This is a genomic window from Nocardia sp. CDC519, from assembly GCF_059509835.1.
In genome coordinates, this window is record NZ_CM183377.1 from 4,420,633 (window position 1) to 4,535,975 (window position 115,343).

Consider the following 115,343-nt stretch of genomic DNA (forward strand, 5'->3'; position numbering starts at 1 on the left):
TCGGTTTCCGCGACAGCCGAACTCGTTGCGGTCATCCCGGATTCGTTCGGTGCCGAGTGTGCTCGGCCCGCGTCATCGGGCAGTTCGACCGACTCGACCGGGGCACCTTTCGGTTCAGCCGAAGCTTCATCCGCCGCAGCCGCGGACTCGACCGCCGATCCCACGGTTGCCGCGGGCTCGACCGCACCCGACGTGCCAACAGCCTCGACCGGAACAGCCGAAGACTCCGTCGACTCGTCCGAAGAGCTGGCCGGCACAGCCGACGTTTCAGCGATCCCCTCCGCGGGTCCGGCGGCCGCGAGCGCAGCTTGCTCCGGAACACCCTCCGAGGCTGCGGCTTTCACGCTGTCGTCAGCAGCATCCGGAGGTTCGGTGGGCGGTTCGGGCACGACGTCATCGGTCGCGCCGGGCCGGTCGCCGGCCGGAACGGTTTCCGGCGTGCGCGGGGTCGGTGGCGGGCCGAACAGGGCATCAGGGAGGGCGCGTTCCGGTCGGGCGGACACCTTCCGGAACAGTTCGTCCGGCACCTGCCGGAGGGGCTCTTCAGAGGACATCGGGTGCTACCTTCGCCGCTGCGTTCCACACATCGAGGCGCCAGCCGGGCTGGTCGATGCTCGGGCCGTGGCTGCTCAACTGCACCCAGCTGGTGTTGGCCAAACCACCGAGGGCGGGCCAGCTGCGAGGTGGCAGGTCGAGCAGCGCGGCCGTGAGGGCGGCGATCAGCCCGCCGTGCGCCACCAGGATGATAGTCCCGCCGGGCCAATCCTGCCGTTCGGCGAACAGTTCCTGTACCACCGGCAGCGCTCGCGCGCCGACCTCGAGCTTGCTCTCGCCGTTGGGCGGGGTGAAACCGGCGTCCAGCCGCCACGCCACCCTGGCCCCTGGGTATCCCGCGTCGACCTCGATATGGGTGAGGCCTTCCCAGTCACCGAGGTTGGTTTCGCGCAGTCGCGGGTCGCGAACCACTTCGATCCCGGTGTGGTCGGCCAGTGCGACCGCGGTCTCGTAGGCCCGTTTGAGGTCGGAGGAGATGATGGCGATCGCGTTGTGGGTCACCAGCTCTCGGGCGGCCTCTTTGGCCTGGCGGCGGCCGAGTTCGGTGAGATCGGTGTCGATCTGGCCCTGCATGCGGTCGATGGCATTCCATTCGGTCTGCCCGTGGCGCAACAGGATCAGCTTGCGCACATGGCTGTACTTCGAGGTCACTCGCCGTCCTCGGAAGTCGCCGCTTCGGTGGCGGCCGGGCCGGCGAGGCCGTCGACCGGTACTACCGGGCAGTCCTTCCACAAGCGTTCCAGCGCATAGAAGTTGCGCTCGTCGTTGTGCTGGATGTGCACCACCACGTCGACGTAGTCCAGCAACGCCCACCGGCCCTCGCGAGTGCCCTCGCGACGGACCGGCTTGTGCCCGGCGGCGCGCAGTTTCTCCTCGACATTGTCGACGATCGCGTTGACCTGACGTTCGTTCGGCGCGGACGCGATCACGAAGCAGTCGGTGATCACCAACTGCTCGGATACGTCGAGCACGACCACATCGGAAGCCAGCTTCTCATCGGCTGCCCGTGCGGCGACCTGCGCCATCTCCACCGCTTCGACAGAGGCCGTCATGCCCGCACCTCGCTGCGCTCGCTCACGCTCAGCTACCTTCCGCTCCTGCCGGCACATACAGGTGCCGCTTCGATATGTACTGCACGACACCGTCGGGCACGAGGTACCAGACCGGCCGGTTCTCGGCGGCACGGCGACGGCATTCGCTCGACGAGATCGCCAACGCCGGGATCTCGATCATGGTCACCGCATCGGCCGGAAGATCACGCAGGTGCTCCTCCAGATGATCGGTGTGCAGTTCGTAACCCGGACGGCTCACCCCGACGAACCTCGCCAGTTCGAACAGTTCCGCCCAATCCTGCCACGTGAGGATATTGGCCAGCGCGTCCGCTCCGGTGATGAAGTACAGCTCCGCGTCCGGATGCTGGGCACGCAGGTCGCGCAGGGTGTCGACGGTGTAGGTGACCCCGCCGCGGTCGATGTCGGCCCGGCTGACCGAAAAGCGCGGGTTGGACGCCGTCGCGATGACGGTCATCAGGTAGCGATCCTCGGCCGGGCTGACCTGCTTGCCTGCCTTCTGCCACGGCTGCCCGGTGGGCACGAAGACGACTTCGTCGAGGTCGAAGCGGTTGGCGACCTCGCTGGCGGCGACCAGGTGGCCGTGGTGGATGGGATCGAACGTTCCGCCCATCACCCCGAGCTTGCGTCGAGGCCGGCCTGTCGTGTGCATGAGTGCCGAGCTTAACGGGTGGGTGCCGCCGCACCGTGGGCGTGATGGCGACTATCGGTCGTCGCCATCCTCACCGTCGATCTCCGCGCGCATCCGCGCCCGCTGCTCGCGGGTGATCGCCAGCTCCGCAGCCAGTGCAGCGGCGGGCTCGGGTGCCGGATCTCGAGCGAGCGCGGCGCTCAGTTCCGCGATCAGGCCGTCGATGGTGGCCAGCCAAGCCGGTGACGCGGAGTCGGCGTCGGCGTCCCAGGTCTGCATCCAGGCGACGCGGCGCAGGCATTCGCCGCGCGCGCCGATCCGGCCCAGATCGCCCCACAGCTGTGCGGCCCGCAGAAAGGCGGCCAGCGCCTCGGCGCTGCGACCCGCGCGCGACAGGGCCTCGGCTGCCGCCTCGGCGAGTTCGGCACGAAGCCGGTCGTGGCCGGGTAGCTGCTCGATCAGTCGCGCCGCCGATGCGAACTGGCGTGCGGCCTCGGCCGGTTTGCCGAGCGCCGACAGCGAGGCCCCGTACTGCGCCCCGATCACCGCGAGTTCCGAGGCCGGGTACCCGAGGTCCGGATCGCCGACGACCTGCTCGAACAGCGCGGCGGCCGGGCCGTGCTGGCCTGCGCGATGGAAGGCGCGTGCCGCGACACAGCTGTGGTGGGCGGCGTCGGCCTCCGACAACCCCGACCAGCGGGCGGAGGCGTACAGGGCCGCGTCGGCCAGATCGGCCTCCCGGCCCGGCTGCCCGGCAAGGGCCGAGACGAGCAGCGAGTTCAGCCGTGCGAGGTCCTCGCGGGGCAGCACACCGGAGGCGAGCGCCAAGGCGCGTCGGAGCTGGGTCTCGGCCGCGGCCGGGTCGGTGTGCAGGCGCGCGGTGGCCGCTTCGATCAGCCGGGCGGTCTCGGCCGCTCGGTCGACGGCCGCATCGTCGGCCGGTTCGGCACTTGCCGATACCGTCGTCCGGGACAGGTCGGCCGTGCCCCCAACGGCCGTGCCGGTACCCGGCGGCACCGCGGCAGCCCCGCCCACGGCGACAGTCGAACCTGCGGCGGTACCCTCCGAGCCCACCGCGGCCGCCGAGCCGGCAACGGAAGCACCCGTGCCAGCGGCAGCCCCCGAGTCGACAACGGCAGCTATCGAGCCAGCGGCGGCATCCTCCGAGCCCACCGCGACCGCCGAGCCGGCAACGGAAGCACCCGTGCCAGCGGCAGCCCCCGACTCGACAACGACAGCCCCCGCACCCGCGGCAGCACCCTCCGAGCCCACCGCGACCGCCGGGCCAGCAACGGAAGCACCCGTGCCAGCGGCAGCCCCCGACTCGACAACGACAGCCCCCGCACCCACGGCAGCACCCTCCGAGCCCACCGCGACCGCCGGGCCAGCAACGGAAGCACCCGTGCCAGCGGCAGCCCCCGACTCGACAACGACAGCCCCCGCACCCACGGCGGCACCCTCCGAGCCCACCGCGACCGCCGGGCCAGCAACGGAAGCCCCTGTGCCAGCGGCGGCCTCTGAGTCGGCGGCAGCTCCGGAGTCGGCGGTAAGTTCCGAGCCCGCAACGGCAGGTCCCGGGCCGGAAGCTCCCGAGCCGGTCACGGTGGATACCGAGGCAGCGACGGTGGATACCGCGGGCGCCGCTCTCTGGCCGACAGCGGTGGACGGCACGTGCCCAGTGAGTGAGCGTGAACGTAGTCCCAACGGCAGCAGTTCGGCCAGCGGCTGCCTGGTCAGCCGCTCATCCACCCGCTTGCGGTACTCGCCGGTGCCGTTTCTGGCGTCGTAGCGGCGCACGATCTCGTCGATTTCGTTCTCCAGGCCGGCCAGCACCGACGATGCCGGCGCATCGCCCACCGGCAGATCCGCCATACCCAGCGCGACCAGCCGCCGCAACAGCACGCTCACACCGGTGATGAACGACAGCCGGCTGCCGATATCGGCCGCCTGTTCGGTGATCCAGCCGCTGTGTTCGGCCAGGATCTCCAGCCCACGGGCCTCATTTCCGGTCAGCGCACAGAACTCGATGTGCTCGCCCACCGACGCGCGCAGCTCGATATTGTGCCGGACCAGCGGATATCCGGTCAGGTGGGCGCTGCGGGCCGCGGCGGTGCGGCCGGTCCGCAGCATCGGCACCAGCGCCTTGGCCAGCGTCCGGTGCGGTTCCTCAGCGCAGCTGCGTTCCCCGTCGATCACCGGACGCCACTGTTCCAGCGCCGCCTCGTCGTCGCCCGCGGCCGCGCTGATCACACCCCAGCCGTTGCGTTCGCAGGCGTCGCAGTCGGCCATCTGATCGCGCTGCGCGGCCAGTGCGGAGTCGCGTAGCGCGATCGCAGTGTCGTGGTCACCGATCGCGCTGGCCAGGTCGGCGCGCAGGCTCAGCACGGGACGGGCGCTGTAAGCGCGCTGACGGTAGCGGTTGTCCATCTCGTCGAGCCAGCGATGAACCGTCGGCAGCGGCACGGCCGGATTGCCGATCAGATCCCACGTCATCCACTTCAGCTGCCAGTGCACCGAGTAGCTCAGATGCCCGAGCTCGGCCGAATGCGCGTCGTAGATGCTCAGCAGGCGGCCGTACGCCATCGGTGAGAGGTCGCGTTCGCCCGCGTACATGTAGGAGCGAGCCAGTTCGAGCAGCACGCTGCCCTCGAGCGCGCGGTCGGTGCCGGAGCGGGCGGCGGCGGCAAGTGTTTCCAGGCGCTGGGTGCGGGAACGGCCGTGTGGCAGGGATCGGCAGCGGCGCAGTTCGCCGTCGATATCGAGGTGTTCCATCTCAGTTCTCCCCCTGGTCGCCGCCGGCGGCACGTTCGGTCGCCCAGCTCAGGAACTCCCCGAACGCACGATTGAGCAGGGCGGTATCGGCGGGCCGCAGGGGCCGGTGGGTCATCAGCAGCGCCTGCCCGTACAGCGATTCCACGGCCGTCTTCAGGAAGGCCGGATCAGCGATGCGGGCCAGTCTGCGGATCACCGGGCTGTGGAAGTTGAGCACCAGTTGTGCCCGTGGCGTGGCGGATTCGAGCGCGCCGAGAATGTCGGACCACAGACCGTCGGACTCGGCGACGGTGTCGGCCCTGACGCGCTCGTTGCGGGCGCCGCGGCTGTCGAGGTAGAGCGCGGGCACCGACACCGGATGAAAGGCACGCAGCAGCACATCGCAGGACAACGGATCGAGCGTGCTGCGCGCGATCGCCAGCACCGGCGCCAAGGCCAGCTCCTCGGCCGCGTCCACCGGGTCGAGGGCGGCGGTCAGGGCGGCGCCGTCGAGTTCGGCCACCTCGACGCCTGGCATGATCTGCGGCAGCAGCGCGACCAGTTCGGCGTCATAGGTGTAGCCACCGTTGACGATGCCGATTCCCTGCGCCGACGCCGTCTGGGCGACCTGACGGAACTCCTCCACCGTCGCACTGACCCGGACCACTGGATGCTTGCGGACGAACTCGGTCAGCGGGATGCGGCCTTCGGTGGTCTCGAACAGCAGATGCGGCACCATGATCCGCAGCAACTCGGTCGAATGCCTGGCCATCGCCGCCTTCACCCCGAGCGCATGCACCGACAGGAAGGCGGCCAGCCGATCGGGCTGCTCGGCGGCGATCTCGGTCAGCCATTCCCGCACCCGGTCACCGAGCGCCTCACGGATGATGGCCAGCCGTTCGTCTTCGTACAGTCCCTCGCGCGAGGCAGTGGGCCGCAGCGTATCGGTGTCGATGACGCAGCGGACGAAGAACGCCCAATCGGGCAGCACACCGCGCACGGCATCGCCGAGCAACATGCCCTTCAGATACACGCGGTGAGCACTGGATTCGGCCGGATTGCCCGGTTGCGACAGCACGTACGCGACACCGCTGACGCCGGCCGGTTCCGCGTTGAGGTCGATCACGTCCAGCGGCGCGAAGCCGAGCACTCGTTCGCCGTAATCGAACAGCGCGGCACGACGCAACGCGGGCGAGTCGAACCGGCGCCGCCAGACCGGCGGCGGATCGGTCACCCGCACCACGCCGCCTTCGGACTCGACAGTGACCTCGTACGGCAGCAGCGAACCGTAATCGGTGACCAGTTCCAGCACGCGTTCGGCGGTGAACCAGGTCTGCGCACCCGGCCGCGGGGTCAGCTCGACCGTGGTACCGGGGTCGGGGAACTCCCCCGGCTCCAGCACGCGCAGCGAGTAGGTGCCGTCGGCCTCGGCGATCCATTCCACCGGTGGCGCGTCCGGGTCGACGGCCGACCTGGTCCGCACGCGAAGGGATTCGGCGACGGTGAAGCAGGCCAGCAGGCCGATGCCGAATTGGCCGAGGAATTCGCGCCGGGCCCCTTCGATGTCGTCCCGTTTGGAGGAGCGGCCGATGGTGGCGAGGAAGCGGTGCACGTCGGCCTCGGTGAGCCCGATGCCGGGGTCGGTGATGCGCAGCCCGTGACCGTCCAGGTGTAGCCGGATGGTGGTCGGGGCGGTGGGGTCGAGGGCCGTGCGGGCGGTGACGGCGTCGACGGCGTTCTGCAACAGCTCCCGGAGGTAGACCCGCGGACTCGAGTACAGGTGGTGCGACAGCAGATCCACGATGCCGCGCAGATCGACCTGGAACTGAAAATTGTTGTCCACCGGAGCTGTGTTGACCATTCGCGCATTGTCGCGGCAGCACCATAAGGTTCGCTTAACAAGCGCTGATCGTCACACCGGCAGCAGTCGCGACACCACCGCGGTCAACTGCGCCGCCGACCGGCACTCGTGCATCTCGATCACCTGCTGGTACTTGTCGGCGGCCGAATCCCCCGACCCCCATTGGGTTCTCGGTTCCGGGTTGAGCCAGTGCGCGTGCTTGGCCACCTGCACCAGCTCACGCAATGTTTCCAGATCGGGGTCGCGATAGTTGGTGCGCGCATCGCCGAGGATCAACAGCGAACTGCGGCTGGTGACGGCGTCGGGCCACTTCGCGGCGAATCCGGACAGCGCGCTGCCGTAATCGGAATGCCCGTCGAACCCGGCCACCTCGGCCTCGGTGAACACCCGCTTCATCGCCTCGTCCAATTGGGTTCGCGCGTCGAAGAACCGGGTCACCTCATCGGTCTGGTCGACGAACGCGAAGATCCGCACCCGTGAGAACTGCTCACGCAGGGCACTGACCAGTAGCAGGGTGAAGTTGCTGAATCCGGCGACCGAGCCCGACACATCACACAGCAGTACCAGTTCCGGCCTGCCCGGCCGCGGTTTGCGGCTGACCAGATCGATCGGCACCCCGCCGGTGGACATGGATTTGCGCAGCGTGCGCCGCAGATCGATCTCACCGCGCCGGGAATGCCTGCGCCGCACCGCGAGCCGGGAGGCCAGAATCCGGGCCAGCCGCTGGCTGCTGCGGCGCAACTCGGCCAGCTCCGATTCCGAGGCACGCAGGAAATCGACTTCCTCGGCCTGCCGGGAGACACCGTAACTTGCCACCCGTTCGCGCCCGATCCGCTCGGCGACGCGCCTGCGGGTTTCGGCATCGACGGTGGCACGGAAGGCATCGATCCGCTGACGGGCGGCGCGGCGCGCGACCTCCGACTCGAAGGCGCTCGCATTCGGACTGGCCAGTCCGGCCAGGATCTTGGCAAGCAAGGTCTGCGGCTGCACCTCTTTGAGTGCCTGATATGTCGAAAACGATGGTCCGCGCGCGGACTGATACTGCCCCAGCTCTTCGACCATCTGCCCCGCCAGCGACTCCAGCTGGGCGGCCGAGCCCTCGTCGGTCAACAGTTCGGCGAGCAGTTCACGCAGCGCGTCGATATCGACGTCGCCCGCAGGCGTGCGCGGAATCTCCACATCATCGACCGAATCGGTGCGGGCGCCGATGGCGACCGGGAACCACAGATCGAACAGGCCGTCATAGGTGGCGCGGTGGGTGGTGCGCCGCAACAATGCGCAAGCCAGACCTTCGCGCACCGCTTCCCGGTCCAGCAGGTCGAGCACGGTCAGCACCCGGCCCGCGTCCACCGTCTCCGACGGACCGACCGGAACGCCACGCGCCCGCAACGCCTCCACGAAATCGACGAGATGACCCGCGAACCCGTGTGGCGCACGGAAATCCGGCGCTTGCGCGGGGACCGAACGCGCGGACATCGGCTCAGGCCAGTTTCAGCTCGGCCAGCGCCCGCTCGTGGTCGCTGCGATGCTTGAGCACCACGCCGAGGGTGGCGCGCACGGTCGTGTCGTCCAGATCCTGCATGCCGAGGGCCAGCAGGGTGCGCCCCCAGTCGATGGATTCGGCCACCGACGGCAACTTCTTCAACGGCATCCCGCGCAGCACGTGCACGATCCGCACCAGCTGCGCCGCGACCGCCTCCGGCAGGTCCGGGACCCGGCTGGCCAGAATGCGACGTTCCAGCTCGGCATCGGGGAAATCCAGATGCAGATACAGGCAGCGGCGCTTGAGCGCCTCCGACAGTTCCCTGGTGGCATTCGAGGTGAGCACCACGAACGGCTTGTGCTGTGCGGTGATGGTGCCCAGTTCCGGCACCGTCACCGCGAAATCACTGAGCACCTCGAGCAGCAGGCCCTCGATCTCGACGTCGGCCTTGTCGGTCTCGTCGATGAGCAGCACCGTGGGTTCGGTGCGCCGGATCGCGGTCAGCAGCGGCCGCGCCAGCAGGAACTCCTCGGTGAAGACGTCGGCCTTGGTCTCTTCCCAGTCGTTCTCGCTGGAGGCCTGGATGCGCAGGATCTGCTTGGCGTGGTTCCACTCGTAGAGGGCGCGGGCCTCGTCGACGCCCTCGTAGCACTGCAACCGCACCAGCTCGGCGCCCGCGGTCTGCGCGACCGCACGCGAGAGCTCGGTCTTGCCGACACCGGCCGGGCCCTCGATCAGCAGCGGCTTACCCAGCCGATCGGCCAGGAACACCGAGGTGGCGGTGGCCTTATCGGCCAGATAACCGGTCTCGGCGAGCCGATCGATCACCTCGTCCACCGACGCGAAGATCGGCTCCTGAACCGCGACCTGATCCGAATTCGAGCGATCCACCACGCGTCCCTTCCCTGCGACTTACCAGCCCCACGCTACGGGACGGCGGAACCGCGCTCCGGCTCAGACCGGGCGCACCTGCCCCTCGCCCCACACGATCCACTTGGTGGAGGTGAGTTCCGGCAGCGCCATCGGGCCGCGGGCGTGCAGCTTCTGGGTGGAGATACCGATCTCGGCACCGAAGCCGAACTGCTCGCCGTCGGTGAAGGCGGTGGAGGCGTTCACCATCACCGCCGCGGCGTCGACCCGGCTGGTGAATTCGCGAGCGGCGGCCAGCTCCGAGGTGACGATGGCCTCGGTGTGGCCGGTGCCCCAGGTGTTGATGTGCTCGACCGCGGCGTCCAGGCCGTCGACCACCTTCATCGCGATGTCGAGGGTCAGGTACTCCTCGCCCCAGTCGGCCTCGGTGGCCGGGACCTGGCCGGGTAGATCGCCGTGAATGGTGACGCCGCTGTCTTCGAGCGCCTTGGTGAGCCGCGGTACGGCCGTCTCGGCGATGGCGGCGTCGATGAGCACCGTCTCGGCGGCATTGCAGACACTCGGCCTGCGGGTCTTGGCGTTGATCAGGATCTGTTCGGCCATCTCCAGATCGGCGCCCGCGTGCACGTAGACGTGGCAGTTGCCGGTGCCGGTCTCGATGGTGGGCACCTGCGCGTCGCGCACGACCGCGTTGATCAGGCCGGCGCCGCCACGCGGGATGACGACGTCGACCAGACCGCGGGCCTGGATCAGATGGGTGACGCTGGAACGGTCCTCGCTGGGCAGCAGCTGCACGGCGTCGGCCGGAATATCCTGCGCGACAAGCGCTTCCCGCAGCACCTCGACCAGCGCGGCGTTGGACCGCGCCGCCGACGACGAGCCGCGCAGCAACGCCGCGTTGCCGGACTTCAAGGCCAGGCCGAAGGCATCGACGGTGACATTAGGCCGGGCCTCGTACACCATCCCGACCACGCCGAGCGGCACCCGCACCTGGCGGATCTCGAGCCCGTTGGGCAAGGTCGAACCGCGCTCCACCACACCCACCGGATCCGGCAGGCCCGCCACCTGACGCAGCCCCGAGGCGATGCCGTCGATGCGGGCCTTCGTCAGCCGCAGCCGGTCGAGCAACGATTCCTCGGTGCCCGCGGCCTGCGCGGCGGCGATGTCCTCGGCATTGGCGGCCAGCACCCGGTCGGCGGCGGCGAGCAGCGCATCGGCGGCGGCGTGCAGCGCCTCGTTCTTCTGGGCGGTGGTCAACTGGGCGAGCGCACGCGCGGCGACCCGTGCCTTACGCGCGGCGTCGTGCACGGCCTCGCGGGTATCGAGCTCGGCTGTCGTTCCTACCGTCATGGGTTACAGACTACGCACCCGCTATGACACCGAATCATCGCGTTGCGCGCCGCGGACGCACTGGTCACGGCGGGCTGTCGGTGCTGTCGCGTAGCTTGCCGGAGACGGCTCGTCCTCGATACAGAGCGGAGCAACGGTGGCAGCCTCTCGTCACAGCAATGTCCCAGTGGTGCCGAGTACACCCCGGTCGCGGCCACGCCGCCCGGCCGAGTCACCGCGCGACGATTTCGACGACGACACCACGATCGACGAGGTCGAATACTCCGGTGCCGACCTCACCCGCGCCGAAACCCACGCCCTCGGCCTGGAGGGCTGCCGGTTCGACAACTGCCGGTTCGGCGGAGTCATGCGCGGTGTCACGATCTACGAGTCCGAACTGTCGGTCTGCGATCTGGCCAACCTGCTGGCCGACGAATGCTCGATGGCCGAATGCGCGATCAGCACCAGCAGGCTCACCGGCATGTCGTGGGCCGCGGGCAGCTGGCGCGACGTCCTGCTCGAAGGCACCCGCGCCGATCTCACCTCGTTCCGCTACTCCAAGCTGCGCACCGTCGTCTTCCGCGACTGCGATCTACGCCAAGCCGATTTCGAGGGCGTCGAATTCCGCAACGTCGTCTTCGAACACTGCAACCTCACCGGCGCCCGCTTCACCGGCACCGCACCCCGCCACAATCTGCGCTTCACCGACTGCACCCTCGCCGACATCGACGGGGTAGCCGGCCTGCGCGGCGCCACCGTCGACGGCGGCGACCTGCTCGGCCTCGCCGCCAGCCTGGCGCGCGACGCCGGGATCATCGTGCAGTGGTGAATCAACCGGTGATCGGATCGGCGCGTTCACTCGACTCCAGCAGCGCGTCTCCGTGCTCGGTGATCCACTCGGCCAGCGCCACCAACGGGCCCTCGACCAGGCTCGAACCCAGGGCCGTCAGGCCATAGTCCACTCGTGGCGGCGCCTCTCGAAACGTCCGCCGCCGCACCAGACCGGTTCCGGTCAGCCGATGCAGGGACTCGGTGAGGACCTCGTCGCTGATCCCGCCGATCGCCAACCGCAACTCCCGGCGTCGGCGCGGGCCCGCACGCAGCGCGGCCAGCACCAGTGGATCCCAGCCATGGGTGAACAGCTCGGTCGCCGCCCGGAGCCTGCAATCCACGATCCGGTCGAACTGCTGCGTCATCGCCCCAGTATGACCGGCCGATTCGCACCGATCGGTGCGCGCCGGAATGCCTACTCTCGCGCCGGTCGGCCATCGGATCGAACAGAGGAGAACACGATGCGGATCACCATCTTGGGAACGGGCCTACTGGCGGAATCCCTGGGCGCGGTGTGGGCAAGGGCGGGTCACGACCTGGTGATCGGTGGCCGTTCTATGGACAAGGCGCGGGCCTTGGCGGCGCGCATCGGTAACGGTACGCGTGCGGCCGTTCCGCGTGCGGCAGTCGAGGGGCGGGAGGCCCTGCTGCTCGCGGTGAGCTGGCACGGTGTCACCGACATCTTGCGCGAGGCAGGGGCCGAGAAGGGCTCACTGTGCGGCGCAACGCTGATCGACCCGACGAATGCCGTCGACCACGGCATCGGGATACTGCTCACCGGCGCTGGCGAATCTCAGGCGGAGCGGATCGCCGCGCTGGCCCCCGGCGCCCATGTGGTGAAGGCGTTCCACCTGTTTCCCGCGCAGCAGTGGACCGATGCGGTCGCCGGGCCGGTGACGGTGGCGATGTGCGGCGACGGCAGCCGGCCTGCCGCTACCGTGCCGGTATGACCGACGGACGTGAGCCCGTGATCGCGGTGCTCGGCAGCATCAATATGGATCTGGTCACCACGACCGAGCGACGGCCGGAGCCGGGCGAGACGGTGCTCGGCACCGGGTTCACGATGGTGCCGGGCGGAAAGGGCGCGAATCAGGCGGTCGCGGCGGGGCGGGCCGGTGGGCGGGTGGAGTTCATCGGCGCGGTCGGTGACGATGTGTTCGCCGACGGGCTGCGCGCGGTGCTGCGGGAATCCGGCGTCGGGACCGCGCGGTTGCGGACCGTCGACGGGCCGAGCGGTATCGCTGCCATCGTCGTGGACGCCAGCGGGGAGAACAGCATCATCGTGGTGGGTGGGGCCAATGCCACGGTGACCGAACTGGCCGGCGAGGATCTGGACGTCATCGCCGCCGCGGATATCCTGCTGTGCCAGTTGGAGATTCCGGTGCCGACCGTGGCCGCCGCGGCCGCGCACGCGCAGGCGAACGGAACCGTGGTGGTGCTCAACCCGTCGCCGGCCCGGCAGCTTCCACCGGAACTGTGGGCCGCCGTCGACGTCGCGGTGGTCAACTCCGGCGAATTCACCGACCTCGGATCGGCCCTCGAACCGGTCCCGCACCTGGTGGTGACGCTGGGCGCGGACGGAGCCCGCTACCGCGGCCCCGACGGCACCGAACTCGCCGTGCCCGGCTCGGTGGTCGACGTCGTCGACACCACCGCCGCCGGCGACACCTTCACCGGCGCCCTCGCCGTCGCATGGCAGCGCGGACCGGCCGAGGCCCTGCGCTTCGCCTGCACGGCGGGCGCCCTCGCCACCACCAGGCTGGGCGCCAGCGCCTCGATACCCGGCCGCGCCGAGATCGACGCCGCCCTCGGTGACGGCTGAGCCGAACGCCGTCTGGGCACGTCAAGCGGGCGACCGCTGAGAAGGTGGCGGGCCGGGCGGAACTCCGGCCGAACCATGGCGGTACGGCCGGAGTGTCGCTCATCCCTTCACGCACAGCACCTGACGCAGTGTCGCCACGACCTCGACGAGGTCTCGCTGGGCGGCGACGACCTCGTCGATGTCCTTGTACGCGGCCGGGATCTCGTCCACCACGCCTGCGTCCTTGCGCGACTCAACGCCCTCGGTCTGAGCGATCAGGTCGGCGACGCTGTAGCGCTTCTTCGCGGCGGTACGGCTCATCCGCCTACCCGCGCCATGGGAGGCGGACTGGAAGGAGTCGGGATTTCCCTTGCCGCGCACGACATATGAGCGAGTTCCCATCGAACCAGGAATCAGGGCCAGGTCGCCCTTACCCGCACGTACCGCGCCCTTTCGGGTCACCAGCATCGGCATGCCGTCGATGATCTCCTCGGCCACATAGTTGTGGTGGCATGAAATGGGTGCATCGAAATGAACGGGCCGACCGGCGAATTCGTCGCGGACCGCACGGCATACGAGCGCAAGCATGACGGCTCGGTTGCGGGCAGCGTATTCCTGCGCCCAGGTCAGATCCCGACGATAGGCTTCCATTTCCGGAGTGCCGGAAAGGAACACGGCCAGATCCCGATCCGGCAAGTCCACGTTATGCGGAAGTTTACGAGCGACAGCCATATGACGTTCTGCAAGTTCTTTGCCGATATTCCGGCTTCCGGAATGCAGCAGAATCCACACCGCGTCGTCCTGGTCCAGGCATATCTCGATGAAATGATTGCCAGATCCCAGCGTCCCCATCTGCTTATGGGCCTTGGACTCGCGGTCCCGAACACTCCTGTCGAGGTCGCCGAACGATCCCCAGAACCGATCCCAACCCGAACGCAACGTCGCAGTACTCGCGCCGAGCCTCGAAACCTCGGCGCCGATTCGGCGCACATCCACCGGGTCGTCGTGGGCGTGGAATCCCACCGGTACCGCGGCCTCGATGCGACTGCGCAGCGAATGCAGGTTGGCGGGCAGATCGGCGGCGGCAAGGCTGGTCTTGACGCTTTCCATGCCGCAGCCGATATCCACACCGACGGCGGCGGGTGCGACCGCGTCTTTCATAGCGATAACCGAACCGACTGTCGCGCCCTTCCCGAGGTGCACATCCGGCATGACGCGCACGCCGTGGACCCATTCCAGTTGCGCGATATTCCGCAGCTGGCGCAGCGCGGCCGGCTCGATATCGTGCTCGGAGGCCCACATCAACGTCCGCGCCCGGGTGCCGGGCAGCTCGACGGGAAACATTGTCTCGGTCCTTTCACTCCTTGCGAATTCGCTTCGCCTTACACAATCAACGGTAGGCACGGCGCCGCCGCGACGCACCTGAATTTCGGCGGAAGGGAGGGCAGCGAGATGTGATTCGAAGAGCCTTCGCGGCCATGCGACAGAATGTCGGCCGCGGTCAGTCCTCGTCGTCCAGCTCGACCTTGTCCCGGTCGGCCCACTCGATCAGGCGATCGAGTTCGAAGACGGCGTCGTCGATGCCTGCGTGCAGGTCACCGAGCTTCTGAAAGCGGGCGGGCACTGTGGCGATGGTGAAGTCACGCGGGTCGATATCGGGGATCTCGTCCCATGCCACCGGGGTGGATACGGCGGCCTCGGGGACGCCCCGCACCGAGTAGGCGGCGGCGATGGTGTGGTCGCGGGCGTTCTGGTTGTAGTCGACGAACAGCATCCGCGGGTCGCGGTCCTTGCGCCACCAGGTGGTGGTGACGTCCTCCGGCGCGCGCCGCTCGACCTCGCGAGCGAAGGCCAGCGCGGCGCGACGCACATCCTTGAAGCCCCACTCCGGCGCGATCCGCACATACACGTGCAGCCCCTGCCCGCCGGAGGTCTTCGGCCAGCCCACCGCACCGATCTCGTCGAGCACTTCCTGCACCACCCCGGCCACCCGCTGCACACGCGTCCACGGACAGTCGGGCATCGGATCCAGGTCGATGCGCCATTCGTCGGGGCGCTCGGTATCGAAGCGGCGCGAGTTCCACGGATGGAACTCCACCGTCGACATCTGGACCGCCCAGATCACATCCGCCAGCTGAGACACGCACAGTTCGTCGGCATGCCTGCCGTAGCGAGGGAAGAACACCCGCACCGTCGGCACCCAGTCCGGCGCGCCCGCGGGCAACCGCTTCTGGTGCACCTTGTCCCCGGCGAGCCCCTTCGGGAAGCGGTGCAGCATGCACGGCCGATCCCGCAGCGCGTTGACGATGCCGTCGCCGACGCTCAGGTAGTACTGCACCAGATCGAGCTTGGTGGCACCGGATTCAGGGAAGTAGACCCGATCCGGATTGGAGACACGAACCAGCCGGTCCCCGACCTCGAGCTCGATCGCCGACCCCTTGCCACTGGCCACGTCCCGACCATAACCCGCGCCGGGCAGATCCTCCGGCCGAACCACGCCGCCGACTCAGGTCGGAGTGGCCAGCGCGAACGGCAGGACCGCCGGAGCGCCGGCCCTGCGGAGTTGATGCGCGGCGGCGGTGAAGGTCCAGCCCGTATCGGTGAGAGCATCGACCAGCAGGATCGGCCCGTCCAGCGGGCCGAGATCGGGCAGTTCCCATAGGTCGTGCAGCGCGGCCACCCGGTGCGCGGAGTTCACCGCCGATACCGGCGGCCGGTCCGGGCGCACGCGCATCGTGCCGAGATCGCGGAGCTTGCCGATCTCGGCCAGCCGCGCGGCGACGCTCGCCGTCAGCACCGGATGCGTCGGAGATTCCAGGGCCAGCACCGCGGTAGGACGGGTCGCCCAATCCCAGTCGCGCAGCACCGCGATGCAGGCCTGGATCACCGCGTCGGGGACCGGCTGATCCGGGCCGTCGAGCAGGGACCGCAACCGCTGCCCCCAGCCGAGGGCACTGAGCCTGCCGAGCACCCGGCCGGTCTCCGCACCCTCGGAGATCTTGCCCGACAACGGAATACCGAGCTTCGCCATTCCCGTCGGCCACATCTTGCGTGGCGCCAGGTCGATTCCGGGACGGTCCAGGCGGGCACGCGTGGCGGCGACCGCCTCGGCATCGAGCGCGGTGTCCGGCCGGACGCCGGTGCAGTTGTCACAGCGGCCGCAGTCGGCGCTGCCGGGGCCGGCCCCGTGCAGGCCCGGATCGTCGAGCTGGCCGCGCAGGAACACCATGCGGCAACCGGTGGTCGTCTGATAGTCGATCATGGCCTGCTGTTCTGCGGATCTGGCCGCCTCCAGCCGCTCGTAGCGCTCGCTGTCGTAGACCCAGTCCTGGCCGGTGGACAACCAGCCGCCGCGCACCCGGCGCACCGCGCCGTCGACGTCGAGCACCTTCAGCACCATTTCCAGGCGCGACCGGTTCAGCTCCACCAGCGGCTCCAACGCCGCCGTCGACTGTGGACGCTCGGTGTCCAGCGCCGCCAGCACCGAGCGCACGATGTGCTCACGCGGGAAGGCGACGGAGGCGAAATAGCTCCAGATGCGTGCGTCCTCCGGGCCGGGCAGCAGCACCACTTCGGCGCGTTCGGTTCCACGCCCGGCGCGACCGACCTGCTGGTAGTAGGAGATCGGCGAGGAGGGCGCACCGACGTGCACCACGAAGCCGAGATCCGGTTTGTCGAACCCCATGCCGAGCGCCGACGTGGCGATCAGTGCCTTGACCTCGTTGTTCAGCAGCGCGGCCTCGAGCATCTCGCGTTCGGCGGGATCGGTCTGGCCCGTGTAGGCGGCGACCGTGTGGCCGTGCGAGTTCAGGACGTCGGCCAGGTCCTGTGCCGCGGCCACGGTCAGGGTGTAGATGATGCCGGAGCCGGGCAGCTCACCCAGATGGCGGCTGAGCCATGCCGTGCGCTCGACGGCATCGTCGAATCGCACCACCGACAGGTGCAGCGATTCGCGGTCGAGGGTGCCGCGCAGCACCAGCGTGTCGGTGCCGATCTGGGTGGCGACGTCGGTGACCACGCGGTCGTTCGCGGTGGCGGTGGTGGCCAGTACCGGTACATCCGAACCGAGGTCGGCGATCAGGGTGCGGATGCGCCGGTAGTCCGGCCTGAAGTCGTGACCCCAGTCGGACACGCAATGCGCCTCGTCGATCACCACCAGGCCCGCGTCGGCGGCCAGCTTGGGAAGGACCTGGTCGCGGAAATCCGGGTTGTTCAGCCGCTCCGGGCTCACCAGCAGCACATCGACCTCACCGGCCGCGACCTTGACGTGGATGTCGTCCCATTCGGTGACGTTGCCGGAGTTGATGGTCGCGGCGATCACGCCGGCGCGTTCGGCGGCCGCCACCTGGTTGCGCATCAGCGCCAGCAGCGGCGACACGATCACCGTCGGCCCGCGCCCTTGCGCCCGGAGCAGTTTCGCCGCGATGAAGTACACCGCGGATTTACCCCACCCGGTGCGCTGCACCACCAGGGCGCGACGCCGGTGCACCACCAGCGCCTCGATGGCGGTCCACTGGTCCTCGCGTAACCGCGCCGCGCCCCCGGCCAGCTCCCGCAACAGGCTCTCGGCCCGCTCCCGCAGCCCGCCAACGTCGATACCCGCCGTTGTCGTCCCCTCAGCTGTGTCCATGGGGGCCATGGTGCCCTACACCACCGACACATCATCGATCCCCGCACCGAATCCGACGGTGACGACTGATTTCGCCGTGTTGTGGGTAACTCGTCGGGTACGGGCTACCTGTCCGACCCGTCACCGCCGGCCGCCGACGCTACTGTCTACCCACCCGCGTCCGGCCGAGAATCGCGGTGCGGCGGCAGTGGGGGCGCCGGGCGCCATGACCTGGTAGGAGGACGTAATGCCGGACAGATTTCAGTCGCCCGCGGGGTGGTCGCCGCCCGGAGCGCAGTTCCAGAATCGTGGCGCGCTCGGCCGCACCCTGATCGGTACCGTCGTCGCGCTCGTGGTGACGCCGATCGGAATCGGGATCGCCGCGCATGGTTCGCTCGCCACCAGCCGGTGGTGGGATTCGGTGGACCGTTGGAGCGCACCCGGACAGTCGGTGCTCGGTGCGGTCCTGCTGCTGTTGGTGGCGGTGCTGGCCGCGTATTCGCCGGCCGCGACCATGATCGCGGGCCTGATCTGGGGGATCCTGCCCGGCATCATCCAGATCTTCTTTCCGGAGGACACCTTCCGCCTGATCGGCGACATTCCCGGTCTGGCCGCCGAGCTGCACGTCGCGCTACATGCCTGGCTGGTCAGCGGGATGGTGCTGATCGTCGGGACGCTGCTGTTCGGCGCGGGTGTCGTCGCGACGTTGAAGCGTCGCTGAGTGCACACCGCCCCACCGGGACCGGCCACCGGAGCAGTCGCGTACGCCCTTTACCCGATCTGGCGGGCCGCTCCTGCGTATCGGCCAGAGGTGATCGAGAACCAGCTCTCCCCGATCGGGCGGTACGTTCGGTGCGAGGAGGGCCTGGCCCGGGAAGGCCGGTGCGCTGAGTGAAGGAGGTCCGAGGATGAGCCGGACGACGGTTGCGGTCGGTCCGGGGGAACAGCCGCTGCTCGAGCAGGCGGTGCGGGAGGCGGGTGCGGAGCCGACCGGGCTCGACGAGGCGCGCGCGCTCATCTGGAATGGTCAGCCGGCGCAGTTCCCGGATCGGCTTCCGGAGGGCCTCGCGTGGGTGCAGTTGAATGCGGCCGGTGTCGAGGACTGGTTCGACGCCGGCGTGTTCGAACGCTTTCCCGGCCTCCGATTCACTTCTGCCGCAGGCGCTTACGCCGCGAGCGTGGCCGAGCACACGCTGATGCTGCTGTTGGCCGGGGTGCGGTATCTGCCCGAACATGTGCGGGCCGAGAGCTGGCGGCAGCGCGAGTTCTTTCCGCATGTCGGGTCGTTGCGCGGGGCGACGGTCGCGATCGTGGGCGCGGGTGGGATCGGCCGGGCGCTGATTCCGATGTTGACGCCGCTGGGGGCGCGGATCATCGCGGTCAATCGGTCGGGCCGGCCGGTGACCGGGCCCGGTATCCCGGAGGACATGGAAACGGTGCCCGCAGGCGAACTCGCCGGGGTCTGGTCGCGCACCGACCATGTGGTGATCGCGGCGCCGGCCACGGCCGAGACCAGGCATCTGGTGGGCGCGAAGGAGCTGGCGCAGCTGCGGCCTGCGTCGTGGGTGATCAATGTGGCTCGCGGCAGTCTCGTCGACACCGACGCCCTGGTCGAGGCCCTGCGCACCGGCACGATCGGCGGCGCGGGGCTGGACGTGACCGATCCGGAACCGCTGCCCGATGGGCATCCGCTCTGGTCGCTTCCCAATGCCATTGTCACACCGCATGATTCGAATCCGCCCCAGCTGCGCATGGCGGCATTCGCCGAGCACGTGCGGGCCAACGTCATCCGTTTCGCCGATGGGCAGCCGTTGCTGGCACCGATCGAACCGGACCGTGGGTATTGAGGTGGGGCGGAAGCGGCGAGCGTTAGACTCGGGCGGTCGACGGCCGGGCGCCCGCCGGTCCGGCGCAGGTGGGGACTCGAGGAGGTGCAGCGATGCCGAACTACCGGATCGATGACCTCGCACGTGCCGCCGGGACCACCAGTCGTAATGTCCGCGCCTATCAGGAGCGCGGGCTGCTGCCGCCACCGGTCGGTAAAGAGGGCCGCGCCAGCATCTACGACGACTCTCATCTGGAACGGTTGCGGCTGATCGACGCGCTGCTGCAGCGCGGTTTCACCACCGCGCACATCGCGGATTTCATCACCAGCTGGGAAACCGGCAAAGACCTGACCGAGGTGCTCGGCCTCCAGCACGCGGTGACGGCGACCTGGTCCAAGGAGGAGCCGTTCGAGGTTTCGCGGGAGCTGATCGAATCCATCCTCGGCGCCGACGCCGACGAGCTGGTCGGCCAACTGCGCGATCTCGGCCTGGTCCGTGTCGAGCACGACACCGTGGTCTTCACCGACAGCCAGCTGCTGAGCACCTTCGCCGAACTCGACGAGTACGGCTTCGACCTACGCGCCCTGATCAGCGTGCACGCCCAGCTCGCCGCGCACATCGACGACATCACCAAGATCATGATCACCGCCGCGAAGCAGCACATCGTCGACGAGCACGGCCCCGGCTGGTTGCCGGAAACCAGTGAAGAGATCGCCGAGACCACGGCCATGCTCAACAAGATGCGCGAACTCGGAGTGGCGTCGGTGCACAGCACGCTGGCCCGCTCGCTGGACACCAATCTGCGCCGCGAACTCGGTGAATACCTGGAAACCGCGGCCCAACGTGAACGCAATCGCGCCACCGCCACCGGCGAATCGACCCGCTAGCGACGGCAACGACACGCGATTCACGCCCGGGAGACGGTTCGGGCCGTAATCTGCTTGGCAAGCGTTTGCCGACGAATGGAGTCGTCATGACCTCCGATCGAGCGAAGCTGCCGCCGCAGGGCCTGGTGCGGGTGGTGGAGCGGGTGCGCAATGTCATGGCGAGCGCGCACCGGCGGATGGTGCCGGGCCATATCGCGCTGCTGGAGATGGTCGCGGCCGGCTGGTTGACCCAGGCCATTCACGCCGCGGCGGCACTCGGGGTCGCCGACGCGCTGGCCGACGGGCCCCGCGACAGCGCGGATCTGGCGCAGGCGGTCGGCGCCGACGAGGACGCATTGCGCCGGTTGATGCGGCTGCTGATCAGCCACGGCATCTTCACCCGCCGCCGCGACGGCCGCTACGCGCTGACACCGATGGCGCAGGCGCTGCGCGCCGACGCCGACGTCTCGTTGCGCGACGCCACCCTGTTCTTCGGTTCGAAGATCCACCGGGACAATTGGACACAGCTGGTGCAGGTGGTGCGCACCGGCGACGCGGTGGGCAATACCGTCGACGGCGTCCCGCTGTTCGACTATCTGCGCACCGACCGCGAGTTCGGCGTGATGTTCGATCGCGCGATGTCGAGCATCGATACTCTCGGCCGGGAGCCGCTGCTGTCGGCCTACGATTTCGGCCGTTATCGCACGCTCGTGGATGTGGGCGGCGGGCAGGGCGCCTTGCTGGCCGAGATCTTGCAGCGGGCACCGCGGTCGCGCGGCATCCTGTTCGACCTGCCGGAGGTGGTGGGCGAGGCTCGTGAACGGCTGACCGAGCTGGGTGTGGCCGATCGCTGCGCGGTGGTGGCAGGCTCGTTCTTCGACACCGTGCCCGAGGGCGGCGATGCCTATCTACTCAAACACGTCATCCACGATTGGCCGCACGATCACGTCACCCGAATTCTGCGCACCGTACGCAATGCCATGTCACCGCAGGCACGGCTGTTGCTGATCGAACTCGTCCTGCCCGACGACGATCGCCCGCATCCGGGCAAGTACATCGATCTGGAGATGCTGGTCAACACCGGCGGGCGCGAACGCACCGAGGCCGAATACCGTGCGCTGCTGGCCGAATGCGGCTTCACGCTCACCTCGGTGACACCGACCCTGTCCCCGGAGAATGTGCTCGAAGCCGTCCCGGCGGGCTGAGCGTGACCGGATGTCCAGGCCCCGCTGATCCCTGTGGACGCCGCACCTTTCGACCTTCCAGCGCTCCTACCCCGCCACCGCCTGCACGATGAGCGCCAGGTACAGCGTGAGGATGAACAGCACCGCCGGAATCACCGGATATTCCTCGTCCGCGGAGCGCATGAACCGCAGCCCGCCGAGGAGCGGAATCACCAGCAATACCAGCGGAATCCAACCGAGCACCGCGCGGGCACCCTGGTGCTCCCAGGGCCGCACCAATGCCAGATCGGCCGCGACGGCCACCACCGCGCAGCCCAGCGCCGCGAACACCGACCCCGCCGTGCCGAGCGCGTTCGAGTAGTACATCTCCCCCGGCCGCGGGATCCGCGAGGTCTTGCGCGCGAATTCGAATTGCAGGAACGCCCCGGCGAAGATCACCGCGGCGGCAGCCGCCTGCCAGCCGGATGCGACGTCGCCGGTGTCGATGGCCGACACCACGACATAAGCGGTGACCAGCAACTGCACCGGATAGGTGACCACCAGATTCAGCAGGATATTGCGGCGAATCGGTTCGGAGATCCGCTCCAGTCCCCACAGCCCGAGCCCGTAGCCGAGCACCGCGGCGATGGCCACGGCCGAACCGATCGACAGCAGCAGACTCGCGGCGATCGCGCCGACCGCGATGACGGCCATCGCGGCCCGCAGATCCCACGCGGTGACCGCGCCAGTCACCAACGGCCGGTCCGGGTTGTGCACCCGGTCGTAGTCGAGATCCTTCTGCTCGTCGACCATCCGCAGATACAGCAGGACGACGGCCACCACGACAATGCGCAGTGCCGTCGCCCAGCTCGGCCGCCAGCTCGCCTCCGGATCGGTGACCAGCGCGGCGGTGCCTTCGAGCGCCAGCACCCACAGGATGCCGTAGAGCAGATAGTGCGGCTTGTACATCACCGCGGTGAAGCGGGCGATGCGCACGAACGAGGCGACGGGCCCCGCGCCGCCCGGTGCCCGGTCGGCCCGGCCGGAGACCTGTTCGCCGGTGCGCACGCTGCCGCCCTCGCTCACCGCGCACCCCAGCGGTCCCACATGGTCACCTCGGCGGCGGGGGCTCGGCTGGCCCGGCGCGCCTCGCCGGGTAGCAGATGGCCGACCGGCAGCAGCGCCACCTGCGTCACCTCCGCGAACGGGATGCCGAGCAGGTCGGCGATCTCGCGTTCATAAGCGAGATGCGCGGTGGTGAGGCAGGAACCCAGGCCTCGATCGTGCAGGGCCAGTTGAAGATTCCACACCGCCGGATAGATGGATCCGTAGAAGCTGGCCAGCAGCCGCGAGGACGCCTCCGCCGGTGGGCGGCCCAGCGAGCACACCACCACCAGCGCGGGCACCTCGTGCAGATGCGCGGCCAGGTATTGCCCGGAGGCCAGGTCGCCCAGCTGATCCGGCCGCGGCGTGCGCGCGGAGAGATAGGCCGCGAAGCCCTTGCGGTAGTACTCGGCGATCTGCTGTTTGGTATCGGGGTCCTCGACGACGAGGAATCGCCACGGCTGCCGGTTGGTGCCGCTCGGCGCCTGCACCGCGATATCGAGGCATTCGAGTAGCTCGCGGCGTTCGACCGGACGGGTCAGGTCCAGCCTGCGCCGGAACGCCCTGGTGGTGGTGAGCAGTTCGGCGCCGCCCATCACCGGCCCGCCTCGTCGCCCGGTTCGGCGACGACGGTGTCGTCGATGAACTCGGCATCCACCCGGGCCGCGACGGCGCCGGCCTGATGGATCTCGCAGCGCACCACCGTGCGGTCACCGGTGCGCCCGATGATCTCGGCGCGGCATTCGGCGGGGCTGTCCAGCTCGACGAACCGGTCGAAGGTGCTCGAGACGCCGAGCAGCCTCGGTGCCTGCTCGAGCACCATGGCCAGCGCGGTCTGCCTGCACGCCTCGATCAGCAGGCTGCCGGGGACGTGGTCGAGCGGATGGTCGAACAGGAATGGATGCCCGATATCGGGCACCAGCGTCGCGATCGCGGTGCTGGCTTCGCGCCGGACGGGGCCGACCACCACGTTGCGCCAGTTCTCCCGGCCCACCGCCGCCGGTTCGGCGCGCTCGGTCAACGCGGAGGCGCCGACGAACGGGCCGAGGCCGAGGCTGTCGCGGAAGCCGCTGCGCATCCGCTCCCAGCGGCGGCCGGTGGTCCAGGAGAACGACCCGTCCACGGTCATCATGGGAACGCCGCCGCAGGAGATGTCGAGCACCATATCGACGCCGTGCATATCGGTGCCGTCATGGTGTTTGCGCGGCACCCGCACCGCCAGCACCAGATCCGCCGGCGCGAATCCGACGTCCCAGGCCGCGGTGTCCGAGCCGGCACCGTTGAAGGTGCGCACCAGGAATGCCCGGTCGGTGGGGACGGCGTAGAACTCGTGGGTCAACGCGATCGCGGCCTGCCTGGCAGCCTCCATCACCACCAGCGGATCGTGACGCAGGGCCAGGGTGCCCGCGTGATCGCCGTAGTAGGAGTGCATGCGCGGTAGCTGCGCGCCGGCGACGAACTGGTCCTCGCCGAGGCTGTCGAGGGAGGTGACGAACACCTCGGAAACCGCGCAGCGGTGCGCCAACTCGCGGGAGATGGTGCGGGTATGCGATGCGGTGTTGTCGGCATTCACTGTCTCGACGCTCACGGCCGGGCCTCCAACCAGTCGGATGCGGTCACCGGGCGCAACGTCTGCGGTTGCGTCCCCACCCGCATGGGCAGTACGTAGGACCCGAGCACGATCACCGACCACGGATCGAGCTCGACGCCCTGATCCCAGGCCGTGGTCAGCAGCCGTGCACAATCGGGATCGGATTCGGGATCGATGCCACCGGGCAGCCTGATTCCCGCGTCTTCGGCTTCGGCGATCAGGCGGTGGGCGGCTGCGGCCCGGTCGAAATCGCGGGCCGGTGTGCTCGCGTAGAGCTCGGCGGCCAGCTGCCCGGCGTCAGCGGATCGGTCGGCGCCCGCGGCGGCGCGGGTGATCAGCTCGGCGCGGCGCGGCTCATCGAACAGAATGGCCAGCTCGCGGAGCACGTCGGCGGGATCATCGGGCGAATGCACCAGATTCAGCAGGTAGCTGTGCTGCCCGAGCCGATGGCGCAGTTCGCCCTCGCGGCGTTTCCGGGGATCGGTGGGGCCCTTGGCCTCGGTCAGCCGGACCGGGACGGGCAGTTCGGCATCGGCTCCGGCCACCACGAGCACCAGCACATCGCAGATGCCGACCAGCAGATCGGCCAGGCGGCGGCGCTCGGTGGAGGCGATGTTCCACGAGTAGTACCACAGGGCGCGCGCCAGCAGCCGGTCACCGGTGACGCGGTCGGCGTCCACCACCCGGAAACCGTTGTCCGCCAGCCACTCCAACGTCGGCTCGACCGCACGGCCCACGATGGCATCGGGTTTGAGCAGCAGCAGCGAATGTGCTCTGGCGAATGTCGCCGCGTCCACCCCGGCACGGTCGAGCTGATCGACGCTCTCCTGTACGTAGGTGTCACCCGCATAGGCGTGCACCTTCTCCGGCTGCGTGGTCAACGCGCCCAACAGCTCGCGCAGCGCGTGGCTCATCGGCGCACCCCGCCGACGCCCGCCAGGACGTCCTCGATCGAGGGCAGCGGCACACCGAGATACCCGGATTCCAGGCAGTAGTCGAGCAGTGTGCGCAAATAGTCCTTGCCGGTGGCCGGCGAGGGCCTGCCGAGCAGCGCGTCGGCGTGCTCGGTGTCGAAGACCAGCCTGCGCCGGAAGTAGCTGGTGTAGAGCGAGCCGATGCGGCGGTAGTACTCGCGTTCGATAGGCGCGAGGTCCGATTCGGCGAAGCTGCTCTCCGGGACGAACGTCGCCACCTCGAAGGACGGATATTCGGCCAGCACGTCGGAGACCTCGCGCAATGACAGCGTGTCCCGGCCGAGCGCGTGCATGGTGCGTCCCGAGGCCGAATCGAAGTCGAGCACCGCCGCGGCCACCACATCGGCCACATGGTCGACCGGGGCCAACGACAGCGTCGCGTCGTAGCGGCCCGGCAGCGAGCGCAGTTTGCCCTCGACCATCAGTTTCACCACGGTGTAGAGGTTCTTGTACTCGCGGATGATGCCGGTGCCGCTCGCACCGGTGACGATGCCGGGCCGCACGATCGCCCAGCGCAGACCGCGCTCACCCGCGGCGTGGACCAGCTGTTCGGCCCGGAACTTACTGGCCTCGTAGCCGTTGCCGAATTCGTGGCCGGTGTCGAGTTCGTCCTCTCGGACGGTGCCGCCGCGCATCCCGCACACGTACGCGGTGCTCACGTGCACCAGCGGCACCTGCCAGCGTTGCGCGAGGTCGATGGCGTTGGCGGTGCCCGCGATATTGAGCTGCTCGTACTCGGTGTCGGAAGCGTCGAAGGCGGTGGTGGCCGCGCAGTGCACGATCACCCCGACCCGCTCGGCGAGACCGTCGGCGTCGCGATCGTTCAGCCCGAAACCCGCAGCCCGGATGTCGCCGGTGACCGCGCTTCCCGGTTCCAGCAGAGTGCCGTCGTTGCGGGTGATCTCACCCTTGCTGTGCAGCACCGCGGCGACCGGGCGACCTGCCGCGGCCAGCCTGGCCACCACTTCGGCGCCGACCAGGCCGGTCGCGCCGGTGACGAGGGCGGTATCGCGATCGCTCATGACCGGCCGTCCAGACTGCCGGTGATCAGGGTGACGACCTCACCGACCCGGCGCACCCCGGCCAGCTCTTCCGGCTTGTATCTCGGCAGCTCGAAGGCGCGCTCGAGCACCACGGTCAGTTCCATCAGCCGCAGCGAATCGAACCCGAGGTCCTCCATGAGCCGCTGATCGTCGGCCATGGCCGCGTCCTGGTCCGGTGCCATGGCGCGGATGAGGGCGCGGACCCGGTCGGCGACGGCGGTGTCGATGGCGCTCATGAGGTCTCGCTTTCGCGTAGATGGGGTTGCCGGCCGCCGGTACTCAGGAGATCGCGGGCCTCGTCCAGCGGCAGGTCGGTGTCGAGATAGCCGGCGATGCGCAGCCAGTCGTAGCCGATGGCGAGGGTGCGCCGCCACTGTTCGCGCGAATCGAAGGAGGCCGGGAAGTCGGCACCACCGGCGACCGCGCGCACCAGGACCACGAAATCGTCGATCGCGGCGAACCCTGCCATCATGTCCGCGCCCGAGGCGATGGCCGTCGAGAAGCGCACCGCCTGCGCCGTTTCCAGCGCGTCCAGCAGTTCACCGCGGCGCCCGGCGTGCGGCGGCAGCAATCGGCGCACCGTCTCGACGGGCGCGACGTCGGCGGGCAGCGGATGAATCCCGAAGGCGGACAGCAGCACCCGCACCGCCATCGCGATCATCCGGTGCGCGGCGATATCGGCGACCGCGCCCTGCGCGTTCTTCACCGCCCCGGCCAGATCCTCGCGGGCGTTCTCCAGCACGATGTTCGACCACACCAGGTTCATCGCGCATTCGGTGAACCTGGGGGCGGGCAACGGCGAGAGGGTGGCGATCGGATCGGTGCTCACCGCCCCCGTGACGCCGAGCGTCGGCGCCGCCCACGAGGGGACCGGGGTATAGGGCCGCAGCGGTTTGCACATGGCCAGCGCGGGTTCGATGGGCCGGTCACCGCGCCAGTGCAGGCCGACCAAGCCCAGCCGCAGGAACTCGGCGAGTTCGGCCCGCAGATCTGTGCTCGCGCGACCGAGCACCGCGGCCAGCGAATGCCGGAAGACCACCGAACGCCAGGCGCGGCCGCCGCGTTCGGACAGCACGTAGACGTCACGGTCTTCGCGGATGACGTGGATACGCTCGCCGATCTTCCAGGTGGTCACGCCGGGAACCCGGGCGAACAGGATCTGGTCCGCGTCGTCGGCGACACCGGTCACGCCGAGGTCGGCGGCGAACGCGAGCAGCTGCTCCCACCACAGGCGCTGTTCGAGGGCCCGCTCGGTGCCCGCACCCAGGATGCCTTGCGGACGAACGGAATCCGCTTCTCCAGCGCCACCAGCGCCGACTTGCTCGCCGGTGGCGCAGGCGATCGCCGCATGACCGCCGGTGAGCAGATCGTGGAATCGAGTGATCCGCTCGTCCGCGCCGATGCGCGTCAACTGCTGGGGCAGCCATTTGGTTTCGAGGTAGGTCTCGTTCACTCCGGCCGCCCAGGCCTTCATCGCCTGCCGCAGCCCGTCCTGCGCCCACTCGCGAGCTTCGGCGTCCGCGCCGAGGGTGCGCAGCGCCACCGCGTACCGCAGCGCCTGACGTGCGCGCGCGGCCCACCAGTCGGCCAGCGCGGCCGCGAACTCGCCGTGCGGCAGGGCGGCGCGCAGATCGTCGATCGCGGGTGTGCCCGAGCGCACCACGGTGGCGCGCAGGAACCGCTGGCAGCGATTGAGCAGGTCCTCGTCCAGGACCGTGGGATCGGCGGCCTGAGCGACCGTGTCCAGTTGCCTGCGCAACTGGGCTTCCGAACGCGTGCGCACTTCGACGCGGCGACCATCGATGAACAGCACCGTCGGCAGGGTCGGCAGCTCCTCGGCGCCGGGTGCGACGACCAGGAAGTCCACATCGGAGCCCTCGTTGCCGAAGCCCTCGGCCAGCGAGCCCTCGAACAGCACCGCCGAATCCGCCGGAATGGCCACCTGAGCGAGCGCGGCGTCGAGCAGTTCCCTGGTGCGGTCGGCGGACAGGGTCGGCGTCGGCGTGCCGGCATCGGCCGGTGCCGCGCCGGTGGCCGCGGAGGACGCGGTGCCGTCGGCCTCGTGCACCACGGCACCGTCCAGCGCACCGTCGGCGAACAACTGCCACATATACCTGCGGCGCGGCTTACCGCTGGAGGTGCGCCGGATCAGCCCACGCGGCCCGGTGACGATGGTGGCCGTCTGCGCGGGGCCGAGCTCACCGCGAATGATCTTGCGTGCCTCGGTGATCCACTCCCCCGGCGCCGACTCGGCGAACAGGGCGATGCCCTGCGCACCGGCCTCGGTGATCGCCACCGCGGCCAGTTTGCCCTTGGTGATGCCGGTTTCCTGGGCGACCCGCGATTCGATGTCCTCCATGAACACCGAACGACCACGCACCTTCAGGCTCGAACCCATCCGGCCGAGCACGAAAACCTCACCGCGGTGCAGGAAACCGGCGTCACCGGTGTAGAGCACGCCGTCCTCGATGCGGGTCGACGACCCCGGACTCGGCGGCCCTGAGTAGCCGAGGGCGACCGAATCGCCGACCACCACCATTTCGCCGAGGGTGCCGTCGGGCAGGTCGTTGCCCTCCTCGTCGACCACCCGCACCGTCGATTCAGGGGTGGAATAGCCGAGGCCGGTGATCCAACCAGCGCCGTCCACCCGGTGGTTGTCATCGAGGGGTTGTTCCTCGAGCACCGCGACCGGGGCGCCGAACCGCAGGGCGGCGTTGTCCAGCCGCAGTGCCGTCACCGGGCGGCCGCGCGCCGAGGACGTCACCATCAGCGTCGCCTCGGCCAGCCCGTAGGCGAGGGTGTAGGCGTTCATCGAAAATCCCTGGCGGCCAGCAAGTTCCGCGAACGATTGCAGATCGGCCACCTCGACCGGCTCAGAGCCGACGGCGAGGGTTCGCCATCCGGACAGGTCCAGCTCGGCGATGTCCTCGGGCCGCACCCGGTGCGCCACATAGCCGAGCGCGAACGACGGCGAGGGCGAATGCTGAGCCCTTGTCATCGCCCGCAGCCAGCGGACCGGGTCGCGCACGAACTGGTCCGGCCGCATCAGATACAGCTCACCCTGATTGGTGACGGTGGTCAGGAACGCGCCGACCAGCCCCATATCGTGATACAGCGGCAGCCACGACACCATCGCCTCACCCGGGCGCCAGTCGATCAGCCGCGAGATCATGTCGATGTTGTTGGCCAGGTTGTGCCAGCTCACCCGCACCCCGCGCGGCGTGCCGGTGGACCCGGAGGTGAACTGGAGCAGCGCGCACGGATCCGGCGCGCCGAAAACGCGCTCCGCCGGGGCCGGCGGCAAGGTCGCCGGGTCGACGACGACCGGCTCATCGGTACGCCCCGCCTCCACCATCGCGCGCCGGGCCAGCTGCTCGAACTCGACCGAGGTCACCACCACCCGCGGCTGCGCCTGCGCCAGGATCGCGGCCACATGACTGATGTACTGGTCGAGATCGCCGAACATCGGCGGCGCCACGGGCGTGAACACCCCGCCACAGGCCCACACCGCGTAGAACGCTGCCGTACAAGGAAACCCGGTCGGCATGACCACACAGGCGCCGTCGCCGCTGCCCATACCGTGCTCGCGCATCACCTGCGCGATCGACCAGGTGAGGTCGGCCAGTTCGGCGTAACTGCGGTAATCCCAGCCGTCGGCCTCGTCCGCGAAATGGATGCCGGTGGCGGCGTCCGGCTCGACGAGCCACTGCCGCACCGTCGCCACCTGATCGATCTCACTCATCGCCGGGCTCCGCTCCGGACAGCACCGTCACAGTCCCCGTGGTTCCGTCCACCCGTATCCGCATTCCCGTCCGTATCCGCTTGGTGATGTCCTTGACCTGCACAACCGTCGGCACGCCGAGTTCGCGCGCCACGATCGCGACGTGGGTGAGGGGGCTGCCCCGCTCGATCACCAACGCCGACGCGGACGGCAGCGCCGCCACCCATCCGGGGTCGGTGCGGTAGGCGATCAGGATGCCTCCGGCGACGTCACGGGGCTCGTCTACCACAACCGCGCCGCCCTCGACCACACCGGATGATGACGGCGTGCCTGCCAGGACGGTACCCGGGGTCGCGGGCGGGGTATCGGTGACGGGAACCCAGCCCTGGGAAGCCAGCTCCGGCCGGCCGAACGTGGCACCGACCGTGCTGAACCGCGCGGGCGCCACCAGCTCGGCATCCTTGGCGCGCTGGACCTTTCGCGCCGCCACCAGATCACGGTAGGTGCTGGTGTCAGCGTTCTCATAGCTACCGCGCAGCTCCTGCACGGTGAGGTAGAAGACATCGGAGAACTCGTCGATGACCCCGCGCGCCGCCAGATCCCGGCCCATCACCCGGATCATCCGCTTCACCATGCCGAACGCCCTGGTGCGGCAGAACCGCAACCGCTCACGGTGCGCCGCACACCGGGATACCTTGGCGCGCAGCCGTTCATAGATCCGGCGGCGCACACCGGTCAGATGCGCGTCGAGGTAGGCGTCGGCTTCGGCGGCCCGATCGGGCTGCTGCCCGGCCTGCCCCACCCGGCCGAGCGCGCTACGCAGCATCACGAACAGGCTCGCCGGATCCTCGCGCAGATCCGGGGTCTCCAATTTCAGCTCGTCCAGGCTGCGGTAGCCATAGCGGTCGATATAGGCGTCGACCTCGGCACGGAATGCCGCATGGGTTTCGCTCGCGTGCAGCTGACGGTAGACCTGTTGCGGTTCGGTCGAATTGATGAGTGCGGTCAGTTCCGGGTCGGCGTGCACCGTCTCGGCCATCGCGGTCAGCGCACGGGCCGGTTCCGCCGATTCCACATCCGCGCCCGGCCCGACGACCGCGTACAGGAACCATTCCGGCGCCTTGGGCAGGAACAGCTTGGTGAGCAGGAACATCGCGCCGGTGCAGGTGAGCAGGATGGCGTCGAGCACCATCAGCGGCCCCCAGCGGCGCACCAGGTCGGCGTCGACCCTGCGGTATGCGGCGTAGGCCTGCTCTCCGGTGAGGGTGGTGTAGTCGAGTGCCTCGTATTCGTCGTAGACCCGGTAGAACTCGGTGAGGAACTGCTCGACCATCGCGTCGATGCCGAACAGCCTGCGGAGGTAGGTCACCGTGGTGACCGCGCGCGAGCGGATTCGCTCGGCCGTCGAGCCGAAGGTGTAGGGCCGCAAGGTTTTCGCGATCTCATCGGGCAGCGGTTCGTCCACCCCGAGCGCCGCCTCCAGCACCTTACGGTTGAGCGGATAGCCGGGGGCGATACCGACCATGCGATACCAGTGCAGCAGGTTGTAGTAGACCCGGCCGTGGAAATAGCCGAGCAGCACCGGCGTCCACGCGTCGGTCTGGCGCAGCTGCTCGGCGGGCACCTTCAGCGATTCGGCGTAACCGCGGTAGACGCGACCGTAGATATCGGCGGCGGTGGTGTAGGTCAGCGGCGAGGTGAGGCCGCTGAAACTTTCGATGATGTTGGAGTTGTCCCAGATCCGAGTCTCGCCGTCGGGCACGGCCTCGCCTGCGCCGCGGATCAGCGCGGCCTCGGCCACCGCCCGGTCCGCCACGGACGCGAGCGCCGTGGTGATGGGGCGGGCCTGCAGGAACCAGATACCGTCGTCGTCGATGGCCCATTCGATGTCCTGTGCGGCGCCCAGCTCGGCCTCGAGCTTGCGGCCCAGCTCCGCGAGGGCGGCGATCTCGGCCTGTGACAGCGCCAAGCGTTCGCGGCGCTCGGGATCGACCGCACGGGTCGTCGAGCCACCCGACTCGCCGGGCAGGACGGCGCGGTCCTTGTCACCGATGACGGTGTCCAGCACCGTGCCCGCACGGTCCACGACCACCGAATCGGCATCGACCGCGCCCGAAACCAGGCCCTCTCCCAGTCCGTAGACGGCGCTGATCACCAGCTCGTCGGGCGAGCCACTCGCCGGATTCGCGGTGAACATCACCCCGCTGACCCGGGCGGGCACCAGCCGCTGCAACACCACCGCGACGGCCGCGACCCTCGGCTGATCGTGGGCGAACGCGTAGTCGATCGATCGCTGCGAGAAGGCCGAGGCCCAGCAGGCGCGCACCTGGCGCCGCACCGCGTCCTCACCGTCGACATTGAGAAACGAATCGAATTGACCGGCATAGGAATGCGCAGGCCCGTCCTCGGCGGCGACCGAGGAACGTACCGCGACGGCCCCGCCGCCGAGTCGGCGATAACCCTCCCCGATCAGCTCGGCGACGTCTGCGGGCAGATCGCCGGATTCGATCGCCGACCGCAACGCCACGCCGGCAGCGGAGGCCGCCTCGGGCGTGTCGGCCGCGGCGAACGCCGCGATCTGCTCGTCCAGACCCGCACCTGCGGCGAACGCGTCGAAGACGTCGGTGCCGAGCACCGCCCACTCCGGTACCGCGAAACCGCTGTTGTGCAGGATGTGCAATCCGCGGGCCTTACCGCCTGCCGAGGCCGAGATGGCCTCCGAGTCGGTCCACGGTCCGAGCAGCTGCACGCTTCCTCCCATCGCTCCCGGTCGATACCGGGCAGCTCATATTCTCGGGCCCACCGTGAACACGAGGGGCCCGCGACCGAGTAAATCCGAGCATTGTCTGTATATCCGAGAATTGACCATGGTGTTAGCTCACAATCCTCGGGTCCCCGGCAGCACCACACCATTCGGTACGGCATCGGCGGCCGACACACCGGTGGCGACCACTAAGCTGTCGGACAGCGTCGGTGGGTGCGGTGAGGATGTGATCGGGTCGTGAGTTGGACGTTCACCCCGGACGAGTTCGCCCATATCTGGCGCGAAACCGACCACGACCGGCATCCATACCCCTTGCGCATCCTGGAAACCCCACGCACCGAACGCGAGGCCGACGCGCTGCGTGCCGAACTGGCCACCCGGCTGCCGCTGGGCGCCGACCCCGATCTGTCGGCCTGCCTGCGCATACTCGCCGCCCCGCACACCAGGATCGTCGCCGTCGGCGGCGGCCACACCGCGGGTAGCGAGATCCGGCTGCTGGCCGCGGCCGTCTTCGATCGCGGAGTGCTCGCCGTCCAGGAACCCGGACGCACGCCGGATTTCGGTGGGCAGGTCCGCGTCTCCATCGGCCACAGCGCCAAGCTCGGCGCCCGCATCGCCGCGCTGCTCCCCAGGACACCCGCGGGGCGCGAACCGGCCCGTGCCGCCGCGATCGAGGCGATCCGCGATGACGAGGTGGTCGTCGCCACCGAACGCGCGGCGCTACCGATCCGGCGCCTGCTGCTACGACCGCACACCGCCGAAGGCCATATCCGCATCGAGGCACGCCTGGACCGGCCGACACCGCCCGCGCCGGTGCACTACACCTGGATCGATGTCGAGGGCGACGGCCGCTATCTCATCAAAGCCGGTGACACCGTGCACATCGTGCCCGCGAGCAGCGAACAGCTGGCCGCGCAACTGCAAAGGCGGGTGCCTGCCTGATCCGTTCACCCACTGACCGGCGGCCTCGATTGCGGCTACGCTGAATCGGACCGAGGAGGGGACAGCGATGACGATCGAGAGCAGCCGAGCCGAAATCGCCCGGTTTCGGCAAGCGGCACACGCGGGCACTGTCAAGTTCGATCCGGCCGCGGCGCGGCGCTGCGCCGAACTCTACGACCACCAGGTCGATCGCCTCCTACACCTGCAACAGCGGCTGGAATCGGTAGCCGAACCGCACGGTTTCGGCGGGTTCATCTCGGCACAGCAGTTGCAGGCCGGATTCGGGCACAAGGCGCGCGACGCCGCCGCTCTGCTCGACCACTACATCGAAGCCGCCTACCGGATGAAAGAGGCGTTCCTGATCAGCGGCGGGCTCTACGAGGAAGCCGACGCCGCCAATGCCGCCGCCGTGCGGGCCGTCGCCGCGAGGCTGCCACGATGAGCGGCACCGACCCCGAGTACATCAGCGCGATGGAGCACTTCGAGTCCATGCGGCACGAAGAGATCTACGCGAAGACCCAGGAAATCGACGCGGCGGCGATCCTGCAGACCTCCGCCGCCTGGCTGGAAGCCGCGGCGGGCCTGTCCACCTCGTTCCCGCTCACCCGCGACAGCGTCGACCGGGTGATGGACGCGATGGAATGGGAGGGCGCAGCCGCCGACGCCGCGCGTGCCGGCGCCCACAGCTTCGCCGCCTCGGTCGACGAACTCTGCGCGGTCCTCGGGCAGGTCGGCGCCCGGATCGGTGCGGTCGCCGCCGCGGCGGAAGCGGTGAAACTCGCGGTCGTGCCGCCCGGCGGATCGGGGCCCATCGGCGCCATCGCCCGGCTGCTCGAAGCCGCGAACGTCATCGACGCGCAGATGGCGCAAGAGGCCTTGCGCCAGGAAGCCGTGCTGGCGATGAACATGATCTACAAACCGGCGTACCAGCTGGCAGGCACCGGTGTTCCGGCGTTGCCCGACCCGCCGGCGGCTCCGGGACAGCCGGCTCCACTGGCGCCGGCCCCGCAGCAACAGGTGCCCGGCGACCGGGATACGCCACCGAATGGTGCGGCGCCCTCGAATCCCCCACGGGCCCAGCAGGATCCGGACTCCACGACACCCGGCCCGCCGGACGACGGAACTCCCCCACCGCAGTCTCGTGGCGAGGACACACCACCCCCTGCCGAGAATCCGCAGGACGACACGCGGCCCGGGCCGCAGGCTTCCCCACCGCCCGTCCCGCCCGAACCTGCGCCGGTCCCGAACACGCCCGCCCCGGCACCACCGTCGTCCGATGCCCCGGCTCCGACCGAACCCCCGGCTCCGGCACCACCGTCCGCCGAGGCCCCGGCCCCGACCGAAACCCCGGCTCCGGCACCACCATCCGCCGAGGCCCCGGCCCCGACCGAAACCCCGACGCCCGCACCACCCTCGGACGACACCCCTACCCCGACCGAACCACCGGTCCCGGCCCCACCCTCAGCGGACGCCACACCGGCCCCTGCCGAACCGCCCGCCCCCGTTCCACCACCACCTTCCGCCCCGACCCCGGCCGAACCACCTGCGCCCCCACCGGCCGAGCCCGCACCACCCCCGGCGCCCCCGGCCCCGGTCGAGCCTCCCCCGCTACCGGAAGCACCACCCCCGCCCCCGATCCCGTCACCGGAAACCCCACCGCTCCCCCTGCCGGACCCGGGCGGCCAACCCGGCATCACCGGGCCGATACCCGAGGGCACACCGCCCGCCACCGATCAGCCGGGTGTCATTCCGCCGCAGGGGTAGCCGACACCATCGGAATATGGGTGGTGGGCCGGCCTGAAGCCCACTGCCGATACCAACGGCATCGAGATCGGCTTCCCGTTCCCGATCAGCATCCCCTGGTCGGAGCTCGAGTACTGACCCCTACACCTTCACCAGGTCGTCGGCGTGAATCACCGGGCGCTGCATGGTGTCCGGAAGTTCGGTGGTGGAGCGGCCGAGCATGGTGGCGAGTTCGGCGGCGTCGTATTCGACGACGCCGCGAGCTACCAGGCTGTTGTCGGGAGCGATGAGGTCGACGACGTCGCCGCCGTGGAAGCGGCCGCGCACGCCGGTGATGCCCGCGGCCAGCAGGGAGTGGCGGCGGTGGGCAACGGCGGCGACGGCGCCCTCATCGATGTGGATGGCGCCGCGACTGTCGGCGGCGTGGCGGACCCAGAACTTGCGGGCGGACAGCCGCACCGGACGAGCAGCGAACGCGGTGCCGACGGTACCGCTGCTCAACGCGGTGGCCGCTTCCGAGGCCGCGGCCAGCAGCACGGGCACGCCGGCGTCGGCGGCGAGCCGGGCCGCGGACAGCTTCGAGGCCATGCCGCCGGTGCCGAGCGCGCCGCCGGTGCCCGCGATCACCCCGTCCAGATCGGCGCTGGAGCGCACCTCGGGGATGAAGGTGGCGCCGCCCTTGCGCGGGTCACCGTCATAAAGGCCCTCGACATCCGACAGCAGCACCAGCGCATCGGCACCCACAAGGTGCGCGACCAGCGCCGCGAGCCGGTCGTTGTCGCCGAAGCGGATCTCTTCGGTTGCGACGGTGTCGTTTTCGTTCACCACCGCCACCGCGCCGAGCGAACGCAGCCGGTCCAGGGTGCGCTGAGCGTTGCGGTGATGTTCGCGGCGGGAGAAGTCGTCGGCGCTGAGCAGGACCTGGCCGACGGTGCGGCCGTAACGGGCGAACGAGGTGCCCCACGCGTGGGCGAGCGCGAGCTGGCCGACACTCGCCGCGGCCTGTTTGGTGGCCAGATCACGCGGACGAGCAGTCAAGCCGAGCGGGGCCATACCGGCGCCGATCGCGCCCGAGGACACCACCACCACATCCGATCCGGCCCGCATCCGCGCCTCGATGGCATCGGCCAGCCGATCCAGCCTGGCGATGTCCAGACCTGCCTTCATACTGGTGAGGGCCGAAGACCCGATCTTCACCACCACACTGCGCGCCCCGGCGATGGCCTGGCGCGCCGCACTGAGTTCGGCGCCGAAGTGCACCTGCGTTTCCGTCACGGCTGATCTCCACCACTGTTCTCGCGCGCGGCACGACCGAGGCCGTGCCTACGCTTGGTCCTCGTCGTCGCGCACCAGACCGCGGCGCACCCGGGAGGCGTGTTTGCGTTCGGCCGCGCTGACCCGGTCGGTCTGCTCGAGCCTGATATCGGTGCCGCGGCCGGTGGGCACCATGTCGACGCCCGCGGAGATCTGCGGCTCCCATTCGAAGGTGACGTCACCGATGGTGACGGGCGCGCCCGGTTCCGCGCCGAGACGCACCAGCTCGTCCTCGACGCCCAGACGGGCCAGCCGGTCGGCCAGGTAGCCGACGGCTTCGTCGTTGTCGAACTGGGTTTGCCGCACCCAGCGCTCGGGCCGGGTGCCGCGGACGATGAAGCCGCCCGGCTCCTCCGGATCGGCGATCACGCTGAAACCGGTCTCGTCCACCGCGATCGGGCGGATCACCGGACGTTTCGGCGCGGCCTTCGGATGATCCTCGCGATACTTGCGCACCATGTCGGCCAGCGCGAACGTCAACGGACGCAGCCCGGCCCGGCTCACCGCCGAGATCTGGAAGACCGGCCAGCCGCGTGCGGTGAACTCGTCGGTGACCATCTCGGCCAGTTCCGCGGCATCGGGCACATCGGTCTTGTTGAGGATCACCACCCGCGGGCGGTCGGCCAGATCACCGAGGCCGGCGTCGGCGCTCAGCGCGGGTTTGTAGGCCGCCAGTTCCGCCTCGAGGGCGTCGACATCGGAGACGGGATCGCGGCCCGGCTCCAGCGTCGCGCAGTCCACCACGTGCGCGAGCACGGCGCAGCGCTCCAGATGACGCAGGAAGTCGAGTCCGAGCCCGCGGCCCTGGCTCGCACCAGGGATCAGCCCTGGCACGTCGGCGACGGTGAAGGTGGTATCGCCGCTGGCGACCACACCGAGATTGGGCACCAGCGTGGTGAACGGGTAGTCGGCGATCTTGGGTTTGGCCGCCGACAGCACCGAGACCAGCGACGACTTTCCGGCCGACGGGAACCCGACGAGCCCCACATCGGCAACGGACTTCAGCTCGAGCACGATATCGCGCTCTTCGCCCTCCTCACCGAGCAGCGCGAAACCGGGCGCCTTACGCGCCTTGGAGGCCAGCGCGGCATTGCCGAGCCCGCCGCGTCCGCCGCGCGCGGCGATGAACCGGTTGCCCGCACCGACGAGATCCATCAGCACTTCACCGTCGGGGCCGAGCACCACGGTGCCGTCGGGCACCTTCAACAGCAGGTCGGTGCCCTGTTTGCCGTCCCGGTTACCGCCTTCGCCCGGCTTGCCGTTGCTCGCCTTGGCATGCGGATGGAAGTGGAAGTCCAGCAGCGTGTGCACATTGGGATCGACCTCGAGGATCACATCGCCGCCGTTACCGCCGTTACCGCCGTCGGGGCCGCCGAGCGGCTTGAACTTCTCCCGGTGCACCGACGCGCAGCCGTGGCCGCCCTTGCCAGCACGCACATGAAGTACGACACGGTCGATGAATTTGGACATACGCCGAATCATCCTCCTTCGGTCTGGTCGGGACGGCGAACGTCGCCGCAGGTCACTGCTGAGAGAAACAACGAAAAGCGGGCCAGGGGTATATCACCCTGACCCGCTCGTCTGTGTTGGAGTCGTCAGCCGGTCAGGCCTCGACCGGCTCCGGAACCACGATGTTGACGGTCTTGCGTCCACGCTTGGTGCCGAACTCGACCGCGCCCGCCTCGAGGGCGAACAGGGTGTCGTCACCGCCACGGCCGACGTTCACGCCGGGGTGGAAGTGCGTGCCGCGCTGACGCACCAGGATCTCGCCGGCCTTGACGGACTGACCGCCGAACCGCTTGACGCCGAGGCGCTTGCTGTTGGAATCGCGACCGTTCCGGGAGCTGGATGCACCCTTCTTATGTGCCATTGCTGTAACTCCTCCAGGTGAGGGCTCGGTGAACCCCCGGGCCGATTACTTGATGCCGGTGACCTTCAGGACCGTCAGCGGCTGACGGTGACCCTGGCGCTTGTGGTAGCCGGTCTTGTTCTTGAACTTGTGGATGCGGATCTTCGGGCCCTTGGTCTGCTCGACGACCTCGGCGGACACCGACACCTTGGCCAGCTTGTCCGCGTCGGCGGTCAGCTCGGCGCCGTCGACCACGAGCACCGGCGACAGATCCACAGCGGTGCCCGGCGCACCCTCGATCTTCTCGACCTTCACCAGGTCACCGACCGCGACCTTGTACTGCTTTCCGCCGGTCTTGACGATCGCGTACGTTGCCATCGGTCGGCTGCCCTTCTTCCTCTAGGTGTGCGACGCTTGCTAGCGCGGCTGGAGTGGCACCCGGCCGGAGAATTCCACCGGGCATCCACTACACATCTGGTCTGGTAGTCACCGCCGCCTCAGCACTGGCGATTGCTCAGGGTCTGCGAATGGCAGTTCCCGATACAGCTTCGCGGGCACAGCGTGATAAAACGCTGTCGCCGGGCAGCGACTGTCCAAGATTACAGGACGCATAGGTGCGCGACCAAACCGGCCACCGAACGACAGTGGTCCCCGCCACAAGGGCGGGGACCACCAGGTCATTCGTCGGCCGATTCGGCGGGCGGCGGGCCCGCGGGCCTGCCTGCGCTGCGCCTGCGCGGCCTGCGTTCGGGCACCGGGACCGGTACCGGCTCGGCGAAGTCGACGACCGGGGCCGCGGGCTCCTCCGCGCTGCTGAGGACGAACACCGCGCCGGTGCTGTCCGAGGCCGGGGCGGCGGCGGATCGGGCCACCCGACGGCGTCGGGTCGAGCGTGCCGTGGTGCCGTTCTCCGCGGGGGCGGCGGGCGGCGCGGCGGGCTCGGGCTCGGCCGGCTCCGCCGTGGCGGCAGGCTCTGCCGCAACCGCTTCGACGGGCTCGGCCGCGACCGGTTCGGTGGTCACCGCGGCCGGAGCCGCTTCGGCAGCCCCTGGCTCCACTACCGAAACCTGCTTGCCCTCTGCCGTCACCGCGGCGGTCGGCGCCTGGTCAGCCGCAGGGGCCGGTTCGACGGCTGCGACCGGTTCCGCATGGTCGGCGTCCGTGGCCTGCACCGGTTCGGCGACTGCCGCCTGCTCAGCGGGCACATCCTGCTCAGCGGGCACATCCTGGTCGGCAACGGCAGCCGGCTCGACTGCCGAGGCAGCGGCCTGTTCGGCCGGCGCACCCACCTCGGTGACGACCTCACTGACGGCGACGACCGCATCAGCATCCGGCGCCGCGGCCGAACGCGCCACCCGCCGACGCCGCGTCGACCGGGTACGAGTGGTCCCGTTCTGCGCGGCGGCGACAGCCTCGGCGGCCGGCTCGCCGGTCGCTTCCCGCGCCTGCTCGGCGGCCGCGGGTTCGGCGGCCGTCTCCGACGGCTGGGGCTCGGGCTGCGCGGCACCGGACTCCTCGGCCTGATGGGCGGCCATGGCCAGCGCGACCGGATGCGCGCGCTTGACCGCGGCCTCCTCCTCGCTCAACTCCGCCACCGCGGGCTGCGCCTGCGGGGCGGCGGGAGCGGCGGCCTTGTCACGGCCGCGACGACGACGGGACCCGGATTCGCGTCCGCGCCCGGCACCATCCTCGGCCGCGCCCGGCTCCACCGGGTAGCTGTGCACCAGGATGCCGCGACCGTGGCAGTGCTCGCAGGTGGTGGAGAACGCCTCGACCAGGCCGGTGCCCAGCTTCTTACGGGTCATCTGGACCAGGCCGAGCGAGGTCACCTCGGAGACCTGATGCCGGGTGCGGTCGCGCCCGAGTGCCTCGGTGAGCCGGCGCAACACCAGATCACGGTTGGACTCGAGCACCATGTCGATGAAGTCGACGACGATCATGCCGCCGATATCGCGCAACCGCATCTGCCGCACGATCTCCTCGGCGGCTTCCAGGTTGTTGCGGGTGACCGTCTCTTCCAGGTTGCTGTTACCCGAGCCGGTGAACTTGCCGGTGTTGACGTCGATGACGGTCATCGCCTCGGTGCGGTCGATGACCAGCGTGCCGCCCGAGGGCAGCCACACCTTGCGGTCGAGCGCCTTGGCGAGCTGTTCGTCGATCCGATAGGCCTCGAACACATCGACGCCGTTGTTCTCGTGCCGCGACACCCGGGCCAGCAGATCCGGCGCGACGGTGCGGATGTAGGTCTCCACCGTGCTCCAGGACCGCTCACCCTCGATGACCAGCTTGGAGAAATCCTCGTTGAACAGGTCGCGGATCACCTTGACCAGCAGGTCCGGCTCTTCGTAGAGCGTCTTCGGTGCGCCCGAATCCTGTTCGGCGGCCTTCTCGATGGTGCGCCAGGTGGCCTGCAACCGCTCCACGTCGCGAGCGAGTTCGGCTTCGCTGACGCCCTCGGAGGCGGTGCGGATGATCACGCCCGCGTCGGCGGGCACGATCTCGCGCAGGATCTCCTTGAGCCGCTTGCGCTCGGTGTCGGGCAGCTTGCGGCTGATGCCGGTGGAGGTGCCGCCCGGCACGTACACCAGGAAGCGTCCGGCCAGACTGATCTGAGTGGTCAGGCGAGCGCCCTTGTGCCCGACCGGATCCTTGCTGACCTGCACCAGCACCTGATCGCCCGGCTTGAGGGCCTGCTCGATCTTGCGTTCCTTGCCGCCGAGCCCGGCGGCCTCCCAGTTCACCTCACCGGCGTAGAGCACGCCGTTGCGGCCGCGCCCGATGTCGACGAACGCCGCCTCCATGCTGGGCAGCACGTTCTGCACCTTGCCGAGGTAGACGTTGCCGACCATGGACGCCTGGCCGGTGCTGGTGACGAAATGCTCGACCAGGATGTTGTCCTCGAGCACGGCGACCTGGGTGGCGGTGGGATGGCCGGGGAATTCCTTCTCCCGCACCACCATGACCCGGTCGACGGATTCGCGGCGGGCCAGGAACTCCGACTCGGTCAGGATCGGCGGACGACGCCTGCCCGCCTCGCGCCCGTCGCGGCGACGCTGACGCTTGGCCTCGAGCCGGGTGGACCCGGTGATGCCCTGCACCTCGTCGACGGCGCGGGCCCGGCTCTTATTGCGGGGTTCACGCTCGTGCACGACCGTGTTGGGCGGGTCGTCGTCGGCGGGTTCGTTCTCGCCGCCGCCCTCGCCCGCGACCTTGCGCCGCCTGCGCCTGCGCCGCCGGCGGGTCGAGCCCTCCGCACCGTCCTCACCGTCGTCGGTGGATTCGGCCTCGGTCTGCTTGGTTTCCTCGGCCTCGGACTCGTCCGCGGTGCTCGCGTCCTGGGCGGGCGCCTCGTCCTTGTCGCGGGCGGCGTCCTTGTCGCGGGCGCCGCGCTCGTCGGCATCCTGCTCGTCATCGGAGTCGGCGTGCTGTTCGCCGCGGCCACGACCACGGCCGCGACGGCCGCGCCGGCGGCGGCGGGGCTGATCGTCGGACTCGGACTGCTCGGCGCCGTCCTGCTCGTCGGCGGTCTCGTCCTCGACGTCCTCGGCCTTGGCAGCGTCCTCGTCGGCGCTCGGGGCCTCGGGTTCGACCCGGCGCCGCTTCTTGCGTAGCTCTTCGGCGGCGGCGGCATCCGGGGACAGGAACAGCGGCGCGGCCACGACTGCGGATTCGAACACGACCGGCTCCACGACCGGTGGTTCTTCCTTGACCGGGCTGGCGAACAGCCCGCCGGGCGGACTGAAGGCGGGCGCGGTGGCGAATAGATCGGCGCCCGGGGTCTCGGGCGGCGCGGTGGTCGCCTCGGCCTCGGTCGGGACGGGCTCGTCCGGCACGGCGGCGCTGACCGCCTGCTCGACCGGCGACGCTGCGGCGGCCTGCTGGGTGTCCGCCACCGGGGGTGCGGCGGCGGCCGGCTCGGTGTCCGGCGCGGCGAGCGCGTCGCGCACCGACTCCGCGACCGCGCGCTCCACGTTCGATTGGGGGCTGCGCGCCTCGGAGCCGAGCTCACCCAGCTTGGCCAGGATGCGCTTGCTCGTTACTCCCAGACGTTTGGCCAGCGCATGAACTCGGATTCGCTCCGGCAATTGATCGGCATCCTGTGATGTTGTGTCCAGCGGCTCTTGATCGGCCACGAAGTCTCCTCGGGCCCCCGGGCGCGTTCCTCCCCTCAGGGAGTGACGCGGCCGACGCGGGGGCGCTGTTTCCGTACGCCTCGCGCGGTTGGCACGAGGTCAATGGTCTCGCCCCGCGTGCCCGGTTATCTCCATATCGATCGTCGTTCGGGCTAACTGGTCACGCGGCGCCTGGCTGTATGGCTGAACTCCGTGGCGTGAGCGTTCATCCAGCGTGCCGACGCGAACGAGTTACCGCGCCGCGGCAGCGATGATCGGCATCGAACCTCGGGGTGTCATCCGGTTACGACCGTTATCGGTTGCAACCAGTTGCCAGTATCCCACACCGTGCGCCGAGGGTTCGCCATCGGCGCAACAGCGTGACGTCGGAAGCGACGGAATGGAGACCGATTCAGGCCGGGAACTCGGGAAACCAGAGCGCGATTTCCCGCTTGGCGGACTCCGGCGAGTCGGATCCGTGCACCAGGTTCTCCTGGGTCTCCAGGGCGAAATCGCCCCGGATGCTGCCGGTGGCGGCCTTTTCCACCGGGTCGGTGCCGCCGGCGATCTGCCGAAACGCCGCGATCGCGCGCGGACCCTCGAGCACGGCCGCGACGACCGGCCCCGAGGTGATGAATTCGATCAGCGAGCCGTAGAACGGCTTGCCCGCGTGTTCGGCGTAGTGTTCGCCGGCAAGTTCATCGGACACCTGCTTCAGCTCGAGCGCGGCGATCTTCAGCCCCTTGCGCTCGATCCGGTTCAGCACCTCACCGACGAGGCCGCGGGCCACACCGTCCGGCTTGATGAGGATCAATGTCTGCTCAGTCACGGGCGACAGCGTAACGGTCGGCGCCCCCACCCTCCCAACCAGCGGTCATTCCGCATGCGCCGACACCGATGGCCGGGGTACCCGCCGGTAGCCGGGCGGCGGGTCAGTCGGGGCGCTGGACGCGCTGGCTGGGCAGGACACCGAGGTCCATGCGGCGTTTGACGTCGTTGCGGAGGATGAGGATGAAGGCCCAGACGATGGCGAACAGAATGCCGATGACGCCGATGGAGATGTGGATGACAGCGCCGGCGATCACCAGGACCTGGAGGGCGAGGTTGAAGGGTACGGCCCAGGGGCGCCGCTGCAGGCCCGCGCCGAGGATCATCACCACGGCCAGGGCCACCAGGTAGGTGCCCGAGAACCAGGTTATGCCGCCGCCGACGTCGGCGACGACGGGGAGCGCGAGCAGCACCACGATGGCCTCGAGGACCAGCGCGCCCGCCATCACCCCGCGCAGCCCCTTCCACGGGTCGGGTGGTGCGGGGGCGGACTCGGTGCCTGGCTGCTCGTCACCGTCGGGGCGTGGATCGGATTCGCTCATGCTCTGCCTCCTCGGCCCGATCGGCCGATCATGCGGCCGTCTGTGCTGCCGGCCGCCGCGGATTCCGGCCGACCGATCACGCCCGGTCGGCCTCGGCGCGCTCCACCGCCGGCCATGGCGACGCGCGCTGCTGCCTGTGGGCGCCGTCCGATCACGCCGGGTCCTTACCGAACAAGGCGCGCGCGGCGCCCGCCGTGACCACCGACCCGGTGACGATGACACCCGCACCGGAGACCATCTCCCCGCTGTCGGCGACGTCTTCGGCGATCGCGATCGCGGTCTCCAAAGCGTCGGGCAGGGAGTACGCGGGGACGACGCGTTCGTCGCCGAAGCGCTGCACCGCGAGATCGGTGAGGGTGTCGACGTCGAGGGCGCGCGGCGAGCCGTTGGTGGTCACGACGATCTCGTCGAACACCGGCTCCAGCGCCTCGAGGATGCCCGCGGCGTCCTTGTCGCCGAGCACCGCGACCACGCCGACCAGCTTGCGGAAGTCGAACTCGCTGGTCAGGGTCGCTGCCAGGGCCTTGGCGCCGGCCGGGTTGTGGGCGGCGTCGATGAAGATGGTCGGCGCGCTGCGCATCCGTTCGAGCCGGCCGGGGCTGGTGACGCTCGCGAACCCGGCACGCACGGCGTCGACGTCGAGCTGACGTTGCGCGCCCGCGCCGAAGAACGCCTCCACCGCCGCCAGCGCCAGCACCGCGTTGCGTGCCTGGTGTTCACCGTGCAGCGGCAGGAAGATCTCGTCGTACACCCCGCCGAGGCCCTGCAGTTCCAACTGCTGGCCACCGACGGCGATCTTGCGGGCCAGCACCCGGAACTCCGCGCCCTCACGCGCCACGGCCGCGTCCACCTCGACGGCGCGGCGTAGCAGCACCTCCATCGCCTCGGGGTCCTGTTCGGCGATGACGGCCACATTGTCACGCGGGATCAGGCTCTCCGGCGCGCGCTTGATGATCCCGGCCTTCTCGCCCGCGATGGCGGTCAGATCGGGGCCGAGGTATTCGGTGTGGTCGAGCCCGATCGGGGTGATCACCGCGACCTGCCCGTCGATGACGTTGGTCGCGTCCCAGGTGCCGCCCATGCCGGTTTCCACCACGGCGACGTCCACCGGCGCCTCCGCGAAGGCCGCGTAGGCCATCCCGGTGAGCACCTCGAACTTGCTCATAGCGGGCCCGCCGGCGGCCGCGGACTGCTTATCGATCATCTCGATGTAGGGCGCGAGCTCGCGATAGACCTCGACGTAGCGGCCCGGCGTGATGGGCGCGTTGTCGATGCTGATCCGCTCGGTGGCCAGCTGTAGATGCGGGCTGGTGATCCGGCCGGTGCGCCGGTGCAGCGCGGTGAGCAGTGCGTCGATCATGCGGGTCACCGAGGTCTTGCCGTTGGTGCCCGCGATGTGGATCGCCGGATAGCTCTGCTGCGGCGAGCCGAGCAGATCCATCAGGGTGGAGATGCGGGTGAGCGACGGCTCGATCTTGGTTTCCGGCCAGCGCCGGTCGAGTTCGGCCTCGACCAGCGCCATTTCCGCCAGCTCCACCGGCGACGGCCCGGAGCCCAGCGGCGCCCCGATGCCGTGCTGGGGTTCCGGTTCGGCGTTGCCGGCCTCGTGGGCGAAGTCGGGGCCGTCGGTCTCCTCCGGGCCGGTCACTTGCCGCTCAGTTCGGCGAGCCGGGCACTGATGCGCTCCACCTCGGCGGCGGCCACATCGCGGCGGGTGCGGATCTTGTCGACGACCTGCTCCGGGGCCTTGGCGAGGAAGGCCTCGTTGCCGAGCTTGGCGGTGGTGCCCGCCAATTCCTTCTGCGCGGCGGCCAGGTCCTTTTCCAGGCGACGACGTTCGGCGTCGAGGTCGACCGCCCCGGAGGTGTCGACTTCGACGGTGACGGTGGCGCCGCTGAGCCGGACCTCCACCGAGGCGGTGGCGGCGAAATCGTCACCGGGCGCGGTGAGCCGGGCCAGATCGGTGATGGAGCGTTCGAGCTCGGCGAGCCCCGCGGCGTCCACCCCGATCAGCTTCGCCGCGACCTTCTGCTTATCGGCCAGGCCCTGGTCGCTGCGGAAGCGCCGGATCTCGGTGATCAGCCGCTGGGTGTCGGCGATGCGCTGTGCCGCACCTGCATCGGCGGCTCGGCCGGTGGGCTGCGGCCAGTCGGCGATCACGATCGACTCACCGCCGGTGAGCGCCCGCCACAGCGATTCGGTGACGAACGGGATCACCGGATGCAGCAGCCGCAGCACCGCGTCGAGCACCGACCCGAGCACGATGCGAGTGGATTCGGCGCGCGCGTCGTCGGCGGCGAACTGCACCTTGGTCAGTTCGAGGTACCAGTCGCACAGCTCGTCCCAGGCGAAGTGGTAGAGCGCCTCGCAGGCCTTGCCGAATTCGTAGGCGTCGAAGGCCGCGTCGACCTCGGCGCGCACGGCGTCGAGCCGGTCGATGATCCACAGATCGGCGTCGGTGAGGGTGGCGCGGTCGGGCAGCTCACCGGGGCGGGCGCCGTTCATCAGGGCGAACTTGGTGGCGTTGAACAGCTTGGTGACGAAGCTGCGCGAGGCCAGCGCATGCGGTTCGCCGACCGACAGGTCGCCGCCTGGCTGGGCGCCGCGGGCCAGGGTGAAGCGCAAGGCGTCGGCACCGTAGGAGTTGATCCACTCCAGCGGATCGATGCCGTTGCCGCGCGATTTCGACATCTTCTTGCCGTGCTGGTCGCGAATGAGCCCGTGCAGGAAGACGTCCTTGAACGGCACCTGCGTGGCGCTGCCTTTGCCTGCGGTGATGACGTGGTCGTCGGCCACATAGGTGCCGAACATCATCATCCGGGCCACCCAGAAGAACAGGATGTCGTAGCCGGTGACCAGAACGCTTGTGGGATAGAACTTTTCGATCTCGGGGCTGGGGTCGGGCCATCCCATGGTCGAGAACGGCCACAGCCCGGAGGAGAACCAGGTGTCGAGCACGTCGGGGTCCTGCACCCAGCCCTCGGGCGGGGTCTCGTCCGGTCCGACGCAGACGATCTCGCCCTCGGGGCCGTACCAGATCGGGATGCGGTGGCCCCACCACAGCTGGCGCGAGATGCACCAGTCGTGCATGTCGTCGACCCAGTCGAACCAGCGCGGTTCCTGGCTGGCCGGGTGGATGACGGTATCGCCGCTGCGCACCGCATCGCCGGCGGCCTTGGCCAGCGACTCCACCTTGACCCACCACTGCATCGACAGTCGCGGCTCGATCGGCTCGCCGCTGCGTTCGGAATGGCCGACGCTGTGCTGGTAGGGGCGCTTCTCGGCGACGACCCGGCCCTCGGCGGCCAGGCGCTCACGCACCTTCACCCTGGCCTCGAAGCGGTCCATGCCGTCGAATTCGGTTCCGGTACCGGCGATTCGGCCACGCTCGTCCATGATGGTCGGCATCGGCAGGTTGTGCCGCAGGCCCATCTCGAAGTCGTTCGGGTCGTGCGCGGGAGTGATCTTGACCGCGCCGGACCCGAACTCCGGGTCGACGTAGTCGTCGGCGATCACCGGGATCCGACGGCCGGTGATGGGGTGTTCCAGGGTCGTGCCGATCAGCGCCTGGTAGCGCGGGTCGTCGGGGTGGACCGCGACGGCGGTGTCGCCGAGCATCGTCTCCACTCGGGTGGTGGCGACGATCACATGCGGTTCATCGTCACGCAGCGAGCCGTAGCGCAGCGACACCAGCTCGCCGTCGACGTCTTCGTATTTGACCTCGATGTCGGAGATGGCGGTTCGCAGCTCCGGCGACCAGTTGACCAGGCGTTCCGCGCGGTAGATGAGCCCGGCGTCGAACAGGCGCTTGAACATGGTCTGGACGGCGCGGGAGAGACCCTCGTCCATGGTGAAGCGGTCGCGGCTCCAGTCGACGCTGTCGCCGAGGGCGCGCATCTGCCATTGGATGGCGCCGCCGGATTCGCGCTTCCAGTCCCAGACCTTCTGGATGAACAGTTCGCGGCCGAAATCCTCTTTGGTCTTGCCGTCGACGGCGAGCTGCTTCTCCACCACGGTCTGGGTGGCGATGCCCGCGTGGTCCATGCCGGGCAGCCACAGCACCTCGTAGCCCTGCATGCGCTTGCGGCGGGCCAGCAGGTCCATCAGCGTGTGGTCGAGGGCGTGGCCCATGTGCAGGTTGCCGGTGACGTTGGGCGGCGGCAGCACGATCGAGTAGCCGGGCTTGGCGCTGGCCGGGTCGGCCGTGAAGTAACCGGCCGCTACCCAGCGCTCGTACATCTCGGCCTCCACCTCGCCGGGGTTCCAGCTCTTGGGGAGGGCATCGGCACGATTACGCGTGTTGTCTGGGGCTGCGCTGGTCACCCCGCGATTCTAGTGGTCGGCGCGGACCACTCGACGCAGGGGCGACGCCGCCCACGGCGGGCTCGCGAACTCATCGGCCCGGGGCCGGAAAAACACCGGCGGAGTCTTCGGTGGATGAGGGACACCGAAGACTCCGCCTACACCTGACAGACTACCGCCGATCGCGGGGGCGATAGCGGATCCATAGGCAATTCTCAGCTTCGGTTTTCGCCCGGATTGGTCACACCCGGTTGCCGAATCGGACATTACTGACAACTCTGGAAGAGTGAACCCCCGGCTCGAACCGTCCCTTGCTCTTCCCTTCGAATCCCCTGTGCCCGCTGCGGATTCCGTGCTGCTACCGCATCGGGTACACGATCTACGCGGCCGCGCGGTCGACGAGCTGCGGTATCCGCCGACGGCGGTGCTGGTGTTCGCCGGCGTCCCCGGCGCGGGTAAGAGCACGGCGCTACGGGCCTTGTTCGGGTCGACGGCCGAGGCCGAGCAGCCGCCCGCCGGGCCGGCCGGGTCGATGGTGCTCGATTCGCAGCATTCGCGCAACGCGTGGCGGCACCGGCTGGGCAGGCTGCCGTATCCGCTGTGGCGGCCGGTGGTCCATATCGCGCATTACACGCGGATCCGGAACGCCTTGCGCGACAATGCCGGACCGGTCGTCGTGCACGATTGCGCCACCTTCGGCTGGGCGCGGCGGATGCTGGCCCGCTGGGCAGCGGCGCGCGGACGGGAACTGCACCTGATCCTCATCGACGTCCCGGCGACCATCGCCCGCGCGGGCCAGTACACGCGCGGGCGGCGGGTCAACGGGTTCTTTTTCCGGCTGCACTGCGCGCGCTGGCAGCAGCTGCTGCGCGCGGTGGAGGCCGGGCCGATCACCGATCCGGCACCGGCCTCGATCGTCATCGCCGATCGCGACACCGTCGGCGGGATGCGCCGCGTCAGCTTCGCCGCCTGAGGACGCGGCGGTGCGCCGACCGCCGCGTCACGAACGCGTCCATGCGAGGGATCGCCGCGCGGGCGAGCTCACCGGCTTCGCCGCCGCGTCGCCGCGACCGCGGATCACCACGGCGACCCGGCGTGACCCACAGCCCTACTCCGGCACCAGGATCGACAGCGCGCCGGGAACCGCGCGCAGCGTGATGGGCAAGGTGCCCACCGGCTCGCCGTCGGCGGTGGCAGGTGCGCCCGGGGCGGTCAGCGTGATCCGCTGCCCGCGGTAGTGCGATACCGCCGGATGGTCGATCCGCTTGCCGGAGGCCAGTGCGGGCAGCAACCGCAGCATGTTCAGCCGGGAGACCGCGCGCACCACGGTGACATCGAGCAGTCCGTCGTCGACCACGGCGTCCGGGCAGACCAGCATGCCGCCGCCGTAGGTCCGGGTGTTGCCGACCGCGACCATCATCGCGTCCGTCTCGACGACGGCGCCGGGCTGCCCGGGCCCGTCCGACAGTTCGATGCGGTACGGGGTGGCGGCTCGGCTGGCGAGTTCGGCCAGCGCGGCGACGGTGTAGCGCAGCGGACCTTTCGGCCACCGCAATCGGTTGGCGCGCAAGGTGACTCGCGCGTCGAAACCGGTGCCGGTGATGGTGGCGAACCACATGGGCCCGGCGTCGGTGCGGTCGATCAGGCCGAGGTCGATGCTGCGCGTCAGCCCGCCGAGCACCACGTCGGCCGCGGCCACCGGATCGTCGTTGGGTATGCCGAACTCGCGCGCGAGGTCGTTACCGGTGCCGCCGGGGATCAGCCCGATCGGTGTGCCGGTTTCCGCCAGCGCCTCGAGCATCACCGACACCAAGCCGTCGCCGCCCGCGCAGACCACCGCGTCCGGGCGCTGTGGCCCGGCCACGTCGGCCCGTACCAGTCGCACCGATTCGGCGGCCGAGGGCGCGCGGATCTCGGTGACCTGCACGCCGCATTCGGCCAGCCGGGCGGTGGCGGCAGCCGCGACATCGTTGCCTTTGCCCATCCCCGACAGCGCGTTGGTCACCACCGTGACCTTGCGGATCTCGCGCCGCGACTGCGTCGTCATGGGACCAGCTTGCCCGGGTTGAGGATGCCGGCGGGGTCGATTTCGCGTTTCACCGCGCGCAGCACCCGCACGCCGAGGTCGCCGATCTCGTCCGGAATCCAGGCGCGGTGGTCGGCGCCGACGGCGTGGTGGTGGGTGATGGTTCCGCCCGCCGCGACGATGGCGTCGCCGGCGGCTCGTTTGGCGGCCTGCCATTGGGCCAGCGGATCGTCGAGCAGTTTGGCGATGACGGTGAAGTACAGCGAGGCGCCGGTCGGGTAGGTGTGCGAGATATGGCACATCACCAGCGCCGGAGTGCCTTGACCGGTGAGCGATTCGGTGAGCGCGGCGGTGACCTTCGCCTTCAGGTTCGACAGGTTCGACCAGGTGGTCGCGGTTTCCAGGGTCTCGCAGAGCACGCCGGCATCCAGCAGCGAATCCCGCAGATACGGCGCGGAGAACCGCCCGCTCTCCCACTCGCGGGCCGGCATTTCGCCCAGCACTGTGCCGCCGGCGGCCGACAGCAACGCGCCTGCCTCCAGCCCGCGCGCGGCGACGTGCATGTCGGTGCCCTCGAAGGTGGTGACGGCCAGGCAGCCGCGCACCGCTTCCCCGCCGATATCGGCGGTGCGGGCGAGGTTGACGCCGGTCTCCATCTCATCGGACAACCGCAGCACCGTCGGCGCCGCACCGGCCTGCACGACCGCCCGCAGCGCGGCCGCGCCGGTCTCGAAGTCCGGGAACGACCACGCCTGGTAGGCAATGGTTTCCGGCACCGGATGCACGCGCACCGTCACCGCGGTGATGATCCCGAGCGTGCCCTCCGAGCCGACGAACAGCTCGCGCAGATCGGGTCCGGCCGCCGAGGCGGGCGCGCGACCGAGATCGAGTGTGCCGGTGGGCGTGGCGATCGTGAGGGCCTGCACCATGTCGTCGAAGCGGCCGTAGCCCGCCGAGGCCTGCCCGGACGAGCGGGTGGCCGCGAACCCGCCGATACTGGCGAATTCGAAACTCTGCGGGAAGTGCCCGAGCGATAGCCCGTGCGCACCGAGCAGTTCCTCGGCACGCGGACCGGTGACGCCCGCACCGAACGTCGCGGTGGCGCTCACCGGGTCGACCGCGATCAGCGCGTTCAGCCTGCGCAGATCCAGTGAGATCACCGCGGCGAACGCACCGCGGATCGGATCGAGTCCGCCGACGACGCTGGTACCGCCACCGAATGGAACGACCGCGATCCCGGCCTCGGCGCAATAGCCGAGTACCGCGACCACCTGTTCGTGATCGGCGGGGAAAACTACCGCGTCCGGCGCGTCCTGTGGGCCTTCGGCGCGGCGGCGCAGCAGGTCGGGGGTGCTCTTGCCGCCGGCGTGCAGCAGCCGGTCGTGGTGGTCGGTGGAGACGTGCCCGGCACCGACCACCGCGGCCAGCCCGGCGCGCGCGGCCGGGGTCAACGCCGAATCGCGCAGCGGCACGTCGCCCTCATCGCGGCGTGCCACGGTCTCGCCGGACACCCCGAACACCTGCTTCAGCAGGCCCCGGATCTGGGGCGAGAGCGGCTTGTGTCCAGCGGGAGCGCCCCAGGCGTCCCACACCATACTCGTCGGGAGCGCCGCGTCGTCCGGATTCGCGAAGGGATCCGGTTCGGCGCCGGCAGGCTGCTGCGTATCGACCATGCGTTACAGTTTGACATAGACTGTCAAGCAGTAACCGATTGAACGCGCAGTACCGCGTGACGACCGGCACCCCGATCGCCATGCCAGGACCCCCGGTGGTGAGCCCATGACCGTCTCCGACGAACCCCATGCCGAACCATCGGCGACCGACCCCATCGACCTCGCGATCCTGGAGGCCGCACGCGCGTGCGTCGCGGAGTTCGGGGTACGGCGCACCACACTCACCGAGGTCGCGCGCCGTGCCGGAGTGAGCAGGCCGACCGTCTACCGGCGCTGGCCCGACACCGGCTCGCTGGTGGCCGAACTGCTGGTCCGCGAGCTGGGCGACATCCTCACCACCGCGATGCCCACCGACGGCGTGGTGCGGCAGCGCATGGTCGATGGCATCGTCGCCGGGGCGGCGGCGGTGCGCACGAACCCGTTGTTCCGCAAGATCTTCCGCGCCGACACCGATCTGATGCTCACCTACGTCTTCGGCAGGCTCGGGCGCAACCAGCGCCATCTGATCGAACTGTTCGCCGAAGGGATCAGGGAAGGCCACACCGACGGCTCGGTCCGCGACGGCGACCCCGAGCAGATGGCCACCATGCTGCTGCTCATCGCGCAATCGGTGGTGCAGTCGGCGGAGACGGTCTCCGGGCTGCTCGACGGCGCCGCACTGGACGCCGAACTGGGCCGCGTCATCGACGGCTATCTCATTCCGCACACGACCGACGACAAGGACTGCGATGACTCAGCATCCGGCATCCACCGGTGACTCCGCCCTCAATGCCGCGCGACGCGACCGCGAACTGGCCGAGCTGGGCGATACGGCCGAGATCGACCTGCTGGTGATCGGCGGCGGGGTGACCGGCACTGGCGTCGCGCTCGACGCCGCCTCCCGCGGGCTGCGCACGGTGCTGGTGGAACGGCACGACCTGGCCTTCGGCACCAGCCGGTGGAGTTCCAAACTGGTGCACGGCGGGCTGCGGTATCTGGCGGGCGGTCATATCGGCATCGCGCACGAGAGTGCGGTGGAGCGCGGCATCCTGATCCGCACCACCGCGCCTCATCTGGTGCGCCCGATTCCGCAGCTGGTGCCGCTGCTGCCCACCCTCGGCAAGGCGCAGAGCTCGCTGGTCCGCGCCGGATTCCTGGCCGGTGATCTGCTGCGCCGCGGCGCGGGCACACCGGCGAGTCTGCTGCCGCGATCACGACGCGTGGCAGCCGCCGAGGCGCTTCGGCTGGCTCCGACCGTGCGGCGGGAGGGTTTGCGCGGCGGCCTGACGGCGTGGGACGGGCAACTGGTGGACGACGCGCGCCTGGTCGTGGCACTGGCGCGGACCGCGGCCGCGGCCGGGGCGTCGGTGCTGACGCGGGTCGAGGTCACCGCCGCCACCGGCGACCGCGCGACCCTGCGCGATACCCGCACCGGCGAGACGCTGACCGTGCGGGCCCGCGCCGTCGTCAACGCGACCGGTGTGTGGGCCGATCAGGTCGACCCGAGCATCGAGCTGCGGCCGAGCCGCGGCACCCACCTGGTCTTCGACGCGGCGGCCTTCGGCGGGCTCAGCGCCTCGCTGACGGTGCCGGTGCCGGGCAGCACCAGCCGATTCGTCTTCGCCTTCCCCGCCGCCCACGGCCGGGTCTACCTGGGTCTCACCGATGAGGACGCCCCCGGCCCGGTGCCCGACGAACCGCAACCCACCGACACCGAGATCGATTTCCTGCTCGACACCATCAACCCCGCCCTGCGCGAACCACTGACCCGCGCCGACATCCGCGGCAGCTACGCCGGACTGCGCCCACTGCTGAAAACCGGCACCGACAGCACCGCCGACATCTCCCGCGAACATGCCGTCCTGCGCTCCCCCGACGGCCTGATCACCATCGTCGGCGGCAAACTCACCACCTACCGCAAGATGGCCGAGGACACCGTCGACGCCGCCGTCGCCCACGCGGGGCTGAACGCAGCGCCCTGCCGCACCAAACGACTGCCTCTGGTCGGCGCGGCATCCGGCGCCGCCCGCGACAAGATCGCCGCACCCCCGGTCCTGGTCGACCGCTACGGCTCCGAAGCACCCGCCGTGCTCGCCCGAGCCGGAACCGGCCCCGCCCTGCTGGAGCCGGTGGCCCCCGGAATCGACGTCACCCGAGCCGAATTCGCCTGGGCGATCTCCCACGAGGGAGCCCTGGATACGGCAGACATCCTCGACCGACGCACCCGCATCGGGTTGGTCGACACCGACCGGGCGGCCGCACTGCCCGCCGCCGAAGCGGCAATGGCTCGCGCCAACCAGTGATCCGCGAAATCGCCACCGACAAGCCGATTTCCGATCAGCACCGCGAGTCGCGTCGCCACACCGTTGCCGATTCGTTATCTACCGGTCTCCTGGTATAGCGTCCGCAACCATGCCGAGCTACCTCCATGAAGGTCTGCTTGATCTATTCCGCGCAGACGCCAATCTGGTGGCCACGCTACTGGCCGACGAGTTCGGCCTAGAGGTGCCGATTAATTCCGGAATCCACGCCGAACCATGCGATTTCACCGATGTCGGTCCCAAGGAGTACCGAGGCGACCTGGCGCTCGCGCTCTGCGACGACCGGAACAAACCGTTCCTGGGGGTGTGCGTCGAAGTACAGCTGAGCAGAAAGGCGGATCGTCGATGGAAATGGCCCGTCTACCTGACTACCCTGCGTTCCCGGCTCCGCTGTGCCGCGGTGCTGCTGGTGGTCACGCCGGTTCCGTCCGTAGCACGCTGGGCAGCCGAGCCGATCGAACTCGATCCCGCGGGTTCGGTGATCCGACCACTCGTCCTCGGACCCGAGCGGATCCCGATAGTGACCGACAGCGATGACGCCCAACGTTGCCCTGAACGTGCAACGCTGTCCGCGATCGCGCACGGGTCCGGACCGCACATGGACGAAGTCCTGAACGCGTTCCTCAGCGGCTTGATGAAGACCGACGACGAACGTGCGAAGATGTATCACGACCTGGTCGACGACGCATTGTCGATCGCGGCCAGCCGACGTCTGGAGGAACTGGTGGCGATGGCACCCGAGTACCAAGGCAGGATCGCGCGCAAGTACGTGGCTGAAGGCCGGGCCGAAGAAGCGGCTCGCTTGGTGCTGACGGTACTCACCGCGCGCGGGTTGGAGCTGTCTGCCGATCAGCGCGCACGCGTCGCCGCCTGCCGCGACCTGGACCAACTCGAAGCATGGGTGCGCCAGGCCGTGACCGCGACCTCCACGGACGAACTCTTCGAATGACAACAGCCGCCTGGCCCCGGTAGATGGCCTCTAGTCTGGTACCCGATGGGTGCGCCAGGAAGGAGGCGTGAGTGCGCGGCAGATCATCCACAGTCGGCGTCGCGCCGGGCGAAGGCCTGGTGGCGCGCTTCGACGACGTCATCATCTACATCGGCGCCGAAACCGCCTCTACCGAGCGGATCCTCGGCGCGGTGGAGGCCGTGGCGGCGATCGAGCATCCGGGTGCGGCCATTGCCCAGCGGCTGGCAGCGGTGGTGTTCGGCGCGGGTTCCGCGCCGCCACCGTTCGGTGTGCTCGCCCCCACCGATGACGGGACGCTCGTGCTGTTGCGCGGCGCCGTCGCTGCCCTGATCGACGGTGCCGAAGGGGCTCGGCGCCTCACCGGGTCGCGCGCCTTCACCTGGGTCGACGAGATCGTGAGCGTGCCGATCCGCACCATCACCATCGGCCCGGACAATGGGACCCCGATCACCGAACATCCGCGCACCGATCTGCGTTCTGGCGTCGTTCCCGGTGGCGGCTTCGTGCTGCGCGCCGGTGTCCGCCGCAGTGGGCGCAAGCCCGCCGCGCGTGCGGCGACGCCGGCCCCGCCACCGGGTGAGCCGCCCGCCACCGCGCCCGCCGGCTTCGCCGCCGCCGACGCCGATCCCGAACCCGATCGGCATCCGGCCACCCGCGCCGCCCCGCAGGCGCCGAGCACACCGCCGGCGGCACCGCGGCATCGTGCCCCGGCCTCCGACGCCTCACAGGCCATGTCGCTGGCCTGGTCGCAAGCTCCGGCGACGCCGCGCCCCGACCTGCCGGAACCGGTGGCGCTGCACAAACCGGGCGCACCGGACACCGTCCGCCGCAGGCCCCGCCTCGCCGTCGGCCGCGCATCGAACGCGCAGGTCCCCGGCGTGCTGGTGGCCGAGGACGGCGCCACCTACCCACTGGACCGCCCGTATGTCATCGGCCGCGGCCCGTCGGCCGACGAATCCGTGCGCCGCGCCACCGCGGCCCCGATCGTGTTGCAACGCGACCGCCACATCTCCCGGGTGCACGCCTACGTCTCGCTGGATCGCGGCAAGGTCTTCGTCCGCGATGCGGGCACCGCCTCGGGCACCTTCCTCGCCACGCCCGACTCCCCCGAATGGACTCGCGTCGGCCGGTCGCCCACCGAGTTGCCACCGGGCGGGCGGGTTCGCATCAGCGAACATGTGCTCACCTACCGCGCCGGCGACGGCAACGCGCCGGCCTGAGCCGGGCTGCCGCGGCCGGTCCACCCGCCGCGATCCGGCCATCCCGCACGCGGCCCCGACGCGGAGAGCACAATGGCCCCATGCACCGTAAAGGGCCGACCGAGGATATCGATGAGTCCGCACTGTCGGTGACCCCGCCGAAACAGCAGGCGGCAGGCGTCACCGCGGTGGCCGTCGCAGTGAAGCGAGCGGTCGAGGACATGGGTGTGGTCCGCACGGCCCGCACCCTGGTTCGGCTCAATCAGGTCGACGGTTTCGACTGTCCCGGATGTGCCTGGCCCGAACCCACCGGTCATCGCAGGCCCGCCGAGTTCTGTGAGAACGGCGCCAAGGCGGTGGGCGAGGAAGCCACGCTGCGCACCGTCACCCCGGAGTTCTTCGCCGCCCATTCGATCGCCGAGCTGTCCGGTAAGTCCGGATACTGGCTCGGCAGGCAGGGCAGGCTGACCCACCCGATGGTGCTGCGCCCCGGCCAGGACCACTACACCCCGATCGACTGGGACGAGGCCTATCAGCTGATCGCCGACCGGCTGCGCGCCCTCGACACCCCCGACGAAGCGGTGTTCTACACCTCCGGCCGCACCGCCAACGAGACCGCGTTCCTGTACCAGCTGCTGGTGCGCAGTTTCGGCACCAACAACCTGCCCGACTGCTCGAATATGTGTCACGAATCCTCGGGCACCGCGCTGACCAGCTCGATCGGCATCGGCAAGGGTTCGGTGACCATCGATGATTTCGCCGCTGCCGATCTGATCATCGTCGCGGGTCAGAACCCGGGCACCAACCATCCGCGGATGCTCAGCGCTCTCGCCGACGCCAAGGCCGCGGGAGCACACATCATCGCGGTCAATCCGCTCCCCGAAACCGGGCTGATCGGGTTCCGCGATCCGCAGACCGTCCGGGGTCTCACCACCGGCGTCCCCATCGCCGACGATTTCCTGCAGATCCGCCTCGGCGGCGATATGGCCCTGTTCCAGGGCCTGGGCAAGCTGCTGTTCGAGGCCGAGGACCGCGCGCCGGGCACCGTCGTCGACCGGGCCTTCGTCGACGCGCACACCGCCGGGTTCACCGAGTACGAAAAGCAGGTCCGCGCGGTCGATCTCGATGTGGTCGAGCAGGCGACCGGCCTCACCCGCGCACAACTCGAGTCCACCGCGCGCCGGTTCGCCGGCTCCGAGCGCGTCATCGTCTGCTGGGCCATGGGCCTCACCCAGCAGTCGCACGGTGTCGCCACCATCGAAGAAGCCACCAACCTGCTGCTGATGCGCGGCATGATCGGCAAACCGGGTGCCGGTGTGTGCCCGGTGCGCGGGCATTCGAATGTCCAGGGCGATCGCACCATGGGCATCTGGGAGAAGATGCCCGAATCGTTCCTTGCCGCTCTCGACCGCGAATTCGGCATCACCGCACCCCGCGCGCACGGCCTGGACACGGTGAACGCCATTCGCGCCATGCGCGACGGCAAGGCCCGGGTCTTCTTCGGCATGGGCGGCAACTTCGTCGCCGCCACCCCCGATACCGAGGTCACCGAGGCGGCGTTGCGGGCCTGCGATCTCACCGTGCAGGTCTCCACCAAACTCAACCGCAGCCACGTCGTGCACGGCGCCACCGCCCTGATCCTGCCCACCCTGGGCCGCACCGATCTCGATGTCCAAGACGGCGTGAAACAGCAGGTGTCGGTGGAGGATTCGATGTCGATGGTGCATCTGTCCACCGGTCGGCTGCACCCGGTGAGCGAACACCTGCGCAGCGAGGTCGCCATCGTCTGCGAGCTGGCGCAGCACCTGTTCGGCCCGGACCATCCGGTGCCGTGGGCCGATTTCCGCCGTGATTACGACCGCATCCGTGACGCCATCGCTCGCGTGGTGCCCGGCTGCGCCGACTACAACCGGAAGGTCCGCAGGCGCAATGGTTTCGTGCTGCCGCATCCGCCGCGCGATGCCCGCGAATTCCGCACCGCCACCGGCCGCGCCAACTTCGCCGTCAACGACCTCACCTGGTTACCGGTGCCGCCGGGCCGGCTGATCCTGCAGACCTTGCGCAGCCACGACCAGTACAACACCACCATCTACGGGTTGGAGGATCGCTATCGCGGAATCCACGGTGGGCGCAAGGTCGTGCTCGTCAACGCCGACGACATCGCCGACCTCGGTTTCACCGATGGTGAGCTGGTCGATCTGGTCTCGGAGTGGAGCGACGGTGTGCAGCGCCGGGTCGAGGGCTTCCGCATCGTCGCCTATTCGACCCCGCGCGGCAATGCCGCCGCCTACTACCCGGAGACCAATCCGCTGATCCCGCTCGATCATGTGGCGGCGCGATCGAATACGCCGGTGGCCAAGGCCGTCACCGTCCGGCTGGAGCGGGCGCGCTCATGAGCCGGGTCACCGCTCGCCGCCGGATGCAGCGCGTCTCGCCCGCGGGGCTGGTACAGCGGCCCGACACCTTGGCGGTGGAGGAGCCGCTGGAGGTTCGGGTGAACGGGGCGTCGCTGACGGTCACCATGCGCACCCCCGGCAACGATATCGATCTGGTGCACGGGTTCCTGTTCGCCGAGGGCGTGATCGACTCGGCCGAGGACATCCTCGCCGCCCGCTACTGCGCGGGCACCGACGACGAGGGCCGCAACACCTACAACGTCCTCGACGTCACCCTGCGCACACCTGCCCCGGTCAAGGCCAGGAACTTCCTGACCACCAGCGCCTGCGGGCTGTGCGGCAAGTCCGCGCTCGACGAGGTCCGCACCCGGACCCGCTTCGCCCTGCCCGCCGCGGCGCCGATGATCGGCGTCGACGCGCTGGCCGCCATGCCGGACACGCTGCGCGGCGAGCAGTCGGTCTTCGATGCCACCGGCGGCCTGCACGCGGCCGGGCTGTTCACCGCGGACGGTGCGGTGCTCGCGGTCCGCGAGGACATCGGCCGCCACAACGCGGTGGACAAGGTGGTCGGCTGGGCGGTGCGCGAGCACCGGATTCCGGCCACCGAACTGGTGCTGGTCGTGAGTGGCCGGGCGTCCTTCGAATTGGTGCAGAAGGCCGTCATGGCCGGGATTCCGCTGCTCGCGGCCGTCTCGGCACCCAGCTCACTGGCCGTCGATCTGGCCGCTGAATCCGGACTCACCCTGGCCGGCTTCGTCCGTGGGGAGACGATGAACATCTACACCCACCCGGACCGGATCGTCACCGAAGCGGCGAGCTCGCGCCCCGCGTGATCGATGCGGGGACGTCTCGGAAATTTCTCGAAGCGCGAGCCCGAAAACGCTCGCGCCGACCTGAGCGTCCGTCGCGGAGAGCTCATCGCGCGGACGCTCAGCGCCGGGTTCTCAGTCGGCGAGGGCCTCGAGCAGGGCGGCGCGCTGGCGTGCGCCCAGGCCGCCGATGCGGCGGTCCTCGGGGATCTCGGCCTGGTCGAGCAGCTTCGCCGCCTTGACCGGGCCCACACCGGGAAGGGCCTTGATGACGGCCGCGACCTTCGTCTTCTTGACCAGGTCGTCGGAGTCGGCCTTTTTCAGCAGATCAGCCACTGAGACCTTGCCCGACTTCACCTTGCCGATCAGTTCGGAGCGCGCCTTGCGGACCGCCGCCGCTTTGGCCAACGCTTCAGAGCGCTGTTCCGCGGTCATGGTAGGCAGTGCCATGTCTCCTCCGCTTTCACTCGTCACTCGAACATCTGACTCGAACATCTGGTTGACCGGACCGATTCAACATCACCGTACCGACAAGGTACGCCCGACACACCGGGGAAAAACACACTGGATAACGCGATGATTTTCCGCGCCGCGGCCCGTCGGAACCGATAACGAGCCCGAATCGACCGGGTGAAGAAGGAAAGGATCGGACCCATGGAGCTGTCCCTGACCCTGTTCGTCACCCTCGACGGCGTCTACCAGGCGCCCGGCGGTCCGGAGGAAGATCCGAGCGGCGGCTTCACCCAGGGCGGGTGGCTGGCCCCCTTTGTCGACGACGAATTCGGCGCCTTCATCGATGCCATATTCGGCCGGGCCGAGGCCTTCCTGCTCGGACGCCACACCTACGACATCTTCGCGAGCTACTGGCCCAAGATCACCGACAGTGACGATGTGGTGCCGGTGAAACTGAACGCGCTGCCCAAGTTCGTCGTGAGCAGCCACCTCGATCACGCCGACTGGGCCGGTACCGAGATCCTGCGCGGCGACCTGCTCACCGAGATCACCGCGATCAAACAACGGCCGGGCGGCGAGGTACAGGTGCACGGCAGCGGCGCCCTCGGGCAGAGCTTGCTCGCCGCCGGGATGGTGGACACCCTGAAGCTGGTCACCGCACCCGTGGTGCTCGGCCAGGGCAAGCGGCTGTTCGCTGATGGCATGCGCCCCACCGGGTTCCGGCTCACCGAGTCGCGTGCGAGCTCGGCGGGACTGATCATGTCCACCTACCGCGCGGCAGGCACCCCGGAGTACGGATTGGTGGGCGAGTGACGCGCGTAACAACGAGGACGCGCGCACCGACACATCAGCAGGAGCACCCGCACGGATCAAGGTTCAACGGCGAACCAGGGAGATCAAAGACGCTCTCCAGCACCGGGCGCGGACCGGAATTCCACCGGCCGTCACCGTATCCCAGCGGGTGACAACTGAAGGGACAGTCCGTTCCCACCTCGGCGGGACCGCCGGACTGCTATCGTGCCGAACTAGAACACGTTTCAATTCGGTAGGAGTTCCCATGGCACGGCAGATCCGCGATGTGGTCGAGGAGTACGTCAAGCTGGTCGGCAGCGGCACGTCCGAGGACGTGGTCGCGCTGTACGCACCGGACGCGACCGTCGAGGACCCGATCGGCACCCCGCCGAAGCACGGGCACGACGCGATCCGCGAGTTCTACAACGTCCTGGCGAACCTGGAGCGCGAATCCACCCTGCATGCCGACACCGTCCGCATCGGCGGCAACCAGGCGGCATTCATGTTCACCCTCGTCACCAAGGCAGGCGACCAGCGTGTGACGCTGCGCCCGATCGATGTGATGGAGTTCGACGACGAGGGCCGGATCACCCATATGCGCGCCTACTGGAGCCAGGACGACATGAGCATCGAACCCGCCTGATCCAGCGCAGGGTGACCGCGCCCATCCACAGCCGTGCAGCCCGGTGATGCGGCGGGCGCCGGTCACCTTTCTTTTGCCGCCGCCCGCGATCGTCGGCATCTACTCGGCCCGGATGTCCTCGATCGATCGCACAGGACCGATCGCGGCCGGCCGCGGGTAGCACTCAGATCACCAGGCAGGCGTACCCGATGTGCATGCCCACCCCCACCTCCACCTGGACCCACGGGGCGATCTCCTGCGCCGTGGTCGGCTGCACCGCTTGGAGCGTGTGGTGGCCGCGCGTCGTCGGCGTCCAGGTGACCAGTGCGACGCCGTCGGTGGGCGCAACGGTGGCAAACGGCACTCCGTTGTCGTAGAAGGTCACCGGCGTCAACCCCTCGGTGAGCCGGGCCCGTACGGTGTATTGGCAAGTGGTGCCGTAGTTGGTGATCGGCCCGAACGAGAAGTCCGGCATCACGCTCACCTGCGTGACGGTGGCTTCGGCCGAAGGTGCGGTGACCGCGAGGCCGAAGGTGGCCGCGGCGGCGGCTGCGGCCGCCAGCGCCGGGATGCGGGCTCGGAAACGCTTCGACATCGGCCGCTCCTCGTTGTGCGACGCCTGCAGGTGCACCGACCCTACAACGATCACACCGGCCGAGAGGCCGTCATCGCCAACTCGGCGCCGAAACGATGAACGGCCCGCCCACAGTGTGGGCGGGCCGTCCTTGCGACTGTGTCAGGCCGACTTCTCGCGGCGCTCGGCGCGTTCGCGCTTGCGCGGGACGATGGTGGGCAGCACGTTGTCGTTGACGGTGTCGGCGTCCACGACCACCTTCGCGACATCGTCGCGGCTGGGGATGTCGAACATCACCTGCTGCAACACCTCCTCCATGATGGCGCGCAGGCCGCGGGCACCGGTGCCGCGCAGGATGGCCTGATCGGCCACCGCTTCGAGCGCGTCGCGGGTGAACTCGAGATCCACCCCATCCATCTCGAACAGCCGGATGTACTGCTTGACCAGCGCGTTCTTCGGCTCGGAGAGGATCTTGACCAGCGAATCCTTGTCCAGGTTCGTCACCGAGGCGACCACCGGGAGGCGGCCGATGAACTCGGGGATCAGGCCGAACTTGATCAGATCCTCCGGCATCACATCGGCGAAGTGGTCGATGGTGTCGACCTCGGCCTTGGAGCGCACCTCGGCGCCGAAGCCGATACCGCGATGACCGGTGCGGTCGGAGATGATCTTCTCCAGCCCGGCGAACGCGCCCGCCACGATGAACAGCACGTTGGTGGTGTCGATCTGGATGAATTCCTGATGCGGATGCTTGCGCCCGCCCTGCGGCGGCACGCTGGCCTGGGTGCCCTCCAGGATCTTCAGCAGCGCCTGCTGCACACCCTCACCGGAGACGTCACGGGTGATCGAGGGGTTCTCGCTCTTGCGGGCGATCTTGTCGACCTCGTCGATGTAGATGATGCCCGTCTCGGCGCGCTTGACGTCGTAGTCGGCGGCCTGGATCAGCTTGAGCAGGATGTTCTCGACGTCCTCACCGACGTAGCCTGCCTCGGTGAGCGCGGTGGCGTCGGCGATGGCGAACGGCACATTGAGCATCTTGGCCAGCGTCTGCGCCAGATAGGTCTTACCGCAGCCGGTGGGGCCGAGCATCAAAATGTTGGACTTGGCCAGCTCGACGCTCTCGCCGCGGCTGTCGCGCCCCTTGTCGCCGGCCTGGATCCGCTTGTAGTGGTTGTAGACCGCCACGGCGAGCGTGCGCTTGGCCGTGTCCTGGCCGATCACGTAGTTCTCCAGGAAATCCCGGATCTCGGCGGGTTTGGGCAACTCATCGAGTTTGACTTCGCTGGACTCGGCCAGCTCCTCTTCGATGATCTCGTTGCACAGGTCGATGCACTCGTCGCAGATGTACACCCCGGGTCCCGCAATGAGCTTCTTGACCTGCTTTTGACTCTTTCCGCAGAACGAGCACTTCAGCAGATCGCCGCCATCACCGATGCGCGCCATCTCGTGGGTCCTACTTCCTTGTTCGCGTGCAACCGTCCATCCAGTTGCCAGCTTTCCGCCACCTGTGGAAGGTGTCGTTGAATCCGTCGACCGTATCCGGGTGGTGGTGCACTGCTGTCAACCGGGAGCAAAGGTCCCTAGGTCGACCGTACCCGGTGTGCGCGAAACTGGTCGACAACTCGCGCATGTTTCTCGCCGGGGTTGTGCGGGTTCTCACCATGATTCACCCGATTCGCCCGGTCGCCGAGCCGTCCGCCACACGCGCAACTTTTCAGCAATCCCCGCGTGTCGGCTGGACCCGCGGCGCACGGGGCGCCGCGGGTCACCGCACTACTTCTGCGCGCTCAGCTTGCGGTAGTCGAACACCGTGTCGATGATGCCGTAATCCTTGGCATCTTCGGCGGTGAGGATCTTGTCGCGGTCGGTGTCCTTGCGGATGGTGTCGGGGTCCTTGCCGGTGTGGCGGGCCAGCGTGGTCTCCATCAGACGACGCATGCGCTCGATCTCGGCGGCCTGGATCTCCAGGTCCGACACCTGACCCTGGATGCCACCCTCCAGCGACGGCTGGTGGATGAGCACGCGGGCGTTGGGCAGGCAGGCCCGCTTACCGGGGGTACCGGCGGCCAGCAGCACCGCGGCCGCGGAGGCGGCCTGGCCCAGGCAGACGGTGGCCACATCGGCACGCACGTACTGCATGGTGTCGTAGATGGCCATCAGCGAGGTGAACGAGCCACCCGGCGAGTTGATGTACATGGTGATGTCGCGGTCGGGATCGAGCGACTCGAGCACCAGCAGCTGGGCCATGATGTCGTTCGCCGAGGCGTCGTCGACCTGCACGCCGAGGAAGATGATGCGCTCCTCGAACAGCTTGTTGTACGGGTTGGACTCCTTGACGCCGAAGCTCGAGTGCTCGATGAACGACGGCAGGATGTAGCGGGCCTGCGGGCTGGCCGGCGCGATACCGGACAGGCCTGCGCGGGGGTCGATCAGGTTGGCCATCTTCGTCTCCAAAGTCGGTGGGAGGTGAGCTGATTCGCGGCTCAGTTACCGGCGCCGTTCGCCTGGCGAGCGCTGTTGATCACGCGATCGATGAAGCCGTACTCGAGCGCCTGGTTCGCGGTGAACCAGCGGTCGCGGTCGGCGTCGGCGGTAACCTGCTCCACCGTCTGGCCGGTGTGCAGCGCCTGCAGTTCGTTGAGTTCGCGCTTGGTGTGCGCGAGCTGCTCGGCGTAGATCGAGATGTCGGCGGCGCTACCACCGATGCCCGCCGAGGGCTGGTGCATCATGATCCGGGTGTGCGGCAGCGCGTAGCGCTTGCCCTTGGTGCCCGCGGTGAGCAGGAACTGCCCCATCGATGCGGCCAGGCCGAAGGCGATGGTCGCGATATCGCACTCGGCGTACTGCATGGTGTCGTAGATGGCCATACCGGCGCTGACCGAGCCGCCCGGCGAGTTGATGTAGAGCGAGATGTCGCGGGTCGGGTCCTCGGCGGCCAGCAGCAGGATCTGCGCGCACAGCTTGTTGGCGATGTCGTCGTCGACCTGGGTACCCAGGAAGATGATGCGGTCGCGGAGCAAGCGCTCGTACACCGAATCACTGAGGTTGAGACCAGCAGTCGCGGATGTCATGACCCCTGCCTGGTTGATTGTCACGGATACCTGCCTTCTCTCGCCGGCTCGTTGCTGACACAAACATTAACGAAGCAGGGCGGCACCGAACTCCCGGTACCGCCCTTCTTCGCTCACAGCGCAATCTCGCTGGCGCTCGATTGCACTGTGCGCGACCGCGCGCTGTGTTTTCGGTTCACTCGCTTCGCTCGCTTACAGCGCAATATCTATTCGGCTTACTTCTCGGCGTCGGCCGAGGCCTCGGTGGTCTCGGCGGCCGCCTCGGTGTTCTCCTCGGCCGAATCTTCCGGAGCACCGAACATTTCGGTGGTGTCGACGGTGTTGCCCGCGGAGTCGGTGACGGTGGCCTTACCGACCACACCGGCCAGCGCCTTGCCCCGGCGGACGTCGGCGAACACCGCGCCGAGCTGACCGGCCTGCTGCACCTGCTGGATGAACTGCTCCGGCGACATGCCGTAGCGCTGGGCCTGGAACAGGATGCGCTCGGTGAGCTCCTCCTGGCCGACCTGGGTGCCCTCGGCCTCGGCGATGGCGTCCAGCAGCAGCTGGGTCTTCACCGACTTCTCGGCGGCCTCCTTGGTGTCCTTGTCGAACTCCTCGCGGCTGGAGCCCTGGGCCTCGAGCGCCTCGGCGAACTTGGCCTCGTCGTGGTCGAAGCCGTGCACGGCATCGTGCTCGACGGCGTCGATCTCGGCCTTCACCACGGCCTCGGGCAGCGGCACCTCGACCTTGTCGAGCAGCTGCTCGAGCACCTTGTCGCGGATGTCGCCGGCCTGCTGGACCTTCTTGACCCGCTCCACGCGGCCGCGCAGATCGGCCTTCAGCTCGTCGAGGGTGTCGAATTCGCTGGCCAGCTGGGCGAACTCGTCGTCGGCCTCGGGCAGCTCGCGCTCCTTGACCGAACCGACGGTGACGGTGATGACGGCTTCCTTGCCCGCGTGCTCGCCCGCCACCAGGGTGGAGGTGAACTCCTTGGACTCACCGGCGGACAGGCCGATCACGGCCTCGTCCAGGCCCTCGATGAGCTGGCCGGAGCCGACCTCGTGGGACAGGCCGGTGGTCGAGGCCTCCGGCACGTCCTCGCCGTCGACGGTGGCCGACAGGTCGATGGAGATGAAGTCGCCCTCCTGCACCGGGCGCTCGACGCCGGTGAGGGTGCCGAAGCGCTGACGCAGCGACTGCAGCTGCTCGTCGATGTCGGAATCGTCGACGGTGATGGCGTCGACGGTGACCTCGATGGTGCTGTAGTCGGGCAGGGTGATCTCCGGGCGGACGTCGACCTCGGCGGTGAACGCCAGCTCCTGGCCGTCTTCGATCTTGGTGATCTCGATTTCGGGCTGGCCGATGACCTTCACCTCGGAGGTGGTGACGGCCTCGCTGTAGCGGGCCGGGAGCACGTCGTTGACGACCTGCTCCAGGATCGCGCCGCGGCCCAGGCGCGCCTCGAGCAGCTTGGCCGGCGCCTTGCCCGGGCGGAAGCCGGGGATACGGACCTGCTTGGCCAGCGCCTTGTAGGCCTTGTCGAAGTCCGGCTTCAGCTCCTCGAAGGGCACCTCGACATTGATCCGGACCCGTGTCGGGCTCAGCTGCTCGACGGTGCTCTTCACGGACATGCTCCTTGTTCGTAGTTCATCGGTCGTTGACGTCGGTGTGTCCCCCCGATCGCATCCAGGCAAGGTTAGTCGACCGGTGCGCACGCCCTGCAATCCGGGCACGCGAACGCCCCCGGCGCTACCGCAGCGGCGGCGCGGGCAGGGCGAGGACCTCGGGGGTCAGTTGTCCGGTACGTCTACCGCGTCGGTGACGAAGACCAGGGTCTCGTTCGGCTTGATGCCGTTGCCACCCATGCCGTAGCCGAGGTCGGGCGGAATGATCAGCAGCCTGCGGGTGCCCTCGTTGACGCCTTCGAGGCCCTGATCCCAGCCGGGGATGACCATACCGGCGCCGAGGGTCAGTTCGAACGGTTCGCCACGGTCGAAGGAGCTGTCGAGCTTCTGCTTGTCCGACCAGGTGACCAGCGTGTAGTTCATCTTCAGTTCCTGGCCGGGCTGCGCGCCCGGGCCGGAGCCCGCGACGAGATCCTTGACGATCAGCTGCTTCGGCGGATCGCAGTCGTCGGGGATGGTGATGGTGGGGGCCTCACCGAAGCCGCCGGTGACGCCGATGTCGTCGGCGGTGCATTCACGGCCGGTGGACGGCTTCGGAGTGGGCGCACCGGTCGCGGCGTACGCGCTCGTCGCGGCCGTGGCGGTGGCCGCGGCCTCGCTGTCGGAGCTGTCGTCGGAGCCGCAGGCCGACAGCGCGAAGGCGGCCACGGCGAGGGTGGCGATACCGATGGTCCTGGCGGAGGTAGGCATGCCGCGCACCCTAATCGACGCGGCCGGGCAGCGACCGATCGAGCCCGCGCCTGCCGGTCCCCGATCGAGTCCTGGGCCCAGCACGGGTCCGGCCGGTAGCCTGACGGGGAATCTCCATCCGGTGCGTGGCACGAACGTGAGGAGAATCGCCCATGGCACAGCCTGGCTCACAAGGCAATCCCGCCGCCGAGGACACCTCGGCCGACAATGTCGGTGGTAGCGGCGGCCGGTCGGTGGCGCCGAGCCCGTATCGACTCACCGACGCCCCCGGCCCACTCGACGCCGACGAACTCGCGGCCGTGGACGCCTGGTGGCGGGCGGCGAACTATCTGTCGGTGGGCCAGATCTATCTGATGGCCAACCCGCTGCTGCGCGAACCGCTGCGCGCCGAGCACATCAAACCCCGGCTGCTCGGCCATTTCGGCACGGTGCCCGGACTGAATCTGGTGTGGGTGCATGCCAATCGGGCCATCCTGGCCCGCGATCTCGACGCGGTGTTCGTCGCCGGTCCCGGTCACGGCGGCCCGGGGCCGAACGCCTGTGCGTGGCTGGAGGGCACCTATTCCGAGCTGTACAGCCACGTCCCGCGCGATGTCGATGGCATGCGCGCGCTGTTCGCGCAGTTCTCCTTCCCCGGCGGGGTGCCGAGCCACTGCGCGCCGGAGACGCCCGGTTCCTTCCACGAGGGTGGTGAGCTCGGATACTCACTGCTGCACGCCTTCGGCGCCGCGCTGGATCACCCGGACCTCACCGTGTTCTGCGTGGTCGGCGACGGCGAGGCCGAGACGGGGCCGTTGGCGGGCAGCTGGCATGCCGACAAGTTCCTCAACCCCGCCCGCGACGGCGCGGTGCTGCCGATTCTGGCGCTCAACGAATACAAGATCGCCAATCCGACGATTCTGGCCCGGGTCCCCGAGCCCGAGTTGATCTCGCTGATGCGTGGGTACGGCTACGAGCCGCTGCTGGTGTCCGGCCGCGATCCCGCACGGGTGCATCAGGCCATGGCGCAGGCGATGGACACCGCACTGGAGCGGATCGCGCAGATCCAGCGGGCCGCGCGCGGCGACGGTGACGGTTCCCGCCCGCATTGGCCGATGATCGTATTGCGCACCCCCAAGGGCTGGACCTGTCCCCCGGTGGTGGACGGCGAACCCGTGGAGGGCACGTTCCGCGCACATCAGGTCCCGCTGCCCGCGGCCCGCACCGACGACGCCCACCGGCGGGTGCTCGAAGAGTGGTTGCGGTCGTATCGGCCCTCGGAGCTGTTCGACGAGTCCGGGGCTCCCGTCTCGGAGTTGATGGATCTCGTCCCCGCCGGTGATCGGCGGATGAGTGCGAACCCGGTGAGCAATGGCGGCGCGCAGGTGCGCGATCTGCGGTTGCCGGATTGGCGCGATTTCGGCGTCGAGGTGCCCGCGCCCGGCGCGACCCAGCACGAGGCCACCCGGGTACTCGGCGGCTGGCTGCGCGAGGTGACCGCACACAACCCGGACAACTTCCTGACCTTCGCGCCGGATGAGCTGGCCAGCAACCGTTTACAGGACATCCTCGAGGTCACCGGACGCAACTGGCAGGCCGAGATCGACGAGTTCGACGTCGGGCTCGACCGGCGGGGCAGGGTGATCGAGGTGCTGTCCGAGCACATGTGCCAGGGGCTGCTCGAAGGCTATCTGCTCACCGGCAGGCACGGCGTGTTCACCTGCTACGAGGCCTTCGTGCACATCGTCGACGCCATGTTCAATCAGCACGCCAAATGGCTCGACGCGAGCGCGGCGGTGCCGTGGCGGCGCCCGATCCCGAGCCTGAATTATCTGCTGTCGTCGCATGTCTGGCGGCAGGACCACAACGGCTTCACCCATCAGGACCCGGGTTTTCTCGATGTGGTGCTGAACAAGAAGCCCGAGATCGTGCGGGTGTACCTGCCGCCGGACGCCAACACACTGCTGTCCACGTTCGACCATTGCCTGCGTTCGCGCCACTACGTGAACGTGGTGGTGGCGGGCAAACAGCCACAGGCCGATTGGCTTTCGGTCGAGGCAGCGGCGCTGCATTGCGCGCGCGGGATCGGTATCTGGGAGTGGGCGGGTAACAACGACGAACTCGGCGCCGCCCCGGATGTGGTGCTGGCCTGTGCCGGTGACGTGCCGACCCTCGAGACGCTGGCCGCCGCGGCCATCCTGCGCGAGCACCTGCCGCATCTGCGGGTGCGGGTGATCAATGTGGTGGATCTGATGCGGCTGTTGCCGAGCACCGAACACCCGCACGGGCTCCCCGATTCCGAATTCGACACCCTGTTCACCCGCGATCGCCCGGTGATCTTCGCCTTCCACGGCTACCCGTGGCTCATCCATCGGCTCACCTACCGGCGCACGAACCACTCGGGCCTGCACGTGCGCGGATACAAGGAGCGCGGAACCACCACCACCCCGTTCGACATGGTGATGCTCAACGATATGGATCGCTATCACCTGGTCATCGACGTGATCGACCGGGTGCCGGGGCTGCGCGAGAAGGCCGGCGGCCTGCGCCAGCAGCTGCAGGACGCACGGCTGCGAGCCCGGGCCTGGACCCGAGAGCACGGGGAGGACATCCCCGCGGTGGCACAGTGGACGTGGCCCGACGGCTCAGATCATTGCCCGACGTAATGAAACGAGTTACATTCGGTAGCAAGGTCGCTTGCAACTGCTAGCAAGCAGCAAGCGGCCGGGGCGTTTCGCAGACAAAGGAGTCTGATCATGCCGGCTACCGGGACCGATGGCGTGTGGGCCGAGGAGTCCGTCCCACCCCTCTCGCAGATGCTCATCGACGACCGCTTCGTGCCGGTGGCCATGAAGTTCTTCGCGATGGTCCCTCGTCGCCGCCACGGTGGCGCGGCGCTCGCGGTCTACCTGGACGGCGAGCCGGTGCTCGACATCTGGAGCGGCTGGGCCGCACCGGGCCGGCGCTGGCGCGGCGACACCATGGCGCTGGCCTACTCCACCGGCAAGGGCGTCGCCGCGACGGTGGCGCACCGGCTGATCGAACGCGGCCTGCTCGCGCTGGACGAACCGGTCGCCAGCTACTGGCCCGAGTTCGCCGCCAACGGCAAGGGCACCATCACCGTCCGCGAGGTGCTCAACCATCGCGCCGGCCTGCAACGCACCCGCGGGCTCCTCGACGATCCCGACGGCATGCTCGACCACGACACCCTGGCCGCCGCGCTCGCCGCCGCGGCACCCGATCCGCTGCGGCTGCGCGCCTCCGGCTATCACGGGCTGACGTTCGGCACGCTCGTGGCCGAGATCGCCCAGCGTGCGACCGGCTTGCCGTTCCCCCAGCTGGTGCGCACCGAACTGGCCGAGCCGCTGGGGCAGGACGACCTCTGGTTCGGCGTACCCGACCACCATCGGGCGCGCATCGCACCGCTGTCGCCGCGCCTGCACATCGCCCGCGTTCCACTCGATCGGCTGACCGGCCTGACCGGATCGCTGCGGCCGCTGACCTCGCTGCGCGAAGTGATCTACGACGGCTGGGCCGAGATGAGCCAGACCGAGCGCCCCTACACGGCGATGATGCCCGGCTGGAACGGCGTGTTCACCGCGCGCGCACTGGCCGCGATGTACGGCGCGATCGCCAATGACGGACGCGTCGGCCATCGGCGGCTGCTGAAGCCCGAAACCACCAGGATGATCGCGAGGATGCCCGCCAACAGCCGCTTCGACTATGTGCTCGGCGCCCCGCCGCACCATGCGCTCGGCTATCACCGCGGCATCGTCGGGGCCACCCTGACCAGGCACGCCCTCGGCCATTACGGCATCGGCGGCTCCGGCGCGATGGCGATGCCCGGTCTGGGGCTGTCGATCGCCTTCGTCACCAACCAACTGGGCAATCACGCCATGTCGCTGGGTGATGGACGGCTGCCGATGCTCGCGGCCGCGGCGGTGCGGTCCGCGCGGTCCGCGCGTTCGGCGCATGGTGGCGGCCCGGCGGAACTGACTGCTGCCGCGAGCTGAGCCGACGGCCCGCCGGAGCGAACGGCCTCAGCGCGAGAGCGAACGGCCTCAGCGCTCGCCTTTGAGCTTGCGCCAGCCGCCGGCGCGGTTGTTGGCGATGATCTGCCGGAACATGGCCAGCAGCGCGGGCGCGTTCAGCGTTTCGCCCTCATGGATCGCGACGGTGCGGGCGGTCTTGTTGTCGTGCCCGCCGGTGATGATGCCCTCCGGGTCGGGGACGATCGCGCCGTCGTAGAGGAAAACATTCACATGCGATCGCGCCGCTAGAAGCGCGCAGATATTGCCGTCGAGCACGAAATACGGCTGGACGGTCCGCTTGATCGTCTCCTGCACCTGCGGGTCGGCCGCGTGCACGAGATCGCGCACCTCCCGGCAGATCTGCTGCTGCCAGGCGGGCAGCGCGTCGATGTAGTCATCCACGCGCGGATCGACTCGGTAGGTCACCTCTCGATCACACCACGCACAGCACAGTCCGGTCAGCACTTCCCAGCCCCGGGAATAGCGGTACTGCAATCAGCGTCACATCGACTATCGTACCGTTATATAACGACACATTGATTGGGTCAGGCAGCGCCGAGGCCCAGCCGCCGACCCGATGCGGGCACTGGCACAACGAACGGAGCAGACCATGAGCAGCACTTTCCACCGGGGCACGGTCCGCAAGATCCTGGCCACCACCGCCCTCGCCGGCGCGCTGGCCCTCGTACCCGCCGCGGTGGCGCCGCAGATCGCGGCCGCGATGCCCGCGGGCGCGGACGCCAAGGCTTCCAGCCAGCGCGGCGACAGCCACAGCAGCCGTGGCAGCGACAGCCACGGGCACGGCCACGGGCGTGGTTACGGTCAAAGCCGCGGATACGGCCAGGGACGCGGTTACGGCTCGCACAACCACGGCGGACTGCGCAACTCCTCCAGCCACACCGAGTCCGACAACAAGCCCGGCTACAGCAGCCGTTGCCACGGCGAGTGCGGCCCGGACTAAATCCCGCAGGCACCGCCGACCACGATGATCGAATCAGCGCCCGCGCGTCCGCCTCGGGCGCTGCGGTCGTTGTTCGGCCTCCGCACGCACCCGTTCGGCCAGCTCGGGCGGCACGTGGGCGGCAATATCGTTGCGGGAGGAGATCATCAGCTTCTGCCGAATACCCGCCACCTGCGCGTCGACGGTGCGGACCGAACTGCGCCGCCGGCCGGCGATCGCGCTGTTGGGCCAGCCGGCCGCGGCGAGGATGGCGACATCACGTTCGGCCCGCGACAGGGCGTCCCACAGGCGCGAGCGCGGCGGGGCCGGGTGCTCCCCCGGTCCGTCCTCGCGCCACTGGCCTTCGCCGAATGCGGCCGCCGACGCCTCCATGGCCAGCCGCAATTCGGCAGCGACCAGGGGCAGCGCCGCGACCGCCACGCCCATCGTCCGGTCGAATTCCTCGAAACTTCCCACCATGCGGGCGATCTCGGTGGCCATCGCGACCGCTGCGCGCCGCTCGCGTTCGGCCTGCAGCAGCCGGGTCTTGGCGATGATGCGCGCGGCGACCGCCCAGGTGGCGGTCCAGCTGTCGCTGGTGCGTCGCAGATCCGCGGGCAGCGCGTCGATCAGTTCCAGCGCTTCCCGCGCGCGACCGTGTTTCGCCAGCGCGACCGATCGCGTGATCTGCGCCCACGCCTTGGTCAGATTCGAGCCGGAGCTCATCGAACGCTCCAGATAGCGCGCGGAACTGTGCAACGCCGCGGCCCGGGAACCGAGCGCAGCGCGGCACAGGGCCAGGAACATATCGCTGCCCTCCTCGCCTGCGTGATCGCCGGCCTCCGCGTATTTGCGGCGGGCCCGGTCCAGCACGCTGACGGCTCGCGGGTCGCGACGGACGAGCATCAGCTCGAGACCCCACGTCCATTCGACGGGAGCGGGCAGGCCGGTATCGATGCCGATGGTCTCGCGCCACGTCACGCCGGTCACCGCATCGGTGCGGCACAACGTCACGCATTCGTCGAGCAGCCGGGCCGCGTATTCGTTGCGGCCCTGCCAGATGGCATTCCACGCCAGCATCGCCGACGCGCGAATGCGATGCCTGACACCCGCCGGCGAGGACGTCTGCGCCGCCTCGAGCGCCCGCTCGGTCAGCCGGGTGACCGCCCATCCCCCGCATCGGATCGACGGGATCCAGGTGGCGAGCAGGACGGCGGCCGTCTCCAAGGCGACGACGGCGGTCTCCGGATCATCGAGTCCGGTGTCGATGGCCAGCAGGATGTTGTCCCAGGCCGTGCGCACCCACTGCACCCAAGCCCACTCGCGCGGCCCGAACCAGTCATCGGCCCCGACCACCACTCGATCGCGGTAGTAGCAGCGGTGCCGATCCGCCATGCGGATCGCCTCGGCCGGATCCCGGCGCTGCAGGCGATCCCGTGCGAACACCCGCACGCTCTCCACCAGGTACCACCGCACCGATTCGGCGGTCTGGTGGGTCGATAGCAGGGAGCGTTCCGCCAGCCGTTCCAGCAGATACTCGACGGTGCCGGGCGAGAGCAGATGATCGGCGCACACCGCGACGGCGTCGGCGAGCTCGATACCGTTGCGCACCGCGTCCGCGCCGTCGGTCTCGTATCCGGCCGCGAACACCGACAGTCGTTCCAGCAGCAGCTTTTCCTCTGGCCCGCACAGGTCGTAGGACCACGCGATGACGTCGTACACGCCGCGATGGCGGTGCTCGTTGCCCACCCGCACACCATGTGACCAGCGCATGCGCTTGTCGTCGAGATCGCCGGTGAGTTCGGCCAGCACCATTGCCGGCGGCTGATGACGTAGCCGGGCCGCGGCCAGCCGGACGAACAGCGGGCTGTGATCGACGTGGCGGCAGATCTGTTCGGCGATCTCGATCTGCTCCGGATCGTCGGGAATCGGGCGTCCGGTGCGTTCGGCGCGCTGCCGCAACAGGGCAAGCGACTGGCCGGGGGCCAGCGGCGGCACGGTGAGGATGTATTCGTCGATCCAGCCGATCGGTTCCCGGCTGGTGGCGAGAATAGTCAGCGCGGGCGCGGTGGCCAGCAGTTTCGTGATCACCCGGCCGACGCTGCGGAGCACGTGCTCGCAGTTGTCCAGCACCAGGATTCGCCGCTCGTCGGAGGCCGTGGCGTCGGTGAAGGTGCTCATCAGCAGATCCCACTCCGACGGATCGGCGCCGTCGCTGCGCATCACCGAGCGCACCACGTCTTCGTCGGCGAACCGGTCGTCGCGTTCGACCTCGGCCAGCCTGGCCCAATACACCGGTTGACGCTGATCGTGCGGTATGCGACGCAGGGCTTCGGCCGCGAGCCGGGTCTTGCCGATTCCGCCGGGCCCGACCAGGGTGATCAACCGCGCGTCACCGGCCAGCAGGGCATCCAGCCGGGCCAACTCGGCCGTCCGCCCGACGAATTCGCTCACCCCGAGGTACTCGTGAGCGGATTCGGAGAGCACTCCGTCGGACACCGGTAACACGACCATATGGACGTAAATTAGCCGATGGACCGTGCGCCGGAAGAAAATTTCGCCGGAGGAGGCCGCTACGGGGCCACTGTCACGCCGACCGTCTACCGTGTTCAGCTCGTCGCGCGGCTCGCATGCTGATAGTGCATGCCGACCACGGCGCTGTCGAAGGTCATCACGTCGACCAGTTGCAGCCCGGCGGCTTCGGGACCGGTGTGGAACAACCGAACTCCGCCGCCGAGCAACATCGGATGGACGAACAACCGGTATTCGTCGACCAGATCGTGCCGGATGAAGGTGGATGCGGTCTCCGCGCCGCCGAACAGCACCATGTCGCAGTCCGGCCGGTCGCGCAGTGCCGCCACCTGCTCGACCATGTCGTCGCCGATCACGCTGGTGTTCCACGGCGCGGTGCGCAGGGTGCGGGAGAAGACGATCTTCGGCTTCTGCTTCCAGCAGCGGGCGAAATCCAGGTAGAACGGCGAGATCCCCGGCGCCGCATCGGCGGTCGGCCAGAACGAGGCCATGATCTCGTAGGTTTTGCGGCCGTAGAGGAACAGGTCGGCGCGGCGCAACTGGTCCAGAGACGATTCGCACAGCTCCTCGTCCACGACCGGCCAGTGGACCTCGTCATCCGGTCCTTCGGCGAAGCCGTCGAGCGAAATCTGCATCCATAACGTCACGCTTCCCATTCCAGGCAACCCTCACTGTCCCTAGCTGTGCGACAGTGCGCATTGTTGCTCCGGGCCGCGGCGGCGCGCATCGGTAGGCGCGCGACTATCTACCTAGGTAGAAACGGTGCCGGCCGTGCGCGCGCTATGCCTACGCGGACTACCGCAGGCCGGCACTGCCGCTGGGCAGCGACAGCCCGAACGGCAGGCCGGGAATGTGTGGCGCCGGCTGTGCGGGTCCGCCGTCGAACAGGTCCGTATCGCAGTGCGCGCCCTGCTGCCACGGTGCGCAGGGCGGATCGGCGTCGTCGTGCGATTGCGGTGTGGGTGTGTTCGGGAAGAAGGGGCTGAGCGGATAGCCCGGGTCGGGGAACGGCCAGCGGTCGTTGTGCCAGCCGTCGTTAGGGTCGTGCGGGTGGATGGGATCGGCGGGCGCCGGTTGACCGAGGTCAGGCGTGTCCGGGCGGTCGGGGGGCGAGGGCAGTTGCGGAGCCTCACCGCCGGGGAGGGTGCCGATCCCGGAGTCCCCGCCCAGGTCGGGAAGACCGGGCAGGCCCGGATCGGGTGTACTGCCGCCGAATCCGCCGCCGGCACCTCCGTCGCCCAGACCGCCACCGAAGCCACCATCACCGCCGATGCCGCCGTCACCGAAGCCGCTTCCGGCTCCGCTGTCGCTGGTGACGCCGCCGTCACCGAGTCCACCGCCGATACCTCCATCACCGAGGCCACCGCCGGTACCGCTGTCGGTGCTGATCCCGCTGTCAGTCGTGGTCCCGCTATCGGTCGTGGTCCCGCTATCGGTCGTGGTCCCGCTGTCGGCCGTGGTCCCACTATCGGCCGTGGTACCGCTATCGGTGATCTCACCGGCGAACCCGGTGTCACTGACGAATTCGACCCCCGCACCGGCTACCCCCGCCGGCCCCGAGCCCACTGCGGATGCCGGCGCCACCGCGGAGGCGGGTGCCGCGGCCAAGCTCGCGACGGCCGCGGGGGTGAGTGCGAGTGCCGCCGCGATGGCGGCGCCCGCCCGCCATGTCGGCGTCCGCCGGGTTCCTGTGAACGCTCGCATCGCCATCACTCCGTTCCTCGCTGATCGGGATCTGGCCTGACGGACAGCCCCATCGTTGTCGCCACTCAATGTACCGTTAGTTAGCGGCGCATTAGATTGCGGGGAATTATCAGGGGTGGGAAATCAGCAGGTGGAAGCAGGGGTCAGCACCGCCGGGCGGCACTACAGCTCGGCGAATTCGGTGTCCTCGTCGAAATAGCGTGCGACGAACCGGTTCACCAGCTCCCCCGTCACTTGCCCGGGGACCACCTTGGCGACGTCGAGGCTCTCGGTGAGTTCCGCCCGATCCGCGGCGGACTGCTCGGACCGCTGGTACTCCTGCCAGACCGTGCGGTGGAACAGTTCGACGAAGCGGCGCGCGACACGATCGGCGTCGGTACGCAGTTTCTCCAGCTCGGCCAGCATGTCGTCGACCGGAATCCCGGCCGCCTCCATCTGTTCGAGGACGCGGATGAGTGTGCGGTCGGCCGGACGATAGGTGCTGGCGTCGACGGGTTCGTACAGGCCGGCCGCGACGACACGGGCCAGGCCGTTGGGCACCGCGCTGTAGCGCTGGGCCAGTTCGGTCGCCGCGATGGTGCCCTCGGTCGCGGCGCTCGCCGCGGGTTCGGCCGAGCTTTCGCTCACGCCGAGCACGTCGCCGAGATCGTCACCGCGATCCCACGCCGCGAGCAGCTCCTTGATGCCGTTGAGTTTGATGCCACGATCGAGCAGCCGGCTGATGGTGCGGACCCGGTTCAGGTGCTCGGCGCCGTAGAACCCGGTGCGGCCCTTGACCCGAGGCGGTGGCAGCACCCCGCGCTCGTGGTAGACCCGCAGGCTGCGCACCGTGGTGCCGGCCTCGCGAGCAAGCTCGTCGATCGTGTACTCCACACGCCCAGCCATACTTCAAGGAAACCACATCCGGGCGTGTCGCAGCGGGCGTGCGCGGGCGCGGCGCGTCCGCTCAGGCGCCCTGATGACCCCAGGGCCTGCGGCGCGACGCCGCCCTGCGCTCGTCTTCGGACATGCCGCCCCAGATGCCGTACGGCTCGCTGACGGCGAGCGCGTAGTTGCGGCATTGGGCCAGGACCGGGCAGCTGTCGCAGATCTGTTTGGCCCGCCGTACCCGGGCGGCGCGGGCCCGGCCCCGTTCACCGTCCGGGTGGAAGAACACCGCCGATTCCACCCCGCGGCAGGATCCGCGCAGTTGCCACTCCCAGGCGTATGCGGCCGGGATGGTGCGCTCGATCACGGTGGACATACCTGGACTCCTCATGGTGCGAGTTCGTGCCGGTGTCAGCCTAAATTCTCCCCAGATGTGGGAACCGTCACTCGAATGCGGCCCGGTGGCCTTCCCGCCCATGGCAATTCGAGTGGCCGGGCGTGCGATAACGCGCGCCTATTCTTCGGATATGACCGATTCGCCGGGGCTTCGGATCAGTGTCGCCGAGCGCGAACGCGCCCTGCGTGAGCTCACCCATCATCTGGGAACCGGCAGGCTGAGCCTGGACGAGTTCGAGATCCGCAGCGCCGCCGTGGCCGCGGCCGATCGGCCCGAACAGTTGGCCGAGCTGTTCACCGATCTGCCCGGCGCCGTGCCGGATTCCACTCCGCTCGGCCCGCCGCCGAGCCCGCTACCCGCGGTCGGCGCGGGCACGGTCGTCGTGCTCGGTGTGGTGCTAGCGCTGGTATTCGGCAGCTGGTGGTGGTTGCTGCTGCCGATCGCGGCGGCCGCCGCCGCGGCGGTGATCCTGCGACGTCTACCGCGCGCGAAGGGCTGACCGCCACCGTTCACCACCGGCTGTGCGGCCGCACCTGATTGGCGAGATCGACCAGCCGGTATCGGTGCAACCGATCGGGTGCGGTCCGCGCCAGAGCACGCAGACAGGTTTCCAGCCCGCGCGCCAAACCCGGTTCGGTGAACGGGAATCCCAGCAGTGTCGGCCCCTGGGTCGGCGCCGCATGGCCGGCGCGCAACCATTCCAGCGCCGCGCCCACCACGATGACCTGCAATTGCAGGGTGCGCGGCTCTTCGGGCAGGGCCTCGAGCCGCTCGGCGGCCTCGCGCAGATCCTCGGCGATGATCTCGCCCACCGGGCGTGACACCAGCAGCAGGCATCCGGTCATCCGCGCCACAGCGTGGTGCCGCGATGCGACAGGCACCTGGTCGAGCACGCCGACGGCTTCGAGCAGTTCACCATCGGCGGCCAGCCGGCGAGCCAACCCGAACGCGGCACTCACCACGCCGTGGTTGGTGCGCCACACCATCCGGTGATACTCGGTGGCGGCGCTGTGCCAGCGATCGGCGTGCTCGGGCTCCTCGAGATGCTGCAACACCAACTCGGCGGCGGCGGCCAACGCCAGCGCGGGCGCGATCTCCCCCGGCAACTCGGTATGCACCTCGTCGAAGCAGGCGTAGGCCTGCTCGTACCTGCCGTCGAGCAGATCGGCGATGCCGGAATACCACTGGATGCGCCAATCCCTGCCGAAGCGCGGTCGCAGTTCGGCGAGCCGGGAGCGAGCCGGACCCACCTCCCCCAGATCCAGGTGGGCGCGCACCGCCGTCAGCGGGCCCTCCAGGTCGAACGATTCGGGCGCCTCGATCGTGCCTGCGCTGATCCGTTCGGTGGTGCGTTCGAGCACGTCGAGGATGTGGCGCGGATCGCCGTGCAGCAGCGTGGCCAGCAGCTCGGCGCTGGGATCTTCGCTGTCGATGAGCGGAATGGGCAGCGCCGCGACGACGCTCGCCGCGTCCACCGCGGGCATCCGGTGCATGCCGTCGACCATGCCGTCGGTCTGGCCGATGAGCGTGTCGATTCCGAAATCACCGCGCATCGAACCGAATTCGGTGGAGGCCTGCGGATGCTCCAGACCGGTGTCGGCGGCCAGCACCATCCGCAGCACGCCCGCGAGCTGGCAATACATGGTGTAGGCGGACGGGAAACGGCGCAGCGGGTCCGGGTCGGTCGCGCGCAGCAGCAACCGGTGCAGGAACGGATAGCGACGCAGGATCGGCTGCTGCTCTGGTGCGGGCATGCCGGGCAGATAGTGGCCTTCGGAGTCGGTGGGCAGATCGAACAGCAGTGCCGCCAGCGTCCGGCCCACCGCGTAGATGTCGGATTCCACCGTCGGCCCGGTCTGCAGGATCTCCGGGGCCTGATAGCCGGGTGTGCCGTAGATACTGCCGTAGGACTCCATCGCGGCCACCGCACCGAGGTCGATGAGCTTGACCTCGTCGTCGCCGACCATGATGTTGTCGGGCTTGAGGTCGTTGTAGGCCAGGCCGATGGAATGCAGATAGTCCAGCGCGGGCAATACTTCCATCAGGTAGGCGATGGCTTCGGCGACCGGAATCCGTTCGGGCGCGCCCCGGTCGAGCATCGACTTGAGCGAATGCCCGCCCACGTACTCCATCACGATGTAGCCGTCGGCCACCTCGCGCGCGGACTTGTGCTTGACGAAGTTGAAGATCTTCACCACGCCCGGGTACGCCACCTCGGACAGGAACTGCCGTTCGGCGAGCGCGACGACGTGCGCTTCGAAGTCGAGTGGATTCTGCAGCCCCTTGAGCACTACCCAGCGATCGCTGACATTGCGGTCGATGGCCAGGTAGATCCAGCCGAGTCCGCCGTGCGCGAGACAGCCTTGCACCTCGTACTGATCGGCAACGAGTTCGCCGGGACTCAGCGCGGGCCGGAAATTGAATGGGGAACGACATCGACGGCATTCGCCCGAGACCGGGCCGGGCCCGTCGGTGGTCGCGCGCCCGACCGGATCCTGGCAGTTCCAGCAGAAGCGTTTGTGCTCGGGAACTTCCGGGTTCTCCAGCACCGCGGAGAGCGGGTCGGTCTCGGTGACCCGCGGTACCACGACCAGGCCGGCGCCGAGGCGGCGCACGCTCGGCCGCGACGGTGTGTTGCGACCCGAACCCGACTCCAGCTCGTCGAGTTCGGCCAGATCGAAATCGTCGAGTCCGGCCGGCTCGGTGCTGTCGCCGGCAGCGGCGCCGGTGCCCGACAGCGGCGGCGAAACCCGCTGGGATAGTTCGGCTTTACTGAGCCTTCGGGTGGACCAGTGCGGAGCGAGGCGGTGCGGCACCTCCATTCCGCGCATGCGCCGATCGGCCCATGCGGGCAGGCGTTGCTGGTCGGATGTGCTGGGCTGTTCCGGCATATGAACCCCTCGAACCCGTTGAACCGAGGCCTTATTCTGGTGCCCCGCACGACCATCGCGCGTCGGCACTATTCCCGGATCTGGGAACACCGCTGCCCCGGATTATGCGTCCGGGGCAGCGGCGATACTCAGTGTTCGTCGGGCTTTTCCAGGATGACCACCGCTTCCCGGGCATCCTTGCGCGGCGGACGCTCGGCCACCACCGGGAACTGGCCGGTGTGCCCGCCGCGGATCTGAGCGATCTGCAGTACCTTTCCGCGGGCCAGGAACCAGCCGCCGACCAGCGCCGGAATCATGATGGCGCCCATCGCGATCACCGCGCCGCGCTGTACCTCGTCGTCGCTGAAGGCCATCAGCACGACCACGCCGACCAGGAACATCAGGGTCGCGATGCTGGTGTAGGGCGCGCCGATGAGGCGGAAGGACGGACGCTCCACCTTGCCCTGCTTCGACCAGCGCCACAGCTGCAGCTGGCACAGCACGATCGCGGCCCAGGCGAAGATGGTGCCGAGTGCCGACACGTTGATCACGATCTCGAAGGCCTTCTCGGGCACCATCGCATTCAGGCCGACGCCGAACAGCGCGATCGCGCCGGTGGCCAGGATGCCGACATACGGCACGCCGGACTTCGACATCCGGGCGGCGATGGTGGGCGCGCTGCCGTTCATCGACATCGAGCGCAGGATGCGGCCGGTGGAGTACAGCCCGGCATTGAGGCTGGAGAACGCCGCGGTGAGCACGACCAGGTTCATCACCGAACCGGCACCGTCGATGCCGAGCTTGGCGAAGAAGGTGACGAACGGGCTCTCACCGGACTTGTAGGCGGTGTAGGGCAGCAGCAGCGCGAGCAGCACCAGCGAACCGACGTAGAACAGCGCGATCCGGGCGATGACGGAGTTGATGGCGCGCGGCATCACCTTCTCCGGGTTCTCCGTTTCACCGGCGGCCGTGCCGACCAGTTCCACCGCGGCGTAGGCGAACACGACACCCGTGGTGACCAGCACCAGCGACAACACACCCGTCGGGAACAGCCCGCCGTTGTCGGTGATCAGGCTCGGGCCCGTGGTCTGACCCTTGATGTCGAACCGGCCTGCGAGGAACACCGTGCCGACGATCAGGAAGGTGACGAGTGCGACCACCTTGATCAGCGCGGCCCAGAACTCCAATTCACCGAACCACTTCACCGACACCATATTGATCGCGACCACCAGGACCAGGGCGATCAGCGCGATCGTCCATTGTGGTATCGCCTCGAACGCTCCCCAGTAATGGACATAGGTGGCGATGGCGGTGATGTCTACGATCCCGGTCATGCACCAGTGGAAGAAGTACATCCACCCGACCGCGAAGGCGAGCTTCTCGCCGTAGAACTCGCGGGCATACGAGACGAACGACCCGGAGGACGGGCGATGCAGGACCAGCTCACCAAGGGCCCGCAGGATGAAGAACACGAACACGCCACAGATGGCGTAGACGATGAACAGGCCGGGTCCGGCGCTGGCCAGCCGGCTGCCCGCACCGAGGAACAGCCCGGTGCCGATGGCGCCACCGATGGCGATCATCTGCAGCTGACGTGGGCGCAGCGACTTGTGGTAGCCGGCGTCCTCGGCGTGCAGCGCGTCGACCGACGTCGCCGGCGCGCCCGGCTCGGGCAGTGCGGCCGCAGCCGGCGCCGAGGTAGGTCGAACAGTGGTCATGGTGATGGCCTTTCCTGTGGCGGCGATCATATCTATGGGTAATGTACCGTCAGGCAGCGGCACGTTCAATAGGTATCTACCCGCCGTAACACGCTGGAAACCAAGAACTTTCAGAAATCCCCGCGCCGGGCCACATAATCCCTGGTCATAGCCGAACGATCGTGCCGATACCGAGCGGTACGTTATTTGTTGTCACTCGCGGATGGAGCGTCCATGGCTTGGTTCGATCGGGAGTTCATCGCGGTGCCGGACACCGCGGCGGGTCAACTCGTCTACAAGTGGCCCGATGTCAATATCCGCCGTTACAGCCGCGCCATCGTCAACGCCGATCAGACCGCGCTGTTCGTCAAGTCCGGTCAGGTGGTCGCCAGCATGGGGCCGGGCCGCCATCGCGTCGACGCCGACGAATTGCCCGTGCTCGGTGCACTGGTCGACACCCTGTCCGGCGGGAACTTCTACCGGGCGGAGCTGTATTTCGTCTCCACTCGCGAGTTCCCCGGCCTCAAGTTCGGCGGCCGGCTCGCCGATATCGTCGATCCGATCAGCGAGCAGGTGGTGACACTGCGCGTCTTCGGTGAATTCGCGCTGGCCGTGCGCGATCCCGGGCAGTTGATCACCGGCCTCGCCGGCACCGCCGATCTCGCCGATCCGGTCGCACTGAACTCCTGGTGTGCGGATCTGCTGCTGAAATCGATGAAGATCGCGGTGACGCAGGGCGTTTCGCGCGGCGAATGGCCGGTGCTCGGCCTGTCGGCGCACCTGCTGCCGATCGAGACCGCGGTGCTGCGGCAGACCAACATCACCCTCTACGAATACGGCCTGCGCATCGTGCGGATGGGCAACTTCGACATCACCCTCGCCCCCGAGGACGCCGACCGTCTCAAGCGGCTGGCCAAGGACGTCACCTACATCAAGCTGGCCGGCGATTTCCGCCAGTACGCAGCCGGTGAGCTGGCATTGGGCGCGAGCCAGGGGTTCGCGCACGGCGGGACCGGCTCCGACTCGGGTTTCCTCGGCGCGGCGCTCGGGTTGAACGCGATCAGCCAGCAGGCGAGCGCGCCACCACCTCCTGCACCGGTTTCGCAGCCCGCTCCCCCACCCGCCGAACCAGCCGCGTTGCCCGCCCCCGCCGCAGCAGCCCACCAGACCTGCCCGGACTGCGCCACCGACAATCCGGCGGCCGCCCGGTTCTGTATGCACTGCGGGCATCGGCTGGCGACCCCGGCGCGACATTGCGCGAGCTGCGGGGCAGAACTGGGTGCCGCTGCCAGATTCTGCGGCGACTGTGGGTCACCGGCGAGCCCCTGATCTTTACGTGGCACACGCTCGTTCGCCTTGGCCGGGAGCGGTAGAGGCCCTTTCGCCCACCTCTGAGCGACAGCACCGGGCCGCCGGCCGAACCCACGCGCCGTCCAGCACTGTCTGCCGCGGTGTCGACTACCAACGCACGGGTTTGTCCTGCTGTTGTCGATCGGACGAGCACCCGTGGCAGTGGGCGGCACCCGCAGGTAACGACCGCGTAGAAACTGCGTCGGCGCGTGCCGCACCTGTCGTGGTTTTCCTCGTGCGCTGTGGGCTCGCCGTCGTGCCGTTCAGACGGGCGGCGGAAGCATTGCGACATGGAGCTACCGCGACGACAGGGCGGTCCGCATCCAGTCGAGCGTCAAGTGCACCCCACGATGCAGACCGGTCGCAGGCTGCCATCCCAGTAGGGCGTGGGTTCGGGTGAGATCCGGCCGCGAGGCAAGCGCGGACCCGTCCTCGGACGCGGCGTAGTCTGGCAGCGGTGGTGCCGTGCAGCTAGAAGTCGACGCTATGCCGCGGCCACCGGCTTTCATACTGCGCGGCCCACACGGATATTCCAGCCATCCGCTGCCCGCGAGCTCGATGGCGATACGCGCGAATTCGGCCAAAGTGATTGCTGGCCCACCGATATCGACCGGCCCGGCGATATCGCTGTCGAGCATTGCCACCAGTGCGGCTGCGGCATCGGTGACGTAGACGAACGACCGCGCCTTGTCATGGGCAATGTAGAGGGTCTGATCGCGCAGCGCCGCCGCGCAGATCATGGCTCCTACTCCGCCGGATGGTCGGAGGCCCGGACCGTACACCTCGAACAGCCGGGCTGTCCCGGCGTTCACGCCGCGATATCGACGCGCCGCGGCCTCGGTGATCAGCTCGGCCGCCTGCCGGATGCAGGCATGATCGGTCGGCCCGAAAGTGCCCGTGCGCGACCAGGCGCGTCCGTCGGGCTCGTCATAGCTCCGGTGCCCCGACACTACGACGATCCGGGCCCCACGCGCCGCGGCCAGATCGAGCGCGGCCAAGGTTCCGGTCGAGGCCACCCGAATCGTGTCGGCTGCCCGGCGGATGGGGTCGCCGCCCGCACCGGCGAGGTGCACCACATGCGTCACCGAATCGAGCTCGGCGAACGCGCCGAGTGCGGTCACATCGGCGGTGCGCAGCGTGAAACGCGGATACGCGTGCAGGTCGGCGAGCGCGCTCGCGCATCCGGTGCTGAGATTGTCGATGGCGGTGACCTGGTCGCCCCGCGCCACGAGCATCCGGCACAGGTGCGCCCCGAGGAATCCCGCTCCCCCGGTGACGACGACATGGTTCACCACGCACCCTCTTCTCGCCGGTATCGACGCGACGAATCGGGTGTGATGAGCCCGGCCTCCACCAGCGTCGCAAACGCGGCTCGCTTGCGAGCGCAATCGTGCTCACGGTGGTGGCGCATCGCCTGATGGGCGTCGTCGAGCGTCAACGGTGCCAGCGGGAGATCGCAGGTCCAGGCAGTCGGCCAGCTGAACGGATGTGCTTGCTGTCGGGTCTGGTCGCGGCGGTGCGCCGGGGCACGTCGCGGCGGATCAGCGGGCCACAGGCACCCGATGATGATAACCGCGATCCCGCACCGGTGAGTACCAAAGCGACACTGGACATTACGTGCAAAGAGACCACGACTTCACCCCTCGTGCCTGTCGTCGTCTGCTATTCGGGTGAGCCCGTCGAGAACTTGCCGCAATGTCGCGATATCGGTCATGGGCCCGGAATTCATCGCCTCGAACCCACGCACGGCCACGACCTGCGACTCGGAGGGCTCCGAATCTTCATGGCAGCCCGAATCACGAGGGCGCCCAGGATCACCGGGGCAGACCGAATCACCAGGGAGGCCAGAATCGCCGGGGCGGCAAGGATCATCAGGGCAGCCAAGCCCAGCCTTCCGATCCTTGGTCGCGTCCGAGTCATTGCCGGGTCCGGCCACGGGATAGTCGATGCCCCGCAGGTATGCGCGCTCACGCGGGCTCGCCGTCTGCGGCGCCAGCCGCCCGAACTGCACCAGCGTGCAATAGGCGACCCACTTCCACGCACACCTCTCGACCCGGCACTCCCGATGCCGCCGCATCAACCGATGCGCCAACTCCACATCCGCCACCCCACACACCACCGGTGGCGCGAACACATCATCGACCCCCATCACGCACCCCTTCGACAGCCACACCCACCCGAGCAGCCGCACGAGTGGTACATGAGGCTGGTGGATGCGGCGTGTCGCCAGCCTGATGTACCCCTCGCGCACCTGGGCCAGGTGCGGTGGGGGTCCAGGTGGTCGGTGGGGAGAAGGTGATGATGGTGTCGATGGCCAGGGCGTCGGCGATGCCGAGGAGGTAGGCGACCGGATCGGGAGCGTCGGCCGAAGGGCGGACGGTGTACAGGTAGCGGTGGCCCGAACCGACAGCGTGCCGCTGCATTTCGGCCACGTGGTGGTCGGCGTGCGTCACAGAGATATCGGCGCGTACGAACCCGATTGCGCTCGGACTGCTCGCGTTCGGCGCGGGCGCGACGGTGTGCGGATAGGACATAGGCCCTCCAGGAACCTGATCGACGGACGAGATCTGGGGGCGTCCGAGCAGGGGTCGGCTACGAATCACCTGTCAGGCGCGGAATCCATCGGCACTCGGCGCATGGCAGCGTTCCGCCGATGATGTTGCGGTTCAGTGGGATTCGTGGAAATTTTCGACCTGCGATGTTGCTCGAACGCCGGACTCAGAACATCACCAATCGCCTCGCCAGGGAAGCAAAATCGGGTACCCGATACCAAGTCACCCAAAAGCCCACCACCCGACCCAATTGTGCTGTACAACAGAACCGATTGCGCGACCGATCCGACCCGATTCCGCAATGCAAGGGGGTAAACAATGACGACGACCGGAGACGACTCCGACGACACACCCAGCTCGACACTGCCTCGGCGCCAGCTCGGCCGGTTCCTGCGAGATTCCCGTGACGCCAACGGACTCACCATCGCGGCGGCCGCGAAACTCGTGGACCTGTCCTCATCTGCCTTGCAGCGTATCGAGGCCGGCCAGACTCAGAAGGTCCGGAAGCAGGACGTGCGCGCACTATGCGAGCTGTACGACGTCAGCGCCGAAGACCTGCGCGCAGCGGTCGACCTCGCCGCACTGGCGCGGGTGCAGAGCTGGTACCACGCCTACGGCGGCCTGTACTCGGACACATACAACATGTATGTCGGACTCGAGGCTGCTGCATGCCGACAGATCACTTACCACGAACACATACCCGGGCTGCTACAGACGGCCGACTACGCCCGCGCGATCATCGGGGCATACCCCGGTTTCAGCAGCCAGGAAGACATTGATCGACGGGTGGAACACCGCCTCAAGCGGCAGGCAATCGTCACTCGCAAGGCGCACCCTGTCGCTCTCGACGTTCTTCTGCACGAATCAGCACTTCACCGAATGGTCGGCAGCCGGAAGATCATGGTGGCCCAACTCCGCCACCTGGCTGAAATCTCCAAGTTGCCCAATGTCAACGTGAGGGTTCATCCGTACGATGCAGGCCTCGCCTGGGGGATGCCATACGGGTTATTCACCATCCTGGAGTTCGATACAAACTTGAAAGGTCAACCCGTCGAGCCAACTGTCGTCTTCCTGGAAGGTGGTCCCACCCAGGATGTCTATCTCGAAAAGCCCGAAGAGGTACGCCTCTATAGTGAACTTGCGGACGCCATTCGCAGCACGTCGCTCGACGAACGGCAGACCCGCGAGTTGATACGCCGGGTAAGCAAGGAGTTTTGACCGTGAGCACCACTGACCTGTCGGAAGCACCCTGGTTCAAGAGCAGCTACAGCGGCAGTCAAAGCGCGTGCGTCGAGGTTGCCTGGCTTGGTCCCGTCGGCGTCGGCGTCCGCGACTCAAAGAATCCATCCGGACCTGCGCTGGTCTTTGCGCCCAGCCAGTGGGATGGCTTCATGAGCGCCGTGCGATCGGGCCAGTTCGACCGCTAGACCGCACCCACCCGCCCTGAACTGACGCGCAGGGGACGGAAGGAGTTGACCGTGAACAGCACAGACCCTTCGGGTGCCTCGTGGTTCAAGAGCACCCATAGCGGCGGCCAGACCGACTGCGTCGAGGTAGCCTGGCTCGATTGCGCTGTCGCGGTCCGTGACTCGAAAGCTCCGTCCGGCCCGGTGCTCGTCTTCCGGCTGACCCAATGGGACGCCTTCGCAGATGCAGTGCGAGCGGGCGACTTCAACCGCTGAGCCATCGCCACGGACCTGGCCGCCCGCCACGGCTTGCCCACGGCAGCCAGGTCCGGTTCGGTCCGCCCAGGCCGGCTCCCCTAGACCACCTTTCGCCCACCTTCGAGCGACAAGCACTCGGCCGTCCCCGAACCCTCACGCCAACCAGCACCGCCCGCCGAGCGCAACCCTGCCCGAGAAACGTCCGGTTCAGAGACCAGACGCTGACCTGGACGAAGGAGGGTGCGTCCTCATCCCTCCCACGACCGGCCAACACCGCTGACCCATGCCCCAGAATCGGTGGAACCGATCGAGCAGTCGATGCGTCCTACACTTTGAGCGGACAAATCGGCGGCCTGAACGGGAGCGGCAGTGAGACGACGGACAACGGCGGTAGTCATGCTGACAGGCGCTCTGCTGGCAGCATCCGCGTGCGATGCGACGAACGAGGGCACCGCCACGCCGGTGTCGACCACGGACAAGGCCGCGACCACCGAGGCACTCTGGGATCCCTGCCAGATCAGCACCGATGTGCTCACGCAGATTGGCGTCGATGCCTCCACAAAAGACACCACGATCTCCGGCGTGGAGAAGGTGGAAGGGTGGGAGCTGTGCTCGTGGAAGGACAAGCCCAAGAGGTCTAACTACACCATCGGAGTCTGGTCAACGACCCATAGCATCGAAGAAATCAAGGACGATAGGAACAACACCGCCTACCAGGACGTAACGGTGGCAGGGCGCTCCGGAATCCAGTTCCGTAAAGCCCATGACGACGACAAGAGCGAATGCTACCTCGCCTTCCCGGCGGAAGGGCAAACGCAAGAAATATCGGCGTACAAATCTACGCTGTCGGAGGACAGTCGAGATTCGTGTGAAATAGCCACAGTCGCAGCGGAATCACTAGTTCCCTTGTTCCCGAGTTAACGAGAGACTGGACACGACGTGGGCATCCAAGAAGACATCACCTTGTGGCAACGCCTGTCAGATGAGGCCAAGACCGGGAGGCTCTATCTCGATGATTCCGTTGCTAAATCTTGCCGCACAGCAATAGATGACCAGATCGAAGTTTACGAAGATGCACGGCAAGGCATCAGCCAAATGGCGAACGTCAGCGGTCTCGGCGACTTCGAGTGCGGCAAAGAGCTCGCCAGACTATTGGGGCTCAAGGCTGTCGATGCAACGGGCGACGGCGACCTTGATTCCGCGCTTGCCGACCACATCCGGGTCCTGAAACTTATGGGTGATACCATCCAAGTCACTCTGGACCGCTTGCAAGAGCAGGATTCCACGAATTCGCAAGGCTACAACGGCGTCTGATCGGCAGGGGGTGCACGGTGCTCGGTCTTCCATCATTCGAAACGATCGTTTCGAATGTCGGCAAGTTGGTTTTGTCCGGGCCGATCGGCGCGGTGATCACCGCGGGCCATCAAATGGATTCCGCCGCCAATGCGTTGGATGTCGCCTTGGGCGATCAGAGCCCGGAAGCCATTGCCGCGCGTAACCGGATCAAGGATCTCGCCGATAATCATTTCGATGGCGAATTTCATGATCCGCGTATTCCTGAGCACATGTTCGGCAATGTCCGGTCCGAGGATCTCGACGAGCTGTACCGGAAGGCCCAAGCGGTCGATGTCGCCGCCATGAACACACTGCATCAAGCGTGGCAGTCGCGGGCCGAGAAGCTCGAGACCGGGCTCGCTGCCTTCGGCCCGAAAATCCTTGCGGCCATGGAGGACACGTGGGAGGGCGAGTCGAAGCAGGCCGCGGCGCGCGGCATCATCGACTACGTCGAGAAGGCCAAGAGCCTGGTGTCGGGCACGAAAATCGTGGCAGGCAAAGTCGAGCTGGTGAAATCGGCGGTCGAGGTGACCAAGGCCAACGTCCAGCCCAGCCCCGACACCAGCGGCTGGGGTAGCAAGGTCGCCAGCTGGACCCCGGGCCCCACCTGGAAAATGAACGAGGACCGCACCAACGCCGCCGAACTCGCCACCCATTACATCCTCGAGCGCGTCTATCAGCCCGGCATCCGCGAAGGCGACACCGGGCAGCCAAGAATCCCGCTGGCCTACAACCCGATCCAGCAGCCCGGTCCGGTCCCGCCGGTGAATCCACCGCGCTCCTGGCCCCCGGTCGGTCCCGTCGGCCCAGGCGGGGTGAACCCGCCGGGCACCGAGGGAGGCGGCGAGGGGGACGGTTCCGGCCCCGGCCAGGAACCCGGTGAGACCACGACCGCGGGTGTCGAATCACCACAGCCGTCGACAACGCCCGCGAGCCAGACCAGCTCATACACATCGGGGCTCGGCACCACACCGTCCTCCGCGACCTCCCCCGCATCGACTGCCGGTCCCGGCGCCGGCCTACCCGGATCCGGTTACCCAGGCGGTATCGGCACCGGCGGTTCCGGCGGATCGGGTTCCGGCGGCAGCGGTTCCGGTAGTCCGGGTTCGGGCGGCTCGGGCTCGGGTTCGGGTGGTTCTGGCGGCCGAGGCGGCTCCGCCGGTGGCCCCGGACGGTCACTATCCGGCGGCGCTCCAACCGCCGGGGTGGGCGCCGCTGCTACCGGCGCGGGCGCCGCGAACCGGGGTGCGCGCCCGATGGCGATGGGCCCGATGATGCCGCCCGGCGCGCGCGGCGCCAACGGTGACGACGAGAAGGAGAAGGGCAAATCGGCGATCGCAGAGGCGCTGGTCACTCGGCAGAACGGCGAGGAACTCACCGGCCTCGATCCCGAGCATCGGCCCAAGACCGTGCCTCCGGTACTCGGCGAATGAACGACGCAAGCCGATGCCGCTGCTCGGCGAATAGCGCGCGTGGCGGCTCCGTCCGCTCCATGGACGCCGAATACGCGCACAGCCGCGGTACGCGTCGAATCTGCCCGTTCGCAGCGCATGACGGTGGCCGGCGAGCGAATTCGAAGCAGGCAGCTCGGGCTGGGCTGACGCGCCAAGGCCAACGCCGTCTGCTCGGCCGGATGGACCGGCCGGTCCGGGGGCCGCGCGAACAGTCGGCTGCCCACCTGACGCAGGGCAGAGTCGAATGACCCAGCAGACCTGGACGATGTCTGGTCTGGAATTGACGGTGCTCTGGCACGCCATCGGCCGCGACATCCTGCCCTACCCCTTGCAATATCGCCCCGCCGAAGACACCGCCGATGCCTACGACCGCGCCTACAAAACCGCGGCCGCCCGCATCCAATCGGTCTTCGACGAAGACATGTACGGCCCCCTGCGCATCGTGGTCGAACCCGAGGCTCGGATCGAAGTAGCCGGATTCGCCGGTGTCACAACAGCAGTCATGCCAGGCGCCGATGCCGACCCCACCGCCATGGTCCGCATCCACGCCGCCATCGCAGGCAGCGGCGCCGTCATCCTCACCCAACGCCCGACCGCGAAACACAACACCGGCGCCGATGTCCGCATGGAATACGTCAACGCCCGCACCGCCTCTCGCCGCATCATCGCCGCCCTACCCGACGCCCCGCCCGGCACCGCCGCACCCTTCCACGCCAACCGCGCCGACCTCGAATCCGACGACGACGCCCCCTTCACCGCCTTCCGCGACGACTCCCCCCGCTCCCAGCACGACAGCATCCACCGCTTCTTCGAACGCCCCCGCACCACAGTCACCCACGTCGCCGTCTACCCCGGCCCCGCCTACGACCACCGCCCCACCCCCACCCGCGACTTCCACATCATCGACTACCCCGAAGGCCGCTACCGCATCCGCACCACCGCCTCCATCCAATCCACCCCCACCACCCCCACCGACCTCACCACCCACCTCCAATCCCTCCTGGACCGCACCCTCCAAGACCACCGCGAAGACCACGACCCCACCTACCGCTGAGCGAGTGCGGACTGATCACATACGTTGCCGACGCTTCACATAGGTAGTCGGCCCCGCTGACGTCGACAGCATGTGTGACACCCTGCGGACAGGGCGTGCGACGGGTTCGGCCCCGAATTCGGTTCCCCCGGATGGAACCGAAGCCCGGTTCGCCGCGTCCAAGAGGTCGTAGGTATGTTGTGGCCCGGCCGGGCGGAGTGGAGGGTTCTGGGGTGGGCATCGAGATTCCCGAGGCGTTGCAGTGGGCCGCGAAGTATGTCGTGGGGGCCGGTGATTGGCCCGAGGGCGATGAGACCGCGATGCGGCGCATGGCCGACGCCTACAACGGTGCCGCCACCACCCTCGATGATCTCGGTGATGATGCTCAACGCCAGGTCAACCAACTGCTGTCCGCGCTGGATGGGCAGACCGCGGATGCGATCGAGGCGTTCTGGAAGAAACTCGGCAACGACGACGGCGCCCTCGCCGCACTGACCGGGCTGTTGAAAGACCAGGCCGACCTGGTCGATGACGGCGCCAACGATATCGAACACACCAAGTTGATGATCATCGCCCAACTGGTGATCTTCGCCGTCGAAATGGCCGCAGCGCTGGCCGCCATGGCGACCGGTGTCGGTGCCCCGGCCGGTGCGGCCGCTGGCGCCGCTGCCCGGGTGGCGACCCAGATCACGATCCGCATGCTGATGAAGCAGTTGTTGCAGCGGATCCTGACCCGGGTGGTCAAAGAGGCCGCCCTCGGCGCGTTGGAAGAGGGTGGACTGGATCTGGGTATCCGGTTGATCCAGGCCGCCAAGGGTGATCGGGAACTGTCCCGTGATGATTTCACCGCGGTGTGGCAGTCCGCCGCTGGTGGGGCGATCGGGGGCGCGATTTCCGGCGGGTTGGGCCGCGAGGGCGGGCTCACCAACGGTGTCGGTGAGGGCGCCGGCAATGCGTTGGGGAATCGGGCCAAGCAGTTCGCCACCGACTACACCACCGAGGTCGCCTCCGATATCGGCTCCCAAGCCGCGATGGCCGCCATCACCGGCGAAGAGTTCCAACTGTCGGCCGATACCTTCACCAGCGCCGCCGCCGGCGCCGCCCAGAATCAATTCGACAGCGGCGGAAGCGACAGCGCAGACGGCGGCGGAGACGACCGCGGCGGCGACGGCCCCGACGGTGACGGACCCGAAGGCTCCGAGAACGACAACAACAACAACGGCGGCAACAACGACCGCGACGGCGAGAACAACCCCGACCGCGGCAGCAACGACGACGGCGATCGCGGCGGGAACCAGAACTCCGGCAACAACAACGCGGGCAACGACGACGGCGACCGCGGCTCGGACAACCCCAACGGCAACAACACTCGCACCGGCTACAACACCCCCAACAACACCGACACCGACACCGGCAACGGCAACGGCAACGGCAACGGCAACGGCAACGGCAACGAGCCTCCCGCCAACACCCAACCGGCATTCACCGGCGACCCCAACACCGGCGACAACAACGACGGCACCCGCGCGACCGACACCAGCAACAACACCCCGCCCAACCAGCCCTCCGCCCCCGGCAGCGACGATCGCGGCGAGAACTCCCCAACCCAGTCCGGTAACAACGCGCCCACCAACCAAACCCAGCAACCGAGCTCCCTGAACCTCCCCACCCAGGACGCCCCGTCCCAACCAACCCACTCCCCGAGCTCCCTCGACCTCCCCACCCAGGACAACACCGGCACCGCCCCCCAGTCCCCCTCCCCACTGGATCTCCCGGACCAGCCCACCGCCACCACCCCACTCGACCTCCCCAACCAGGACACCCAAACCCCGCAGGACTCCCCCGGCCAGAACCCCGCCCTGGACCTACCCACCCAAACCAACACCCCGACCAACCCGACCACCAACCCCCTAGACCTCCCCACACAAGACACCGGCACCCAAAACCCCAGCTCCCCAGCGCAAGACAGCGGATCCACCAGCCAACCCACCACCGGAGCCCCGCCCACCTCCGGCATCCCTTCGGCACCAAGCGCGTCAGGCACCGCTTCGGCACCCAGCGCGGCAGGCATCCCCACTTCACCCACCGCACCGACGACGCCGCACACCTCGAACTCGCCGGACAACACGCCCACCACATCGACACCCCCGCGCGACACCACGTCGACCCAGTCCGACCAGTCCACGCCCCCGAACGGCAACCCGGCCGACCCCACCCCGGCTTCCACCACGGCGGCGTCCACAGCCACCGCCCCACCACCGACGACCTTCACGCAACCGACACAACCCACGGACACCCCACGCACCACCCCGCCCACCGACCCCTCAGCCGCACCGGCACAATCGACCCAGCCGAACCACCAGGCCCAAACCCAGCGTCCGACAACGCAACCGAACCCCGCGGCGAACCCCACACGCCCGGACAACACCCCGCCCGCGAACCGGTACCAGCAAGGGCCGGCGAACCCGTCGAACCCGACAAATACCGGCGACCCCCGCGCGACCAACCCCGCGAATCCCCCAGCGCGCACCCCGACTTCACCCCCACCCAACCGCCCCGGCCACAACCCGGCCATCCACAAATACGTCGCCCACTTCAACGACGGCCGCCCCATCCCCCGCGACCCCTTCTACGCAGGCCAATACAACCCCCACATCGGCCGCTACCAGCCCACCGAAGCCGAGTTCCAAACCGAACGCGCCCAACTCGCCAACAACCCCGCCCCCACACCCGCGCACCCACACACCACCCCGCAGGCACACCCGGGCACCACCAGCTACCCCAACCAGAGCCCGTCTCCCAACCCATACAACCGGCCCCCGAGCACGCCCACCAGCTTCAACCCCACCAACTTCCCCGACAGCCGCGCCCCAATGTCGGACCCACGCGCCAACTTCCCCGACAGCCCCGCCCCGATATCAGACCCACCGGCCAACACTCCGCACCGCGGCACCCCCACCCAGCACCCCGGCAACACCAACTACCCCAACCCGGCCCAACCCGCCCACGGCCGCCCGAACCCGCACTCCCCGAACCACCACCCCGGCCAGCGCCCACCCATCGGCCGACCCAACGCCGGCCACACCCCGCCAAACCCCCACAACCAGCACGGCAACCCGCCCTCCAACTACACCCCTGCCTTCGAAACCCAGAAGCGCAGCGCACAGGAATGGCTGGACCGCCTCAACCGCATGGGATCGGCCGTCGGCTCTTTCAACGATGAAAAACCTCGTCGTACCGAGTTGCGGCGTAGCTCGCCCCTGGATGGCAACACCGGCACCCGTGACCAGACTCATCAGCGCGGACAACTGACTGCATCACACGATGCACCTGCGATTTCAGATGTCGCAACCCCAAGGACTCACCCGTGGGTTCCGCCTTCGGAACACCCGACCGTTCCCATTCCTATTGTCGCCGACAACATCGCCGAAATGCCAACGATTCCTCTCAGGCGCGTCGAGCCCCTCCCCGAGGAACTACAAGGATTATTCGACACCGGCCTGGACACCCCGGCAGGAAGGGCCTATTACGAGCCCGACGATCAGGATATGAGGGACTCCGCACTGGCACTTCAGGCAATTCCCGGATACTACACTCTAGACCTGCATGGTAGCCCTGATGCAGTGTATATCGGTGAAGATGAGCTAACGGCCGCAGAACTTGCAGCGCTGGTTCGCGCCGATCCCAACTGGAACGGCGAACCCATCCGATTGTTCTCATGCGAAACCGGGCAAGGAGAAAGCCCATTCGCACAACAACTCGCCGATGAATTAGGGGTTACGATTCATGCACCCACGGAGCTTGCCTGGGGTTACGCGGATGGAACGAGCATCGTCTCCTCCGCGCACTGCGACAGCGACGAATGTGACCAACCGAAGTGGCCACCAGACGGAATGTGGGTCCGATTCCGTCCAACCGAGAACTGAAAGAGATGATCCACCATGCTGAGAATCGCGCGCCTCTTCGACGAATCAGATAGCACAGGCGCTCCCAACTATTCTTCGCGCCAACTCATCGACAGCAATGATGAGCGCGCGAGGATAAGGCAGTTCCTGACAGGCGGCACCCTCATCCTCCGGACATCCGGGCGCGCGCCGGATGTGCTTTCGTCAGAGAACAGGAAAGTTGTTCCGATCTCTTACGCCACGGACGGCACATGGATTTGGTCGCGCGCCGCAGCCTATTACGTGTCCAACCATGGGATCGCGCCCGAGAAGGATTTCCTAGAACATATCATTCGGTGCGGCTATACTGCGACAACTCCTGACGAGGACGCAATAAATTCTGCCATTGCAAGACTTAATGAGCACTTTTCCTCCAGACAAAACTCTGCTTCGACAGAACGTTGACGGGATGAACCCTAGGATGATGACTTACACCTTGCCGAACGCTGGACTTGCGAGATGGCTGGTTTAGCAGGATGGCGAACTATCCAAGGGAATCCGATTCGGTTTCGTTGCCAGTCCGGAGCCGACCGCCCGAAGAAGTCGCCCGCTATGAAAAGCTCCGGATGAATCCGACACCGGGCGTCAAATTCTGGGCGCTCGAGTTGCTCACTCCGCTGCCGCCCCTGTGCACTAGACATGGGCTACCCGAGGTTGAACGGCGGAAGCACACACTGCGGTTCATTCACACGAGCCGTGGCCGAATGCAGATGACCGTTGGTGCGCAGATACGTTCGTTTGCAACGATGCTGAGGCGGTTCCGCCCCTGGTCTTTCGGCCGAGGCCTGGCCGACTACAACGCCTTCCTCTTCGGCGACTGGCCACTGTGTGCGGCATGCGTCCAGCGGTCCCGCCGCTTCCAGTGGGCGAGCCGCATGATCATGCTGGCGGGAATCGCCTTGATCTGCACATACACCATCACTCGAATGATCGTGCCGGATCCGGATCAGCTGATCCCACTGTTCCTCTGCATTGTCCCCGGCTGGTTCCCGATCGGCCTCGCTGCCGCTGGGCTGGCGTTCATCGAGTCGAGAACCTACGTTCGCTGCGAGCCCACCGTCGACAACACCACCGTCGCGATCCGCGCCCACCCGGATTTTGCCGCCGCCGTGCGGGCGGGCTGACGTCAGAGGCCCAATGTTTTCGAAAACAATACGGCCGCTGCAACTCTCACAGAGCAAGTGGCGGCGGTACGTCCACCCGAACCACCAACGGCTGTGGGGCCGGTGACAACCAGTCACCGGCCCCACAATCGCATAGACCCGAGCTCAGCTCGCGGCACCCGCCGTCACCACACTCGACTCCCCACCGGCACTGACCATTCCGCGCACTTGACGCGCGGCGACGGACAGGGTCGCCAGGTCGTACGTCCCGGAGTCGAAGATCTCGCCGAGGGCCGCTGCTGCGCGGGCGAGGCGGGAGCGGTTGGTGGACTCCCAGTATTCGATCTTCTCGGCGACGGTGTCGTCGGGTTCGGTCGCGGTGGATACGTCGAGGGTGAGCAGCCGCAGCGATTCGTAGAGGTCGTCGCGCACGGCCAGGCGGGCCAGGGTGGGCCAGCGGTCGCCGTGTTCGAGGTTGCCGACGGCGGTGAGGAGGCGCTCGATGTCGAGATGCTCGTTGAGGGCGAAGTAGAGCACCGCGACCTCGTCGGCGTCGCGTTCGGCGATATCGGCGATATCGAGCACGTCCAGCAGCGGGAACAGGTGGATCAGGCGGAACACCTCGGTGGCCAGCTCCGGAGGGGCGCCGAGGGCGACCGCGCGCTGCGAACGAGCGGTCAGGTCGTCGGCGAGGTAGCCGGGCAGCCAGTCCGAGACCCGGCCGGCCAGCGCGGTCACGCCGTCGCGGTAGCGGGCGATGTCGGCGCCGATGGCGATGGGTTGCGGCCGGTTCAGCAGCAGCCAGCGCGAAGCCCGTTCCAGGGTGCGGCCGGTTTCCAATTCCAGCGCGTCGCGCGCGGCGGACGGGATGGGCGCGGTGCGGATGCGCTGCCAGACCTGCCGCAGGCCGAAGATCTCGACCGCGGCGGAGAAGGCGCGCACGGCGTCGTCGGTGGTGGCGCCCACCTCCTCGGCCAGGCGGAAGGCGTAGGTGATGCCGCCGTAATCGACCAGATCGTTGACGACCATGGTGGCCACGATCTCGCGGCGCAGCGGATGTTTGCGGATGGCCGCGTCGAAGCGGGTCCGCAGCGGGGTCGGGAAGTAGTCGGGCAGCATCGCCGCGAACGCCGCACTGTCGGGCAGGTCGCCTGCCAGCACATCCGCCTTCAGCGAGAGCTTCACATGGGCCACCACATTCGCCAGTTCCGGTGAGGTGAGACCGGCGCCCTCGTCGGCCCGGCGGGCCAGCTCGGCGTCGCTGGGCAGTGCTTCGAGCCTGCGGTCGACGCCGCGGCGGGTCTCGAGTTCGGTGAGCAACCGGCGGTGCACCGCATTGCGGGCCGCGGCCTCGGCCCGGCACAGGCCCATCCGGAAGTTCTGCGAGATATTGTCGCGCAGCACCAGTTCGGCGACTTCGTCGGTCATCGCGGCCAGCAGTTCGTTGCGCTCACTCGCCTCCAGGTCGCCGCCGGAGACCACCGCGTCGAGCAGGACCTTGATGTTGACCTCGTGGTCGGAGCAGTCCACGCCCGCGGAATTGTCGAGCGCGTCGGTGTTCATCCGGCCGCCGTTGCGGCAGAACTCGATCCGTCCGAGCGCGGTCGCTCCGAGATTGCCGCCCTCACCGATCACCTTGGTGCGCAGCTGATTCGCGTCCACTCGGACGGCGTCATTGGATTTGTCGCCCGCGTCGGCGTGGGATTCGGTGCTGGCTTTGATGTAGGTGCCGATGCCGCCGTTCCACAGCAGATCCACCGGCGCTTGCAGGATCGCCCGGATCATCTCCGGTGGTGACATCGTGGTCACCTCGGCGGGCAGGCCGAGGGCCGCACGCACCTGCGCCGAGACCGGAACGGCCTTGGCGGAGCGGTCGTACACTCCGCCGCCTTCGCTGATCAGCGATGTGTCGTAATCGGCCCACGACGAGCGCGGCAATTCGAACATCCGCCGCCGCTCGGCAAACGACGACCCCGCATCCGGATTCGGATCCAAGAAAATATGCCGATGATCGAACGCCGCCACCAGGCGAATATGCTCCGACAACAACATCCCGTTACCGAACACATCACCGGACATATCACCGATACCGACCACCGTGAAATCCTCGGCCTGCGTATCGATCCCCATCTCCTGGAAATGCCGCTTCACACTCTCCCACGCACCCCGAGCGGTAATACCCATGGCCTTGTGGTCGTAGCCGACGGAGCCGCCGGAGGCGAAGGCGTCGCCCAGCCAGAAGCCGTAGCTCTTGGCGACGTCGTTGGCGATATCGGAGAAGGTCGCGGTGCCCTTGTCCGCGGCCACCACCAGATAGGTGTCATCGGCGTCGCGCCGCACCACGCGGGCGGGCGGCAGCACGTCACCGCTGGTGTGATCGACGTTGTCGGTGAGATCGAGCAAACCGGAGATGAAGGTGCGGTAGCAGGCCACACCCTCGGCCATCATCGCCTGACGATCGGCACCCGCATCCCCGGTGGCCGCAGGCGGCTGCTTCACCACGAAACCACCCTTGGCACCCACCGGCACGATCACCGCATTCTTCACCGCCTGGGCCTTCACCAAACCCAAAATCTCGGTCCGGAAATCCTCCAACCGATCCGACCACCGCAAACCACCACGCGCCACCGCACCAAACCGCAGATGCACACCCTCCACCCGCGGCGAATACACGAAAATCTCGAAACGCGGCCGCGGCTGCGGCAATTCGGCGATGGCCTGCGGATCGAACTTGAACGACAGGTAGCCGGCCGGCTCACCGTGCTCGTCGCGGCGGAAGTAGTTGGTGCGCAGGGTCGCGGTGATCAGCTCGAGCACGGCGCGCAGAATGCGGTCGGTATCCAGGCTCACCACCGCATCGATCTCCGTGCGCAACCGCTGTGCGATCGCCTCGACCCGGCTCGCGGACTCCTCGCCGGCCGCATCGGGATCGAAATAGGCGTCGAACAGTTCGATGAACGCCGCCGCCAGGGCCGGATGGGCCAGCAGCACCCTGGTGATATTGCCGAAGGTGTAGGCGAATCCGGCCTGCTGCAAGTACTTGGCGTAGGCGCGCAGCACTGCGATCTGGCGCCAATGCATTCCGGCACGAAGCACCAGCTCATTGAGACCGTCGACCTCGGCGTCGCCGAACCACATCGCGGCGAAGGCGGCCGGGAACCGCTGCCGGATACCGGCGGCCTGCTCGGCGGCGGGATCGAGCAGATCGGCTTCCATATCGGGGTCGAGCGAATCGCGCAGCAGCGCCGCGGGCACCCGGAGCGCGAAATCGTAGATCCAGCGCAGGGGGCCGTCCTGGCGCGCGATCCGGTAGGGCCGCTCGTCGACCACTTCGACGCCGAGGCTGTGCAGCACCGGCAGCACCCGGCTCAGCGACACACCCGCACCGGCGACGTAGAGGGTGAACCGCCACTCCCCCGCCGGCGCGTCGGCGAGCCGGTACAGCGCGGTATCGATCTCGCCCTCACCGAGGCGCTCCAGCCTGCGCAGATCCGTCAGCGCGCGATCGGCGCCGAATTCCTGCTGATAGCTCGCCGGGAACGCGGTGGCGTAGTCGGTGGCGACCGCACGGGAAATGCCCGCGACGCCTGCGGCGGCCGCGACCACGCGGTCCGACCAGGTGCGCGTGGTGGCGAACAGAATGTCCTGCACGCGTTCGCGATTGGCCTCCGACAGATCCGCTGCCATACCCGGCGCCCGGTGCACCGTGAAGTAGACGACCGCCAGCTCGGACTCGGTGACGCGCGCCGAATAACTGATCTGGTCGCCGGCGAACTCCGCAAGCAGGATGTCCTGCATCCGTAGCCGGACCTCGGTGGAGTACCGGTCACGCGGCATGTAGACCAGGCAGTAGATCGCGCCGCTGCGCCCGTCCTGGCGCAGGAACAGCCGGATCTGGCGGCGCAGACCCAGATTCATGACCGCCGAAACGGTGTCGAAGAGCCTGCGCGCGTCGGTGGAGAACAACTCGACCCGCGGGAAGGTCTGCATCACCTCGAGCATGGCCTGACCAGAGAACGAATTCAGTTCGAACCCGGCCCATTCGATGACCTGATGCACCCGCCGCGAGATCACCGGGATATCGAGGATGTTCTCGTGCAGCCCGGTCACGGTGAAGGTGCCGACGAACACGTGCTCGCCCTTGACCGCCGCGACCGTGTCGCCGGAGGCACCCGCACCACCCGGATCGGTGGTGGCGTATTCGGCGACGCTGATGAAGTACAGATCCGGCGAACCCGGGATCAACGAGTCGACCGTGCCATTGGTCAGCCGCAGCACCGGGCGCTTGGCGCCGAGCACCGGCACCGGGATCTCGGCGCCGGAGCCGTCGCGCAGCACACCGAGCCCGGTCCCCGGCACCGGCCACATGCCGAATTCGGCGTCGGGGGTGGGGCTGGTGCGGCGCATCCGGTAATCGCTGTAGCCGAGAACGGTGAAATGGCCGTCGGCCAGCCAGCGCAGCAGCCGCGCGCATTCGGAGATCTCGGCGTCGTCGGACCATTCGGCGGTGCGATCGAGCCGATCGGCCAGCGTGGTCATCGAGGCGACCATGGCCGGTGTGTCGTCGGTGACCGAACGCAGATCGCTGAGGACCTGCGGCAGCGCCTGTTCGATGCGGTCGAGGGTTTCCGCGCTCACCGCGGGATCGAGCTGGACGTGGATCCACGATTCGGGATAGCTGTGGGCGTCGGCGTAGTCGCGGCGGGCGCCGTCGCCGTCGCGCGGGGCGATCGCGCGCAGCTCGCCGGCTGCGTCACGGGTGACATCGAAGACCGGGTGCACGACCTCGGCGACGGTGGCGCCGAGCCGGTGCAGCGCCGAGGTGACCGACTCGACCAGCAGCGGCATATCGTCGTTGACGATCTGAATGGCCAGGCCGAGCCCGCACTCGTCGTCGGCGCGGTAGACCCGGGTGGAGACGGTCCCCGGCGCGCGCCGCGCGGCCAGCTCGAGGTGGTGGCGCAAGATGTGCCCGGCTCGGTCGGTGATGGTCAGGGCGGTCGAATCCGGGCGGATCCAGCGGAAGTAGGCCGGTTCCAGCTCGGTCGGATCACCCCTGAACTGTGTCGCATCCATCGCGTTCTGTGTGGTTGTCACCGTTGACCTGCGCCTTCCGCCATCGTCGGGTGGGGTTACCGAACAAGAGTAATACGTTGTTCAACGTACCGCTATCTAACGGTACATTAACTGAGGGTTTATAGCTCGTGGTTTGCGCGAATCGCGATCACTGCAGCAAACCCGCGCGCGACAGGAACTCCCGCGCGCCGGCCGAACCGGCGAACGTGCCGGTGTCGAGCAGCAATCCGGTGCTCGGGTTCGCGTACTGCACGGCAGCCGAAGCGCTCAGCGCCGCGAACACCGCACCGTCGGCCAACACCGTCGATCCGGCCGAACGCCATTGACCCACAGTGTCGTTCAACCGCGTCCGAGGCACCAGCCGAGCGTGAAAGATCAGATCCCGCCCGGAGGTGATCGACCCGGACAACATCGGATGCCGTGCGCCGATCACACACCGCTCCACCGGCACACCCGATTCCGCCATCGGCTGACATGACGCGGCCGCGCGCAGCGGAGCGGGCAGCACCATGACCGCGGACCCCATCGCCGTGCCCTCCGGCGGCGGGATCGACACCGAACATGATCGGGCGAGCAGGAATCCGAGCACGAGCAACACCACGATCGCGGCGCCCACCGCCTGCCACTGCCAGCGCGGATGCGGCGCATGGGCCACCGCGTGTTCCACCGCCTCGGCATCTTTGCGCACCGCTGCCGCGTCGTCGCGGACGATCTCGCCGACCCTGCGCAGCGTGGTTCCGATCAACGCCCGTGTGCTCGGCTCCGGTGCCGTCGACGGCTGCGGCGGGGCTGACGCGGTGGGCACGCCGGGCGCGGCCAACGGTGCACCGCAGTTGGTGCAGGTGGCGTGCCCGCCGCTGTCGCGGTGCGAGCAGTACTGACAGATCACTGCGGACACGGTGGCACTCTCACCGCCCGGTGATGACGATGGAGGAGATCGCGGTGGTGTTCACCGATGACGCACCACTGGATTCGAGGACGGTCAGCACGATCTCCGAGGCCTGCACCGGAGGTTCGATCCTGGTCTCCACCAGCGTGCGCTGATCGAGGGTTTCCTGGGTGTAGACGGTGTCGTCCTTGTCGTCGAATTGATACGAAACGCGGCTCACGGTGCGGAATTTCGCCCACTGATCCACACCGTCGGTGCCCACGTGGTCCCACCCGGGCACGATCGCGATCGATTCGATCTCGTAGGTCTTGCCGAGGTCGATGCGGATGATCTGCCCATCGACCTGATAGGCGCGCGCACACGACCACGCCTTGCCCGGCTCACCGGAGAAGGCGTCCATGGCATCGGTGCCACCCGGCGGGCACTGCGACTTCGCCGACTCGGGCACGATGACGCTGCCCGGCGCCGGACCGGGCGGCGGGGCCGCGGGGGCGCTGGTCGGCGCCTCGGTGAGCACCTGCAGTTGCTCGGACTTGGTCTCCTCACCACCGGTGACGACCAGGATGAAGACCAGCAGCACCGCGAGGGCGGCGGCCACCCCGAGCGCAACCTTCGGTTTCCGCAGCTGCGTCACCAGATCGCGGGCGTACTGATCCGCGCCGCCGCGACGACCTGCCGTATCGGGCGGTCGCTGCGCGGGAGCGGAGGTCTCGGTACGCGGCGGCTCGTCGGCGGCGGCCTCCCGGAGCCGGGAGGCGGGCACACCCGCGAATTCCGACCCCAGCGACGAATGCGACCCGGAATCCGGCGACTGACCGCTCAGCAGCGCATTGATGCGCTCACTCGCACTGGTCTCGCGCCTACGTGGCGCGGCCCCCGCCGAACCGGCTGCCGCCGCGGACGCGGCGATCGCGGCCATGAGTTCTGGGTCGGGGGTGTTGCTGCTGGGTGCCGCGGCCGATGCCGGACGGTCGGCGACCGCACCGCCGCCGGATGATCCGAGCGCGGGATCGGACAGCAGGGCATCCAGCACCGCGCCGCGGTTACGAAGGAAGACATCTCCCGGGTCCTCGGCGGGCATGCTCGGATGGTATCCCGGGTTCGCGCCCGGCGAGCCGACGCTATTCCCGGCACCGAGAACAGCGTGGCCGGACCGCGCTACTTGTCGGCGGTGACGAAATATTCAGGCGGAACGTCGAATACGCGGGCCAGCGCGATGATCAGATCGAGCCGCGGAATCGCCTGGCCGTGGATGAGCCGGTACAGCCCCGACTGGGACACCGGCACATCCGGGTAGGCGAGTTCGAGGTGCTGCGCGAGCGAGTACAACGTCAGCGATCGCGTGGAGCCGTCGTCGGTGGAAACCACCGACTCGGCGATCAGCTCCGAGAGTTTGCTGGAAAATATCGCCGCCGCGGACTGTCTCGGAGTGAGTTCGTCCGCGTCGTCGGGTTGAGGGGAGGATTCGACATCCGACCGGGAGTCCGCTGCCACGATCTGCGACCCTACCGTCTCCATGACTCAACTGACACGACGGCCACCTGGTGGTGCGAGCAACGCCACCTCCGAACCCGCCGGCGCACCGGGCGGGGCGGGCCGGTCGGCGGCATCCAGGTACCGGGTTTCGCCCCTCGGTTCGATCAGGTCCACCCGTACTCGGCGCATCGGAATACTCACATCCACCGCCGTCGCGCTGACCTGATCGATGGCCAGATCGGCGGCCCGTCTGCGCGGCGCACCCGGCTCGGAGATCGTCACGGTGGTCTGCGCGGCGGAGGCGTGCGCGGGTACCTGGTCGAAGACCGCGATCGTCGCCGAAGAGGCCGCGCCGGCACCGTTGTCGTGGGTGGCATCGGCCAGCCGCAGCGTCGACGGGTCACCGACGGCCGACACCAGCTGGCGCCAGCGCTGCGGTCTGCTGGTGTGGATCTCGACCTCCGCCCCGACCACCGTCGCGCGCAACAGGATCTGCTGCGCCACCGACAGTTGTGCCCGCACATCGATCGAGCGCCGGCGCGGGTTGTAGCGCGCCGGGTCGAACAACGGCAGCGCCAGCGTGTGTCGCGGCTGACCGCTGACCGCACCGAGGATCTGACCATTGGGGCCGATGGCGATCGGCAGCTCCCACAGCTGGGGCAGGGTCGCGGTGTCGCTGCCGGTTTCGTCGGGCGGCAGTGCGTCGACGGACAGTTCGGCAGGCAGCGTGGCCAGCAGCGCATCCGCCTGGCGACCCGAGACCAGGTTCAGGTAGTCGGGAAGGTCCTTGGCCTCGACCGCGGGCCCGATGAAACGCACCAGGGCGCGGGGCCCGCGCTCGGTGGTCAAGCTCACCACCAGCGTGGTGCGGCCACTGTTCCAGGACCAGCAATCGTCCAGCCCCGCGCCGTCGAGCCGATTCCAGTCGATGACGAAGCTGGTGACGCAACGACCGGGTGCGGAGGATTCCAGCCGGTTCCACGTCTCCCGCAGATCCGGTAGTTCCACGCCCGCGTGCAGCAGCCGGGTGGCCTCACGCAGCGCGGCGGCGGGCAGGGCGTGGGCTTGGATGCCACGTTCACGCAACCGGCCCGCGATCCGGTGGGCCGCGGCGGCCAGCGCCTTGGGAGCCACGACCTCGCACGGTCCACGCCGGTTCAGCACCCGCAGATTGCGTTCCTGATCCAACCGCACCACCAGCCAGGTCAGCCGGTCGCCGACCACCGGATGCGAACCGATCAGCTGGTCGTAGAGCATGCTGTAGCTGCCGGTCGGGCGCACCCGCTGGCCGGTGGTGACGATGTCGATGCCGACCTGGATGCCGTACTGGTCCAGCAACGGCACCAGAGCATCGACCGGCACCGTGTCCTCGGTGTAGATCGAGGTGTCGGCGATGACGGTGGGCAGGTCCAGATCGGGGGCCAGCTGGATCATCGCGACCAGGGTGTTACCCGACCTCCGGACACCGCAGGCCCCGCTCTTGGTCTCCACGTCCTGGATGTCCGGCGGCTCGGCCAGCAGCCGCGCCCGCGCGGAGCGACCGGAGCGGTATTCCACCCAGTCGAGCAACCAGCGCACGGTGGTCCGGCCGTTGACCCGGACGGTGACCGTCACCAGCAACACCGTGACCACGGCCGCACCGGCCCACCACGGTGTGTGCGCCGACAGCGTCACCAGGAAGGGACTGCCGCCGACCGCCAGCACAGCGAACGGGACGCGTTCGGCACCGCCGACGCGCACACTCGGAAACCTCACCGCCGCCTCCGGATGGCATTGCCCGCGTAGGTCGCGCCCGCGCCGAGGATCGCCGCGGCGACGATGACGATCGTCGCGGTGACCGCCGGGCGTGCGTCGTCGGCTCGTGGTGGCGGCGGGATGTCCAAGGCCGCCGAGGCGAACAGCCCCTGCGGCGGTTGCGGTGGTGTGCGGTAGGCAAGGGCGGCGGCGGGGTCGATCACGCCCGCGCCGACCGCATTGTCGATCCCGCGCGCCGGTTTGTGGGCACTGGCCTGCAAGCGAGCCGCGATCTCGGCCGGAGTCTCGTTGGGAAAGCGGGAGCGCAGCAACGCCGCGACACCGCTGACGTACGCGGCGGCGAACGAGGCACCCGCCACCGGCACCAATTTGCCGGGAGCGCCGACGCCGTTGATGAGCCCGATGCCGCCCGGACCGAGTGATTCGATGCCGGTACCCGGTGCCGCCACCGACACCCAGGGACCGTTCAGCGAGTCCGGCATCGGTGTGCCGTTGGCGGTGGTGAAGCCGACCGTCAGCACGGTCGGTGCGTACCAGCCGGGTGTCGAGATGGTCCCGACGTCGCGCCAGTTCCGTTCGTCGGTGGGCCGTCCCGGATCGATCTTCGGGTTCTGCCGGCAGCCATCGGCACCGGTGTTGCCGGCGCCGGCCACGATGAGCGAGCCCTTCACGTGGGTCGCGTAGCCGACGGCCGCGGCGACCATGTCGTGGTCGGCGGGCTCGTCGACGGGCACGCAGACCGGCAGCGACACCGTGATCACCCCGGCACCGAGGTTGGCCGCCCTGATGATGGCTCGGGCCAGCGCGCGCATATCGGTGGTCTTCTGTGCGGTCTGATCGCCTGCGGGCCGTTCGGCCCGGAACGCACCGGACCGGTAGCGAATCGAGATGATCCGCGCATCCGGCGCCACGCCGGCGAAAGCGTCCGCCGGATCGGCTGTGGCGCCGATGATTCCGGCGACCAGCGTGCCGTGGGCGTCACAGTCGGACAGGCCGTCGCCGCCCGCGGTGACATAGTCTCCGCCACCGACCAGGTTGGGCAGCCGCGGATTCGGTTGCACGCCCGTATCGATGACGGCGACGGTCACCCCCGCGCCCCGGCTCAACGATCGCGCCCGCTCGAGGTCCAGCGCCAGATCCGGCGGCGGCACCTGCGTCAGATCGCTGTCGGGCAGCACACCGGTGGCCAGGCACGCCTTGTCCTGCTTGGTCGGGAACTCCGGTCCGGGCGGATCGTCCGGTGGCGGTGGGCCGACGACCACCTGCGGCGGCGCCACCGCCGCGGCCGGCCCGGTGGCGATGGCCAGCATCAGCCCGGCGAGCGCCGCCACCGCGACGCGTCCGCCACCCATCAGAGCTCCCGCATAGCGGTGTAGATACCCATGATCCAGAACGCGATGATCGGCACGACCAGAATGTGGGCGTATTCGATGAGATCGATGACGCGACGCGTCGGCGGTGACAGCCGCTTGCCCGGCATCCGCACCGCCGCCACGCAGGCGAGGGTGGCCAGTACCGCGACGACCGCGACGACGACCAGTCGCGCCGGCGCCGTCTCGTAGGCGCCGACCAGAACCCAGCCGACCCCGGCGACCGTCACCGCGGCCGCACAGACCAGCGCGATCGCCTGCACCAGATCCGGATACCAGCGTGAGCGCAGCACCAGCACCACGGCTACCGCACCGGCGAGCACGATTTCACGGATCCCGCCCGGACTGACCGCCGCGGTGATCACCGAGGAGACGGCCAGCAGGGTGGAGATCGCGACGATCAGGCCGCGCAGGCTCGTCACCGCGAGCCTGGCCCGGCTCTCGATGCCGGTGGAGGCATCGCGCCGGTCGGAATCCTCGGCCGCCCGGTCCTGCTCACCGTCGCCGCCGGATTCGGCGTCGAAGATCCCGGTCAGGGTCGACGGCGCGACCTCGTTGCCCGGGTCGGGCAGGTCCGGTGGACGGATGCGCGCGATCACCACGGCGATGCGGGGCGCCAGCGTCAACAGGATCAGGCCGACGAACACCGCGCCACTGGACACCTGACGGACCGCCAGATCCGAATAGGTCAGCGGCAGTGCGGCCGCGGTGAGCGTCAGGCCGGTCACGGTCACCGCCATCAGGGTGGCGATCCCGAGCCCGGTCAGCCGGATCATGGTCGCCGCGGCCACCGCGACGACCACCGCGCCTGCCGCGAGATTGGCCGCGGCGAACGGCCCCGGCTCGCCGTACTCGGGCGGCACCAGCATGGCCGCACCCGCGAACAGCAGCGGAAGCGCGGCCAGGGACAGACCGAGACAGATGTGTGGCGCGGATTCGCGCGCACGCGACCGCACGGCCGCGCCCCAGCAGATCAGCCCGAGCAACAGCGCGGGCAGCGCACACCACCACAGCGACCCGGTCTCGGTCCATGACCACGACAGCAGCGCCGCGACGACGGTCGACCCCGCCCCCAGCGCCGCGAGTCCGACGATGCTGGACGCGCGGGGGTCGAACTCGGCGAACTCGCGCTCGTTGATCATCGCCAGTGCGTCGGTGATGTCCTCGACGACGGGTGTGAACACCTCCGCCGATTCCACCACCGACAGCATCAGCACCGTGCCGTCGACGACATCGTGATCGGCCAGCGTGCGCCAACGCGGCATCGGCGGCTCCCCCGGCCGCCCGAGACTCCACTGCCCGGCGGGCGGGGTGAAGTCCACGCTCTCGTCGTCTATCGCATCGGCGAGGACGACGAGCAGATCGTCGATGAAGGTCTCGATGCTGAACTTCGTCGGGACCACGACATCGACCTGGTATGTCCCCACGAGCACCGCGATCCTGGCCCGTGCGACCTCGGCGGGCGGCTGCGCCGCAGTGGCCGGAGACGAATTCGCCGGCGGCGCAACAACAGTGGTCATCGCCACCCTCCGTGATGGCCGGGATCACCGGCGAGATGAGTCGGGAAGTCGTCGGCGAGCGCGGCCGCGAGTTCTTCGAACGCGAGCTTGGTCTCCTTGGTGACCAGCCGCAGATCGATCTCGCCGCCCTCGGCCAGATGCGCGTCGTACGGGAGGGTGAACGTGGGCCGATGGGCGGTGGCGAACAGATTCTCGATCGCTTCGACGTCCACGGTCGGCTTGAGCGGCTGATGATGCACGATGGCCACCATCGACTTCGCGATCAACCGATCCAGTCCGTGGGTGCTCAGCCAGTTCAGCGTCGCCACCGCACCGGTCACGCCACCCACGGTCGCCGGGGTCACGACCACGACCGCGTCGCTGGTCTGCAACACCGTCCGGGTGGCCGAATCCAGCACGCCGGTACCGCAGTCGACGAGCAGCAGGTTGTAGTGGCGGCGCAGGATCTCCACCCCGGTGCCGTATTCCTGGCCGGAGAGCGCCTCGTTCGCCTCGGTGGTCCACGGTGAGGCGAGAACAGCCAGATTCGACGCATTGACCGAGGTGTAGGACTGCACCGCCGAGAAGGCGCCGAGATTGGGATCGCGCGCCAGTTCGCGCAGCGTGAGCCCATAGGGGTGGCGCACCGTCCGGGTGGACAGATCGCCGAAGTCCGGATTGGCGTCGATCGCGACGACGCGATCGGGACGCAGCGAGGCGAACGTGGAGCCGAGAGTCGCGGTGGTGGTGGTCCGGCCGACGCCGCCCTTCACGCTGATCATCGCGATCTGGTAGGTGTTGTTGAGCTGTCGGCGGATTCGGCTGCGGCGATCTTCGGTGCGCTGTTCGGCCGGCGAGAGCCCGAGCCGGAAACCCACCTTGTTCAGCGCACCGCGCACACCGCTGTTGGAGCGCAGCTGAGCCTGATTGGCCGCGGAGATGTTCGCCAGCAACTCGATGGAAGTGAGCGCGACCGGAAGTACTTCGACGCGCGACTGGTCCACAGTGGTGACCTCGACGCGGTCGGGCACCCAGTTGTTGGGCGGTGGCGCGGCAGCACCGGACGCCGGGTTCTGCAACTGATTCGGCTGCGCGGGCGGGTACCCGGACTGCGTCTGTTGCTGCTGTTGCTGCTGTTGTTGTTGCTGGTGCTGTGGTTGTTGCTGGTGTTGCTGTTGTTGGTGCTGGTCTTGCGCAGGCCGGGCCTGGCCGGCGGCGTTCTGCTCGGCACCCGGCGCCGCGACAGCTGCCGCGGGCGGCGGCGCATCGCTGTTCGGCAACGACAATGAACTGGGCGCACCTGGCGCCGAAACCTGCTGCGGTGCCGAGCTGTTGCCCTGGGCCGGCGCAGCGGTGGGTCCCCGCTGGTCGCCCGCGGGCCTCGATGCGTCCGCCGCTTCGGTAGTCGACGGATGCACACCGGCCCCGCCCACCCCGGTGACCGACCCCGGCGGCAGGTCCACCTGCTGGGCGAAGTAGGCGTCGTAGCCACCGCGAGCCCGCACGGGCTCCGCGGAATGACCGTTCGTGGTCGGTGCGCGATTCATCTGTTCGTCCTCTCCGAAACCGCTCTGGGGACGGTCAACTGATGCGGGTGGTGTCGAACCAGCTCCGGCCGGGCAACAATTCGACCAGCGCCGCCACAGCGGTCGCGATCGCGGAATCGTCACCCGGCAGGTATGTGGTCCACAGCTGCCCATCCATCGCGACGCTCGGCGTCACAACGATCCGGCCCGACACCGTGTCGAGCACTGCCGAACTCACCTTCGGTACCGCCTGGACGCCGTCGTGATGTTCGAACATCACAATCTCCGCGCGGCGGACCACCTCGTCCATCACCCTGCTGAGCACACCGGCGGTCTGCCGGTGCGCACCGAGCTCCAGCAGCGCCTGCCGTCGCTCGGTCTGTTCGGACGGTACCTCACCGAACTGTTCCTCGGTGGCGGACAGCGGCTCGAATTCCAGTGGCGGACAGGGACCCACCGCTGCGACGACCGCGGCGGCGAGCGTCTCCAGACTCCGGCCTTCGACGAACACCGGCTGGATGACGACATGGTCGTCGCAGCGCACCGCCAGCACATGCTGCTCGCCCTGACGTACCAGGGACATGCGCAGCATCGCCATGTCGTCGTCGCCCTGCCCGCGGTCGATGACCCGGACGACGAGTTCGGCGTCGGGACGGTCCAGGCAGTGCAACCACTGCCGGACCACGGGATGCACGCGACCGTCCTCGACGATGCCCGCGGTCTCGAGCTCGTCGAGGACGACCGCGCGTACCCGTGCGTGATCGTCTTCGTCGTAGATGTTCGGAAGCAGGGCCAGGACCGGCGGATAGTCGTCGATCCCGGTCAGATCCTGCAGCGCCAGCGCCGCGTCGACATTGAGATCGACGACGGTCGGGTCCTGATCGGCGTCATCCGATCCGGCGATATACGAACCTGACGAAGAAATCACCACTGGTGGACAACCACTCCTTATCCGAGGATCCCGTCGAACAACCCGCGCAGGCCCTTGTCGGTGATGTGCATTTCACCGCCGCTGCCGCCCACGTTGCCGACCGCGCCCTTGAGGCCCTTCAGCGCCGTGTTGTATTCGTTGACGAGAGTGTCGAACCGGGCCTGGAACTGAGACTGCGATTCACCACCCTCACCACGGAAGTTCTCGGCGACCAGATTGCTCAAGGTGCGCTTCTCGGTGTCGTTCAGTTCCATCTGCGAAAGCAGATTGGTGGTCGCCTGAACGAGCTCGTCTACCCGGTAATAGTCATCGGTCAATTCGCCTGCGGCCATGATATTCCATCCCTTCTAATACGAATAGTTTTGTATGAGACGATTTCTCAGAAGTTGAAGTTCGTGCTCTTGCCGACGGCAACGGAACCATCGAGGTCCTGGTTGCCGACGCGCGCGCCGGAGGTCTTCAGGGCGTCGACCGCTTCGTTCAGGAACTTCTGCAACTGCGTGCCCTTGTTGATCGCGTTCTCGAACTCGTCCTGAGTAGCCTTACCGGTCGCACCGGTCAGCGGAGCCTGGAACTGAACCTTCAGATCGCGCAGCACCGACATGTGCGCGCCCATCGTCTCCACATGAGTGAAGAACTTGTCGGCGAACCCTTGCAGCTCCCCCTGTGAGCCGTTATATCCCATCGCCATAATGACATTCCTTTCAGACAGTCCGTGTTTCACACTCGGGCGGATTCGCCGAGTAGTTCTTGGTCTCGTGTCTCGACGTCATCGGAGTATTCGATGACGCCGATGGCCGGGGGTCTCTCCAGTACTGGCACCTCCTGGGGTTCGCCGGGGGTGTACACCGCGGCCGTTTTCCGAAGTTCCTCGTTGTCGCGGCGACGGCGACGAGTGTTCGGGGCGATGGCCCCGCGCGGTGGGGCGTTCCTGGCCGCGGGTGGGCCCGAGGGGGGAGCGACCGGCGCACCGAAGGTCGCGCCCGGCGCGCGCAGCGACCAGCTCGGCGGCATTCGGAATCCGGTGGCGGCCCCCGACATCGCGCCGATACCGCCACGGACCATGCCGAGAGCGACGGCCGAGCCGACACCACCTTGCAGGCCGGCCAGGGTCGTCGATCCCGGTGTGGTACCGAAGAAGCCCGGATCGCCTTCCATCGCGCCCTGACCGAACGTGTCCGGCCCGGGTGTGCCCATATCCGTCAGCGTTTCCGGCGCGCTGACCGGATCGCTCAACCCGGGGTCTCCCGGCATCGCGTCATTGGGCCCGGCGCCACCATCGGTCGGAAGGGTGTCGCCGCCGTTGGATCCGCCGCCGGCGTCGGAGGAGCCACCACCACCGGAATCGGAGGATCCGCCACCGCCGCCGTCGCCACCGCCGTTACTGCCGCCGTCGCCACCGCCGGAGGACGAAAGACCGTCCTGGCCACCGGATCTGTCGAACTGCGAGCCGCCGTTGCCGAATTCACCGCCCTGGCCGCCCTGCCCCCAACCCGTCGAGTTCGGGCCGGTGTCGGGCAACAGGCTCGTGAGCGGCGGCACCATGCCTCCGCCTGCCGCGGAGGTGATGGCCGGCGGCGGGATCGGTGGCGGCAGTGAAGCCGCGTTCGCCAGCGACTCGGTTTCGTAATATGCCATCGCAGCCGCCGCCATCGCCCGCATCACCATGTACTCGGCTTCGTTGAGCGCGAAAGCCGCCGCGCTCGCTCCGGCCATCGTCGAGCCCGCGGCCAGTGACACGGCTCTGGCGCGATTGGCGATGATCGCCTCGGGGCGCGGCATCACCTCGCGAGCGACCGTGTAGGCCCCCGCCTGGGCGTCACATCGAACCGCCACCTGAGCGGCGAGGTCGGCCTGCTGCCGCAGCCAAGCCGAATGCCGGCGATAGGCGGCCAGCGCGCCGTTGGAGGTATCTCCCTTCCAATGCGCGGCCAGGGCAGCGGTATGCGCTTCCGAACAGGTGGCCGCGATACTCATCGTTTCGGCGATACCACGGTAGGCCCGCGCTGTCTGCTCCATCGGCCAGGGACCTGGCCCGGTATTGAGCGCGATGGACATCGCCAATGGCGACAACGCAGCAAAAATCGGCACTGTCGGCCTCCACCTTTGCGATGAGACGCGCTATCAGCGCAGCGCGGATACCGACCCGTACGCGGAAACCGTTCCGCCACCGGCGATATCGGAGTCCGTGTACGCCGTTGCGACAGGCGCCAGCACTTCACCGCCGTCACGCCGCTTGAGCGACCCGTCGCCCACCTCCTTCAGCAAAGACCCGGCGTAGGTGTTGAACCTTGCCGAAACCATCTTGCTGACCGGGTCGAGGGCGGCGGGCATGGCGATGGTCGCCGGCGCCGCGATCGAGAGCGCAGCCTCGAACGCGGCCTGATCCACTTCGTACGAGGCACCGGTCGACCGCATTGCCGACGACGAGACTTGGAGAGGGAGTGTCATCGCATTACTCCAATCAACACCATGAACAGCTCGGAGCGAGCTGCCTGAGTAGAACGGTAAGTTATGTCCAACAGTGGGAAGGCTCACAGTTTCACAGCCGTGGAGGTATCCACGCCGACTGCACGAGCTCGCGCCGGGTCAGCATCGGCTCCACCAGAATTCCGCGTCCCGGCGGCTGCTTCGTGGCGCGCACATCACCGATGAGGGCACCGTCCTGCCGGGTGCCGTCCATGATCAGGCCGGACGAGTTCAGGTTGCGGATACCGCCGATGACGTTGTCGTACATGGCCGTATCGGCGCCGGCGATATTGCGGGCGACGACGACGTGCAGGCCGGTATCGCGGCCGTCGACCAGGATCTGCTTGAGCGGATCCAGCGGATTCATCGCACCTCGCGGCACCACCATGTGGTAGTCGTCGACGAAGACGAAGACCTCGGGGCCGCTCCACCAGGAGCGCTCGGCCAGCTGCCGGGTGGTCACCGTGTCGGGCGGCCTGCGGCTGTCCATCTTCGCCAGCAGATCCGGCATGATGCCCACCACATCGCGCTCGTTCGTGACATGCGCGATCAGCATGTTCTCCGGAACGGCTCCGAGATGGCGGCGGCGGTAGTCCACCAGCAGGATCCGCGCCTCATCGGCGGTGAACCGGCGGGTGATCGATTCCAGCAGCGACGCGATGACCGACGATTTGCCGGAGCCCGAGGAGCCGAGCACGGTGAAGTGCGTCGACATGCCGAAGTCGATCGTCGCAGGCCCCAGATCGGATTCGCGCACACCGAACGGGACCACCAGCCGCTGCGCCAGATTCGTGGGCGCGGGGGTCGCGGGGATCTCGTCGAATTCCAGCAGGGCGGGCAGCAGCCGCACCGGCGGCGCCGCACGATCGGGGTACCGGCGGTGTACCTCGGCGATCGCCGCTTCCAGGCCGGTCGCCACCGATTCGGAGTCGGCGATCCCATCGATCCGGGGCAGCGCCACGAACATGTGCAATGCCTCGGCCGACACACAGCGGCCGGGGCGATCGGTGGGGATCGCGGCGATCACATTGCGGTGGGTATTGAAGGTGGTATCGGTGAGGTCGCCGAGCCGCATCTCGATCCGGGTCTGGATCATGTCCTTGACCGCGGGCCGCACCGCCATCCAGCGCGAACTCGTCAGCACCAGGTGGATGCCGAAGTTCAAGCCTTGCAGCGCGATCTG

The 115,343-nt window shown here is 68.5% G+C and carries 96 protein-coding genes (1 of these 96 running past the window's edge); 34 read left to right on the forward strand and 62 right to left on the reverse strand.

Features of this window, described 5'->3' with window-relative positions; translation table 11 throughout:
- Positions 1–543: 543 nt before the first annotated feature.
- From AC5W7N_RS19815 to AC5W7N_RS19850, 8 genes are all read right to left on the reverse strand, one after another.
- Positions 544–1,206 (reverse strand): histidine phosphatase family protein, encoded by a 663-nt coding sequence (locus AC5W7N_RS19815; protein ID WP_163814105.1) that lies wholly within the window; start codon positions 1,204–1,206, stop codon positions 544–546.
- On the reverse strand, positions 1,203–1,607 hold the full coding sequence (gene rsfS, locus AC5W7N_RS19820; protein WP_036534670.1) for a ribosome silencing factor: 405 nt from the start codon (positions 1,605–1,607) through the stop codon (positions 1,203–1,205). The genes AC5W7N_RS19815 and rsfS overlap by 4 nt, the downstream gene beginning before the upstream one ends.
- Before the next feature lie 28 nt (positions 1,608–1,635).
- Positions 1,636–2,238 carry a nicotinate-nucleotide adenylyltransferase gene (gene nadD / locus AC5W7N_RS19825; RefSeq protein WP_036534668.1) on the reverse strand — a complete coding sequence of 201 codons (603 nt, stop codon included), beginning with the start codon at positions 2,236–2,238 and terminating at the stop codon, positions 1,636–1,638.
- Between the two features lie 90 nt (positions 2,239–2,328).
- Complete coding sequence (locus AC5W7N_RS19830; RefSeq protein ID WP_495921963.1) at positions 2,329–5,028, reverse strand: hypothetical protein; 2,700 nt, start codon at positions 5,026–5,028, stop codon at positions 2,329–2,331.
- A gap of 1 nt (position 5,029) precedes the next feature.
- Positions 5,030–6,868, reverse strand: a complete 1,839-nt coding sequence (locus tag AC5W7N_RS19835) for an HSP90 family protein (RefSeq protein WP_495921964.1) — start codon at positions 6,866–6,868, stop codon at positions 5,030–5,032.
- A 51-nt stretch (positions 6,869–6,919) separates the two neighbouring features.
- Positions 6,920–8,344, reverse strand: a complete 1,425-nt coding sequence (locus AC5W7N_RS19840; RefSeq protein WP_280210922.1) for a vWA domain-containing protein — start codon at positions 8,342–8,344, stop codon at positions 6,920–6,922.
- A 4-nt stretch (positions 8,345–8,348) separates the two neighbouring features.
- Positions 8,349–9,245, reverse strand: coding sequence for an AAA family ATPase (locus AC5W7N_RS19845; protein ID WP_175585906.1), 897 nt, complete (start codon positions 9,243–9,245; stop codon positions 8,349–8,351).
- A gap of 60 nt (positions 9,246–9,305) precedes the next feature.
- A complete protein-coding gene (locus tag AC5W7N_RS19850) occupies positions 9,306–10,571 on the reverse strand; it encodes a glutamate-5-semialdehyde dehydrogenase (RefSeq protein ID WP_495921965.1) in 1,266 nt (421 codons plus the stop codon).
- Positions 10,572–10,740: 169 nt separating this feature from the next.
- Between AC5W7N_RS19850 and AC5W7N_RS19855 the strand changes: the two genes are divergently transcribed.
- Positions 10,741–11,379 (forward strand): pentapeptide repeat-containing protein, encoded by a 639-nt coding sequence (locus tag AC5W7N_RS19855; RefSeq protein ID WP_495921966.1) that lies wholly within the window; start codon positions 10,741–10,743, stop codon positions 11,377–11,379.
- Between the two features lies 1 nt (position 11,380).
- Here AC5W7N_RS19855 and AC5W7N_RS19860 read toward each other — a convergent pair whose 3' ends face one another.
- Entirely contained in the window at positions 11,381–11,746 is a 366-nt protein-coding gene (locus AC5W7N_RS19860) for a winged helix-turn-helix transcriptional regulator (protein ID WP_194989886.1), read from the reverse strand.
- A 96-nt stretch (positions 11,747–11,842) separates the two neighbouring features.
- Here AC5W7N_RS19860 and AC5W7N_RS19865 point away from each other — a divergent pair, with 96 nt between their 5' ends.
- On the forward strand, positions 11,843–12,331 hold the full coding sequence (locus AC5W7N_RS19865; RefSeq protein WP_495921967.1) for an NADPH-dependent F420 reductase: 489 nt from the start codon (positions 11,843–11,845) through the stop codon (positions 12,329–12,331).
- Positions 12,328–13,203 carry a ribokinase gene (locus tag AC5W7N_RS19870; RefSeq protein ID WP_194989888.1) on the forward strand — a complete coding sequence of 292 codons (876 nt, stop codon included), beginning with the start codon at positions 12,328–12,330 and terminating at the stop codon, positions 13,201–13,203. The genes AC5W7N_RS19865 and AC5W7N_RS19870 overlap by 4 nt, the downstream gene beginning before the upstream one ends.
- A 99-nt stretch (positions 13,204–13,302) precedes the next feature.
- Here AC5W7N_RS19870 and AC5W7N_RS19875 read toward each other — a convergent pair whose 3' ends face one another.
- The 3 genes from AC5W7N_RS19875 to AC5W7N_RS19885 form a co-directional block, all read right to left on the reverse strand.
- The gene (locus AC5W7N_RS19875) at positions 13,303–14,526 is read right to left on the reverse strand and encodes an RtcB family protein (protein ID WP_495921968.1); all 1,224 of its coding nucleotides are present in this window, start codon (positions 14,524–14,526) and stop codon (positions 13,303–13,305) included.
- A gap of 157 nt (positions 14,527–14,683) precedes the next feature.
- Positions 14,684–15,634, reverse strand: coding sequence for a non-homologous end-joining DNA ligase (gene ligD / locus AC5W7N_RS19880; RefSeq protein WP_495921969.1), 951 nt, complete (start codon positions 15,632–15,634; stop codon positions 14,684–14,686).
- A 54-nt stretch (positions 15,635–15,688) separates the two neighbouring features.
- Positions 15,689–17,812, reverse strand: a complete 2,124-nt coding sequence (locus tag AC5W7N_RS19885) for a RecQ family ATP-dependent DNA helicase (RefSeq protein ID WP_163814115.1) — start codon at positions 17,810–17,812, stop codon at positions 15,689–15,691.
- A 226-nt stretch (positions 17,813–18,038) separates the two neighbouring features.
- On the opposite strand from AC5W7N_RS19885, the gene AC5W7N_RS19890 reads away from it, so the two are divergent.
- From AC5W7N_RS19890 to AC5W7N_RS19905, 4 genes are all read left to right on the forward strand, one after another.
- Entirely contained in the window at positions 18,039–18,512 is a 474-nt protein-coding gene (locus tag AC5W7N_RS19890; RefSeq protein WP_163814116.1) for a hypothetical protein, read from the forward strand.
- Between the two features lie 187 nt (positions 18,513–18,699).
- The gene (locus tag AC5W7N_RS19895; protein WP_495921970.1) at positions 18,700–19,638 is read left to right on the forward strand and encodes a D-isomer specific 2-hydroxyacid dehydrogenase family protein; all 939 of its coding nucleotides are present in this window, start codon (positions 18,700–18,702) and stop codon (positions 19,636–19,638) included.
- A 92-nt stretch (positions 19,639–19,730) separates the two neighbouring features.
- Positions 19,731–20,504, forward strand: coding sequence for a MerR family transcriptional regulator (locus tag AC5W7N_RS19900; protein WP_163814118.1), 774 nt, complete (start codon positions 19,731–19,733; stop codon positions 20,502–20,504).
- Positions 20,505–20,590: 86 nt separating this feature from the next.
- Positions 20,591–21,688, forward strand: coding sequence for a methyltransferase (locus AC5W7N_RS19905; RefSeq protein ID WP_195021386.1), 1,098 nt, complete (start codon positions 20,591–20,593; stop codon positions 21,686–21,688).
- Positions 21,689–21,754: 66 nt separating this feature from the next.
- Here AC5W7N_RS19905 and AC5W7N_RS19910 read toward each other — a convergent pair whose 3' ends face one another.
- The 8 genes from AC5W7N_RS19910 to AC5W7N_RS19945 are packed head-to-tail and all read right to left on the reverse strand — an operon-like array spanning position 21,755 to position 32,828.
- Positions 21,755–22,753 (reverse strand): hypothetical protein, encoded by a 999-nt coding sequence (locus AC5W7N_RS19910; protein ID WP_495921971.1) that lies wholly within the window; start codon positions 22,751–22,753, stop codon positions 21,755–21,757.
- Positions 22,729–23,346 carry a nitroreductase family protein gene (locus AC5W7N_RS19915; RefSeq protein WP_195007236.1) on the reverse strand — a complete coding sequence of 206 codons (618 nt, stop codon included), beginning with the start codon at positions 23,344–23,346 and terminating at the stop codon, positions 22,729–22,731. The genes AC5W7N_RS19910 and AC5W7N_RS19915 overlap by 25 nt, the downstream gene beginning before the upstream one ends.
- Positions 23,346–24,338: a ScbA/BarX family gamma-butyrolactone biosynthesis protein gene (locus AC5W7N_RS19920; RefSeq protein WP_163814121.1), complete on the reverse strand. Its 993-nt coding sequence runs from the start codon at positions 24,336–24,338 to the stop codon at positions 23,346–23,348. Before AC5W7N_RS19920 ends, AC5W7N_RS19915 begins: the two co-directional genes overlap by 1 nt.
- Positions 24,335–25,255: a nucleoside-diphosphate kinase gene (locus tag AC5W7N_RS19925; protein ID WP_495921972.1), complete on the reverse strand. Its 921-nt coding sequence runs from the start codon at positions 25,253–25,255 to the stop codon at positions 24,335–24,337. Before AC5W7N_RS19925 ends, AC5W7N_RS19920 begins: the two co-directional genes overlap by 4 nt.
- Positions 25,252–26,337 (reverse strand): SDR family oxidoreductase, encoded by a 1,086-nt coding sequence (locus AC5W7N_RS19930; protein ID WP_495921973.1) that lies wholly within the window; start codon positions 26,335–26,337, stop codon positions 25,252–25,254. The genes AC5W7N_RS19925 and AC5W7N_RS19930 overlap by 4 nt, the downstream gene beginning before the upstream one ends.
- Complete coding sequence (locus AC5W7N_RS19935) at positions 26,334–26,594, reverse strand: acyl carrier protein (protein ID WP_194992316.1); 261 nt, start codon at positions 26,592–26,594, stop codon at positions 26,334–26,336. Before AC5W7N_RS19935 ends, AC5W7N_RS19930 begins: the two co-directional genes overlap by 4 nt.
- Positions 26,591–30,100: an AMP-binding protein gene (locus AC5W7N_RS19940; RefSeq protein ID WP_495921974.1), complete on the reverse strand. Its 3,510-nt coding sequence runs from the start codon at positions 30,098–30,100 to the stop codon at positions 26,591–26,593. Before AC5W7N_RS19940 ends, AC5W7N_RS19935 begins: the two co-directional genes overlap by 4 nt.
- Positions 30,093–32,828 carry a phosphoenolpyruvate synthase gene (locus AC5W7N_RS19945; RefSeq protein WP_280499108.1) on the reverse strand — a complete coding sequence of 912 codons (2,736 nt, stop codon included), beginning with the start codon at positions 32,826–32,828 and terminating at the stop codon, positions 30,093–30,095. The genes AC5W7N_RS19940 and AC5W7N_RS19945 overlap by 8 nt, the downstream gene beginning before the upstream one ends.
- A gap of 252 nt (positions 32,829–33,080) precedes the next feature.
- Here AC5W7N_RS19945 and AC5W7N_RS19950 point away from each other — a divergent pair, with 252 nt between their 5' ends.
- The 3 genes from AC5W7N_RS19950 (at position 33,081) to AC5W7N_RS19960 (ending at position 35,549) form a co-directional block, all read left to right on the forward strand.
- Positions 33,081–33,785, forward strand: a complete 705-nt coding sequence (locus tag AC5W7N_RS19950) for an ESX secretion-associated protein EspG (protein ID WP_495921975.1) — start codon at positions 33,081–33,083, stop codon at positions 33,783–33,785.
- 67 nt (positions 33,786–33,852) lie between these two features.
- A complete protein-coding gene (locus AC5W7N_RS19955) occupies positions 33,853–34,227 on the forward strand; it encodes a hypothetical protein (RefSeq protein WP_163814128.1) in 375 nt (124 codons plus the stop codon).
- On the forward strand, positions 34,224–35,549 hold the full coding sequence (locus tag AC5W7N_RS19960) for a hypothetical protein (protein WP_495921976.1): 1,326 nt from the start codon (positions 34,224–34,226) through the stop codon (positions 35,547–35,549). The genes AC5W7N_RS19955 and AC5W7N_RS19960 overlap by 4 nt, the downstream gene beginning before the upstream one ends.
- A gap of 120 nt (positions 35,550–35,669) precedes the next feature.
- Here the strand turns inward: AC5W7N_RS19960 and proB are convergent, their stop codons facing one another.
- The 9 genes from proB to AC5W7N_RS20005 all read right to left on the reverse strand — a co-directional run bounded on the left by proB (position 35,670) and on the right by AC5W7N_RS20005 (position 48,496).
- A complete protein-coding gene (gene proB, locus AC5W7N_RS19965; RefSeq protein WP_324191402.1) occupies positions 35,670–36,803 on the reverse strand; it encodes a glutamate 5-kinase in 1,134 nt (377 codons plus the stop codon).
- A gap of 48 nt (positions 36,804–36,851) precedes the next feature.
- Positions 36,852–38,312, reverse strand: coding sequence for a GTPase ObgE (gene obgE / locus AC5W7N_RS19970; protein ID WP_195021393.1), 1,461 nt, complete (start codon positions 38,310–38,312; stop codon positions 36,852–36,854).
- A 133-nt stretch (positions 38,313–38,445) separates the two neighbouring features.
- On the reverse strand, positions 38,446–38,712 hold the full coding sequence (gene rpmA, locus AC5W7N_RS19975; protein ID WP_130919232.1) for a 50S ribosomal protein L27: 267 nt from the start codon (positions 38,710–38,712) through the stop codon (positions 38,446–38,448).
- Between the two features lie 45 nt (positions 38,713–38,757).
- Positions 38,758–39,069, reverse strand: a complete 312-nt coding sequence (rplU, locus tag AC5W7N_RS19980; RefSeq protein ID WP_163815062.1) for a 50S ribosomal protein L21 — start codon at positions 39,067–39,069, stop codon at positions 38,758–38,760.
- A gap of 299 nt (positions 39,070–39,368) precedes the next feature.
- Positions 39,369–42,824, reverse strand: a complete 3,456-nt coding sequence (locus AC5W7N_RS19985; protein WP_495921977.1) for a translation initiation factor IF-2 N-terminal domain-containing protein — start codon at positions 42,822–42,824, stop codon at positions 39,369–39,371.
- 391 nt (positions 42,825–43,215) lie between these two features.
- Entirely contained in the window at positions 43,216–43,632 is a 417-nt protein-coding gene (gene ndk, locus AC5W7N_RS19990; protein ID WP_036534584.1) for a nucleoside-diphosphate kinase, read from the reverse strand.
- 103 nt (positions 43,633–43,735) lie between these two features.
- Positions 43,736–44,173 (reverse strand): DUF4233 domain-containing protein, encoded by a 438-nt coding sequence (locus AC5W7N_RS19995; RefSeq protein ID WP_194991405.1) that lies wholly within the window; start codon positions 44,171–44,173, stop codon positions 43,736–43,738.
- A 151-nt stretch (positions 44,174–44,324) separates the two neighbouring features.
- The gene (gene folC / locus AC5W7N_RS20000; protein ID WP_163815080.1) at positions 44,325–45,695 is read right to left on the reverse strand and encodes a bifunctional tetrahydrofolate synthase/dihydrofolate synthase; all 1,371 of its coding nucleotides are present in this window, start codon (positions 45,693–45,695) and stop codon (positions 44,325–44,327) included.
- 122 nt (positions 45,696–45,817) lie between these two features.
- Positions 45,818–48,496, reverse strand: a complete 2,679-nt coding sequence (locus AC5W7N_RS20005) for a valine--tRNA ligase (protein ID WP_194991406.1) — start codon at positions 48,494–48,496, stop codon at positions 45,818–45,820.
- Positions 48,497–48,761: 265 nt separating this feature from the next.
- Here AC5W7N_RS20005 and AC5W7N_RS20010 point away from each other — a divergent pair, with 265 nt between their 5' ends.
- Complete coding sequence (locus tag AC5W7N_RS20010) at positions 48,762–49,448, forward strand: AAA family ATPase (RefSeq protein ID WP_324197447.1); 687 nt, start codon at positions 48,762–48,764, stop codon at positions 49,446–49,448.
- A gap of 135 nt (positions 49,449–49,583) precedes the next feature.
- Here AC5W7N_RS20010 and AC5W7N_RS20015 read toward each other — a convergent pair whose 3' ends face one another.
- Complete coding sequence (locus AC5W7N_RS20015) at positions 49,584–50,522, reverse strand: diacylglycerol kinase (protein ID WP_195021396.1); 939 nt, start codon at positions 50,520–50,522, stop codon at positions 49,584–49,586.
- Entirely contained in the window at positions 50,519–52,096 is a 1,578-nt protein-coding gene (locus AC5W7N_RS20020) for an FAD-binding oxidoreductase (RefSeq protein WP_194991410.1), read from the reverse strand. Before AC5W7N_RS20020 ends, AC5W7N_RS20015 begins: the two co-directional genes overlap by 4 nt.
- 184 nt (positions 52,097–52,280) lie before the next feature.
- Here AC5W7N_RS20020 and AC5W7N_RS20025 point away from each other — a divergent pair, with 184 nt between their 5' ends.
- The 6 genes from AC5W7N_RS20025 (at position 52,281) to fdhD (ending at position 59,872) form a co-directional block, all read left to right on the forward strand.
- On the forward strand, positions 52,281–52,931 hold the full coding sequence (locus AC5W7N_RS20025) for a TetR/AcrR family transcriptional regulator (RefSeq protein ID WP_194991407.1): 651 nt from the start codon (positions 52,281–52,283) through the stop codon (positions 52,929–52,931).
- Positions 52,903–54,456 (forward strand): glycerol-3-phosphate dehydrogenase/oxidase, encoded by a 1,554-nt coding sequence (locus tag AC5W7N_RS20030; protein WP_194991408.1) that lies wholly within the window; start codon positions 52,903–52,905, stop codon positions 54,454–54,456. The genes AC5W7N_RS20025 and AC5W7N_RS20030 overlap by 29 nt, the downstream gene beginning before the upstream one ends.
- A gap of 109 nt (positions 54,457–54,565) precedes the next feature.
- Positions 54,566–55,423, forward strand: coding sequence for a hypothetical protein (locus AC5W7N_RS20035; RefSeq protein ID WP_195007232.1), 858 nt, complete (start codon positions 54,566–54,568; stop codon positions 55,421–55,423).
- A 71-nt stretch (positions 55,424–55,494) separates the two neighbouring features.
- A complete protein-coding gene (locus AC5W7N_RS20040) occupies positions 55,495–56,664 on the forward strand; it encodes an FHA domain-containing protein (protein ID WP_194992355.1) in 1,170 nt (389 codons plus the stop codon).
- Between the two features lie 80 nt (positions 56,665–56,744).
- Positions 56,745–59,039, forward strand: coding sequence for an FdhF/YdeP family oxidoreductase (locus AC5W7N_RS20045; RefSeq protein WP_490725480.1), 2,295 nt, complete (start codon positions 56,745–56,747; stop codon positions 59,037–59,039).
- Positions 59,036–59,872: a formate dehydrogenase accessory sulfurtransferase FdhD gene (gene fdhD, locus AC5W7N_RS20050; RefSeq protein ID WP_195021400.1), complete on the forward strand. Its 837-nt coding sequence runs from the start codon at positions 59,036–59,038 to the stop codon at positions 59,870–59,872. The genes AC5W7N_RS20045 and fdhD overlap by 4 nt, the downstream gene beginning before the upstream one ends.
- 111 nt (positions 59,873–59,983) lie before the next feature.
- On the opposite strand, the gene mihF is transcribed toward fdhD, so the two are convergent.
- Positions 59,984–60,298, reverse strand: a complete 315-nt coding sequence (mihF, locus tag AC5W7N_RS20055; protein WP_014349663.1) for an integration host factor, actinobacterial type — start codon at positions 60,296–60,298, stop codon at positions 59,984–59,986.
- A 204-nt stretch (positions 60,299–60,502) separates the two neighbouring features.
- Here mihF and AC5W7N_RS20060 point away from each other — a divergent pair, with 204 nt between their 5' ends.
- Both AC5W7N_RS20060 and AC5W7N_RS20065 read left to right on the forward strand, forming a co-directional pair.
- The gene (locus AC5W7N_RS20060; protein ID WP_490725479.1) at positions 60,503–61,114 is read left to right on the forward strand and encodes a dihydrofolate reductase family protein; all 612 of its coding nucleotides are present in this window, start codon (positions 60,503–60,505) and stop codon (positions 61,112–61,114) included.
- A 244-nt stretch (positions 61,115–61,358) separates the two neighbouring features.
- Positions 61,359–61,736, forward strand: coding sequence for a nuclear transport factor 2 family protein (locus AC5W7N_RS20065; RefSeq protein ID WP_163815005.1), 378 nt, complete (start codon positions 61,359–61,361; stop codon positions 61,734–61,736).
- A gap of 163 nt (positions 61,737–61,899) precedes the next feature.
- Here the strand turns inward: AC5W7N_RS20065 and AC5W7N_RS20070 are convergent, their stop codons facing one another.
- The 6 genes from AC5W7N_RS20070 to AC5W7N_RS20095 all read right to left on the reverse strand — a co-directional run bounded on the left by AC5W7N_RS20070 (position 61,900) and on the right by AC5W7N_RS20095 (position 67,717).
- Complete coding sequence (locus AC5W7N_RS20070; RefSeq protein ID WP_163815003.1) at positions 61,900–62,310, reverse strand: hypothetical protein; 411 nt, start codon at positions 62,308–62,310, stop codon at positions 61,900–61,902.
- A 141-nt stretch (positions 62,311–62,451) separates the two neighbouring features.
- Positions 62,452–63,732 carry an ATP-dependent Clp protease ATP-binding subunit ClpX gene (gene clpX, locus AC5W7N_RS20075; RefSeq protein WP_014349660.1) on the reverse strand — a complete coding sequence of 427 codons (1,281 nt, stop codon included), beginning with the start codon at positions 63,730–63,732 and terminating at the stop codon, positions 62,452–62,454.
- A gap of 330 nt (positions 63,733–64,062) precedes the next feature.
- Positions 64,063–64,731 carry an ATP-dependent Clp protease proteolytic subunit gene (locus AC5W7N_RS20080; protein WP_014349659.1) on the reverse strand — a complete coding sequence of 223 codons (669 nt, stop codon included), beginning with the start codon at positions 64,729–64,731 and terminating at the stop codon, positions 64,063–64,065.
- A gap of 41 nt (positions 64,732–64,772) precedes the next feature.
- A complete protein-coding gene (locus AC5W7N_RS20085; RefSeq protein WP_036534548.1) occupies positions 64,773–65,360 on the reverse strand; it encodes an ATP-dependent Clp protease proteolytic subunit in 588 nt (195 codons plus the stop codon).
- A 215-nt stretch (positions 65,361–65,575) separates the two neighbouring features.
- Positions 65,576–66,967, reverse strand: coding sequence for a trigger factor (gene tig, locus AC5W7N_RS20090; RefSeq protein ID WP_163815001.1), 1,392 nt, complete (start codon positions 66,965–66,967; stop codon positions 65,576–65,578).
- A gap of 165 nt (positions 66,968–67,132) precedes the next feature.
- Complete coding sequence (locus AC5W7N_RS20095; protein ID WP_194989759.1) at positions 67,133–67,717, reverse strand: FKBP-type peptidyl-prolyl cis-trans isomerase; 585 nt, start codon at positions 67,715–67,717, stop codon at positions 67,133–67,135.
- A gap of 152 nt (positions 67,718–67,869) precedes the next feature.
- Between AC5W7N_RS20095 and AC5W7N_RS20100 the strand changes: the two genes are divergently transcribed.
- The gene (locus AC5W7N_RS20100; RefSeq protein WP_495921978.1) at positions 67,870–70,362 is read left to right on the forward strand and encodes a phosphoketolase family protein; all 2,493 of its coding nucleotides are present in this window, start codon (positions 67,870–67,872) and stop codon (positions 70,360–70,362) included.
- A 90-nt stretch (positions 70,363–70,452) separates the two neighbouring features.
- Entirely contained in the window at positions 70,453–71,709 is a 1,257-nt protein-coding gene (locus AC5W7N_RS20105; RefSeq protein WP_495921979.1) for a serine hydrolase domain-containing protein, read from the forward strand.
- Positions 71,710–71,757: 48 nt separating this feature from the next.
- On the opposite strand, the gene AC5W7N_RS20110 is transcribed toward AC5W7N_RS20105, so the two are convergent.
- Positions 71,758–72,153, reverse strand: coding sequence for a DUF1801 domain-containing protein (locus AC5W7N_RS20110; RefSeq protein WP_194989760.1), 396 nt, complete (start codon positions 72,151–72,153; stop codon positions 71,758–71,760).
- A gap of 184 nt (positions 72,154–72,337) precedes the next feature.
- On the opposite strand from AC5W7N_RS20110, the gene AC5W7N_RS20115 reads away from it, so the two are divergent.
- The gene (locus AC5W7N_RS20115; protein WP_163814992.1) at positions 72,338–72,688 is read left to right on the forward strand and encodes a hypothetical protein; all 351 of its coding nucleotides are present in this window, start codon (positions 72,338–72,340) and stop codon (positions 72,686–72,688) included.
- A gap of 33 nt (positions 72,689–72,721) precedes the next feature.
- Here AC5W7N_RS20115 and AC5W7N_RS20120 read toward each other — a convergent pair whose 3' ends face one another.
- The 5 genes from AC5W7N_RS20120 to AC5W7N_RS20140 form a co-directional block, all read right to left on the reverse strand.
- Positions 72,722–75,166 carry an ATP-binding protein gene (locus AC5W7N_RS20120; RefSeq protein ID WP_495921980.1) on the reverse strand — a complete coding sequence of 815 codons (2,445 nt, stop codon included), beginning with the start codon at positions 75,164–75,166 and terminating at the stop codon, positions 72,722–72,724.
- Positions 75,167–75,276: 110 nt separating this feature from the next.
- The gene (locus AC5W7N_RS20125) at positions 75,277–75,855 is read right to left on the reverse strand and encodes a dihydrofolate reductase family protein (protein WP_228821627.1); all 579 of its coding nucleotides are present in this window, start codon (positions 75,853–75,855) and stop codon (positions 75,277–75,279) included.
- Between the two features lie 139 nt (positions 75,856–75,994).
- Positions 75,995–76,903 carry a hypothetical protein gene (locus tag AC5W7N_RS20130; RefSeq protein ID WP_495921981.1) on the reverse strand — a complete coding sequence of 303 codons (909 nt, stop codon included), beginning with the start codon at positions 76,901–76,903 and terminating at the stop codon, positions 75,995–75,997.
- A gap of 162 nt (positions 76,904–77,065) precedes the next feature.
- Positions 77,066–77,788 carry a MerR family transcriptional regulator gene (locus AC5W7N_RS20135; protein WP_495921982.1) on the reverse strand — a complete coding sequence of 241 codons (723 nt, stop codon included), beginning with the start codon at positions 77,786–77,788 and terminating at the stop codon, positions 77,066–77,068.
- A gap of 61 nt (positions 77,789–77,849) precedes the next feature.
- The gene (locus AC5W7N_RS20140; RefSeq protein ID WP_163814986.1) at positions 77,850–78,146 is read right to left on the reverse strand and encodes a WhiB family transcriptional regulator; all 297 of its coding nucleotides are present in this window, start codon (positions 78,144–78,146) and stop codon (positions 77,850–77,852) included.
- Between the two features lie 151 nt (positions 78,147–78,297).
- Here AC5W7N_RS20140 and AC5W7N_RS20145 point away from each other — a divergent pair, with 151 nt between their 5' ends.
- Positions 78,298–78,666 carry a DUF1707 SHOCT-like domain-containing protein gene (locus AC5W7N_RS20145; protein ID WP_163814984.1) on the forward strand — a complete coding sequence of 123 codons (369 nt, stop codon included), beginning with the start codon at positions 78,298–78,300 and terminating at the stop codon, positions 78,664–78,666.
- 10 nt (positions 78,667–78,676) lie between these two features.
- On the opposite strand, the gene AC5W7N_RS20150 is transcribed toward AC5W7N_RS20145, so the two are convergent.
- Positions 78,677–81,058, reverse strand: a complete 2,382-nt coding sequence (locus AC5W7N_RS20150) for a serine/threonine-protein kinase (RefSeq protein WP_195021406.1) — start codon at positions 81,056–81,058, stop codon at positions 78,677–78,679.
- A gap of 128 nt (positions 81,059–81,186) precedes the next feature.
- A complete protein-coding gene (locus tag AC5W7N_RS20155) occupies positions 81,187–82,755 on the reverse strand; it encodes an amino acid permease (RefSeq protein ID WP_495921983.1) in 1,569 nt (522 codons plus the stop codon).
- Between the two features lie 213 nt (positions 82,756–82,968).
- Here AC5W7N_RS20155 and AC5W7N_RS20160 point away from each other — a divergent pair, with 213 nt between their 5' ends.
- On the forward strand, positions 82,969–84,063 hold the full coding sequence (locus AC5W7N_RS20160) for an SPFH domain-containing protein (RefSeq protein ID WP_495921984.1): 1,095 nt from the start codon (positions 82,969–82,971) through the stop codon (positions 84,061–84,063).
- A gap of 317 nt (positions 84,064–84,380) precedes the next feature.
- Here AC5W7N_RS20160 and AC5W7N_RS20165 read toward each other — a convergent pair whose 3' ends face one another.
- Positions 84,381–85,379, reverse strand: coding sequence for an NAD-dependent epimerase/dehydratase family protein (locus tag AC5W7N_RS20165; RefSeq protein ID WP_495921985.1), 999 nt, complete (start codon positions 85,377–85,379; stop codon positions 84,381–84,383).
- A 1,575-nt stretch (positions 85,380–86,954) separates the two neighbouring features.
- On the opposite strand from AC5W7N_RS20165, the gene AC5W7N_RS20170 reads away from it, so the two are divergent.
- The 5 genes from AC5W7N_RS20170 to AC5W7N_RS20190 all read left to right on the forward strand — a co-directional run bounded on the left by AC5W7N_RS20170 (position 86,955) and on the right by AC5W7N_RS20190 (position 89,614).
- Positions 86,955–87,854, forward strand: a complete 900-nt coding sequence (locus AC5W7N_RS20170) for a helix-turn-helix domain-containing protein (RefSeq protein ID WP_495921986.1) — start codon at positions 86,955–86,957, stop codon at positions 87,852–87,854.
- Positions 87,855–87,856: 2 nt separating this feature from the next.
- A complete protein-coding gene (locus AC5W7N_RS20175; RefSeq protein WP_495921987.1) occupies positions 87,857–88,063 on the forward strand; it encodes a DUF397 domain-containing protein in 207 nt (68 codons plus the stop codon).
- Between the two features lie 51 nt (positions 88,064–88,114).
- On the forward strand, positions 88,115–88,318 hold the full coding sequence (locus AC5W7N_RS20180; RefSeq protein ID WP_495921988.1) for a DUF397 domain-containing protein: 204 nt from the start codon (positions 88,115–88,117) through the stop codon (positions 88,316–88,318).
- A 378-nt stretch (positions 88,319–88,696) separates the two neighbouring features.
- Positions 88,697–89,221: a DUF3558 domain-containing protein gene (locus AC5W7N_RS20185; RefSeq protein ID WP_495921989.1), complete on the forward strand. Its 525-nt coding sequence runs from the start codon at positions 88,697–88,699 to the stop codon at positions 89,219–89,221.
- A gap of 18 nt (positions 89,222–89,239) precedes the next feature.
- The gene (locus AC5W7N_RS20190) at positions 89,240–89,614 is read left to right on the forward strand and encodes a hypothetical protein (protein WP_495921990.1); all 375 of its coding nucleotides are present in this window, start codon (positions 89,240–89,242) and stop codon (positions 89,612–89,614) included.
- A gap of 32 nt (positions 89,615–89,646) precedes the next feature.
- On the opposite strand, the gene AC5W7N_RS20195 is transcribed toward AC5W7N_RS20190, so the two are convergent.
- Positions 89,647–89,844 carry a hypothetical protein gene (locus AC5W7N_RS20195; RefSeq protein WP_495921991.1) on the reverse strand — a complete coding sequence of 66 codons (198 nt, stop codon included), beginning with the start codon at positions 89,842–89,844 and terminating at the stop codon, positions 89,647–89,649.
- Between the two features lie 21 nt (positions 89,845–89,865).
- On the opposite strand from AC5W7N_RS20195, the gene AC5W7N_RS20200 reads away from it, so the two are divergent.
- From AC5W7N_RS20200 to AC5W7N_RS20220, 5 genes are all read left to right on the forward strand, one after another.
- Complete coding sequence (locus AC5W7N_RS20200) at positions 89,866–91,068, forward strand: hypothetical protein (protein ID WP_495921992.1); 1,203 nt, start codon at positions 89,866–89,868, stop codon at positions 91,066–91,068.
- 265 nt (positions 91,069–91,333) lie between these two features.
- Positions 91,334–92,143, forward strand: a complete 810-nt coding sequence (locus tag AC5W7N_RS20205; protein ID WP_495921993.1) for an ESX secretion-associated protein EspG — start codon at positions 91,334–91,336, stop codon at positions 92,141–92,143.
- Between the two features lie 212 nt (positions 92,144–92,355).
- Positions 92,356–96,048 carry a WXG100 family type VII secretion target gene (locus tag AC5W7N_RS20210; protein WP_495921994.1) on the forward strand — a complete coding sequence of 1,231 codons (3,693 nt, stop codon included), beginning with the start codon at positions 92,356–92,358 and terminating at the stop codon, positions 96,046–96,048.
- A 15-nt stretch (positions 96,049–96,063) separates the two neighbouring features.
- On the forward strand, positions 96,064–96,471 hold the full coding sequence (locus tag AC5W7N_RS20215) for a hypothetical protein (protein WP_495921995.1): 408 nt from the start codon (positions 96,064–96,066) through the stop codon (positions 96,469–96,471).
- A gap of 305 nt (positions 96,472–96,776) precedes the next feature.
- Complete coding sequence (locus AC5W7N_RS20220) at positions 96,777–97,190, forward strand: hypothetical protein (RefSeq protein WP_495921996.1); 414 nt, start codon at positions 96,777–96,779, stop codon at positions 97,188–97,190.
- Positions 97,191–97,334: 144 nt separating this feature from the next.
- Here AC5W7N_RS20220 and AC5W7N_RS20225 read toward each other — a convergent pair whose 3' ends face one another.
- The 14 genes from AC5W7N_RS20225 to eccCa all read right to left on the reverse strand — a co-directional run.
- Positions 97,335–102,245, reverse strand: a complete 4,911-nt coding sequence (locus tag AC5W7N_RS20225) for an NAD-glutamate dehydrogenase (RefSeq protein WP_495921997.1) — start codon at positions 102,243–102,245, stop codon at positions 97,335–97,337.
- Between the two features lie 148 nt (positions 102,246–102,393).
- Positions 102,394–103,143: a hypothetical protein gene (locus tag AC5W7N_RS20230; RefSeq protein WP_195021408.1), complete on the reverse strand. Its 750-nt coding sequence runs from the start codon at positions 103,141–103,143 to the stop codon at positions 102,394–102,396.
- Between the two features lie 10 nt (positions 103,144–103,153).
- A complete protein-coding gene (locus tag AC5W7N_RS20235; RefSeq protein WP_163814975.1) occupies positions 103,154–104,215 on the reverse strand; it encodes a discoidin domain-containing protein in 1,062 nt (353 codons plus the stop codon).
- Positions 104,216–104,292: 77 nt separating this feature from the next.
- On the reverse strand, positions 104,293–104,628 hold the full coding sequence (locus tag AC5W7N_RS20240) for a helix-turn-helix domain-containing protein (RefSeq protein WP_232052348.1): 336 nt from the start codon (positions 104,626–104,628) through the stop codon (positions 104,293–104,295).
- A 27-nt stretch (positions 104,629–104,655) separates the two neighbouring features.
- Positions 104,656–106,365, reverse strand: a complete 1,710-nt coding sequence (gene eccE / locus AC5W7N_RS20245) for a type VII secretion protein EccE (RefSeq protein ID WP_280213408.1) — start codon at positions 106,363–106,365, stop codon at positions 104,656–104,658.
- Positions 106,362–107,717, reverse strand: coding sequence for a type VII secretion-associated serine protease mycosin (gene mycP, locus AC5W7N_RS20250; RefSeq protein ID WP_195021409.1), 1,356 nt, complete (start codon positions 107,715–107,717; stop codon positions 106,362–106,364). Before mycP ends, eccE begins: the two co-directional genes overlap by 4 nt.
- Complete coding sequence (eccD, locus tag AC5W7N_RS20255; RefSeq protein WP_195021410.1) at positions 107,717–109,255, reverse strand: type VII secretion integral membrane protein EccD; 1,539 nt, start codon at positions 109,253–109,255, stop codon at positions 107,717–107,719. The genes mycP and eccD overlap by 1 nt, the downstream gene beginning before the upstream one ends.
- The gene (locus tag AC5W7N_RS20260; RefSeq protein WP_228816062.1) at positions 109,252–110,781 is read right to left on the reverse strand and encodes a MinD/ParA family ATP-binding protein; all 1,530 of its coding nucleotides are present in this window, start codon (positions 110,779–110,781) and stop codon (positions 109,252–109,254) included. Before AC5W7N_RS20260 ends, eccD begins: the two co-directional genes overlap by 4 nt.
- Before the next feature lie 34 nt (positions 110,782–110,815).
- Positions 110,816–111,688: an ESX secretion-associated protein EspG gene (locus AC5W7N_RS20265; RefSeq protein WP_309139017.1), complete on the reverse strand. Its 873-nt coding sequence runs from the start codon at positions 111,686–111,688 to the stop codon at positions 110,816–110,818.
- Positions 111,689–111,708: 20 nt separating this feature from the next.
- The gene (locus AC5W7N_RS20270; protein WP_163814967.1) at positions 111,709–112,023 is read right to left on the reverse strand and encodes a hypothetical protein; all 315 of its coding nucleotides are present in this window, start codon (positions 112,021–112,023) and stop codon (positions 111,709–111,711) included.
- Between the two features lie 47 nt (positions 112,024–112,070).
- Positions 112,071–112,382: a hypothetical protein gene (locus tag AC5W7N_RS20275; protein WP_163814965.1), complete on the reverse strand. Its 312-nt coding sequence runs from the start codon at positions 112,380–112,382 to the stop codon at positions 112,071–112,073.
- A gap of 29 nt (positions 112,383–112,411) precedes the next feature.
- Positions 112,412–113,782, reverse strand: a complete 1,371-nt coding sequence (locus AC5W7N_RS20280; RefSeq protein WP_495921998.1) for a PPE domain-containing protein — start codon at positions 113,780–113,782, stop codon at positions 112,412–112,414.
- A gap of 33 nt (positions 113,783–113,815) precedes the next feature.
- Positions 113,816–114,082, reverse strand: a complete 267-nt coding sequence (locus tag AC5W7N_RS20285) for a PE domain-containing protein (RefSeq protein WP_495921999.1) — start codon at positions 114,080–114,082, stop codon at positions 113,816–113,818.
- 151 nt (positions 114,083–114,233) lie between these two features.
- Positions 114,234–115,343, reverse strand: partial view of a type VII secretion protein EccCa gene (gene eccCa, locus AC5W7N_RS20290; protein ID WP_495922000.1) — the 3' end only. Its footprint extends 2,841 nt past the window's final position; only the last 1,110 of its 3,951 coding nucleotides appear in the window; its start codon lies beyond the right edge, outside the window — the gene reads right to left on this strand; its stop codon occupies positions 114,234–114,236.

Coding starts and splice junctions, on each gene's coding strand:
- rsfS (WP_036534670.1), bottom strand. CDS start 1,607: ATGACGGCCTCTGTCGAAGCGGTGGAGATGGCGCAGGTCGCCGCACGG.
- nadD (WP_036534668.1), bottom strand. CDS start 2,238: ATGGGCGGAACGTTCGATCCCATCCACCACGGCCACCTGGTCGCCGCC.
- AC5W7N_RS19830 (WP_495921963.1), bottom strand. CDS start 5,028: ATGGAACACCTCGATATCGACGGCGAACTGCGCCGCTGCCGATCCCTG.
- AC5W7N_RS19835 (WP_495921964.1), bottom strand. CDS start 6,868: ATGGTCAACACAGCTCCGGTGGACAACAATTTTCAGTTCCAGGTCGAT.
- AC5W7N_RS19840 (WP_280210922.1), bottom strand. CDS start 8,344: ATGTCCGCGCGTTCGGTCCCCGCGCAAGCGCCGGATTTCCGTGCGCCA.
- AC5W7N_RS19850 (WP_495921965.1), bottom strand. CDS start 10,571: ATGACGGTAGGAACGACAGCCGAGCTCGATACCCGCGAGGCCGTGCAC.
- AC5W7N_RS19860 (WP_194989886.1), bottom strand. CDS start 11,746: ATGACGCAGCAGTTCGACCGGATCGTGGATTGCAGGCTCCGGGCGGCG.
- AC5W7N_RS19865 (WP_495921967.1), top strand. CDS start 11,843: ATGCGGATCACCATCTTGGGAACGGGCCTACTGGCGGAATCCCTGGGC.
- AC5W7N_RS19870 (WP_194989888.1), top strand. CDS start 12,328: ATGACCGACGGACGTGAGCCCGTGATCGCGGTGCTCGGCAGCATCAAT.
- AC5W7N_RS19875 (WP_495921968.1), bottom strand. CDS start 14,526: ATGTTTCCCGTCGAGCTGCCCGGCACCCGGGCGCGGACGTTGATGTGG.
- AC5W7N_RS19885 (WP_163814115.1), bottom strand. CDS start 17,812: ATGGACACAGCTGAGGGGACGACAACGGCGGGTATCGACGTTGGCGGG.
- AC5W7N_RS19890 (WP_163814116.1), top strand. CDS start 18,039: ATGCCGGACAGATTTCAGTCGCCCGCGGGGTGGTCGCCGCCCGGAGCG.
- AC5W7N_RS19895 (WP_495921970.1), top strand. CDS start 18,700: ATGAGCCGGACGACGGTTGCGGTCGGTCCGGGGGAACAGCCGCTGCTC.
- AC5W7N_RS19900 (WP_163814118.1), top strand. CDS start 19,731: ATGCCGAACTACCGGATCGATGACCTCGCACGTGCCGCCGGGACCACC.
- AC5W7N_RS19905 (WP_195021386.1), top strand. CDS start 20,591: ATGACCTCCGATCGAGCGAAGCTGCCGCCGCAGGGCCTGGTGCGGGTG.
- AC5W7N_RS19915 (WP_195007236.1), bottom strand. CDS start 23,346: ATGGGCGGCGCCGAACTGCTCACCACCACCAGGGCGTTCCGGCGCAGG.
- AC5W7N_RS19925 (WP_495921972.1), bottom strand. CDS start 25,255: ATGAGCCACGCGCTGCGCGAGCTGTTGGGCGCGTTGACCACGCAGCCG.
- AC5W7N_RS19930 (WP_495921973.1), bottom strand. CDS start 26,337: ATGAGCGATCGCGATACCGCCCTCGTCACCGGCGCGACCGGCCTGGTC.
- AC5W7N_RS19935 (WP_194992316.1), bottom strand. CDS start 26,594: ATGAGCGCCATCGACACCGCCGTCGCCGACCGGGTCCGCGCCCTCATC.
- AC5W7N_RS19940 (WP_495921974.1), bottom strand. CDS start 30,100: ATGAGTGAGATCGATCAGGTGGCGACGGTGCGGCAGTGGCTCGTCGAG.
- AC5W7N_RS19955 (WP_163814128.1), top strand. CDS start 33,853: ATGACGATCGAGAGCAGCCGAGCCGAAATCGCCCGGTTTCGGCAAGCG.
- AC5W7N_RS19960 (WP_495921976.1), top strand. CDS start 34,224: ATGAGCGGCACCGACCCCGAGTACATCAGCGCGATGGAGCACTTCGAG.
- obgE (WP_195021393.1), bottom strand. CDS start 38,312: ATGTCCAAATTCATCGACCGTGTCGTACTTCATGTGCGTGCTGGCAAG.
- rpmA (WP_130919232.1), bottom strand. CDS start 38,712: ATGGCACATAAGAAGGGTGCATCCAGCTCCCGGAACGGTCGCGATTCC.
- rplU (WP_163815062.1), bottom strand. CDS start 39,069: ATGGCAACGTACGCGATCGTCAAGACCGGCGGAAAGCAGTACAAGGTC.
- AC5W7N_RS19995 (WP_194991405.1), bottom strand. CDS start 44,173: ATGAGCGAATCCGATCCACGCCCCGACGGTGACGAGCAGCCAGGCACC.
- folC (WP_163815080.1), bottom strand. CDS start 45,695: ATGGCGCTGGTCGAGGCCGAACTCGACCGGCGCTGGCCGGAAACCAAG.
- AC5W7N_RS20015 (WP_195021396.1), bottom strand. CDS start 50,522: ATGACGACGCAGTCGCGGCGCGAGATCCGCAAGGTCACGGTGGTGACC.
- AC5W7N_RS20020 (WP_194991410.1), bottom strand. CDS start 52,096: ATGGTGTGGGACGCCTGGGGCGCTCCCGCTGGACACAAGCCGCTCTCG.
- AC5W7N_RS20025 (WP_194991407.1), top strand. CDS start 52,281: ATGACCGTCTCCGACGAACCCCATGCCGAACCATCGGCGACCGACCCC.
- AC5W7N_RS20030 (WP_194991408.1), top strand. CDS start 52,903: ATGACTCAGCATCCGGCATCCACCGGTGACTCCGCCCTCAATGCCGCG.
- AC5W7N_RS20035 (WP_195007232.1), top strand. CDS start 54,566: ATGCCGAGCTACCTCCATGAAGGTCTGCTTGATCTATTCCGCGCAGAC.
- AC5W7N_RS20045 (WP_490725480.1), top strand. CDS start 56,745: ATGCACCGTAAAGGGCCGACCGAGGATATCGATGAGTCCGCACTGTCG.
- fdhD (WP_195021400.1), top strand. CDS start 59,036: ATGAGCCGGGTCACCGCTCGCCGCCGGATGCAGCGCGTCTCGCCCGCG.
- mihF (WP_014349663.1), bottom strand. CDS start 60,298: ATGGCACTGCCTACCATGACCGCGGAACAGCGCTCTGAAGCGTTGGCC.
- AC5W7N_RS20060 (WP_490725479.1), top strand. CDS start 60,503: ATGGAGCTGTCCCTGACCCTGTTCGTCACCCTCGACGGCGTCTACCAG.
- AC5W7N_RS20065 (WP_163815005.1), top strand. CDS start 61,359: ATGGCACGGCAGATCCGCGATGTGGTCGAGGAGTACGTCAAGCTGGTC.
- AC5W7N_RS20070 (WP_163815003.1), bottom strand. CDS start 62,310: ATGTCGAAGCGTTTCCGAGCCCGCATCCCGGCGCTGGCGGCCGCAGCC.
- clpX (WP_014349660.1), bottom strand. CDS start 63,732: ATGGCGCGCATCGGTGATGGCGGCGATCTGCTGAAGTGCTCGTTCTGC.
- AC5W7N_RS20080 (WP_014349659.1), bottom strand. CDS start 64,731: ATGGCCAACCTGATCGACCCCCGCGCAGGCCTGTCCGGTATCGCGCCG.
- AC5W7N_RS20085 (WP_036534548.1), bottom strand. CDS start 65,360: ATGACATCCGCGACTGCTGGTCTCAACCTCAGTGATTCGGTGTACGAG.
- AC5W7N_RS20095 (WP_194989759.1), bottom strand. CDS start 67,717: ATGCCTACCTCCGCCAGGACCATCGGTATCGCCACCCTCGCCGTGGCC.
- AC5W7N_RS20100 (WP_495921978.1), top strand. CDS start 67,870: ATGGCACAGCCTGGCTCACAAGGCAATCCCGCCGCCGAGGACACCTCG.
- AC5W7N_RS20105 (WP_495921979.1), top strand. CDS start 70,453: ATGCCGGCTACCGGGACCGATGGCGTGTGGGCCGAGGAGTCCGTCCCA.
- AC5W7N_RS20115 (WP_163814992.1), top strand. CDS start 72,338: ATGAGCAGCACTTTCCACCGGGGCACGGTCCGCAAGATCCTGGCCACC.
- AC5W7N_RS20125 (WP_228821627.1), bottom strand. CDS start 75,855: ATGGGAAGCGTGACGTTATGGATGCAGATTTCGCTCGACGGCTTCGCC.
- AC5W7N_RS20130 (WP_495921981.1), bottom strand. CDS start 76,903: ATGCGAGCGTTCACAGGAACCCGGCGGACGCCGACATGGCGGGCGGGC.
- AC5W7N_RS20135 (WP_495921982.1), bottom strand. CDS start 77,788: ATGGCTGGGCGTGTGGAGTACACGATCGACGAGCTTGCTCGCGAGGCC.
- AC5W7N_RS20140 (WP_163814986.1), bottom strand. CDS start 78,146: ATGTCCACCGTGATCGAGCGCACCATCCCGGCCGCATACGCCTGGGAG.
- AC5W7N_RS20145 (WP_163814984.1), top strand. CDS start 78,298: ATGACCGATTCGCCGGGGCTTCGGATCAGTGTCGCCGAGCGCGAACGC.
- AC5W7N_RS20150 (WP_195021406.1), bottom strand. CDS start 81,058: ATGCCGGAACAGCCCAGCACATCCGACCAGCAACGCCTGCCCGCATGG.
- AC5W7N_RS20155 (WP_495921983.1), bottom strand. CDS start 82,755: ATGACCACTGTTCGACCTACCTCGGCGCCGGCTGCGGCCGCACTGCCC.
- AC5W7N_RS20160 (WP_495921984.1), top strand. CDS start 82,969: ATGGCTTGGTTCGATCGGGAGTTCATCGCGGTGCCGGACACCGCGGCG.
- AC5W7N_RS20170 (WP_495921986.1), top strand. CDS start 86,955: ATGACGACGACCGGAGACGACTCCGACGACACACCCAGCTCGACACTG.
- AC5W7N_RS20185 (WP_495921989.1), top strand. CDS start 88,697: ATGCTGACAGGCGCTCTGCTGGCAGCATCCGCGTGCGATGCGACGAAC.
- AC5W7N_RS20195 (WP_495921991.1), bottom strand. CDS start 89,844: ATGAAATTCGCCATCGAAATGATTATCGGCGAGATCCTTGATCCGGTT.
- AC5W7N_RS20200 (WP_495921992.1), top strand. CDS start 89,866: ATGTTCGGCAATGTCCGGTCCGAGGATCTCGACGAGCTGTACCGGAAG.
- AC5W7N_RS20205 (WP_495921993.1), top strand. CDS start 91,334: ATGACCCAGCAGACCTGGACGATGTCTGGTCTGGAATTGACGGTGCTC.
- AC5W7N_RS20215 (WP_495921995.1), top strand. CDS start 96,064: ATGCTGAGAATCGCGCGCCTCTTCGACGAATCAGATAGCACAGGCGCT.
- AC5W7N_RS20220 (WP_495921996.1), top strand. CDS start 96,777: ATGACCGTTGGTGCGCAGATACGTTCGTTTGCAACGATGCTGAGGCGG.
- AC5W7N_RS20225 (WP_495921997.1), bottom strand. CDS start 102,245: ATGGATGCGACACAGTTCAGGGGTGATCCGACCGAGCTGGAACCGGCC.
- AC5W7N_RS20235 (WP_163814975.1), bottom strand. CDS start 104,215: ATGCCCGCCGAGGACCCGGGAGATGTCTTCCTTCGTAACCGCGGCGCG.
- mycP (WP_195021409.1), bottom strand. CDS start 107,717: ATGGGTGGCGGACGCGTCGCGGTGGCGGCGCTCGCCGGGCTGATGCTG.
- eccD (WP_195021410.1), bottom strand. CDS start 109,255: ATGACCACTGTTGTTGCGCCGCCGGCGAATTCGTCTCCGGCCACTGCG.
- AC5W7N_RS20260 (WP_228816062.1), bottom strand. CDS start 110,781: ATGAATCGCGCACCGACCACGAACGGTCATTCCGCGGAGCCCGTGCGG.
- AC5W7N_RS20270 (WP_163814967.1), bottom strand. CDS start 112,023: ATGGCCGCAGGCGAATTGACCGATGACTATTACCGGGTAGACGAGCTC.
- AC5W7N_RS20275 (WP_163814965.1), bottom strand. CDS start 112,382: ATGGCGATGGGATATAACGGCTCACAGGGGGAGCTGCAAGGGTTCGCC.